The sequence below is a fragment of the Pseudomonas sp. S2_C03 genome (assembly GCF_054668405.1).
Genome location: NZ_CP162766.1, coordinates 5,607,774 through 5,721,166, shown reverse-complemented (window position 1 = coordinate 5,721,166; position 113,393 = coordinate 5,607,774). Strand labels below are relative to the sequence as shown.

Below are 113,393 nucleotides of genomic sequence, written 5' to 3'. Positions count from 1 at the left end.
CTTCATCTGCATCGCCGACGCCAGCAAACTGGTGCCGGTGCTCGGCGCATTTCCGCTGCCGGTGGAAGTGATCCCGATGGCCCGCAGCCACGTGGCCCGTCAACTGGTCAAACTGGGCGGCGACCCGGTTTACCGTGAAGGCGTTGTGACCGACAACGGCAACATCATCCTCGACGTGTTCAACCTGCAGATCACCAATCCGGTGGAGCTGGAAGCGCAGATCAACGCGATTGTCGGCGTGGTCACCAACGGCTTGTTCGCGGCGCGACCGGCGGACCTGCTGTTGCTGGGCACGAGCGAAGGCGTGAAGACGCTGAAGGCGCAGTAACCTCAATCCCAATACCCTGTAGAAGCGAGCATGCTCGCGAAGAAATGCACAGGCAACGCTGGCAGCCTGACACCCCTCGGTGCCTGAGCCACCATCGCGAGCGTGCGCGCTCCTGCAGGGGTTCTGTGTTCTTAGGGCTTCTTGAACACATAAAACAGGTTCGGCTCGCTCACAAGATACAGCGTACCGTCGTCATCCATGGCCATGCCTTCCGCTTGCGGCACCGTTTTCGTCAGCCCCTGGCGCCCCTTGCTCAGCGACATCGTGCTCAAAGGGCGACCGTCGACATCCAGTTCCAGAATCAGTCGCGACTCGTCGGACAGCGCTAGTAAATGGCCGCTGCGCTCGTCGTATTGCAGGCTGGAGAGGTCTCGAACGAACATTCCCGCATCCCGCTTGGGGTTGTTGACCACGTGGACGGCGTACGACTTTTCCGGGTTGTAATGGGGGAAACCCTGCACTTCGTAGATCAACATCGGGTCGCGCTCCTTGGCGACAAACAGACGCTTGCCGACCGAATCATAGGCCAGGCCTTCGAAACCCTTGTTACTGCTCATGTGCACGCCAAGCGTCATCTGTTCGGCGTCGGCAGCGTCGAGGAAGGTGGTGTCTTCGTCCAGATGAATCTTGATCAACCGCTGCTGGCGCTCGTCGGTAAGCACGTAGGTGTCGGCGCTGATGAACTCCACGGCTTCAGGATCACCGAAACCGATCAGCGCAATGCGCCGGATGATCTGGCCTTGCAGCGAAAGTTCGATGAGCTCCGAGTTTTTGTTGGTGACGGTGAACAGGCTTTTGCGCACCGGATCGAAAGTCAGTGCCGACACATCGTCATCCAGGCCTTCGATGCTCCGGCCTTCGAGGGTGACAAGGTAGCGATCCAGCCCGATGGACTGCGCGCTTTCCGGCTGCCAAAGCGTGTACAGGTTGAACCAGGCGCGCTCGAACAGCCGCAGGTACTGGCCGATGGTGAGCAGGATGAGCAGCGCAATCGCCAGCAGGATCAGAATCAGGGGTTTGGGACGGGCAAATCGACGCATCGGGAAGGCTCGGATATCAGAACAGGTGGATGAAATACCACGGCAGTCTGAATCCAAGCTTAATGGCCATTAGCCCCAGCCTACAACTGAGCGTCGCGCTTCCTACAAAACGCGGATCAGTTCTGCTTCTCGAAACGATAGAACAAGTTGGGCTCGCTGACCATGTACAGCGTGCCTGCCTCGTCCATGGTCACGCCCTCAGCGCGCGGGATGGTCTTTTTCAGCCCGTTGAAACCGCCCAGCACGGTCATGAAGCTCACTTGTTCGCCCTTCTCGTCGAGCTCCAGCAACAGATGAGAGTCAGCAGACAGCACCAGGGTATGCCGGGTTCGAGGATCGATGGCCAGGGCCGACAGGTTGCGGATGTCGAGTTCGTCACTGGCCAGCTTTTGTTTGTCGCCAGTCAGCGTCTGACCGTCGGCACTCTTCCAGGTAAACAGCGCTGCGGGGCGCTCCTCACCCAGCAGCATCTGCTGGTTTTTTGCATCCCAGACGACCGCTTCGAAGGCTTTATTCTGGTCCGCAGAGGGGCCAAGGTCGTATTTTGCGAAGTTGGACATGTTCAGCTCGCGGGTGTCGGCGTCCACCTTGACGATGACCAACAAATGCTGGCGTTCATCGACGATAGCCAACCGACCATTCCCCATGACCGTCACCCCTTCCGGATTGCTCCAGCCCACCAACGGCATCTTGCGCAACACCTCGCCCTGCAAGGTCAGCTCGACCAAGAACGGGTTCTTGCCCATGACCGCGAACAGGGTCTTGGTTTGCGGGTCGTAGGCAAGGTCCGATGCTTCGTCCTTTTCCATCCCCGGCAACGCCTTGGCATCGATCACCACCCGATAGTCCGGCAACCAGATGCTTTCCTGGCGCTCTGCCGTACTTTCAAAGCGCTCCATTACCCAGAGCAGGCCACGGTCATCCCAATGCATCGCAAACGCCAGGCCGTACGCCGCGCCGGCAACCAACAAAAGCCAGGCATACCAGCGCATGAAGAAACGCGGGCGGCGGGCAGTCTTGAGCGAAGGCAGCGGTTGGGTGGCCATCGAGAGATGCGTTCCAGAAATTCAGGCTAGAGGTAATAGCACAGTTGGGCCCGGCTCAGACGCCGTTAATCCACGAATTATCCGGAGAGGATGTGAAAAAAATGGCAAATGGCGGGTTTGCCTTGTTATTCACCACCCCGCCCCTGTAGGAGCGAGCATGTCGAGGCGCTCGCTCCTACAAAGCAGATCAGCGTACGCTGCTGGTGAAGCGGCTGGCGTCTGGCAGTTCGAGGACGATTTCGTCACCCACATTCAGCGGGCCAACGCCCACTGGCGTGCCGGTGAGGATTACGTCGCCGGCTTGCAGCGAGAAGCAGGCCGCCATGTGCTGGATCATGGGCACGATCGGGTTGAGCATGGCGCTGCTGTTGCCATCCTGACGCACTTCGCCGTTGATGGTCAGGCGGATGCCGATGTCGGTCAGGTCAGCGAACGTGCTGCCGACCACGAATGGAGCAATCACCGCAGCGCCGTCGAAGGACTTGGCGATTTCCCATGGCAACCCCTTGGATTTCAACTCGGCCTGCTTGTCGCGCAGGGTCAGGTCCAGGGCTGGCGCAAAACCGGAAATGGCGTCCAGCACTTCTTCGCGGCTAGGCTTGGTCGACAGCGGCTTGCCGATCAGCACGGCGATTTCCGCTTCGTAATGCACCGAGCCACGCTCGGTGGGAATGCTGAAACCACCTTCCAGTGGCACCACGCAACTGCCTGGCTTGATGAACAGCAGCGGCTCTGTAGGAACCGGGTTGTCCAGCTCCTTGGCGTGTTCGGCGTAGTTGCGCCCGATGCACACCACTTTTCCCAAAGGAAAGTGGATACGCGTACCGTCGACATACTGGTGCTGATAGCTCATTACCGACTCCTGGTTCATTGATTCAAACAGCGAATATCTTGCCCGGGTTCATGATGCCGTTCGGATCGAACACCGATTTGAGCGCCTTCATGTACTCGATCTCAACCGGTGAGCGGCTGTAGGTCAAGTAGTCGCGCTTGACCAGCCCCACGCCGTGCTCGGCGGAAATCGATCCGTTGTACTGCTCGACGGTTTCGAACACCCGCTTGTTGACCGTTGCGCACCGGGCGAAAAACTCGTCCTTGCCCAGGTCTTCCGGCTTGAGGATGTTCAGGTGCAGGTTGCCGTCACCGATGTGGCCGTACCAGACGACTTCAAAGTCCGGGTAGTCTTCAGCGACGATCTCATCAATTTCCTGCAGGAACGCAGTGACTTTGGACACTGTGACCGAAATATCGTTTTTGTAAGGCGTGCGGTGGGAGATCGTCTCGGAAATGTACTCGCGCAACTTCCACAGGTTCTGCAACTGGGTCTGGTTCTGACTCATCACGCCGTCCAGCACCCAGCCTTGCTCCACGCAGTGCTCAAAGATTTCCAGCGCCAGGTTGGCCACTTCCTCGGTGGTCGCCTCGAACTCCAGCAGCGCGTAGAACGGGCATTCGGTGTCGAACGGCGCCGGCACATCGCCACGCGCCATGACCTTGGCAAGGGCCTTGTCAGAGAAAAACTCGAAAGCAGTCAGGTCGAGCTTGCCGTGGAAGGCGTGCAACACCGGCATGATCGAGTCGAGATCGGCGGCGCCCAGCACCATGGCCGTGAGGTTTTTCGGTGCGCGGTCCAGGCGCATGGTCGCCTCGACCACAAACCCGAGGGTACCTTCGGCACCGATGAACAGCTGTCGCATGTCGTAGCCGGTGGCGTTCTTGATCAGGTCGTGGTTCAGCTCCAGCAGGTCGCCCTTGCCGGTCACCACTTTCATGCCCGCCACCCAGTTGCGGGTCATGCCATAGCGAATAACTTTGATTCCGCCGGCATTGGTGCCGATATTGCCGCCAATCTGACTGGAACCAGCGGAAGCGAAGTCCACCGGGTAATACAGGCCCTTCTCTTCGGCGACATTTTGCAGATGCTCGGTCACCACCCCTGGTTGGCACACGGCGGTGCGGTCGGTCAGGTTCACGTCGAGTATCTGGTTCATGTAGTCGAAAGACACCACCACTTCGCCATTCGCCGCAACGGCAGCGGCGGACAAACCGGTGCGCCCGCCGGAGGGCACCAGCGCCACCTTATGCGCATTGGCCCAACGGACAATGGCCTGCACCTGCTCGATGGTCTTGGGAAAGACAATGGCCGTCGGGGCGGGCGCGAATTGCTTGGTCCAGTCCTTGCCATAGGTGTTCAGGGAATCGGCATCGGTCAGGACCTTGCCCGGCTCAACCAACGTCTTCAGTTCTTCAATCTGGGCAGGACTGGTCATCGACAGAACTCTCGAACAATTCATGGTCATCCTGAGAACGCTTCACGTCGCAGGAACGGGTGTTTAGCGGGGCTCGTATGCTAGCATAACGACCCCGCAGCATAGCGCCCAACGGCTAATCTGCGGAGACGGCTCTCCAGCCGTCCGGGTCAGCGTCTGTTGACCATTTCCTGCCATTTTTCTCCGGGATACAGGTTTACGCAGATGAGCAAGACTTCTCTCGATAAGAGCAAGATCAAGTTCCTTCTTCTCGAAGGCGTCCACCAATCGGCTGTCGACGTCCTCAAGTCGTCCGGCTACACCAGCATCGAGTACCTCACCGGTTCTCTGCCGGAAGCCCAACTGAAGGAAAAGATCGCCGATGCTCACTTCATCGGCATTCGCTCCCGCACCCAACTGACGGAAGAGGTCTTCGATCACGCGAAGAAGCTCGTCGCAGTCGGCTGTTTCTGCATCGGCACCAACCAGGTCGACCTGAACGCGGCCCGTGAGCGCGGCATTGCCGTGTTCAACGCACCGTACTCCAACACCCGCTCCGTCGCCGAGCTGGTACTGGCCGAAGCGATCCTGTTGCTGCGCGGCATCCCTGAGAAGAACGCCTCCTGCCACCGTGGCGGCTGGATCAAGAGCGCGGCCAATTCCTTCGAGATCCGTGGCAAGAAGCTGGGGATCGTTGGTTATGGCTCGATCGGTACGCAGCTGTCGGTCCTGGCCGAAGGCCTGGGCATGCAGGTGTACTTCTACGACACCGTGACCAAACTGCCTTTGGGTAACGCCACCCAGGTCGGCAACCTTCACGAACTGTTGGGCATGTCCGACATCGTCACCCTGCACGTACCGGAAACCGCTGCGACCCAGTGGATGATCGGCGAGAAGGAAATCCGTGCCATCAAGAAGGGCGGCATCCTGATCAACGCTGCTCGCGGCACCGTGGTCGAACTGGACCACCTGGCAGCGGCCATCAAGGACAAACACCTGATCGGCGCGGCCATCGACGTATTCCCGGTGGAGCCACGCTCCAACGACGAAGAGTTCGAAAGCCCGCTGCGCGGCCTGGACAACGTGATCCTGACCCCGCACATCGGCGGTTCCACCGCTGAAGCGCAAGCCAACATCGGTCTGGAAGTGGCAGAAAAGCTGGTCAAGTACAGCGACAACGGTACCTCGGTATCGTCGGTGAACTTCCCGGAAGTGGCCCTGCCGGCTCACCCTGGCAAGCACCGCCTGCTGCACATCCACGAGAACATTCCGGGTGTGATGAGCGAGATCAACAAGGTGTTCGCCGAAAACGGCATCAACATCTCCGGTCAGTTCCTGCAGACCAACGAGAAAGTCGGCTACGTGGTCATCGACGTCGACGCCGAGTACTCGGACCTGGCGCAAGAGAAGCTGCAGCACATCAACGGCACCATTCGGTCCCGCGTGCTGTTCTGATCGCGATGCGAGCAACAAAAAAGGGAGCCTTCGGGCTCCCTTTTTCATGCCTGCGTCATTTGACGTTGACGGTGATCTTCGGCGAGACGATCGGTGGGTCGAACGGCATGTGACCGCTGTCTCCGAGCTCCAGTTGCAGCGTATGCTTGCCGGGCTCCAGCGTCACTTCAGCCTGGGTCTGCGCCTTGCCGAAATGCAGGTGGTTAGCATCGTTCGGGATCGGCTGGCCGGCAGCTGGCAGCTTGTCCACGTCGATCAGCAAGTGGTGGTGGCCGGTGTTCTTGGTCACATCACCGGCAGGCGCCAACGCGATGTTTTCGACCGCAAACTTGACGACGAAGGTCTTGGGAACCGTGGCGCCATCCGCAGGAGAGACGATGGACACTTCAGCACCCTTCGGCGCCGGCGTCGCCGCACTGGCCAGTACCGAAACACCCATCAACAGGCCAGCCAAAGCTGCACGTGACATAAAGGATTTCATTCTCTTCTCCAGTTTTTTCGTAAAATTCGCGTGGTCAGGACAACTTCATGACCATTCGTTGTCGAAGGCACTCGACAACCATAGCAAAGCGAGCCTGAATCAAAGGGTCGCCATAAGAAATTCCAAGGAGTGACCATGCGCTTTCTGCCTGGCCTGATCTGCCTGCTACCCCTTCTGAGCCCTTTGGCCCATGCCGAACTGATCGACGACGTAAACGACCGTGGTGAATTGCGTATTGCTCTTGAGGCTAATACACCGCCCTTCAATTTCAAGAACGACGGCAACCTCTCGGGCTTTGAAGTCGAACTGGGCCAGTTGCTGGCCAACGAACTGGATGTACGGGCCGATTTTGTCGTCACCGATTCCAGCGATCTGTTGGCCGGCGTTGAAAGCGGCAAGTACGACATCGCGATCAACCACATAGCACTGACCCCGGAACTCAAGGATCGTTTCGACTTCAGCGAACCTTACGCTCGAGTGGATGGACAATTGCTTGCGCAAAAGGACGAGGAGCCGCGGTCGATACTGCTGGTGCAGTCGTTGGCGGAGGAGAAACCCAAGGCCGCTGCAGAGGTAAACCTGGCGATTCCATTCCAGAAGGGCAATCCGGCGTTCCATGTCAGCCTGGAAAACGCCCTGCAGCGGATCAAGGCCGATGGACGGCTGGAGGCGCTGGAGAAGAAGTGGCTGGCGGGGGATGGGGTCAAGCCCTGAGGCCTGGAGATCACACACCAACCGTGAGAGCGGGCTTGCTCGCGAAGGGGGGTGTGGTGACCTTTAGTTAAGTGCAGCCAACGCCTGCGCCGCCTCAACCAATTCCAGCTCACTGAACACCCGCACCCCATGGCGCTTGAGCAACGCCGCCGTCACCCCCTCGCCGGTGACCTTCACCCGGTTGAACGTGCCGTCATAGGTCAGGCGGTTGCCGCAGGACGGACTGTTGGCCTTGAGCACGGCGATGCGGATGTCGTGGGCTTGCACCAAGGCCAGCGCCTGATGTGCCCCGGCCAGGAACTGCGCGCTGACGTCCTGGCCCTCGGTGGTGATGACCGATGCCTGCCCATCCAGCACTTGCGCCCCCTGCCCGCCCGGGATTTCCGCTGCTGCCCGTGGCGTCGGCAAGCCACCGGCCACTTCCGGGCACAGCGGAACGACACGGCCTTCATCGAGCCACTGCTGAAGCTGATCAAATGGCCCGCTGGCCCCGCCGTCGTAGCGCACGCGGTGACCCAACAGGCAGCGGCTCACCAGAATCTTGTGCATGATCAGAACGGCTCATTGCCACGGCGCCGGAACCAGCCGGTCAACGACAGGCGATCCCGAGTCGCGGGCAGCACTTCATGGGGCACCTCACCGGACAGGAACACTACCAGGCAGCCGCCGGTGGGCAGTACGTCGTATTCGCCACGGTCCTCGAGGTACATGCGCAATTGCCCGCCCTCGTTCGGCAGCCAGGCGTCATTGAGATACAGCACCGCCGACACCGCGCGCCGGTCATCGTCCCTGAAGCGATCAAGGTGCTTGAGGTAGAAAGCGCCGGGCGGGTACATCGCAAAATGGCACTCGAAATCTTCCAGGCCCAGGTACAGGCCGCGATTGATCGCTTCACGCAGGCTGTCCATGAGCGCCAGGTAGCGGTCGCACGCCTCGGCCTGTCCCGGTTCGATCCACTGGATCTGGTCGCCGCGAATCGCCTCGCGAATCTCCGAAGTGGGCCCGCGCCCGACGGCCGCAGGCGTCAGTTCACCCTCGACCGAACGTTTACGGCACTCAGCCGCCAGCGCTCGGGTCAGATCCAGAGGCAGGAAAATATTCTGCTGCGACCAGCCGTGTTCAGCCAGGTCGTCGACGATACGTAACAGCAGCGGGTGATCAGAGGATATTTGCATGGCGCGCATAGTATTCCTGTACCCGAAATTCCGACAGAGCCACAAGGCGGCTTGATACGAATTCTCGACAAGTCGGTATGCCGCACGGAGAATAGTCGGCTGCTGACAGGAGTCCCTATGCGTCGTTTGCTTTTCTCACTGCTGATGTTCTGCGCTTTGCCCGCCTGGGCAGACGGCCACGACCAGTTGTACAAAGTCGCCGGCTGGCCAGAACAACGCGCGCACTTCAACGATGCCCTGGCAGCCGCTCAGCAGCGTTACCAGAACAGCCTGCCGCCTGCAGTGTTTCAGGCCCTGGTGAATAACAGCAATCAACGTTTCGCAGCGCAAGCCGTCGACCAACGTGCCCAATCGCAACTGCGCAAGAATCTCGCCGATCCGAAACCGGCCCTGACCTTTTTCCAGTCGGCCCTGGGCAAGAAGATCGTTGCTGCCGAGTTGCTGGCCACCCGCCGTGATCAATTGGCGAAAAACGCCAAGGGCCTGCCAAAAATCCAGGCCAGCGACAGCCGCCTGTTGATTATCGGCCATCTGGCACAGGCCCTGCCCGCGCGCGAGGCCGGCGCGGAAGTGAGCCTGGCGATTGCCGGCGTCGCGGCCGACAGCCTCAGCGCGATGATCCCGGGCCTCCTGGGCGGCGGTCAGGCGCAAGGCCTGCTCAACGGTCAGCGCCAGCGATTGATGGACCAGATCGGCAGCGACCTGAACAACACGCTGTTGTATGTCTATCGCGACCTGTCGGATAACGAACTGGAAGAGTTCGCCACCTTCGCCGAGTCGGCTGAAGGCCAGGCTTACTACCAGGCGGCGCTGGCGGCGATTCGCGCGGGGTTGGCGGTGGGGCAGAGTTCTTCGAACCTCAGCCAGTGATCTTTGGCGCCAGTTAGATCGCTATCGCGGGCAAGCCCGCTCCCACAGGGTTTTTCAGTGAACACAGATATTGTGTACACCAAGAGCACCTGTGGGAGCGGGCTTGTCGAATCGTCGCACCGCCGCGATGGGGCCGGAACAATCGCTACACATTTCTGCCCTTCACCCGCCGACTCAAAAACCCGAAAAACTCCCTGCGCATCTCCAGCGACTCGTTCGCCAGATGGTGCCTTCCCTCAGGCAGCATCAACACCTGCGGCCGATTGAACTTGGCCTTCAACACGTCAAGGTTATGCGGCCAATCCACCGTCATGTCCTGCTGCCCCTGCACAATCAGCGGCTGCCGGGTGCTGGTCGGTGCCGCTTCGATCCGCTTGATCCAGCGTTTCAATGCGCCGACCCAGGCCGTCGGCAAACGGCGGGCCTGCAACGGGTCGGCTTGCAGGAACATGAGGAACTGCGGGTCGCTGGAGTTTTCGCTGAAGCGTCGGGCGATCCCTTTCACGAAAGGCCTGAGCAGGTAGTAGCTGAATTTCGACCACGCCCATGATCGCGGTCTCACCAGTGGCGCCAGCAGGATCACCTGGCCCTGGGCCGGGCTTGCGCTGCCGGCGTTGAGCACGTGATCGACCACAATGGCGCCGCCGGTGCTCTGCCCGCACAGGTGCCAGGGCTGCGGCAGATCCAGCGAGCGGGCCTCGGCGAACAAGCCTTGAAGGGTGTCCTGATACTCGGAAAAATCACCGATGCTCGCCCGCTCACCACTGGACAGGCCGTGCCCTGGCAAATCGCAGGCGATCACTGCAAAACCCTGATCCAGCGCCCAGGCGATGACATGCCGGTAGAGCCCGGTGTGATCATAAAACCCGTGGAACATGAACAATGTCGCCTTGGCCACCTCCGGCCACCACACCTGGCTGACCAGCTCATAGCCGGCCACCTCGAAACGTCCAAGCCCCGTGCGCAACGGTCGCCCGGGATAGTCCAGGCCATAAAACCGCTGGTACGCCAATGCCTCTTCGGACAGCGGCTGCCACTCGGCCAAGGGCCGAAGGCTGGCGCGCAGATGATCAGGGTCGAAAGTGGCGGGCATGAGCGATTCCAAAACACGAAGCGGACTTTATAAGCCTGCGATATTCATCTGTCGCGACAAGCATGGCAAGCTGGGCGATCTCTGAGGAAACCCCGCCATGCGATCGTCCTTGCGCACCACTCTGCTTGCCAGCCTGCTCGCCCTTCTCTGTGCCGGTGTGCTGTGGGCGGCCTACGACTGGTTCCAGGGGCGCTATCTGCGTGCGTTCAGCTCCCACACGGCGCTGTTTTCAGGCGACCCGCTGCACCTGCCCGACAACCTGGCCGGCCCCGGCGCCATCCGCCTTGTGCACTTCTGGGACCCGGCCTGCCCGTGCAACGTCGGCAACCAGCAACACCTGAGCGAATTGATCGAGCATTACGAACCGCAAGGCGTCGAGTTCTACGCGGTACAAAAAGCCGGCAGCCATGGCCAGTTGCCCAGCAACCTGGGCGGCCTGAAATCCATCAGCGTCCTGCCAGGCTCAGAGCAGATCCCGGCCAGCCCCGCCGTGGCGATCTGGGATCGCAGCGGCAAGCTGGCGTATTTCGGCCCGTACAGCGAGGGCCTCACCTGCAATTCAAACAACAGCTTCATCGAGCCAATCCTCCAGGCGTTGAATGAAGGCCGCCCAGTGAGTGCCACGCACACACTGGCCGTGGGCTGTTACTGCCCATGGCCGGCTGATCAGGCGCAGTAAGCAAAACCAGGCGACAAGAATCCCTCCTACGGGTGATGGGCCGATTCAACGGGTCGTGTTAAACAGTGCAGCCAGGGAACTGCTGTCACTCATAACAAGAACAAGGAATCTGAATGAAACGTCTCCTGATTGCGCTCGTCGTGCTGATCGTTGTCCTCGCCGTGGGTGTCGGCGGCTACGTTTACAGCAAGCAACCGACGCGCCAGGGCATCGTTGAGCTGCAGCATCTGCAAGGCTCTGTCACCGTGCGTTACGACGAGCGCGGCATCCCGCACATTCGCGCCGACAACGAAACCGACCTGTACCGCGCGCTGGGTTACGTGCACGCCCAGGACCGGCTGTTCCAGATGGAAGTGCTGCGCCGCCTCGCCCGTGGCGAGCTGGCCGAAGTGCTGGGCTCCAAACTGCTCGACACCGACAAGCTGATGCGCAGCCTGCGCATTCGTGAACGGGCCGAAACTTACCTGGCCAATCTCGATAAGCAATCGCCAGCCTTTCTCGCCATGCAAGCCTATCTGGACGGCATTAACCAGTACCAGGACAGCCATGCCAAGCCTGCGGAGTTCGACGCGCTGGGCATCGCCAAACGCCCTTTCACCGCCCAGGACACCATCAGCATCGCCGGTTACATGGCCTACAGCTTTGCCGCCGCGTTTCGTACCGAACCTTTGCTGACCTACGTCCGCGATCAACTGGGGGCTGATTACCTCAACGTGTTTGACCTCGACTGGCAGCCCAGTGGTGTGCTGGAGAAAAACTCCGGCGCCGCCGTGCCGCCGCTTGCCAGCGGCGACTGGAAAGACCTCAACGCCCTCGCCCGCCTGAGCGAGCAAGCCCTGGCCGACAACGGCTTGCCGCAGTTCGAGGGGAGCAACGCCTGGGCGGTGGCCGGCAGTCGCACCAAGAGCGGCAAGCCACTACTGGCGGGTGATCCGCATATCCGTTTTTCCGCACCGTCCGTGTGGTATGAAGCCCATCTCACGGCTCCGGGGTTCGAGCTCTACGGTCACTACCAGGCCTTGATGCCGTTCGCTTCGCTGGGTATGAACCGCGACTTCGGCTGGAGCATCACCATGTTCCAGAATGACGACCTGGACCTGATCGCCGAGAAGGTCAATCCCGACAACCCCAATCAGGTCTGGTACCGCGGCCAGTGGGTGGATCTGGTCACCAGCGAGCAACAGATCGCGGTGAAGGGCCAGGCGCCCGTCACGCTGGTACTGCGCCAGTCGCCCCACGGGCCGATCGTCAACGATGCACTGGGCAGCCACGCCGGCAAGACGCCAATCGCCATGTGGTGGGGCTTTCTTGAAACCCAGAACCCGATCCTCGAGGGTTTCTATCAGCTAAATCGCGCCGACACCCTGGTCAAGGCGCGCATGGCCGCAGCCAGGATCCATGCGCCGGGCCTGAACGTCGTCTGGGCCAATGCCAAGGGCGACATTGGCTGGTGGGCTGCGGCGCAATTGCCCAAGCGCCCGGCAGGGGTGAAGCCATGGTTCATTCTCGATGGCAGCAGTGCGCAAGCAGACAAGGAGGGTTTCTACCCGTTCACCGCCAACCCGCAGGAAGAAAACCCGGCACGGGGCTACATCGTCTCGGCCAACTACCAGCCGGTATCACCGACCGGCATGGAGATTCCCGGTTACTACAACCTCGCTGACCGCGGTCAGCAACTCAATCGGCAGCTCAGCGATAAAACCGTCAAATGGGACCTGGAGACCAGCCAGAAACTGCAACTGGGCACCACCACCGCCTATGGCCCACGCCTGCTCGCCCCGCTGTTGCCGGTGCTGCGTGAAGTGGTCAGCGACCCGGCCGAGCTGAAGCTGGTGGAACAACTGGCGCAATGGCAAGGCGACTACCCGCTGGACTCCACCAGCGCCACGTTGTTCAACCAGTTGCTGTTCAACCTGGCCGATGCGGCGATGCGTGATGAGCTGGGCAACGACTTCTTCGAAACGTTGCTCTCGACTCGAGTGATCGACGCCGCCCTGCCACGCCTGGCGGCAAATGCCGACTCGCCGTGGTGGGACAACCGCACGACGGCCGCCAGGGAAACCCGCGCCGACACGGTGAAGGTGGCGTGGCAAGCCAGCCTCGCTCACCTCAAGAGCGTGCTGGGTGCCGACTTCACCCAGTGGCAGTGGGGCAAGGCCCACACCCTGACTCACGGCCACCCGCTGGGACAGCAGAAGCCGCTGGACCGGATCTTCAACGTCGGCCCGTTCGCCGCGCCCGGCAGCCATGAAGTGCCGAATAACCTCTCGGCCAAAATCGGTCCGGCGCCATGGCCTGTGACCTACGGGCCTTCGACCCGTCGCCTGATCGATTTCGCCGACCCCACCCACAGCCTGACCGTCAACCCGGTGGGCCAGAGTGGGGTGCCTTTCGATAGGCATTATGAGGACCAGGCGGAGGCGTATATCGAAGGGTTGTACTTCCAGGCGCATCTGAACGATGAAGAGGTGATGGCCAATACTCGGGGTACGTTGAAGCTGTTGCCGGCGCGGGTGGCCCCTTAGATTTTCATTGCCTGTACAGGCAATGAACATCCAGGCTCAAACCGCCAGGCCAAAATTCAACCGAAACTGCTGCGGCGTCACCCCCAGCCGGCGGTTGAACACGTTGCGCATGTGCTGGGCATCACGAAAGCCGCACTCATAGGCCACGGTTTTCAACGGCGCCGCCGTACTCTCGAGCATCACCCGCGCCGCATCCACTCTTGCCCGCTCGACAAACTCCGCCGGAGTCACTTTCGCTTCCCTGGTAAACACCCGGGAGAAATTGCGCGCGCTCATGTTGGCCGCGCTCGCCAGCTCGGCATTGGTCAGGTCGCCGGTCAGGTTGGCCAATACGTAGCGCTGAATCATCGCCACCGCAGACTCCGGCTCGGCATGGGGTGTGAGAAACGGGCTGAACTGCGACTGCCCGCCGGAGCGCTGGGTGAACACCACCAATCGTTTGGCCACACGCAAAGCAATTTCAGGCCCATGATCCCTGGCCAACAGATACAACGACAGGTCGATCCCGGCGGTAACACCGGCCGAGGTATAGAGCTCACCGTCCTGCACGTACAGGCGATCGGCGTCTACCCGCGCCTGGGGGCACAACGCGGCCAATGCCGCAGCATCTTCCCAGTGTGTGGTGACGGTGCGCCCTTGCAGCAAGCCGGCACGCGCCAGCATGAACGCACCGTTGCAGATCGAGCCAAACCGCTGCGCACGGGCGCAGGCTTCGCGCAGCCAGGCATCGAAGGCCTCGCCGAAATCCAGGCCCGGCAACTGTGGACCACCGGCCACCAGTAACAGGTTATAAGCCTGCACAGCCTCACTGAAGTGCCGATGGGCTTGCAACAACAAGCCGTTGGAGCACGACGTCACCCCATACTCAACGCCGATCACGTCCAGCTGATAGTGATCCTGCGGCGCAAGGAACCGATTCGCCTCGGCAAACACGTCCATGGGCCCAGTGACATCCAGGGACTGCACGCCGGCGAATATCACGATGGCAACGGTTTTACTCATGATGGATTGCCCCCCATAGATGCCATCCCCCTCCCCCTGTAGGAGCGAGCATGCTCGCGATGGTCGCCAACGATTACTCTGGCAGCCTGACACTCCGCGGTGTCTTGTCTACCATCGCGAGCATGCTCGCTCCTACAGGGATGGATGAACAACATTCAATTGGCACGATTCGCAGGTTGATTGGCCAGGATCCTAGCCATGGCGCGATTGTCCGGTTGTGGGGCCGGGAACAGACTTGTTCCATCAGCGCCGCCCCGGCGCTCCCTGTGAGGACAACAGCATGAGCACAACCATCGCCGGCATCAAGATCCCCGACAGCGCCCTGGCACGGGCCGCCACCGACTACATTCGCGACATCGAATCCGACCTGCTCTACCACCACTCGCGCCGGGTGTTTCTGTTCGGCGCATTGAGTGGTGAACGCAAAAAACTGGTTTATAACCCCGAGCTGTTGTACATCGGCGCGATGTTTCATGACCTGGGACTGATGGAGGGTTATCGCAGCGACAACGAGCGCTTTGAAGTCGATGGTGCCAACGCGGCGGCTGAGTTTCTCAAGCCTTACGGGCTGAGTGATGACGACATCGAGCAGGTGTGGCTGTCGATTGCGTTGCACACCACACCCGGTGTGCCGCAACACCTGCGCCCTACCGTGGCGCTGGTGACAGCGGGTGTCGAGATGGACGTGCTGGGCATGGACTACGCGGCGTTTTCCAGCGTGCAGCGCGAGGCGGTGGTGCATGCGCATCCACGGGGTGAAGGATTCAAGGAATGCATCATCTGCGCCTTCGCCGACGGCCTGCGCCATCGCCCGCAAACCACCTTTGGCAATGTGAAGACCGATGTGCTGGTGGATCAGGAGCCGGGGTTCAAACCGATGAACTTCGTGGAAGTGATTCGCCGCTCGCCTTGGGTTTCCTGATCACCGAACCGGTCCTGCCGCTACAAAAACAACTGTAGGAGCGAGCTTGCTCGCGATGGAGTGTCAGTCGACATGGATGTCACTGACAGATCATCGCGAGCAGGCTCGCTCCCACAAGGGAAGGCCCCCGAAGGGACTCAAGCCGCTTCCGGCGCCTGCGCGCGGCGTACGTCCGGTTGCTTCCAGGAGTCGGCAGCGCTCTCTTCGATCGCCAGCTGGATGGCACGCTTGCGCGCTTCTTCGGCACGGCGGCTGAAGAACCACACCAGGAAGGTCATCAGCGATACCGCCAACAGGATCAGGCTGGCCACGGCGTTGATCTCGGGCTTCACGCCCAGACGCACCGCCGAAAACACTTCCATCGGCAGGGTCGTGGAACCTGGGCCTGATACAAAGCTGGCCAGTACCAGGTCATCCAGCGACAGGGCGAACGACATCATGCCGCCGGCACCCAGCGATGGCGCGATCATCGGAATGGTGATCAGGAAGAACACCTTCCATGGCTTGGCACCGAGGTCCATGGCCGCTTCTTCGATGGACAGGTCCAGCTCGCGCAGACGCGCCGACACCACCACCGCCACATACGCCGCACAGAACGTGGTGTGGGCGATCCAGATGGTCACGATGCCGCGCTCCTGGGGCCAGCCGATCATCTGAGCCATGGCCACGAACAGCAGCAACAGCGACAGACCGGTGATCACTTCCGGCATCACCAGCGGCGCAGTGACCAGGCCACCGAACAGCGTGCGGCCTTTGAAACGCGTGATGCGGGTCAGGACGAACGCCGCCAGGGTGCCCAGTGCGACCGCCGCAACCGCGGTGTAGCAGGCGATCTCCAGCGAGCGCACCACTGAACCCATCAGTTGCGTGTTGTCCATCAGGCCGACGTACCACTTGATCGACCAACCACCCCAAACCGTCACCAGTTTGGAGGCGTTGAACGAGTAGATCACCAGGATCAGCATCGGCAGATAGATGAACACCAGACCCAGTACCAGCATCAGGCTGGAGAAACGGAAGCGCTTCATTCTTTACCCTCCATTTCCTTGGCCTGACTGCGGTTGAACAGGATGATCGGCACGATCAGGATCGCCAGCATCACCACCGCCAGGGCGGATGCCACCGGCCAGTCACGGTTGTTGAAGAACTCCTGCCACAGCACTTTACCGATCATCAGCGTTTCCGGTCCGCCCAGCAGCTCAGGAATCACGAACTCACCGACCACCGGGATGAACACCAGCATGCAACCGGCGATGATGCCGTTTTTGGACAGGGGGATGGTGATTTTCCAGAAGCTGTTGAAGGTACTCGAACCCAGGTCCGATGCAGCTTCCAGCAGGCTGTGATCGTGCTTAACCAGGTTGGCGTAGAGCGGCAGGATCATGAACGGCAGGTACGAATAGACAACGCCGATGTACACCGCCAGGTTGGTGTTGAGGATTTGCAGGGGTTCGTCGATAAAGCCCATGCTCATCAGGAAGCCGTTGAGCAGGCCGTTGTTGCTGAGGATGCCCATCCAGGCATAGACGCGGATCAGGATCGCGGTCCAGGTCGGCATCATGATCAGCAGCACCAGCACCGTCTGCAGCTCTTTACGGGCTGTGGCGATGGCGTACGCCATCGGGTAGCCAATCACCAGGCAGAGGATGGTGCTGATCAGCGCCATCTTCAACGACCCCAGGTACGCGGAGATATAGAGCTCGTCGCCGGCGAGCATGGCGTAGTTGCCGAGGTTGAGCAGCACTTGCAGCTTCTGCTCGGCGTAGGTGTAGATCTCGGTGTACGGCGGGATGGCGACATCGGCTTCAGCGAAACTGATCTTCAAGACGATGAAGAACGGCAACATGAAGAACAGAAACAGCCAGATGAAAGGCACCCCTATGACCAACTGGCGGCCACCGGGAATTATTCGATTGAGGCGGCGTTTGAATTTGCGCATGTTCATGAGCGCAATACCACGCCGCTGTCGTCTTCCCACCACACGTAGACCTGGTCACCCCAGGTCGGTCGTGCACCACGGCGTTCGGCGTTGGCGACGAAGGACTGGACAATCTTGCCGCTCGGCAATTCCACGTAGAACACCGAGTGTCCGCCCAGATAGGCGATGTCGTGCACCTTGCCGCTGGACCAGTTGTACTCGCAGGTCGGCATGGTCGGCGTGACCAGCAGTTTCTCCGGACGGATCGCGTAGGTCACCGATTTGTCCTGCACCGAGGTGCTGATGCCGTGGCCAACGTAGATCTGGCGGTCCAGGTCCTTGCAGGTGATGGTCGCGTGGCCTTCAGCGTCGTCGATCACTTCACCGTCGAAGATGTTGACGTTACCGATGAATTCGCAGACCAGGCGGCTGGTCGGGGTTTCATAGATGTCGATCGGGCTGCCGATCTGGGCGATCCAACCCAGATGCATGATCGCGATGCGCTCGGCCATCGTCATGGCCTCTTCCTGGTCGTGGGTCACCATGACGCAGGTCACGCCAACGCGCTCGATGATCTCCACCAACTCCAGTTGCATCTGCGAGCGCAGCTTCTTGTCCAGGGCCCCCATGGGCTCGTCGAGCAGCAACAACTTCGGGCGCTTGGCCAACGAACGCGCCAGGGCCACACGTTGACGCTGGCCACCGGACAACTGGTGCGGCTTGCGCTTGGCGTACTGGGTCATCTGCACCAGCTTGAGCATGTCCGCCACCCGGGCATCGACTTCCGCAGCAGGCAGTTTGTCCTGCTTGAGGCCGAAGGCGATGTTCTGCGCCACGGTCATGTGCGGGAACAGCGCGTAGGATTGGAACATCATGTTGATCGGCCGCTCGTAGGGCGGCATGTCTGTGATGTCCACACCATCGAGGAAGATTCGGCCCTCGGTCGGTCGTTCGAACCCCGCCAGCATGCGCAGCAGAGTGGATTTGCCCGATCCCGAACCGCCGAGCAGGGCGAAGATCTCGCCCTTCTTGATTTCCAGGGACACGTCGTCCACGGCAATCGTCTCGTCGAACTTCTTCGTGACCCGGTCGATTTTGACCAGCACCTGCTTGGGTGTCTGGTCGCCCTCGAGGGCTTTCTTATAGGCGCCGGAGGCAACAGCCATTTACGAAACTCCCAGAAAAAAGAGTGCAGTTCGCTCAAGGTGAGCCAACCTGGATAGTTTGAGTCTTGAGCTCTACTTACCTGACTTGACCTTGGTCCAGCTACGGGTCATCAAACGTTGAATATTGGGTGGCAACTCAATCGACACATAGGTCTTGTCGAGTACTTCCTTGGGTGGATAAACCGATTCGTCGTTACGGATTTCCTGATCCATCAACTTGTCGGACGCCGGGTTGGGGTTGGCGTAACCGACATAGTCACTGACCTGCGCGATCACCTCAGGTTTCAGCAAATAGTTGATGAAGGCGTGGGCCTGCTTGACGTTGGCCGAGTCTTTTGGAATCGCCAGCATGTCGAACCACAGCGCGCCACCTTCCTTGGGAATCGAGTAGGCGATGTCCACACCCTTCTTCGCTTCGGCCGCGCGGTTCTTCGCCTGGAAGATGTCGCCGGAGAAACCGATGGCCACGCAGATATCGCCGTTGGCCAGGTCTGCGATGTATTTGGAGGAGTGGAAGTAAGTCACGTAAGGCCGCACCGCCAGCAACTTGGCTTCAGCCTTTTTGTAGTCTTCAGGGTTGGTGCTGTTGGCGTTCAGGCCCAGGTAGTTGAGGACCGTGGGCATCATTTCATCGGCGGAATCGAGGAAAGCCACACCACAGCTCTGCAGCTTCTTGATGTTTTCCGGCTCGAACACGGCTGCCCAGGAGTCGATCTTGTCGACACCCAACACCGCCTTGACCTTCTCGACGTTGTAACCGATGCCGTTGGTGCCCCACAGATAAGGCACGGCGTAGAGGTTGCCCGGGTCGTTCTGTTCCAGTCGCTTGAGCAGCACCGGGTCGAGATTGGAATAGTTGGGCAATTGCGACTTGTCGAGCTTCTGGAAAGCGCCCGCCTTGATCTGCTTACCCAGGAAGTGGTTGGACGGCACGACCACGTCGTAGCCCGTACGCCCGGCCAGCAACTTGCCCTCCAGGGTTTCGTTGGAGTCGAACACGTCGTAGACCGGCTTGATCCCCGTCGCTTTCTGGAAGTCGGCCAGGGTGGTTTCCCCGATGTAATCCGACCAGTTATAAATATGCACGGTGCCCGCAGCCTGAGCACTGACAGCCATCGTCAGCCCGGTGCCGATCAGCAATGCATTGCGCAACAAAGAAAAAATAGGCAAGTGGAGGTCCTCTAAAATTAGTTGGGCCCAAGTTGCCCCGCGTTACATGACAGTCTTGGCTGCCCAGCAACAAAACCGGCGCGCAACTTACCCTCGAAAAACCGTTCCAGCAAACTTTATGAAAATCCCCTGTAGGAGCGAGCACGCTCGCGATGGTCGTCAACGATAACGCGGGATGCCTGACACCCCTTGGCGCTGCGACTTTCTTCGCGAGCATGCTCGCTCCTACAGTGGGTTACCGCTTACTTACCGGATTTGATCTTGGTCCAGCTGCGAGTCAGCAGACGCTGGGTCGCGGCCGGCAAGTCGGCAATCGCGTACAGTTTGGCCAACACGTCGGCTGGCGGGTAGACGCCTGGATCGCTGGTGATGTCTTTATCAACCAGCGCGGTCGCCGCCGCGTTACCGTTCGGGAAACGTACGGCGTTGGTGATTTCAGCCATGACTTCCGGCTTCTGCAGGAAGGTCATGAACTTGTAGGCGCCTTCGACGTTTTCGGCATCTTTAGGGATGGCGACCATGTCGTAGAAACTGCCTGCACCTTCCTTGGGAATGTTGTAGCTGACTTTCACCTTGTCACCGGCTTCTGCCGCACGGGACTTCGCCTGGTAGATGTCACCCGAATAACCGATGGCTACGCAAATGTTGCCGTTGGCCAGGTCCGAAATGTACTTGGACGAGTGGAAGTAGGCGATCGAAGGACGCACTTTGAGGAACAGCGCTTCGGCTTCGGCCAGTTGCTTCTTGTCCTGGCTGTCGGTTGGATAGCCCAGGTAGTGCAGCGCCGCTGGAATCATCTCGGTCGGCGAATCGAGGAAACTGATGCCGCAGGATTTCAGCTTGGCAGCGTTCTCAGGCTTGAAGACCAGGTCCCAGGAGTTGGTCGGTGCATCGGCGCCCAGAGCGGCCTTGACCTTCTCGGCGTTGAAGCCGATACCGATCGAACCCCACATGTACGGGAAAGCGTGTTCGTTGCCCGGGTCGCTGACCGAGACCGCCTTGAGCAGGTCGGTGTTCAGGTTTTTCCAGTTAGGCAGCTTGGACTTGTCGAGCTTCTGGTAGACGCCGGCCTTGATCTGCTTGGCCAGGAAGTTGTTCGACGGTACGACGACGTCGTAGCCGGACTTGCCTGCCAGCAATTTGGCTTCCAGGGTTTCGTTGCTGTCGAAGACGTCGTAAACGACCTTGATGCCCGACTCGTCTTCAAATTTCTTGATGGTGTCCGGAGCGATGTAATCGGACCAGTTGTAGACGTGCAACACCTTGTCGTCCGCCTGCACCGCACCCGCCATAATGCCCATCAGGGACATGGCGAGGAGAGTCTTGCCAGCAAGCTTTTTTCCTAATGCCTTCATGCGTTAATGCTCCAAATTTTTCTTTTTTGAACCACTTTGTTCAGCGGCCGAACCCGGACAACTGGAACCGCGGCTAGTCTGGCAAGATCCGAGGCGGTCTTTCAAGGAAAGGCCGCCCTTTATGACACCCCGAGCGAAAGTTTCATGTCTTGCGCAGAGAGCCTAGCACTTAGCCCTGCAACGCACTCAGAGTCAGGTCCAGACACTTGCGTGCCTTCTCCACCAACTCATCGATTTCCGCCTTGCTGATCACCAGTGGTGGAGCAATGATCATGGTGTCGCCTACGGCGCGCATGATCAGGCCGTTGTCGAAGCAGAACTGGCGGCAGATCATGCCAACGCCCTTGCCTTCGTAGCGCTTGCGTGTGGCCTTGTCCTGCACCAGCTCGATGGCCCCCAGCAGACCGACACCACGCACTTCGCCCACCAACGGGTGATCGTTCAGTTCCCGCAGACGTTTCTGCAAATACGGTGCCGTTTCGGTGTGAACATGCTCGATAATTTTCTCTTCGCGCATGATGCGGATGTTTTCCAACGCCACCGCTGCCGCCACCGGGTGCCCGGAGTAGGTGAAGCCGTGGTTGAAATCGCCGCCTTCGTTGAGCACCGCCACGACCGAGTCGCGCACGATCAGGCCACCCATTGGGATGTAGCCGGAGGTCAGCCCCTTGGCGATGGTCATCATGTCGGGCTTGAGGCCGTAGAAATCGGTGCCGAACCACTCACCGGTACGGCCGAAGCCACAGATCACTTCGTCCGCCACGAACAGGATGTCGTACTTGGCGAGGATTTCCTTGATGCGCGGCCAGTAGGTTTCTGGCGGAATGATCACGCCACCGGCGCCCTGGATCGGCTCGGCGATGAAGGCACCGACGTTGTCCACGCCGACTTCCAGGATCTTCTCTTCCAACTGGTTGGCCGCCCACACACCAAACTCTTCAGGGGTCATGTCGCCGCCTTCGGCGAACCAGTACGGCTGCGCGATGTGGACGATACCCGGGATCGGCAGGTCGCCCTGTTCGTGCATGTAAGTCATGCCACCCAGGCTCGCGCCGGCCACGGTGGAACCGTGATAGCCGTTCTTGCGGCTGATGATGACTTTCTTGTTCGGCTGGCCCTTGATCGCCCAGTAGTGGCGGACCATGCGCAGCATGGTGTCGTTGCCTTCGGAGCCGGAACCGGTGAAGAACACGTGGTTCATGCCCTCGGGGGCGATGTCGGCGATGGCCTTGGACAGCTCCAGTACCGGTGGGTGGGCGGTCTGGAAGAAGAGGTTGTAGTACGGCAGTTCGCGCATTTGCTTGTTGGCCGCTTCGGCCAGCTCATCACGACCGTAACCAATCGCTACACACCACAGGCCGGCCATGCCGTCGAGAATCTTGTTGCCTTCACTGTCCCACAGGTAGACACCCTTGGCGTTGGTGATGATCCGCGGCCCTTTTTCTTTCAGCTGCTTGAAGTCGCTGAACGGCGCCAGGTGGTGATCGTTGCTCAGGGTTTGCCATTCACGGGTTTGCGGGTTGTTGCTGGTCATACGAATCTCCTGAAGAATCCAGATGAAGGCGCTGTCCGACAACGACAGCGCCCGGCGTATCAGACGGCGAAGAGCAGGAATTCCCGTTCCCACGAACTGATCACGCGCTTGAAGTTTTCATGCTCGGCCCGCTTGACCGCGACGTAGCCAGTGATGAAGTTTTTGCCCAGGTATTTCTCGATGGTCGCGCTGTTTTCCATGCGTTCCAGCGCGTCTTCGATGGTCAGTGGCAGGCGCAGGTTGCGGCGTTCATAGCCGCGCCCCACTACCGGCGCACTCGGGTTCATGCCTTCGACCATGCCGATGTAGCCACAGAGCAGGCTCGCGGCGATCGCCAGGTACGGGTTGGCGTCGGCACCCGGCAGACGGTTTTCCACCCGACGGTTTTGCGGTCCGGCATCCGGAACCCGCAGGCCCACGGTGCGGTTCTCTTCGCCCCACTCCACGTTCACCGGTGCCGAGGTATCCGGCAGGAAGCGGCGGAACGAGTTGACGTTCGGCGCGAACAGCGGCAGCAGCTCGGGAATCAGCTTCTGCAACCCACCGATGTGGTGCAGGAACAACTGGCTCATGGTCCCGTCTTCATTGGAGAAGATGTTCTTGCCGGTCTCCAGGTCGACGATGCTCTGGTGCAAGTGCATCGCGCTGCCCGGCTCACCGGTCATGGGCTTGGCCATGAAGGTAGCCGCCACGTCGTGCTTGAGCGCGGCTTCGCGCATCGTGCGCTTGAACACCAGAATCTGGTCGGCCAGTGACAGGGCATCGCCGTGACGGAAGTTGATTTCCATCTGCGCCGTGCCGTCCTCGTGGATCAATGTGTCGAGGTCCAGCTCCTGCAATTCGCACCAGTCGTAGACGTCTTCGAACAGCGGGTCGAACTCGTTCGCCGCTTCGATGGAGAACGACTGGCGACCGATTTCCGGGCGACCGGAGCGGCCGATTGGCGGCTGCAACGGGTAGTCCGGATCGTCGCTGCGCTTGGTCAGGTAAAACTCCATTTCCGGCGCCACGATCGGCTGCCAGCCCTTGTCGGCATAGAGTTTGAGGACTTTCTTGAGCACGTTGCGCGGCGACAGCTCGATCGGGTTGCCTTGCTTGTCGTAGGTGTCGTGGATCACCTGGGCGGTGGGCTCGATAGCCCAGGGCACCGGGTAGACCGCGTTCTGGTCGGGGCGGCAGATCATGTCGATGTCGGCCGGGTCGAGCAGTTCGTAATAGATGTCGTCTTCGACATAGTCGCCGGTCACGGTCTGCAACAGCACGCTTTCGGGCAAGCGCATGCCTTTCTCGGCGATGAACTTATTGGTCGGCGAAATCTTGCCCCGGGTGATCCCGGTCAAGTCGGAGATCATGCATTCGACTTCTGTGATCTTGTGGCTTTTCAGCCAATCGGTGAGCTGGTCGAGGTTGTTACTCATAAATGCCTCTAGGCTTTGAGTTTCCTGGCTATCGCAAGCCAGGCGATGTTGTGACGCATGGGTGTCGCGTTGAAATGTACGTCAGCGACAGGCTATCGTGTTTTCATGCAAGTGCACGGGGCGTGCCGGGCGTGCAGAATCACGAGCAGGAACTTGCCGCGTGATAGCCAGGCCGTCATTGTGAATCGGTTCTATATTGAAAGGAGTAACCGTAATGGGGGTGCTCCGGGGGCCGTCCAGAATATCGGACGCAAACACCGGCTTCATCTGGAACGCGCACAGGCCCGAAGCCAGCGGAGTCAAAGCGCCTGGATAAACATCGCGTCTAATGTGACAAGCATGCGGACCGTTATGCATAGAGCATTTGGTGATGCCGATTGACGGCAGGCGAGACATGAAGCACCCCGGTATTATTGCTGTTATGGGTTTGATTCGAGCTTAGCCTTGTTCATTTTTTTACACAACACCCCCGTAAAAAATACAACACGGCCCGCTCAAGCCCGCAGTCGGCTAAGTGTTGGAAGGCATAAAAACGCCCCAAATAGCCACAAAAAAGCCCCGCGAGCGCTTTTTTAGGGCAAAAAAGGCCTTGCTTGACTTCGGCATGCCGTTCGGGTTGACTGGAATCCGAAGAGATCAATGATTGATATTTTTAACAACAAAGGTGTTGCATCATGTCGGTACCCCCGCGTGCCGTTCAGCTTAACGAAGCGAACGTGTTCCTTAAGGAACATCCTGAGGTTCTGTACGTTGACCTTCTGATTGCGGATATGAATGGTGTGGTGCGCGGCAAGCGCATCGAACGCACCAGTCTCCACAAGGTTTACGAGAAAGGCATCAACCTGCCGGCCTCACTATTTGCCCTGGATATCAACGGCTCGACGGTAGAAAGCACCGGTCTGGGCCTGGACATCGGTGATGCTGACCGAATCTGTTATCCAATTCCCGATACCCTGTGCAATGAACCCTGGCAAAAGCGCCCGACCGCGCAATTGCTGATGACCATGCACGAACTTGAAGGTGAACCTTTCTTCGCCGACCCGCGCGAAGTTTTGCGACAAGTTGTTACCAAGTTTGACGAGCTGGGCCTGACCATCTGCGCCGCCTTCGAACTGGAGTTCTACCTGATCGACCAGGAGAACGTGAACGGTCGCCCGCAACCTCCCCGCTCGCCGATCTCGGGCAAACGCCCGCACTCGACACAGGTCTACCTGATCGACGACCTCGACGAATACGTCGACTGCCTCCAGGACATCCTCGAAGGTGCGAAGGAACAAGGCATCCCGGCCGACGCCATCGTCAAGGAAAGTGCCCCGGCGCAATTCGAAGTGAACCTGCACCATGTGGCTGACCCGATCAAGGCCTGCGACTACGCGGTGCTCCTCAAGCGTCTGATCAAGAACATCGCCTACGACCATGAAATGGACACCACCTTCATGGCCAAGCCTTACCCGGGCCAGGCAGGTAACGGTTTGCACGTTCACATTTCGATTCTGGACCGAGACGGCAAAAACATTTTTGCCAGCGAGGATCCCGAGCAGAACGCCGCGCTGCGTCACGCGATCGGCGGTGTGCTCGAGACCCTGCCCGCGCAGATGGCTTTCCTCTGCCCGAACGTGAACTCGTACCGTCGTTTCGGCGCCCAATTCTATGTGCCGAACTCGCCATGCTGGGGTCTGGATAACCGTACCGTAGCGATCCGCGTACCTACGGGCTCTTCGGATGCTGTGCGCATCGAACACCGCGTCGCGGGCGCCGACGCCAACCCGTACCTGCTGATGGCCTCGGTTCTGGCGGGCGTGCACCACGGCTTGACCAACAAGATCGAGCCAAATGCCCCCGTCGAGGGCAACAGCTACGAGCAGAACGAGCAGAGCCTGCCGAACAACCTGCGTGATGCATTGCGTGAGCTGGACGACAGCGAAGTCATGGCCAAGTACATCGATCCGAAATACATCGATATCTTCGTGGCCTGCAAGGAAAGTGAGCTGGAGGAGTTCGAACACTCCATCTCCGACCTTGAGTACAACTGGTATCTGCATACCGTTTAAGCGGTTGCTGCAATGAAAGAACGCCGTTGGCTGAATCAGCCAACGGCGTTTTTTTATGGCCGCCTGCGGCGGATCGCGAGCAGGCTCGCGATGGCGCCCGGCAGACAACACAGAAGCCTGCTCGTACAATGCCCGCTGTCCCGCAGGAGAGCCCGATGACACGCGCAGCCACCCCCCGCAAACCCCGCGCAGCCAGCCAGGCGCGCATTGATTCGATTCTCGATGCCGCCCGCACGCTGCTGGCCACCGAGGGCGTGGCCAGCTTGTCGATCTACAGCGTTGCCGAGCGGGCCGAGATTCCACCCTCCTCGGTCTACCACTTCTTCGCCAGCGTGCCGGCCCTGCTCGAAGCGCTGACGGCCGACGTCCACGCCGCCTTCCGCGCCTGCCTGCAAGCCCCCATCGACCACGCGGCACTCAACGACTGGCGCGACCTGTCACGGCTGGTGGAACAGCGCATGCTTGAGATCTACGACGCAGACGCTGCCGCAAGGCAACTGATCCTCGCCCAACACGGCTTGACCGAGGTCACCCAGGCCGACCGCCAGCACGACATCGAACTCGGCGACCTGATGCACAAGCTGTTCGACCGGCACTTCGAACTCCCGAAGATGCCAGCAGACGTCGACGTCTTTGCGCTGGCCATGGAGCTGGGTGACCGCGTCTACGCCCGTTCGGTGCAGCAGCACGGGCAGATCACCCCGCGCATGGCCGAGGAAGGGATGCGGGTGTTCGATGCGTATCTGGGGCTTTATCTGCCGCCTTATCTGCCCAAGCGAGCTGCTTGGGGCTGAGGAATTTGTTGCCTGTGCGGGCCTCTTCGCGGGCAAGCCCGCTCCCACAGTAGACCGCGTAGATCCTGTGGGAGCGAGACCGGCTTACCGGCGATGGGCGCACCGTCGAAACAATTGATGCAATCACAACTTGGCGATCGACACCTCGGTGGACTTCACGAACGCGATCACTTCGCTGCCCACCACCAGCTCCAACTCTTTCACCGAGCGGGTGGTGATCACCGAGGTCACGATGCCGGAAGCGGTCTGGACGTCGATTTCCGAGAGCACGTCGCCGAGAACGATTTCCTTGATGGTGCCTTTGAACTGGTTACGCACGTTGATGGCTTTGATAGTCATATTTATTTCTCCAGGAGTCGAAATGAGCTGCAAGTGCCAAGCTTCAAGCTGCAAGTAAAAGCAAAGTGCTCTTGCTTGCCGCTTGTGGCTGGAAGCTTGTAGCTGTCTTCATTGCGCCCAACGCAGTTGCGTAGGCAAGGGTGAAACGGGTTCCGGTTCCGGCGGTTCGCCGGGCAGTGACAGCACACGGTTGAGGACTTCGGTTTCCAGCGCCGCCAACCGATGGGAGCCACGAACCCGAGGGCGCGGCAGTTCCACCTGCAGGTCAAGGCCGACTTCGCCCTCTTCGATCAGGATGACCCGATCCGCAATGGCCACGGCTTCGCTGACGTCATGGGTCACCAGCAACACGGTGAAACCGTGTTGCTGCCAGAGCCGTTCGATCAGTTGCTGCATTTCAATTCGGGTCAGGGCATCCAGCGCGCCCAACGGCTCATCGAGCAGCAGCAGGCGCGGTTGGTGGATCAGCGCACGCGCCAAGGCCACCCGCTGCTTCTGGCCTCCGGACAGTGCCGCCGGCCATTCATTGGCACGATCGGCCAGGCCCACCGACTCCAGCGCTTGCAACGCCTGCGGCCGCCAATCGCCGCTGAGCCCGAGACCGACGTTATCGATGATCTTTTTCCATGGCAGCAGGCGCGCTTCCTGGAACATCAATCGCGTGTCTTCCCGCGCATCGCTCAGCGGCGCAGCACCGGCGAGCAATTGGCCGCCCGTGGGCTTGTCCAGACCGGCGAGCAGACGCAGCAAGGTACTTTTGCCGCAACCGCTGCGCCCCACTACCGCAACGAACTGTCCGGCCGGAATGTGCAGGTCGATCTCGCGCAATACCTGCCGCGAGCCGAAGGTTTTTTGCAGTTTGCGCACCACCAGCGGAATCCCGCGCAGCAGGCGTGGAGGTTGTTGAGCCGTCATGCAGCACCTCCCTTGGCGACTTGATAGGCCGGATGCCAGCGCAACCACACACGTTCAAGCCCACGGGCCGCGAGGTCGGCGAGTTTGCCGAGCACCGCGTACATCAGAATCGCCAGCACCACGACGTCGGTCTGCAGGAACTCCCGGGCATTCATCGCCAGGTAGCCGATGCCGGAGCTGGCCGAGATGGTTTCGGCAACGATCAGGGTCAGCCACATGAAGCCCAGGGCAAAGCGCACACCGACCAGGATCGAAGGCAGCGCCCCCGGCAGGATCACCTGGCGAAACAGGCTGAAGCCGGACAGTCCGTAGCTGCGCGCCATTTCCACCAATGCCGGATCGACATTGCGGATACCGTGATAGGTGTTGAGGTAGATCGGGAACAGCGTGCCCAACGCCACCAGGAAAATCTTCGCCGACTCATCGATACCGAACCACAGGATGACCAAGGGAATCAGTGCCAGGTGCGGCACGTTGCGGATCATCTGCACCGAGCTGTCGAGCAGGCGCTCACCCCATTTCGACAGGCCTGTGATGAAGCCCAACGCCAGGCCAATACCGCCGCCGATAGCGAAGCCAAGGGCCGCGCGCCAGCCACTGATCGCCAGGTGCGTCCAGATTTCACCACTGCTCACCAAGCTCACACCGGCCTCGATCACCGCGATGGGCGCCGGCAGGATCCGCGTCGACAGCCAGCCCGCCGACACCGACAACTGCCACACCGCCACCAGCAAGACCGGCAACGCCCAGGGCGCCAGGTTGTGGATAATTTTCTTCATCGTCCGCCTCAGCTCGGCAGCGCAGCGCTGGGCAGATAACCGCAGTCAACGGCGCAAGCGCCAGCGGTGGTGCCAAGGTCATGGACGTTGCCGCGTGTTGCCAGGTACCAGAAAAAACTGAGGCTCATGGAGTGGTCTCCTTGGGGAATTCTAATTACTGCGCCTTGGCGACGGCGGCCGGTGGCGTCCAGATCACGTCTTTGATGCTCAAGGGTTTGGGTATCAGCTTGAGCTGGTAGAAGCTGTCGGCGATTTTCTGTTGGGCGGCGACCACTTCAGGTGTCAGGAACAGTGCGCCATAGCCCTGGCGCTTCACCGAGGTGAGGGTGATGTCGGCAGGCAGGCCCAACAGGGGCGCGACCTGCCTGGTCACGTCCTCGGGATTGGCCTTGGACCATTCGCCCACGCCGCGCACTTCCTCCACGAGGGTCTTGATCACCTCGGGGTTTTTCTGGGCGTACGGTTTGGTGGCCAAGTAGAATTGGTGGTTGTCGACGATACCCTGGCCATCGCGCAGGGTGTGCGCTTGCAGTTGCTGTTCGGCCGCGGCCTGATACGGGTCCCAGATCACCCAGGCATCGACACTGCCACGCTCGAACGCGGCGCGGGCATCTGCCGGCGGCAGGAACACGGTCTGGATATCGCTGTACTTGAGGCCGGCATCTTCCAGCGCGCGGACCAGAAGGTAGTGCACGTTGGAGCCTTTGTTGAGTGCGACTTTCTTGCCTTTGAGGTCCTTCACCGATTTGATCGTTGAGTCCTTGGGCACCAGGATCGCTTCGCTGTGGGGCGCCGGTGGCTCGTAGGCGACGTAGAGCAGATCGGCGCCGGCAGCCTGGGCAAACACGGGCGGCGTTTCGCCAGTGACGCCAAAGTCGATGGAGCCGACGTTCAGGCCCTCAAGCAGTTGCGGGCCGCCTGGAAACTCGGTCCATTGCACGTCCACGCCTTGAGCGGCAAGACGCTTTTCCAATGTGCCCTTGGCCTTGAGCAGCACCAGGGTGCCGTACTTCTGATAACCGATTCGAAGGGTCTCGGCCTGAGCTTGAGTAATGGCGCCGAAGGACACAGCCGCAACAAACAGAGCGACCAGACCACGACGCAAAATGACAGTGCGCATAGCGCTCTCCTTTTTGCAGTGAGGTTGTGGCTGCACCTGCTTGGCCGTTGACGGCTGAGTAAGGTGAGTACATCAAATTCAGGGTGTGACTTAAATGCTCCAGCGAGCAGTCAGCAGACGATCACTCAACAGGCCCGGATCGAGCGGCTTGGGCCGTCTCGTCATGGCGCTTAAAAACAGTTCCAGCGACTCGTTCAATCGTTGTTCCAACTCAGGCGCCAGTTGCGCCGCGGCACTGCCTTCGCCATAGGCAATCTGGCTGTCGACAGCGAAAATCCCCTGGAGCAATTCATCGGCCTTCAATGCCGACAACACCGGTTTGAGGGCGTAATCCACCGCCAGCATGTGAGCGATGCTGCCGCCGGTAGCCATGGGCAACACCACCTTGTGCGCCAGTGCGCGCTCCGGCAGCAGGTCCAGCACGGTTTTCAACGCACCGGAGAACGATGCCTTGTACACCGGGGTGGCGATCAGCAGGCCTTCGGCGTTTTCGATCTGTTGCAACAGATCGATCACTTTCGAACTGTCGAACCGTGCATGCAGCAAGTCTTCGGCCGGGAAGTCCCGCACGCCGTAACTCACCACTTCCACACCCTGCTCCTGCAACCAGCGTTGGGAGCGCTCCAGCAACACCCCGGAACGAGAGCGTTGACTTGGGCTGCCACCGAGTGAGACGACCAGCATTCACATGATTCCTTGAACGGTGCAGGCGATTCGCAGTGTGCGATCTCGCTTCGATGGAGAGACCTTAACAGGTGATTCATATATCGATAAATCATATTTATTCATTTGGTTATTCCACGAAGCGATATACAAAAACATAAAAAAAGGCCGTCGAAACGGCCTGAAATCCCCTGCGTTGTATTCAAGAACACACGACCCCTGTAGGAGCGAGCATGCTCGCGATGGTCGTTAACGATAACGCTGGCTGTCTGGAATCCCACGGCGCCTGACAGGCCATCGCGAGCATGCTCGCTCCTACAAGGACGGCGTGCGGCTCAGCGATTCGGCTGCGGCGTCAGGCGCAGGTAGGGCTTCACGGCGCGATAACCTTTGGGGAAGCGCTGCTTGAGCTCTTCTTCATCCTTGAGCGACGGAACGATCACCACTTCATCGCCGTCCTGCCAGTTGGCCGGGGTCGCCACCTTGTAGTTGTCGGTGAGTTGCAGCGAGTCGATTACCCGCAGGATTTCATTGAAGTTACGACCCGTGCTCGCCGGGTAGGTGATGGTCAAGCGCACCTTCTTGTTCGGGTCGATCACGAACAGCGAACGCACGGTAAGCGTATCGCTGGCATTGGGGTGGATCAGGTCGTACAGGTCCGAGACCTTGCGGTCGGCGTCGGCCAGGATCGGGAAGTTGACGATGGTGTCCTGGGTTTCGTTGATATCACCGATCCACTTGTGGTGAGAGTCCACCGGGTCGACGGACAAGGCGATGGCCTTGACACCGCGCTTGGTGAACTCGTCCTTGAGCTTGGCGGTAAAGCCCAACTCAGTGGTGCACACCGGAGTGAAGTCCGCCGGATGGGAAAACAGCACGCCCCAACTGTCGCCCAGCCATTCATGAAAACGGATGGTTCCGGCACTGGAATCCTGCTCGAAATCGGGGGCGATGTCGCCGAGTCTGATGCTCATGGTGGGCTCCTGATGAGTGAGGTACAGAACTCAACTGTAGACCGTATTTGGGATCTAATAAAAAGAATAAATAAAGACATTATTAGATCATTAATGAATATTAAAGATCTGTTCACTGGACCTGCCCCGACATCACGACGACTATCGCGTTCGAGGTTCGAGAAGGCCTTGAGTTGCTGTAAAGAGGGGATTTCAGCGCGGGATTACGGGGGTGACTCCGCGCTGAAATGCAAAAGCCCCGCCCGGCGTGATGCCGGGCGGGGCTTTTTTTCAGCGGTTACGCGAGCGCTATTACAACAGCGGGATCGAGTAGCTGAGGATCAGGCGGTTTTCGTCCTGGTCGCGCTGGCCTGGGATGCCGCTACGCCACGAAGCGTTTTTCCACATGAAGCCAACGTTTTTCAGCGGACCTTCTGGCACAACGTAAGCAACAGTCAGGTCGCGTTCCCACTCGCTGTTGTTGTTGCCCGCAGGCACTGTAGCGCTCTGGCGGTTAGTGTCGATGTCGCTACCACGCAGGTAAACCATACCGGCGGTCAGACCAGGAACGCCAACCTTGGCAAAGTCATACGAGTAGCGAGCCTGCCAGGTTTTCTCGCCGGCACGGTTGAACTTCTGGATCTGCATGTCGGTGATGGTGTAGTTCGAAGAACCGTCACCCTGGTTCAGCCAAGGGAAGTCGCTACTGCCGTTGCTGACCTGATAACCACCACCAAAGGTGTGACCGGCAACGGTGTACAGGAACAGGCCGCTGTACAGATTGTTGTCGACTTTGCCTTTACCGTTGCCAGTGCTGCTGTAGTTACCGGTGCTGTAGTACAGCGGATCATTGGCGTTGTTGCCGTCATCAGAGCTGTTGAAGTAACGGAAGTCGGACTTCAGCACGCCTGGACCGATTGCCCAGTTGTGGACCAGACCCAGGAAGTGTTGTTTGTAGAAGTTTTCCAGATTGCCGTAGTAGTACTGGGCAGTCAGGTCCTTGGTGATTTTGTAGTCACCACCAGCGTAGATGAACTTGTTGCTGTCACGGAAGTTCGGACCACGGCTGTTGGCACCGGCGATGCTCATCTGTTCATTGTTGCTGGAGTTACGGCCTTTCACGGCTTCGATCTGACCGCCAACCAGGGTCAGATCCTTGATGTCGCCGGAAGTGATCTGGCCACCCTGCCAGGTTTGTGGCAGCAGACGACCGTCGTTGGTCACGATGACCGGGTTTTTCGGCTGCAGGGTACCCAGCTTCAGTTCGGTCTGGGAAATTTTGGCTTTGGCAGTCAGGCCCAGGCTGGAGAAGTTATCAACCGCTTCACCGTTGGATTTGCTTGGGAACACAGTGCCGCCGTAGGAGGTAGCAGTAGCGCCGTTGGTGCCACCACCCGAATCCAGACGTACCCCCAGCAGGCCGATGGCGTCGATACCGAAGCCGACGGTGCCTTGGGTGTAACCGGAAGTGAAACGCAGATCGAAGCCTTGGCCCCATTCTTCGTTTTTGTTTGCGCCGGTACCGTTACGGTTGTCGGTGTTGATGTAGAAGTTACGCAGACCCAGAGTGGCCTTGCTGTCTTCGATGAAACCGGCGGCGCCTGCCTGCTGCGCCATAACCCCTACGGCCACGGCCAGGGCCAAGGTGGACTTGTTCATTGTTTCGCTCCTCTACGTTTCTAATTCTTGTGTTCCTGGTCCTGGGTCGTGTGCCCGGGATCCTAAGATGCGCGATTAGCGCCGGACCGTGACTTACAAGTCAATCGTAACCATGTGTGTCTACGACCAAGGTCTAATCGCCGTGATGTTTGTTCCTTTCAGGGTAATGATTTATTTATAAACCTAAAAAGAATTGTTTCATCAGTTTTCATGCCATTCAGGAATATGACTCTGTGCGCTTTGCCTGAACCGGACACAGCATATCGGCACCGGAGCTAATCTCTAAATAGTATTTATCTGTCTATTTTTAGATCGATTCGCTTTTGAACAACGCGGTTAACGTCAATTGGTATCAAAATAGCGACGCCTTCATGGCGAAGCGCGCATGATCCCTGCCAAATGTTACAGTTTGTGTATCGCCCGAAATAGATTTTCAATCCGAGCCAAACCCTTCTCCCGGTCGACTTTACGAGAGAAGCGTTGGCGAAAAATTGATCAGAGTCGCTTTTTTGCAGTTATCCCAAAGGAGTAGCTGGGAGGGTTCCCAGCCGTGGCGTGGGAACCTGTCGATCAAAGCGCTTTTTCGAAGATCTTCGAGTTGCGCTGGTAGTTGTACAGCGACGCCCGCGCCGATGGCAGACGCTCGACGCTGCTGGGCGCAAAGCCACGTTCGCGAAACCAGTGTGCCGTGCGTGTGGTGAGGACGAACAGCGTTTTCAAGCCCTTTGCCCGGGCGCGGGTTTCGATGCGTTCGAGCAGTTCGTCGCCACGGCCACCGTGGCGGTACTCCGGGTTCACCGCCAGGCACGCCAGCTCCCCGGCATCGGAATCGGCAATCTGGTACAGCGCCGCACAAGCGATGATCATGCCTTCGCGCTCGACCACACTGAACTGCTCGATCTCGCGCTCCAGTACTTCGCGTGAGCGGCGTACCAGGATCCCCTGCTCTTCCAGCGGACTGATCAATTCCAACAAACCGCCGACGTCCTCGATCGCCGCCTCGCGCACGACTTCGAATTGCTCCTGCGCCACCAGCGTACCGCCACCGTCGCGGGTGAACAGCTCGGTCAGCAGCGCGCCGTCTTCGGCGTAACTGACAATGTGGCTGCGGGCCACGCCGCCCCGGCAGGCTTCGGCCGCCGCATCCAGCAGCTCGGCCTGGTAGTTGCTGCCCAGGCGTTGCAAATGCGCCGGCACCTGCTGCGGACGCAGTTCGCGGACCAGGCGACCGTTCTCGTCAAGCAGGCCTTGTTCCTCGCCAAACAGCAGCAATTTGTCGGCGCCCAGGTCGATGGCCGCGCGCGTGGCGACGTCTTCGCAGGCGAGGTTGAAGGTTTCACCGGTGGGCGAATAACCCAGCGGCGACAGCAGCACGATGGAACGCTCGTCCAGCAGGCGATTGATGCCCTTGCGGTCGACCCGGCGCACTTCGCCGGTGTGGTGATAATCGACGCCTTCAAGGACGCCGATCGGCCGTGCCGTCACCAGGTTGCCGCTGGCCACGCGCAAGCGCGAACCCTGCATCGGCGACGATGCCATGTCCATCGACAGCCGTGCCTCGATGGCGATGCGCAGTTGGCCGACCGCATCCATCACACACTCAAGTGTCGCCGCATCCGTGATGCGCATGCCGTGGTGATAATGCGGAGTCAGGCCGCGTGCAGCCAGGCGCGCTTCGATCTGCGGACGGGAACCGTGAACCAGCACCAGACGCACGCCGAGGCTGTGCAGCAGCACCAGGTCGTGGACGATATTGCCGAAGTTGGGGTGCTCGACACCGTCGCCGGGCAGCATGACAACAAAGGTGCAGTCGCGGTGGGCATTGATATAAGGAGAAGCATGACGAAGCCAATTAACGTAGTCGGGCATGAACCTGGGGCCTGTAATAAAGAGCAGCCAAAAAAATGGGCGAAACACAAAACGCACAACGGGCTGATGGTTATCGTCGGAACAGGCTTGGCGACACGCGTGCTCTCCTCATGAATACGGGGTTTAACCTCATTAATTTAATTCGCCCCCCTGTAGGAGCGAGCATGCTCGCGATGGAGGCTAACGATGACGCTGTCAGCCTGACACCCAGCGGTGCCTGACAGCCCATCGCGAGCTTGCTCGCTCCTACAGAGGTTGCGGTGTTCACCCGGCCGAAGCCGGCGTCAGGCAGTAATGTTCAATCAACTGACGTAATAGATGCACCGTAGGCTGCAAACGTGACATTTCGAGGTATTCCCCCGGCTGGTGCGCACAAGCGATATCGCCCGGGCCCAGTACCACGGTTTCACAGCCAAGACGCTGAAGATAAGGCGCTTCGGTGCCAAACGCTACCGCTTCGGCACTGTGACCGGTGAGCTTTTCGGCAATTCGCACCAGTTCGCCCTCTTCGGCCTGTTCAAAGGAAGGCACTTCGGGGAACAGCGGCGCGTAATCGATCTTGACCTGATGCCGCTCGGCAACCGGCTTGAGTCGCTGCAAGATCTCGGCGCGCAAGGCTTTGGGGTCCATACCCGGCAGCGGTCGCAGGTCGAACTCAAGTGAACACTGGCCACAGATCCGATTGGGATTGTCGCCGCCATGAATGCAACCGAAATTCAGGGTCGGAGTCGGCACACCAAACTGCGGATTGCGAAACTCGCGCTGCCACAACAGGCGCAGCCCGCGCAGTTCGCCGATGGCATCGTGCATGGCTTCCAGGGCGCTGTGCCCCAGACGCGGGTCCGAGGAATGGCCGCTCTGCCCGAGGATATCGATGCGCTCCATCATGATGCCCTTGTGCATGCGAATCGGCTTGAGTCCGGTCGGCTCGCCAATAACCGCTGCACGTCCCAGCGGCCGCCCGGCATCGGCCAGGGCACGCGCACCGGACATCGAGCTTTCTTCATCGCAGGTGGCCAGGATCAGCAACGGTTGCTTGAACGGCTGATCGAGCAAGGGAATGACCGCTTCGATGATCAAGGCAAAAAAACCCTTCATGTCGCAGCTGCCCAGACCGATCCAGCGCCCGTCGACTTCTGTCAGTTTCAACGGATCGGTCTGCCACAACGCGCCGTCGAACGGCACCGTATCACTATGCCCCGCCAGCACCAGGCCGCCCGGGCCGGAGCCGAAACTGGCCAGCAGATTGAACTTGCCCGGGCTGACCTGTTGGATATCGCAGGCAAAACCCAGGTCGCCGAGCCATGTCGCCAGCAGATCGATCACCGGGCGGTTGCTCTGATCGAGGCTCGCCTGGGTGCAACTGACCGATGGCGTGGCAATCAGCGCAGCGAACTGATCTTTCATGGATGGCAAAGGCATCGCTGACTCCAATTCGCGGATTGGAGTCCATCATAGAACCATCCGGCGACAGGAATAAACCGTCGGCCGGCGAAGCGGGGTCGAGTCCTGTACACTGCACGACCTTGGCAGCCACACATTCCCCCCGGCTGCGCTCCCGATCCTGGATTTTCCGGCCATGCAGAAAGAAACCGAAATCAAACTCCGCGTCAGCCGCGAAACCCTCGCTGCCCTGCGCGAGCACCCGCTGTTGAAAAAACGCAACAAAAATGGCTGGGAACGCCGCGAGCTGATGAACCAGTATCTCGACACACCAGAGCGCGACCTGGCCCACGCCAAGGTGGCCCTGCGCCTGCGTCGCGATGGTGACGAGATCATTCAGACGCTCAAGACACGCGGCCAGAGCATCGCCGGCTTGTCCGAGCGCAATGAATACAACTGGAACCTGCCCAAGGCCAAACTCGACGTCAAGAAACTCGACGGCGAATGCTGGCCAGAGCAACTGGCTGATCTGGATAAAAAAAAGCTCAAGCCGATCTTCACCACCGATTTCGTGCGCGAACGTGCAGAAATTGCCTGGGGCCGTGGCAAGTCCAAAGTGGTCATCGAAGCCGCGCTGGACCTGGGTCACGTTGTGGTCGGCAAGCAGAAGGAAGAAATCTGCGAGCTGGAGCTTGAACTGCGCGAAGGCGAGCCGGCAGCCTTGCTGGAACTGGCCGTCGAACTGGCCGCCACCTTGCCGCTGATGCCTTGTGACATCAGCAAGGCCGAGCGCGGTTATCGCCTGTACGACGCCAGCAGCTATTCGCTGAGCCTGCCGGCACCGCAACTGACCGCCGAAACGCCACTGGACGACGCCTTCGCCGCGCTGGCCTGGCACCTGCTCGGCAGCAGCCAGCGCCTGGCCGAACAGTATCGGTTCAATGGCCACTGGCGCCTGTTGCAGGACTGGGTCGACAACCTCGCCGAGATGCGTGCGCTGCTGAGCAGCCTGGGCCAGGCCGCACCGCGCCAGTCCACGCACGACCTGCGTGTGGCCCTGGATGCCTTGCTCGAAGACTGGCGCCCGCTGGTGCAAGTCGGCATCGAAGACGAAGACGTGCGCAAGGCCGCACCTGAGCAGTTCCTCGAAGAACTGGAAGACCCGCGCTGGGGTCAGTTCTCCCTGAACCTGTCGCGCTGGCTGCTGGCCCGCACCTGGACTGCGGACCGGAACGTGCGCGGCAACCGCCAGGGCGCGGCGCAACTGGCCAGCTGGCTGCCGCGCCTGTTGGCCGAAGAAGCCACTTCGTTGCAATTGCAGCGCTACCAGCAACAACCGGAAGACCTGGCCGAACAGCTGCCTCGCATCGAGCGCATCCAGGCCTGGCTGCATCATGCCCGCCACGTGCTGGACATCGCAGAAATGGATCGCCTGTACGGTGAACTCAAGCAGCTCGCTCAACTGGCGAGTGAGCCGACGATCACCGACGAACTGCTCGACGCGCGCAAGCAGCAGGCGATCGCGGTGTATCAGAACCGCGCCTGGCGACTCCTGCTGCGCGGCTGATCCGTCCCTGTAGGAGCGAGCATGCTCGCGATGGAAGATCAGGCACCTTGGGGTGTCAGGCAGACAGCGTCATCGTCAGCCTCCATCGCGAGCATGCTCGCTCCTACAGGGTAGCGGCGCGTTATCCCATCACCGGCAAGCTCGTCGTCGACTTGATCTCCGACAACGCCACAATCGAGTTCACCTCCTGGATCCCAGGCACAAGTGAAAGCTTCTCGAAGAAAAATCGCTCGTAGGCCTCGATGTCCGCGGCGACGATGCGCAGCATGAAATCCACCGAACCCATCAGCACATAACACTCCAGCACTTCGGGAAAACCGCGAATCGCCTCGGTGAATTCGGTGAAGTTCGAACGGCCGTGGGCGTTGAGTTTGATTTCCGCGAAGATCTGCGTGTTCAGCCCAATTTTCTTGCGGTCCAGCAAGGTCACCTGCCCGCGAATGATCCCCTCCTCCTTCATCCGCTGGATTCGCCGCCAGCACGGCGACTGCGACAGGCCCACCTGTTCGGCGATCTGTGCGCTGGAAAGGGAAGCGTCCTCTTGCAGCAACGCGAGAATCCTGCGGTCGTAGCCATCCAGTTCGCTTTGCATAAATAAACCCTAGATCGATACGTTATTGAATAATTTAATTCGATAAATCGCCTTTTGCATCCATCATAGATAAGAAATACCCGGCATCGAATGTAAAAATTTCTCCAGTATTTTTGGAGATCGATCATGCCACACCTCAAAGCCGTAACCCGCGCCCGCGCCGATAGCTGGAACGCCAGCAACACCCACTGCCGCGTGCGCTATCAATTGCTGGCAGAAGCCGAGCCAGACCTGCTGTGCCGGGTACTGAACCTGTTTGCCATGCAGTACCTGACCCCGCAACACGTCAACGTCCAGCGCATGGACGACCTGCTGTCGATCGACATCGTCATGGACGGACTGAGCTGGCACCGCGCCCAGGTGATTGGCGAAAAAATGCGCAACCTGATCAATGTCTGCTCGGTAGAACTGCACGCCGCTGATTTGGCGTGGCCTGAAGCCGTCGTGGCGACGGGCTGAAAAACTTCGATACGGGCTTCGTCGGGTAGTGGCCCAACAGTCAGCGCGACGGCGACTATCCTTTGCGCACTGACGTCTTCGAGGAGCCCGCATGTCCGTTCAACTTGCCATTCAGGACCGCTGGCTGGATCTCAACGATTTGCTGCGCGAGCTGGTCGCCCAGGGATTCATCAGCCAGGACTCGGCCGAGCACGCGCTCAACGCACGCCGCCGTCAAGCCGCCAATGCCCAGATGCACCCGCTGGAATTCATCGCCAGCCAGCAACTGGACGATCTCAGCCGTGCGGGTAAACACCTTGATCTGGAAAGCCTGACCCTGTGGTTGTCGCAGCAGGCCGGCCAGCCGTACCTGCGCATCGATCCGCTGAAAATCAACGTTGCGGCCATTACGCCGTTGATGTCCTATGCCTTCGCCCAACGCCACAAAATCCTTGCGGTGGCGATCGATCGCGACTCGGTGACCGTGGCCAGCGCCCAACCTTATGTCAAAGGCTGGGAAGCCGACCTCACCCACGTGTTGAAGCTGCCAATCAAGCGGGTGGTGGCCAACCCGGTGGACATCCAGCGCTTCAGCGTGGAGTTTTTCCGCCTGGCCAAATCGGTCAGCGGCGCGACCCATGTCGATCAGCACGCCCAGGCCAGCAACCTGGGCAATTTCGAACAACTGCTCAACCTTGGCGCCAGCGACCAGGAGCCGGACGCCAACGATGCACACATCGTCAACATCGTTGACTGGCTGTTCCAGTACGCGTTCCAGCAACGCGCCAGCGATATTCACATCGAACCCCGACGCGAACAGGGCACGGTGCGTTTTCGCATCGATGGCGTGTTGCACAACGTCTATCAATTCCCGCCGCAGGTCACCATGGCAATCGTCAGCCGCCTCAAGAGCCTGGGGCGGATGAACGTCGCGGAAAAACGCAAACCCCAGGACGGCCGGGTGAAAACCAAGACCCCGGACGGCGGCGAGGTCGAGTTGCGGCTGTCGACACTGCCGACCGCGTTCGGCGAGAAGATGGTCATGCGGATCTTCGATCCGGAGGTGCTGCTCAAGGATTTCGATCAGTTGGGCTTTTCCGCCGACGACCTGCGCCGTTGGCAGGACATGACCCGGCAACCCAACGGCATCATCCTGGTCACCGGCCCTACGGGTTCAGGCAAGACCACCACGCTCTACACCACCCTGAAGAAGCTGGCGACCCCGGAGGTCAACCTTTGCACCATCGAAGACCCGATCGAAATGGTTGAGCCAGCGTTTAACCAGATGCAGGTGCAACACAACATCGACCTGACATTCGCCTCCGGGGTGCGTGCATTGATGCGGCAGGACCCGGACATCATCATGATCGGCGAGATCCGCGACCTGGAGACCGCAGAAATGGCGATCCAGGCGGCGCTCACCGGTCACCTGGTGCTCTCGACGCTGCACACCAACGATGCGCCCAGCGCCATCAGCCGCTTGCTGGAACTCGGGGTGCCACATTACCTGATCAAGGCCACTGTGCTCGGGGTCATGGCCCAGCGACTGGTGCGCACCCTGTGCCCGCATTGCAAGGCGCCGTTGACACTGGACGAAAACGACTGGCAGACCCTGACCAAACCCTGGCAGGCACCGCTGCCGGGCAACGCCCAGCGTGCCATCGGCTGCCTGGAGTGCCGCGACACGGGCTATCGCGGCCGCGCCGGGGTCTACGAGATCATGCAACTCACCGACGGCATCAAGGCACTGATCAATCCCGACACCGATCTGCTGTCCATACGACGCCAGGCATTCAAGGAAGGCATGCGCAGCTTGCGGTTGTCGGGCGCGCAAAAGGTTGCTGCGGGTCTGACGACCATTGAGGAAGTGTTGCGGGTAACACCGCAAAGCGAGCAGAAATAGATCTCTTATCGCCTGATTACGGGATAAAAATCGCCTGACGGTTCTTATCCCGTGGCGGCACCGTTACACTCCGGCCATCGCAACTTAAACAGGGAATCGTTATGCAGATCGGTAGCGTGCTTTTGCTTTTTGTCGGCCTCGTGGTCGCCATTCTGTTCATGGGCTTCAAGGTCGTGCCGCAGGGTTATCAATGGACGGTCGAACGTTTCGGCCGTTACACCAACACCCTGAAGCCTGGTCTGAACATCATCATTCCGGTCATGGACCGTATCGGTCGCAAGATCAACGTCATGGAAAGCGTGCTGGATATTCCACCGCAGGAAGTGATCACCGCCGACAACGCCACGGTGCAGATCGACGCCGTGTGCTTCTTCCAGGTAGTCAACACCGCCCAGGCGGCCTACGAGGTGAACAACCTCGAGCACGCCATCCGCAACCTGCTGCAAACCAACATTCGTACCGTGCTCGGCTCGATGGAACTGGATGCGATGCTCAGCCAGCGTGACGGCATCAACGAAAAATTGCTGCGCACCGTCGACGAAGCCACCGCACCGTGGGGCATCAAGATCACCCGGATCGAGATCAAGGACATCAGCCCGCCAGCGGACCTGATGGCAGCGATGTCGGGGCAGATGAAAGCCGAGCGGATCAAGCGTGCGCAAATCCTCGAAGCCGAGGGCCTGCGTGCCGCGGCGATTCTGACCGCCGAAGGCAAGAAACAGGCGCAGATCCTCGAGGCCGAAGGGGGTCGCCAGGCCGCGTTCCTCGAAGCCGAAGCGCGGGAACGCCAAGCCGAAGCGGAAGCCCAGGCGACCAAGGTGGTGTCCGAAGCCATCGCCGGCGGTAACGTGCAGGCCGTGAATTACTTCGTTGCACAGAAGTACATCGATGCGCTGGGCGGGCTCGCTTCGGCCAACAACAGCAAGGTCATCCTGATGCCACTGGAGGCCAGCTCGATGATTGGTGCGGTGGGCGGCATTGGCGAAATCGTCAAGGCCACCTTCGACAACAAGAAAGCCTGAGGCACGCCATGTGGGCATTCCTGCAAAATTTATCGTTCTGGGACTGGCTGGCGCTGGGCACCGTACTGCTGATTCTCGAGGTCTTCGGTGCGGGCGGGTATCTGTTGTGGATCGGCATGGCGGCCGCCGCCGTTGGCGTGTTGACGTTCGTACTGCCGCACCTGTCCTGGGAGCTGCAATTTCTGCTGTTCGGCCTGCTGTCGATCGCCACCGCCCTTTATTGGTGGCGACGCCAGCGCAGCGCGGTGCGCCAGAGTGACGAGCCGAACCTCAACCTGCGCGGACAGGAATTGATTGGCAAAACCTTCGTGGTGCATGAATCGATCATTGATGGGCGCGGCAAGATCAGGGTGGCCGACGGCGTATGGATGGCCCAGGGGCCTGACGCCGAAGCCGGCAGCCGCGTTCGGGTCGTTGCTCAGCAAGGCGTCGTCCTGCAGGTGGAAAAAGCCGACTGACCGTAATGGAACTCCACCGGGGCGTCCACGATCCAACAGCGTAGATCTAACCCAGTGGAGTCACCCATCATGCGTTTCAAACTTGCTGTCGCTACCGTCGCCCTGTTGTCCCTGCCAGTCGGTTCGGCGATGGCCGACAGCTTTTGGCGTAACGTCATTTCGTCCGGCGCCACCACCGGCTCGACTTACCTGACGTTCAAGGATCACAAGCTGATCATTGCCGCGCAGGACGACGCCGGCAGTTTCGTCGCCAGCGAAGGCAGCATCCGCGGCCCGTACCTGGAAGCCGCCATGCAGAAAGTCCGTGCCGACAACCCAGGGTTGCAGGCCACGGACATGGAACTGGCGAACGCGATCCTGGCGAAAAATGCCGTCGCGTCCGAGTAAGTTTCCCGCGAGACGAAAATGCCGCTCAAATTGAGCGGCATTTTTTTGCCTGCCTTTTCTGTTCCCCCATCCCCTGTAGGAGCTGGCTTGCCAGCGATTGCGCAGAATCAGTCACCCTAAGTATCGACTGACCCGACCTCATCGCTGGCAAGCCAGCCCCTACAGGGAGCTGGGATCACCGGTAATCATCTACCGGCACACACGCACAGAACAGATTGCGGTCGCCGTAGACGTTGTCCACGCGATTCACCGCCGGCCAATACTTGTGGGCCTTGGTGTGGGCATCCGGCGTCACGGCCTGCTCGACACTGTAGGGGCGTTCCCATACCCCGGTGACATCGGCCAGGGTATGCGGCGCGCGTTTGAGCGGGTTGTCCTCGGCCGGCCAGTTGCCGTTCTGTACTTCGGTGATTTCTGCGCGAATGCTCAGCATCGCCCCGATAAAACGGTCCAGTTCGGCTTTTGACTCACTCTCGGTCGGCTCGACCATCAAGGTGCCGGGCACCGGGAAGGACATGGTCGGGGCATGGAAGCCGTAATCCATCAGGCGTTTGGCCACGTCCTCCTCGCTGATGCCGGTCAACGCCTTGAGGGGCCGCAGGTCAAGAATGCATTCGTGGGCCACCCGTTCGTTGCGCCCGGTGTAGAGCACCGGGAATGCACCGGACAGGTGCCGCGCCAGATAATTCGCGGCAAGGATCGCCACCTCGCTGGCGTCCGCCAATTGCGGGCCCATCATGGCGATGTACATCCAGCTGATCGGCAGAATGCTCGCGCTGCCCCAGGGCGCCGCACTGACGGCGTCGTTCTGCGGCAAAGGGCCGTCAATGGCCACCACCGGGTGATTGGCCACGAACGGTGCCAGGTGCGCGCGCACACCAATCGGCCCCATGCCGGGCCCGCCACCCCCGTGAGGAATGCAAAAGGTCTTGTGCAGGTTCATGTGCGAAACATCGGCGCCGATGTCCGCGGGCCGCGCCAACCCGACCTGCGCGTTGAGGTTGGCGCCATCCATGTACACCTGGCCGCCATGCTGGTGAATCACTTCACAGATTTCGCGAATGCCTTCCTCGTAGACACCGTGGGTCGATGGATAGGTCGCCATCAGGCAGGCGAGTTTTTCGCCGGCCTCGGCCGCCTTGTCCTTCAGGTCCGACAGGTCGACGTTGCCCGCCTCGTCGCACTCGACGATCACCACGCGCATCCCGGCCATTTGTGCGGAAGCGGGGTTGGTGCCGTGGGCCGAGGATGGAATCAGGCAAATGTCTCGCGCGCCCTGGTGACGGCTCTCGTGGTATTTGCGAATTGCCAGCAAGCCGGCGTACTCACCCTGGGCGCCGGAGTTGGGTTGCATGCAGATCGCATCAAAACCGGTAATCGCGCAGAGCCAGCGCTCCAGCTCCTCGATCATCAACGTGTAGCCGAGCGCCTGTTCCCTGGGGACGAACGGATGCAAGTTGGCGAACTGTGGCCAGGTGATGGGGATCATCTCGCTGGTCGCATTGAGCTTCATGGTGCAGGAGCCCAACGGGATCATGGACTGATTGAGGGCCAGGTCCTTGTTCTCCAACTGTTTGAGGTAACGCAGCATCTCGGTTTCGCTGTGATGCGCGTTGAACACCGGGTGACGCAGGTACGGCGAGGCGCGCAGCAAACTATCCGGAATGCCCACCGGCAGTGCCTCAGCGTCCAGCGCTTGAACATCGAGCCCATGGTCGGCGCCGAGGAACACATCGAACAGCCTGGCTACCGTGCCTTCATCGCAGGCTTCGTCGAGGCTCAACCCCAGCTGCCCGCGCCCAAGGATGCGCAGGTTGATTTGCGCGGCCTGGGCGCTTTCGATGATCGCGGTTTGCGTACCGCCCACCTCCAGCGTCAGCGTATCGAAAAAGTGCTGATTGAGGCGCTTGATGCCATTGCGCTCCAGGCCTGCGGCAAGAATGCAGGTGAGCCGGTGGACGCGCTGGGCGATGCGTTTAAGACCTTGCGGGCCGTGATACACCGCATAAAAACTGGCGATGTTGGCCAGCAACACCTGGGCGGTGCAGATGTTCGAGTTGGCCTTCTCCCGCCGGATATGCTGCTCGCGGGTCTGCAATGCCATGCGCAATGCGGTGCCACCGCGGGCATCTTTAGAGACACCGATGATCCGGCCTGGAATCGCTCGCTTGTACTCGTCACGGCTGGCAAAAAAGGCCGCATGCGGGCCGCCGTAGCCCATGGGGACGCCAAAGCGCTGGGACGAACCGAACACCACGTCGGCGCCCAACTCACCCGGTGGCGTCAGCAACAGCAGGCTCAGCAGGTCGGTGGCGACGCAGGCCAGCGCTTGCTGGGCGTGCAGATGATCGATCAGCGGTCGCAGATCGCGAATCTCGCCGTGGGTGTCGGGGTATTGCAGCAACGCACCGAATACCTGGTGCTGCTTCAGGTTTTCCACCGAGTCCACGATCAACTCCAAGCCAAAGCCTTCGGCACGGGTCCGTACCACGGAGATCGTCTGGGGGTGGCAGTCTTCATCAACGAAAAACAGATTGCTTCTGGACTTGGCAACGCGCTTGGCCAGGGCCATCGCCTCGGCTGCCGCCGTGGCCTCATCCAACAGGGAAGCATTGGCCAGCTCCAACCCGGTCAGGTCGATGATCATTTGCTGGAAATTGAGCAGCGCCTCGAGTCGGCCCTGGGCGATCTCGGGCTGATAAGGCGTGTAAGCGGTGTACCAACCGGGATTTTCCAATACATTGCGCAGGATGACAGCCGGGGTGATCGTGCCGTGATAGCCCATGCCGATCAAACTGGTCCATACCTGGTTCTGCTCGGCGTAACCGCGCAGCTTGGCCAATGCGGCTTCTTCGTCAAGGGCAGGCGGCAAGTCGAGCGCCCTGTTGAGGAGGATGCTCGGCGGCACAGTTTGTTGGATCAGCTCGACACGACTGCCCAGGCCAAGGCTGTCGAGCATCGCCTGCTGCTCGGCCGCGTCGGGGCCGAGGTGACGGCGCAGGAAAGCATTGGGATCGCGTAACTGGCTCAGGGACGGCAGCTGGGACATGACGGGCTCTCTCTTGACTGGCGCTCAGCGTCGATGCAACACGGTCAATCCAGCATAGCAGCCGATGTCGGAGGGCAACGATGACGCGGGGTTGCTGATGGCAATGAAAAAGCCCCGACAGGTCGGGGCTTTGGGATGAAGCGTCAGGCTTACTCGCCGATGGCGGCCTTGTAGCCCGCTGCATCGAGCAGCTTGTCCAGATCGCCAGTGTTGCTTGGCTTGAGCTTGAAGATCCAGGCGCCGTACGGGTCGGAGTTGAGCAGTTCCGGGGCACCACCCAGTTCTTCGTTGATGGCGATCACTTCACCGGCAACCGGGGAGTAGATGTCCGAGGCAGCCTTGACCGACTCGACCACGCCTGATTGATCACCCGCAGCAAACACTTTACCCACTTCGGTCAGCTCGACGAACACCACATCGCCCAAGGCTTCCTGAGCGTGATCGCTGATGCCCACGGTGACGGTGCCATCGGCTTCCAGGCGGGCCCATTCGTGACTTTCGGCAAAACGCAGGTCGGCAGGGATATCGCTCATGTTCTATGTCCTCAAGGAAATTGTCAGCGGTCGTGCCCGCCGGAATAGGTTAGATCAAGGTTTTGCCATGGCGGACGAACGTCGGTTTGACCACCCGGACCGGGTACCATTTGCCACGGATTTCCACTTCCGCTCGATCGGCGGTGGCCATCGGTACGCGCGCCAGTGCGATCGACTTGCTAAGCGTAGGAGAGAAACTACCACTGGTGATCTCTCCTTCGCCAACATTGGCGATGCGAACCACCTGATGAGCACGCAAAACGCCGCGCTCCTCGAGCACCAGCCCGACCAACTTATGCTGCACACCGGCCGCCTGTTCGGCTTCCAGGGCCGAGCGACCGATGAACTGGCGGCTGGTCGGTTCCCAGGCAATGCTCCAGGCCATGTTCGACGCCAGCGGCGAGACGTTCTGGTGGATGTCCTGGCCATAGAGGTTCATGCCGGCCTCCACCCGAAGGGTATCGCGCGCGCCCAGTCCAATTGGCGAGATGCCCGCTCCCACAAGGTCGTTGAAGAAGCCCGGGGCCTGATCGGCCGGCAGGATGATCTCCAGCCCATCTTCGCCGGTATAGCCGGTGCGTGCGATGAACCAGTCACCATCGGCCTGGCCTTCGAAGGGCTTGAGCAGTTGAATCAGGTGACTGCGGGACTGGGTGACCAGTTCGCTGATCTTGTGCCGGGCGTGAGGCCCCTGGATGGCCAGCATCGCCAGTTCCGGGCGCTCGTGCAGTTGCACGTCATAACCGTCGAGGTGGGCCTGCATCCACGCCAGGTCCTGATCACGGGTAGACGCGTTGACCACCAGCCGATAGCCGTCATCGAGGCGGTAGACGATCATGTCGTCGACGATGCCGCCGTGCTCGTTGAGCATGGTGCTGTACAAGGCGCGACCAGCGCTGTGCAGGCGTTCGACGTCGTTGGCCAGCAAATGCTGGAGCCAGGTCTTGGCCTGCGCGCCGCTGACATCGATCACGGTCATGTGGGAGACATCAAAAACCCCGCAATCGCGGCGCACCTGATGGTGTTCCTCGACTTGCGAGCCGTAATGCAAAGGCATGTCCCAACCGCCAAAATCGACCATCTTCGCGCCCAGCGCGAGGTGAAGGTCATACAGAGGCGTACGCTGTCCCATGGGTTTCTCCTTCCGGGCTTGGCGAGGGTACGGGCCGGCGCTGCACGGTATCAAGACCTTTGGATAAGGGCTTTGCGCCGCTTTCAGCAACCGGGTCTGTGAGACGGACCGCACCGAATGCCGCGCATTGTAGCCTCAAGGTGTAGGACTGGCACCTAGCTGTTTTGATGGGCCGAACGTCGGATCAATCCGATGACCGGCAACAGCCCGACCAAAACCAGCGTCAGCGCTGGCAGGGACGCTCTCGCCCATTCCCCTTCGCTGGTCATTTCAAAGATCCGCACCGCCAGCGTGTCCCAGCCAAACGGGCGCATCAGCAGGGTCGCGGGCATTTCCTTGAGCACATCGACAAACACCAGCAACGCCGCGCTCAAAGTGCCCGGCAGCAACAACGGCAGATACACTTTGAAAAACAGTCGCGGGCCGCTGACGCCGAGGCTACGGGCCGCTTCGGGCAAAGATGGCCGTATTCGCGCCAGACTGCTTTCCAAGGGGCCGAATGCCACGGCGATGAAGCGCACCAGGTAAGCCAGCAACAGGGCGGCCAGACTGCCCAGCAGCAATGGCTTGCCTGCACCGCCCAGCCAACCCGAAACGGGAATCACCAGCTCGCGGTCCAGGTAACTGAACGCCAGCATGATCGACACCGCCAGCACTGAACCGGGCAACGCGTACCCCAGGTTGGCCAGGCTGATGCCTGAGCGGATTGCACGGGTTGGCGCCAGTCGACCGGCAAACGCCAGTATCAACGCGACACCGACAGTGATCAGCGCGGCCATTGCCCCAAGATACAGCGTGTGGACAATCAACCCGGTGTAGCGCTCGTCCAGATCGAAACGACCGCGCTGCCAGAACCACACCACCAGTTGCAGCATGGGAATGACGAAGGCGCAGGCGAATACCAGGCCGCACCAGCTCATCGCCACCAGCGCCTTGAAACCTCGCAGGTGATACAACGCCTTGACCCGCGGTCGCTCGTTGCTCGCACGATTGGCCCCACGGGCACGCCGCTCACCGTAGAGCACCAGCATCACCACCAACAACAGCAGACTGGCCAGTTGCGCCGCCGAGGACAGGCTGAAAAATCCGTACCAGGTCTTGTAGATCGCAGTGGTGAACGTGTCGAAGTTGAACACCGACACCGCGCCGAAATCCGCCAGGGTTTCCATCAGCGCCAACGCGACTCCGGCGCCAATGGCCGGCCTGGCCATCGGGAGCGCGACACGCCAGAACGCCTGCCAGGGCGACTGGCCAAGCACCCGCGCGGCTTCCATCAGACCTTTGCCCTGCGCCAGGAACGCCGTGCGCGCCAGCAGGTAGACATACGGATAGAAAACCAGCACCAGCACAAGGATGACGCCGCCCGTGGAGCGCACGCGCGGCAGCCGCAACCCCGCGCCAAACCATTCGCGCATCAGTGTTTGCACCGGCCCGGCGAAATCCAGCAGGCCGACGAAAACGAAGGCCAGCACGTAGGCTGGAATCGCGAATGGCAGCATCAACGCCCAATCCAGCCATTTGCGGCCAGGGAATTCGCACAGGCTGGTGAGCCAGGCCAGGCTGACACCCAGCAGCGTCACGCCAATACCGACGCCCAGCACCAACGTCACCGTGTTGCCCAAGAGTCGCGGCATCTGGGTCTCCCAAAGGTGGGACCAGATCTGTTGATCGATGGTTTGCCAGGACAGCAGCAGAACGCTCAGGGGCAACAGGACCAGCGCAGCGATGGCGAAGACCAGGGGATACCAACGGCGTTGGGCGGGGTGGGCCAAGGAAAAAGCTCTCGTTGAAAAATGATCGTGCCCACGACAGGCGTGGGCACGATCAGGGCGCGCAGTATAACGGTGGCGTCAGTTCCAGCCAGCCCGATCCATCATGCGGATGGCTTCAGCCTGGCGCTTGCCGGCGACTTCCACCGGCAGGGTGTCGGCGACGAACTTGCCCCACGCGGCCACTTCAGCGGACGGCTGCACGGCAGGGTTGGCCGGGAACTCCTGGTTCACGTCAGCAAAGATCTTTTGGGCTTCGGCGGTGGTCATCCACTCCACCAGTGCCTTCGCTGCCTCTGGATGCGGCGCGTGCTTGGTCAGGCCGATGCCCGACAGGTTGACGTGCACGCCGCGATCCGCCTGGTTTGGCCAGAACAATTTCACTGGCAGATCAGGCTTCTGTTGGTGCAGACGGCCATAGTAGTAGGTGTTGACGATGCCGACATCGCACTGACCGGCGTTGATTGCTTCCAGCACCGCCACGTCGTCGGAGAACACGTCGGTGGAGAGGTTATTGACCCAGCCCTTGAGGATCTTCTCGGTTTTCTCGGCACCGTGGGTTTCGATCATGGTCGCGGTCAGGGACTGGTTGTAGACCTTCTTGGCGGTACGCAGGCACAGGCGGCCTTCCCAGTTTTTGTCGGCCAGGGCTTCATAGGTGGTCAACTCGCCCGGTTTCACCCGCACGGTGGAGTAGGCGATTGTCCGGGCCCGCAGGCTCAGGCCGGTCCAGGCATGGCTGGAAGCGCGGTACTGCGGCGGGATGTTGGTGTCGATGGTTTTCGAGGTGAAGGGCTGCAGGATACCCATCTGCTCGGCCTGCCAGAGGTTGCCGGCATCGACGGTCAGCAGCAGGTCGGCGGTGGCATTTTCACCCTCGGCCTTGATGCGCTGCATCAATGGCGCTTCCTTGTCGGTGATGAATTTGACCGTCACCCCGGTTTTCGCGGTGTAGGCATCGAACACGGGCTTGATCAGCTCGTCGATACGTGAGGAGTAGACCACCACCTCGTCAGCAGCCTGGGCGGCGGTGCTGCCAATCAGGGTCAGGGCGAGTGCCGTCAATAGACGCTTCGATGCCAACATGGGAGCCAACTCTCGATCAGGAAAAGTGAGGCCAAATGATAAAGACTCACATTTACCATCTCAATCGAACAGTTGGCGGAGGCGTTACCAGATGTTGCACAGCCTGAAGTGTGTGGAGAATGTGCGACCCTATCGCGGGCAAGCCCGCTCCCACAGGGGTATAGGTTCCACTGTAGGAGCGGGCTTGCCCGCGATAGGGCCGTCAGCCCCTGCAAAAATCTCAGGCCTTGGCCAACGCCGGCAAATCCCCGGTCAGTCCTAGCGCCTCGCGCACGAAGAGCGCCTTGGCCTCCGGCATCTGATCGATCATTTTCAGCCCGACATTACGCAGCCATCGCACCGGCAACGGATCGGCCTGGAATAAACGCTCGAAGCCCTCCATCGCCGCCATCAACGCCAGGTTGTGCGGCATGCGCCGACGTTCGAAGCGGCTCAACACTTTCACATCGGCCAGCCGCTCGCCACGCTCGGTCGCTTGCAGCAATACTTCGGCGAGTACCGCGGCATCAAGGAAGCCCAGGTTCACGCCCTGCCCGGCCAACGGGTGAATGGTGTGGGCCGCGTCGCCGATCAGCGCCAGGCCTTCAGCCACGTAACGCTTGGCATGACGCTGACGCAGCGGCACACACAGGCGAGGATCGGCGCTGATGACCGAACCCAGACGGCCTTCGAAGGCGCGCTCCAGTTCATGACAGAAGCTGTCGTCATCCAGTGCCATCAAGCGTTCGGCTTCGCCCGGCGTCGTCGACCAGACGATCGAGCACCAATCCTGCTGGCCATCGCGCTCCAGTGGCAGAAACGCCAATGGCCCGTTATCGGTGAAACGTTGCCAGGCCGTCATCTGGTGCGCATTGGAGCTGCGCACGCTGGTAACGATGGCGTGATGCAGATAATCCCATTCGCGTGTGGCCATGCCCGTCAGGCGCCGCACCGCCGAGTTGGCACCATCCGCAGCAATCACCAGCGGCGCGCGTAATTGGCGGCCGTCGGCCAGGGTCAGCAGCCAGTCATCGCCCGAGCGGCGCATCTGTTCCAGCCGCGCACCCGCCAACAGGCCCAGGTCGCTGTCGTGCAGGCAGTCGAGCAAGGCGTCCTGCACCACGCGATTCTCCACGATATGCCCCAGCCCCTCGGCATGCACACTGGCGGCGCTGAAATGGATCTGCCCGGTGCCGCTGCCATCCCACACATGCATGTCCGAATACGGGCTGCTGCGTCGTTTGGCGATGCCTTCCCAGGCGCCCAGCCGCTCGAGAATCCGCTGGCTGGCCGCCGACAGCGCGCTCACCCGCGGCTCGAATGGCGCCTGCGCATCGAAGGGTTTGACCGTCATCGGGCTGCCGTCCAGCAGCAGGATGTTCAGCCCGCTGTCGCGTAACGCCAGCGCCAGGGCGCTGCCGACCATTCCGGCACCGACAATCAGCAGATCTGCGCGCATATCCATGCTTTAAGCCTGTCTCGTTTGCGGTTTGAGCCGCACGTAAAGGGTTTTGCGCACCCGCGCCACAAGGGTGCCGGCGCCGTCGTGAATATCGACCTGCAATTGCGGCAGGAATTTTTCGCCCGTCGCCGTCTGCCGGCGAATCTCGTCGAGCAGGGTCTCGTCGACCCTGAAACTGGCGAACACCGGGCCTTTACCCGGCGAGATGAAGTCGATGTCGGCCGCCTTGTCCCAGACAATGTAACGGCGGCCGAGATTTTCCATCAGCATCAGCATGTAGAACGGATCGACCATCGAATACAGGCTGCCGCCGAATTGCGTACCGACGTAATTGCGGTTGTACCAGCCAAGCCCCATGGACACCTGGATGTCGCGGAAATCGTCACTGATGTGCCGCACCCGAACTCCGGCGCCCAGGTAGGGCGGATAAAACGTCATGGCCCAACGCAGCAATCGCGCCTTGCCGAACCTGTCGGTCAACGCCTTAAGCATCAGACCGCGTACCCAGGCCCATGGCCTGACGGGCGAACCAGCGCTTGGCCGGCGGCAGCAGGTCGAGACCGAGCAGTCCGATGTTGCGGCCCAGCGACACCAGCGGCAAGCTGCTGCCGAACAACCGCGTGACCTGATCGGAAAAACCCACCGTCAGGCTCTGGTCCAGGCGCTGACGTTCGCGGTAAGCCTGCAACGTCGCAAAGTCGCCCAGCGGTTTATCGCTGGCCAGCAACGTATCGGCCAACGCCTGGGCATCGCGCAGCGACAGGTTGAAACCCTGGCCGGCAATCGGGTGAAGGCTATGGGCGGCATTGCCCAGGACCGCCAGATGCGGACGCACCTGCTCCTCGGCTTCAACCAGGGTCAGCGGGTAGAGATGCCGCGCCCCCACCTGTTTCAAGGTGCCGAGGCGGTAGCCGAACACATTCTGCAACTCGTGGAGAAAACTGCGCTCATCCAGCGCTGCCAGCCGTTGCGCGTCCATTCCCAGTCGGGTCCAGACCAGCGCACAGCGGTTGTCCGCCAGCGGCAGCAAGGCCATCGGGCCATCGTCGGTGAAACGTTCGAAGGCCATTCCGTTGTGCGCTTCGCTCGGGGTGATGTTGGCAATCAGCGCGCTCTGGTTGTAAGGACGTTGGCGAACACCAATCCCCAGTTGCTCGCGCAAGCCGGAACGGCCGCCATCGGCGAGTACCGCGAGGTCGCATTCCAGGGTGGTTTCATCGTTGAGGGTCAGGCGATAGCCGTCGGTCAGCGGCTGCAGGTGAGTCACTTGCGCCGGGCAGCGCCAGGTGACCACATCCTTGTCCAGGCCTTGCCACAGGCATTGACCCAGCCAGGCATTTTCGACCACATACCCCAGCGCCGGTACGCCCTCTTCCATGGCAGAGAGGCGCGCGGTGGAGAAGCGGCCACGGTCGGACACATGGATCTGCTTGATCGGCTCGGCGCGGCGGGAGATTTCCTGCCACAGGCCCAACCGCTGATAAATCTGCTTGGCGCCGTAAGACAGTGCCGAAGACCGCGCGTCGTAGCTCGGCTGGTAGCTGTCGCCCGGGGCAAACGGTTCGATCAGCACGATCTTCCAGCCGCGGGCCTTGGCCCCGGCCTGCAACGCCAACGCCAGACTGGCGCCGACCAGACCGCCACCGATGATTGCCAGATTGACTCGACTCATGCCGCTTGTGTCCGTGCTTGGGCCATCAGGGCCTCGATTTCGGCGACCGTTTTCGGCACGCCATGGGTCAGGATTTCACAACCGGTCTTGGTCACCACCACGTCGTCCTCGATGCGCACGCCTATGCCGCGCCATTTCTTCGCCACGTTCGTGTTGTCCGGGGCAATGTAGATCCCCGGCTCCACGGTGAGCGCCATGCCGACCTCCAGCACGCGCCACTCGCCGCCGACCTTGTACTCGCCGACGTCATGGACATCCATGCCCAGCCAATGGCCGGCACGGTGCATGTAAAACGCCCGGTAGGCTTCGCTGGCGATCAATTCGTCAACGTCGCCCTGCAAGAGCCCGAGCTTCACCAGCCCGGCGGTTATCACCTGGACCGTCGCTTCGTGCGCCTGGTTCCAGTGTTTGTTCGGCGCGATCTCGGCGAAGGCGGCCTGTTGCGATGCCAGTACCAGCTCGTAGATGGCCTTCTGCTCGGCGGAAAACTTGCCGTTGACCGGCCAGGTTCGGGTGATGTCACTGGCGTAGCAATCGATTTCGCAACCGGCGTCGATCAGCACCAGGTCGCCATCCTTGAGCACGGCGTCATTCTGCTGGTAATGCAGGATGCAACTGTTACGTCCGGATGCAACGATCGAACCGTACGCCGGCATCTTCGCTCCACCCTTGCGGAACTCGTAATCAAGCTCGGCTTCGAGACTGAACTCATGCAGCCCCGGCCGGCTGGCCTGCATCGCCCGGATATGCGCCTGGGCGGAAATCCGCGCAGCTTCGCGCATCACCTTCACTTCTGCCGCCGATTTATACAGGCGCATGTCGTGAAGCAGATGATCCAGCGCAACGAATTCGTTCGGCGGCTGCGCCCCCAGGTGCGCCTTGGAGCGGATCACATTGATCCAGTCCATCAGGTGCCGGTCAAACTCGGGGTTGCTGCCCATGGCTGAATACACCCGGTCGCGCCCTTCGATCAGGCCCGGCAGGATGTCGTCAATATCGGTAATGGGAAAGGCGTCGTCAGCGCCGAAGTCGCGGATCGCACCTTCCTGGCCGGCACGCAGGCCGTCCCAGAGCTCTCGCTCGGCGTTGCGCTCACGGCAGAACAACAGGTACTCGCCATGCTCGCGACCGGGCATCAGCACGATGACCGCCTGTGGTTCCCCAAAGCCGCTGAGGTACTGGAAATCGCTGTCCTGGCGGTAGACATGCTCGACGTCGCGGTTGCGGATGGCCACCGCGGCGGCGGGCAGTATGGCGATGCTGTTGGGTTCCATCTGCGCCATCAAGGCCTTGCGGCGACGGCTGTATTCCGATTTCGGGATATGAATCATGGGCAGATGGCTTTTCCTGGCTCGCGATTAATGCAACGACGGTTTGGCAGCAGCCGGGGTGTCCGACTTACGGGTTTCCGAGAACAGCAACAGCGGCGCGACGCGCAGGTATTCCATCACTTCCATGTAGTCGTTTTCGCCGTCGTCGGACTCTTCCAGCGCATCTTGCACCTGGGATATCGCAGACAGATCCTGCAACACTTCGGTGGCCTCGGTGCTCAGCATGCTACTGTCGCGGCAGTTGAGGCCGAAACCGCTGAGGAAGCCTTGGCACCATTGACCCAGTGCCGCAGCACGGTCAGCCAGCGGCGCATCATCGGTCGGCAGCAGCAGGACCACGGTCACGTCATCACCGGTGAGTTCGCCCTTGACCATTTCCTGAAGGCCGATCAAGGCGTTGCGAACGTTGTCCTGCGGCTCGCTCTCGAGCAACTCGGCGGCATCGATGAGCCAGCCTTCGGCATCAAAACCGGCACCGGCGCAACTGCGGCCCAGGAGCAGGCCATGCAGTTCGGCAGGCGAGACGGAGTGACCACTGGAGGACAGCAGGGTGGCGAAGGCTTGGTACGGGGAATTCTGAATAGGCATGGGCTGCTAGGCGCCAGACGGCGCAATGTCTAGAATGAAGGCCTTGTATCCTACATCGACTCCTCTGTAGGAGCGAGCTTGCTCGCGATGAACTCGAGATCGCTGCGGGGTGTCAGGGATCCAGCGGTATCGTTGACGACCATCGCGAGCAAGCTCGCTCCTACAGGGGCCGTCCCCCCATCAGACATTTTCAGTGGACACAATGGAAGACACCGACCTGCAAGCGCTGATGGCCAGACTCGAACTGCTGATTGATCGGGTCGAGCAACTTAAGAGTCAAAACGCACTCCTACTAGCTCAGGAAAAAACCTGGCGCGAGGAACGCGCTCACCTCATTGAAAAAAACGAAATCGCCCGGCGTAAGGTCGAATCGATGATTTCGCGCCTCAAGGCCCTGGAGCAAGACTCATGAGTTCAAGCAATAGCGTCACCGTGCAGATCCTCGACAAAGAGTATTCGATCATCTGCCCACAGGAAGAGCGCAGCAATCTGGTGAGTGCTGCCCGTTACCTGGATGGCAAGATGCGTGAAATCCGCAGCAGCGGCAAAGTCATTGGCGCTGACCGGATCGCCGTGATGGCCGCCCTGAACATCACCCACGAAATGCTGCACAAGACCGAACGAACAGACGTGCCGGTCAGCAGCGCAACCCGCGAGCAGGTTCGCGACCTGCTCGATCGCGTTGATCTGGTATTGGCCACCGATCCGGCCGTCAGGGGCTGATTCGTCGGGCCGCTTGGGTTATACTCGCAACACTCCCTGGGGTGCTTGCCAGTTGACCACGTCCCTGAGCCGATTCGCACTACCCTGGAAGTTGCACGTTGGGCTGGTGTGCATGTCCGCTAGACGGAAAGCCTTAAAGCCTACTGCTTCTTCCACCTTGAACTTTCGGGTTCAAGGGCTAAGTCAGCAGCGGTTCATCCGGGGAGCCTGATTGCAGTCCGATGCCGGTTCAAACACCGGCATCGGCTTTTTTATGGGCGCTGCCCGCACTGCCGAAGCCTGAATCCATGACCGAACCTGCGCTGCTTCCCCGCCCGCAACTTCGACGCATGCTGCGCAAGGCGCGCCGCGCACTGACACCCAGCCAGCAGCGCCAGGCGGCTCGCGGGTTATACAAACAACTGGCACAACAGCCACTGTTTCGCCGCGCCAGGCACATCTCCCTTTATTTACCGACCGACGGTGAAATCGATCCGCGCGTGTTGCTGCGGGCCGCTCAACGTCGCGGCAAGGCGACGTATCTGCCCGTGCTCAGCGCATGGCCCCGAACCAAAATGGTCTTCCAGCGCATTCGCCCCGGCGAGAAGCTCAAGCCCAACCGTTTCCGCATCCTTGAGCCACGGGCAAATCTCGCTCGCCAGCGTAAGGTCTGGGCACTGGACCTGGTGTTGTTGCCGCTGGTGGGCTTTGACGATGTGGGCGGTCGCCTGGGCATGGGTGGTGGTTTCTACGACCGCAGCCTGGCGTATCTGTCGCGGCGCCAAAACTGGCGCAAGCCGACACTGCTGGGGCTGGCCCATGAATGCCAGAAGGTTGAGCGATTGGCGCAAGCGAGCTGGGATGTGCCGTTGCAGGGAACGGTCACGGACAAGGCCTGGTACTACGCAGGCTAGACGCCACTGGGATCAGCGGCGTCGAAAAAACAGGTCAGCGCTTGAAAGCTGTCGACTGTTGTTGCGCGATTTCAATCGGCGCGTCGGTCTTGCTGCTCCACAGACTTTGGGCATAGCCCGTGGTCACGACGCCAAGGCCAAACAAAATAACCAAAATCCATAGTAAATCCGGTTTGCGTTTCATCGACTGCCCCCCAAAGGCATATCAACACGATGACAGCAGCGGTTTCCGTTGTAGGTGTAGGCCGTGCAGCAGTGTCAAGCTAAGAAGGCCGGCATTTTGCGACAACGTGAACTGACACGCAAACGCTGGCGTCAACCGACCGTCGGTTTGTCATAAAATTGCCCGACAACTTGCCCACTCGACCCGCAAGGAGCAAAACCCATGGCCTACTGGCTGATGAAATCCGAGCCCGACGAACTGTCAATCAAGGGGCTTGAGCACCTTGGCAAAGCGCGCTGGGACGGTGTTCGCAACTATCAGGCGCGCAACTTCCTGCGGTCCATGGCGATTGGCGACGAGTTCTTCTTCTATCATTCCAGTTGCCCGGAACCCGGAATCGCCGGAATCGGTAAAATTGTCCAAGCGGCCTATCCCGACCCGACAGCCCTGAACCCCGAAAGTCCTTACCACGACCCGAAGGCCAGCGTAGAGAAAAACCCGTGGAGCGCCATTGACGTGGCGCATGTGCAGACGTTTTCCCGGGTGCTGAAGCTCGATTACCTCAAACAGCAGGCCGCGCTGGCAGAAATGCCCCTGGTGCAGAAAGGGTCACGGCTGTCGGTGATGCCGGTGACCGCCCAGCAGTGGGCCGCAGTCCTGGAGATGCGTTAACGGCAGGAGCAACGGTTCGACGCGCTCACCCTACAAGACAACGCAGTTGACTGGCATCAAAACGTCCACACGTTCGATCGACCAGACTAGGACTCAACAGCCGCAGGATGCCCACATGTCTACGCCCAGCCGTTCTTCGATTGTTTTCGCCAGCGCTTTAGGTGTTCTGCTGCTGGCAGCCGGTGGTTTCGGTTACTGGAAATCCATGCATGACCGTTTGCCCGATGGCCTGTATGTCGGCAATGGACGCCTGGAGGCTACCGAAGTGCAGATCGCCAGCAAAACGCCCGGACGACTGGCTGAGGTGCTGGTCGATGAAGGCGACAAGGTCAGCAAAGGGCAATTGCTCGCCCGCATGGATACCCGCACCCTCGAAGCCCAGCGTAACCAGGCTGAAGCTGAAGTATTGCGCGCCCGGGAAAACCTGGCGGCCGCGCAAGCCAATGTGCAATTGCGCCTGAGCGAGCAACTGCTGGCACAGCAGGAACTCAGTCGATCCCAGGCGCTGCTCAAGCATGGCTTTGTCAGCGCCCAGATCATCGATCAGCAACAGTCTCGAATTGGCACCGCCAACGCCGCTGTCACCGCCGCCCGCGCCCAGGTCTCAGCGGTGAGTGCGGCAATTGGCGCGGCCCAGGCGCAAGTCGCGCAGTTGACGAGCGAAATTGACGACAGCAGCTTGCGCGCGCCCATCGACGGCATCATCCAGTTGCGCATGGCCGAGCCCGGTGAAGTACTGGGTGCCGGGGGACGGGTGTTGCTGCTGATCGATCCAAGTGACCAATACATGAATCTTTACCTCCCCGCATCGGTGACCGGGCGCCTGGCGGTGGGTGATGAAGCACGGATCTTGCTCGATGCCCTGCCCGATCACCCGCTGCCGGCGAAAATCAGCTTCGTAGCCGCCAAGTCGCAATTCACGCCCAAGGAAGTCGAGACTCGCGACGAACGACAAAAACTGGTATTTCGTGTCAAATTGCGCCTGACCGACCCGAGCGCACCGCCCCAGGTCAAACCCGGCATGCCCGGCGCCGGGTACGTGCGCACTGCAAGCGTTGATTGGCCGGTCAACCTGCAATGAACGGCCTCGCGGTTCACGCGAACGCGGCCCACCATCGGTACGGCAAACAATCCGCACTGAGCGACATCGCATTCGAGCTGCCCGCTGGCACCCGCTGCGGGCTGATCGGCCCCGATGGGGCTGGCAAATCGAGCCTATTGGGGCTGATTGCCGGGGTGAAAAAGCTCCAGCAAGGCCAGTTACAGGTGCTGAACGGTCCGATCCAGGATCGTCGCCATCGCAACACCCTCTATGCGCGCATCGCTTTTATGCCTCAGGGCCTGGGCGGCAACCTTTATCCAGAGTTATCGATCCGCGAGAACATCCAGTTTTTTGCCACCCTGTTCGGCCTGTCGACAGCCGAATGCGACCAGCGCATGCACAACCTGCTGCTGGCCACCGACCTGCTTCGGTTCACCGACCGACCGGCCGGAAAACTGTCCGGTGGCATGAAGCAAAAGCTGGGGCTGTGTTGTGCATTGATCCATGAGCCGGATCTGCTGATCCTCGATGAGCCGACCACAGGTGTCGACCCGCTGTCGCGCCTGCATTTCTGGGAACTGGTGGATGACGTGCGACGCCAGCGCCCTCAATTGACGCTGCTGGTGGCGACCGCCTACATGGAGGAGGCCGAGCAGTTCGAGCACTGCCTGATGCTCGACAAAGGCAAGCTGATTGCTGCCGGCTTGAGCCGGGAACTGGCCGCGACCACCCCGAGCGGCAAACTCGATGTGGCCTTTACCCACTTCCAGGGTGACAGCCGTCACGACAATCAGCCGCTGGTGATCCCGCCCCTGAGCGGCAACGCCACCGACATCGCCATCGAGGCCCATGACCTGACGCTGCGCTTTGGCGACTTCACCGCCGTGAACAAGGTCAGCTTCGCCATTGGTCGTGGCGAAATTTTCGGCTTTCTTGGTTCCAACGGCTGCGGCAAGACCACCACCATGAAGGTCCTCACCGGCCTGATGCCCGCCTCGGAAGGCAGGGCCATGCTGCTGGGTAAGCCGGTGAACGCCAAGGACCTGGCCACGCGTAAGCGGGTCGGCTTCATGTCGCAGAACTTTTCGTTGTACGGCGAACTCAGCGTTCGACAGAACCTGGCATTGCACGCGCGGCTGTTCGACCTGCCAAAAGACCAGAGCTCACAACGCATCGACGAACTGATCCGACGCTTCAACCTGGACACCGTGGCCGACCAGCAGTCCGGCGCGCTACCCCTGGGCTTACGCCAGCGGTTATCTCTTGCCGTGGCAGTGCTTCATCGCCCGGAAGTGTTGATCCTCGACGAACCGACATCCGGTGTAGACCCCGCCGCCCGGGATGACTTTTGGCGATTGTTGATCGAACTGTCCCGTGAGCAGGGCGTAACCATTTTCCTCTCGACCCACTTCATGAACGAAGCGCAGCGTTGCGATCGCATTTCGTTGATGCACGCAGGCAAGGTATTGGCTTGCGACACACCTGCGGCATTGCAGCAGCAGTTCATGGGCGAAACCCTTGAAGCCGCGTTTGTGACCTGCCTGGAGCAAGCGCAAGGCAACCTCGCCACACCGACGCCTGGCGAATCCTCGACGTCATCTGTCCTGCCCGCCATGCCAGCGAACGAGAGTCACTTCAGCCTCGGGCGTCTGATGGCGGTCGCCAGCCGGGAAGGCAAGGAACTGTTGCGTGACAAAGTACGCATGGCGTTTGCCCTGCTCGGCGCCATCTTCATGATGGTGATTTTCGGCTACGGCATCTCCCTGGACGTTGAAAAGCTGGCCTTCGCGGTCTACGACCAGGATCAGACGCCGCAAAGCCGGGCTTACCTGGAAGCTTATCGCGGCTCTCGTTATTTCGATGAGCAACCCCCTATCCGCAGCGCCAATGAGCTGCACCGCCGCCTTCAACGCTCGGAAATAAAACTGGCGCTGGAGATACCGGCAGGTTTTGGCAGGGACTTGTACGCGGGCCGTCAACCGGTCGTGGCAGCCTGGCTTGACGGGGGCATGCCGTTTCGCGCCGAGACCAGCCGCAATTACGTGGAGGCGGTGCATCAAGCCAACCTGGAGCAACTGGCCGAACAGAGCAGTCCTGCGCTGCGTCAACTCGCACCCGCCCGGCTGGAAACCCGCTTCCGTTACAACCAGGATGTGGTCAGCGTGAATGCCATAGGCCCCGGCGTCATGGCGTTGATCCTGGCATTTATCCCGGCAATGCTGACGGCGCTCGGCATTGTGCGCGAGAAAGAACTGGGCTCGATCACCAACTTCTATGCCACGCCCCTGACCCGCCTCGAATTCCTGCTGGGTAAACAGGCTCCCTACCTCGTCATCAGCCTGGTCAACCTGGCGCTGCTGGTGGCCATGAATCGCTGGCTGTTCGGTGTACCGTTCAAGGGCAGCTTGCCGACCCTTGCCTTTGGCGGTCTGCTTTACGTGCTGGCGACGACCAGCATGGGCCTGTTGATCTCGGCATTCACCCGCACGCAGATCGCCGCCATCCTGGGCACCATGATCATCACCAGCCTGCCCACGATCCAGTTTTCCGGGCTGATTGTGCCACGCTCGTCCCTTGAGGGCGCGGCTTCAGTGATGGGTACGCTGTTCCCGGCCGGGCACTTCCTCGACATCGCTGTCGGCACATTCACCAAGGCCCTGGACCTGCGCCAGCTTTGGCCACAATGCCTGGCATTATTCGGGTTTTTCTTCGTGTTCACTGGGCTCAGCCTGGTGATGCTGAAAAAGCAGGAGGCCTGATGCACAAGCTCGCTCACATCCTTCGCCTGGGTTTCAAGGAACTCACCAGCCTGCGTCATGACAGCGTCCTGCTACTGTTCCTGTTCTACGCGTTCACCGTGGCGATCTACATGCCCGCGGCAGGCTCGGTGATCGGTGTGCACAACGCCAGCGTTGCCATGGTGGACGAAGACCACACCCCGTTGTCGCGGCAATTGGCACAAGCGCTTCGACCACCTGAATTCCAGCCGCCGGCGGCACTGCCCTATGGGCAACTGGACCAAGTGATGGACGGCGGCCAGTACACGTTCGTCATCAATGTGCCTGCTAATTTTCAGGCCGACCTGCTCGCCGGTCGCCAGCCCGCCGTGCAAGTCAACGTCGATGCCACGGCAATGAGCCAGGCGTTCATGGGCGCCGGTTACATAGGGCGAATTTTCCAGCGGGAGTTGCTCGAATACGCCGGCCAGGGTAATGCAGCCAGCAAGGCACCCGCACTGCTGACCACCCGTGCGCTCTTCAACACCAATCTGGAGGGGGGATGGTTCCTGGCAGTGATCCAGATCGTCAACAACATCACCATCCTCGCCATCGTCCTCACCGGCACCGCACTGCTGCGAGAGCGCGAGCACGGCACGCTCGACCATTTGCTGGTGCTGCCATTGACGGCCGTGGAAATCATGCTGGCGAAGATCTGGAGCAATATGCTGGTCGTGGTGCTGTGCACCTGGCTGTCGCTGGAAGTGATCGTAAAGGGCGCACTGGGCGTGCCACTGGCGGGTTCGCTGCCGCTGTTTTTGCTGGTGACAGCGTGCTACTTGTTCGCCAGCACCTCGCTGGGGATTTTCCTCGCCACCCTGGCACGCTCGACGCCGCAGTTCGGCTTGCTGGTAATCCCGGTCATCATCCCGATGTTACTGCTGTCCGGGGGTAGCACCCCGTTGGACAGCATGCCGCAGTGGCTGCAATGGGTGATGCAGGGCTCACCCTCGACCCACTTCGTCAGCCTGGGCGCCGCCATCCTGTTTCGCGACGCCAGCCTGAACGTAGTCTGGCCGGACCTGCTCGCGCTCACGACCATCGGAGTGCTGTTCTTCGCCATTGCGCTGATGCGCTTTCGCAAAAGCCTCGCGTCCTGAACCGAAGCCCTCAGCCGCAGGAGCAGCGGCTTTACTGAATGATCAGGTTGTTGAACAACAGGTCCTCGACCACCGGCTTGCCGGTTTCGTCGTTCATGATCTGCTGGGTCAGCTTCAATGCTTCCTGACGCAGCTTTTCCTTGGCTTCAAGATTGTTCATGGTCTCGGTGGTCTGCTGCGCAAACAGCTGCACCAGCTGATTACGGATGAACGGCTCGTTGGCCTTGACCAGTTTGGTCGCTTCGTCACCCGTCACGCGCAACGCCACATCGGCCTTGTAGACCTTGAGCTTGGGCGTGCCATCCAGGCCATAGTTACCCACGAACGGCGGGCTCAAGGTGATGTAATTGACCTTCGGCGCCGCGCCTTCCTTGGCCTCTTCAGCCACGGCCGTCACAGGCAGGGACAGGGCCAGCAACAACATGATCCACGCTTTCACAATTCGCTCCTCAATCCGGTTTGCGGCCTAGCATAACGGCCCGCCGCGCAAGTACAAGCTTATGGCTGACTATCAGGGCCAGGCATGCTCGTTGACCCGTCGACACTCACACCTACACTTATCGGCCATCACTACAAAAGGAATAGCCCTGATGAAAGCCGTGCTGTGCAAAGCCTTCGGCCCTGCCGAATCGCTGGTGCTGGAAGACGTCGCCAGCCCTGTCGCCAAAAAGAACGAGATCCTGCTGGACGTACACGCCGCCGCCGTCAATTTCCCGGACACGCTGATCATCGAGGGCAAGTACCAGTTCAAGCCGCCCTTCCCGTTTTCCCCCGGTGGTGAAGCCGCCGGCGTGGTCAGCGCGGTGGGCGAAAAGGTCAGCCACCTGAAAGTCGGCGACCGGGTCATGGCCCTCACAGGCTGGGGCAGTTTTGCCGAGCAGGTCGCGGTGCCCGGCTACAACGTGCTGCCCGTCCCGCCCGGCATGGACTTCAACACCGCTGCCGGCTTCAGCATGACCTACGGCACCTCGATGCACGCCCTCAAGCAACGGGCCAATCTGCAACCCGGTGAAACCCTGCTGGTACTCGGCGCTTCGGGCGGAGTGGGCCTTGCCGCCGTGGAAATCGGCAAAGCCATGGGCGCCCGTGTGATCGCCGCCGCCGGCAGCGCCGATAAACTGGCCATCGCCAAGGCAGCCGGCGCCGATGAGCTGATCAACTACAGCGAGGCCAGTCTCAAGGACGAAATCAAGCGCCTGACCGACGGCCAGGGCGCCGACGTGATTTACGACCCGGTTGGCGGCGACCTGTTCGACCAGGCCGTGCGCGCCATCGCCTGGAACGGCCGCCTGTTGGTAGTCGGCTTCGCCAGCGGGCGCATCCCCGAACTGCCGGTCAACCTCGCCCTGCTCAAGGGCGCCGCAGTGGTCGGCGTGTTCTGGGGCTCCTTCGCCCAACGCCAACCCCAGGACAACGCCGCCAACTTCCAGCAACTGTTCGGCTGGTACGCCGAAGGCAAGTTGAAACCGCTGGTGTCACAGGTCTACCCGCTGAGCAACGCGGCGCAAGCGATCAACGACCTTGGCCAGCGCAAGGCCGTCGGGAAGGTGGTGGTGCAGGTGCGTTGAGGTTCGGTTGAGGTTCGGTTGAGGTAAAGAGACCAGGACAACCCGGGGTTGTCCTGGCCTCCAAGTTCGCGAAATTCCCCGCTGTTAAAGCAGTTCACGCACTTCTTTCGGGAAAAATCGCACGGCGCGGCTGGTTGGATGCGTATTGCACCGCCGAATAATGCTGGGCACTCCCCTGTTGAGTTTGGCGATCAACTCCAGGCGTTTATCTCTGGGCATCAGCCCGGACGCGATGGAATGAGCCAGGTAACTGCGCGCCCAAAAAAAGAAGTTCATATCGACCCAGTCACTTTGCGCGTAGTTCTTTGCCTCACTACTGAGGTCGGAACAGAGCACTTTTTTCAATATTTCGTTCGCATCAAGCGGCACATCGCTGCTCAACCTGAAGAGCATTGGCGCAACGACATCGACACGCTCCGGACGCTCGTCGCTGATCTCCCAAGGCTTGAACTTCCATTGCCTGACCGCCGTTACGGAGGCCTCGACCAGCTCCGGGTGGGCACCTTCAGGCGCAGATACTTGGCTGACCGATCCATCGGCATGCACGATCATGGTGACCTTGACCTCCCCCTCGATGCCAGCCAGGTAAAGTGCCCTCGGGTACGCCGGCGTGGGATTATTCGCTGGTATCAAAAACACCTCCCCGGCAAGCACAACGCTGCACACACCCCACATAGCCGCCACCACAAACCACCGCATAACCACACTCCTTCGCGTCTCCACGCCAGATCTGGCGAGCACGAAAAGGTTAAGACGCGGTGAGTTTTTACATAACGTGACAGCTTCCTCTTCGATTGCAGGACGTTTCCCAAAGACCTGCCCTACGCCGGCCGCGAATGCGTCATCAATGATGGCGAAGTAAAAATTCCCACAGCGCCTCCCAGGTGCACCGAAGCGACATGTTCGTAAAGGAATGTGCGATGTCGAACATTTTCCGCTGTTTGGTCGTGCAAACAGGTGCTATTTTCGGTAATGAAACTGTAACATTCGCATCCGCAGTCAAAACAAAAAATCTGGAGCTTTGGAATGTTTGCTTTCTTTCGCCCTGCTTCGCATCAGGCTCCGTTGCCTGAAGAGAAAATAGACAGCACCTACCGACGCCTTCGCTGGCAGATCTTCGCCGGTATCTTCATCGGTTACGCGGGTTACTACCTGCTGCGCAAAAACTTCTCCCTGGCCATGCCCTATCTGATCGAAGAGGGTTACACCCGCGGTGAGCTGGGTGTGGCGTTGTCGGCGATCGCCATCGCCTATGGCTTGTCCAAGTTCCTGATGGGCATCGTCTCCGACCGCTCCAACCCGCGCTACTTCCTGCCATTCGGCCTGCTGGTTTCGGCTGCGGTGATGTTCATTTTCGGTTTCGCACACTGGGCCACGTCCAGCGTCACCATCATGTTCATCCTGCTGTTCATCAATGGTTGGGCCCAGGGCATGGGCTGGCCGCCGAGTGGCCGAACCATGGTTCACTGGTGGTCGCAAAAGGAGCGCGGTGGCGTGGTGTCGCTGTGGAACGTGGCGCATAACGTGGGCGGTGGCCTGATCGGCCCGCTGTTCCTGCTCGGCATGGGCTTGTTCAATGACTGGCACGCGGCGTTCTACGTGCCAGCGGCCGTGGCCCTGGCCGTGGCGGTGTTCGCCTTCGCCACTATGCGCGACACCCCGCAATCGGTTGGCCTGCCGCCGATCGAGAAGTACAAGAACGACTATCCGGAGGGCTACGACGCCAGCCACGAGAAGGAATTCAGCGCCAAGGAAATCTTCGTCAAGTACGTGCTGCGCAACAAGATGCTCTGGTACATCGCCTTGGCCAACGTCTTCGTCTACCTGCTGCGTTACGGTGTGCTGGACTGGGCACCGACCTACCTCAAGGAAGCGAAGGGCTTCACCGTGGACAAATCCTCGTGGGCGTATTTCTTCTACGAGTGGGCGGGTATTCCGGGCACGCTGTTGTGCGGCTGGATGTCCGACAAGATCTTCCGTGGCAACCGTGGCCTGACCGGCATGGTGTTCATGGCCCTGGTGACCGTGGCGACGCTGGTGTACTGGCTCAACCCAGCCGGCAACCCGACGGTAGACATGATCGCCCTGGTGTCGATTGGCTTCCTGATCTACGGCCCGGTGATGCTGATCGGCCTGCAGGCGCTGGAGCTGGCACCGAAGAAGGCGGCGGGTACGGCAGCAGGCTTTACCGGGCTGTTTGGTTATCTGGGCGGCTCAGTCGCGGCCAGTGCCGCCATGGGCTACACCGTGGACCACTTCGGTTGGGACGGCGGTTTTGTCCTGCTGATCGGCGCATGCCTGCTGGCCATGGCCTTCCTTGCACCGACGCTGTGGCACAAACAGGCTGCCAGTCAGACCCGCGAAGCCACCGCTTGATCCACTTTTGATTTGCAACGCTTGAGCCGCGCCTCCAGATTCCGGTCTGGCATGGCGTGGCTACGCAGGGCGCTGGCGGTCTGCTCGACATAATCGCGAGTTGTACCGTAGCGCCCGCAAGCGTTTTCGAACACATGGCTCAGTACATGATCCGGCAGGTTACCGGCATAGCTGGGCAAGTGCCGCTCCAGAACAAAACCCAACGCCTGAACCTGGCTTCCGTCTTCGAGACGGCAGTTGAGCCAGTGTGGGCGATAGGAAGGAAATGGCATTTCACGCTGCCACAAGGCGTAGAGCGATGCTTCGAGCTGTTCTTCCGGCAGCCTGTAGGCAAAGCCGCTGCACGAACCACCGCGATCAAGCCCAAAGACCAGCCCCGGCACTTCAGGCGTGCCACGATGTTCGTGGGACCACAGGTACAAACCGCGATGGTAACCGTGCACTCGCCCACGAACCCGTTCAACCGCTGCGCATTCAGGACGCCAAATGAGCGAGCCATAGGCGAACAACCAGACCGGCCCACCCTTGTGACGCGCCATGGTCGCCTGCATCGAGCTGAGCAATTGTTCGTGCGTATGCTGCGGCCCGAGGTCGAGCCGTGGAGGGTAAGGCAGATTCAGAAAAGCAGATTCGATAGCGCTCATGGCGAATAGCGTTCAGCTCCCCGCGGATAATGAATTACTAAATAGAACGCGCCGCTGTAACAATAAGGCACATAACTTTTAAGGCAATTTAAGTGCCATGGCATGGTTCTTAATTTGCTGTCTGGATATATATAACTTACAGCTATCTGCTAAATAGTATAAATATCGATCGGCTATATAGCGGGTTATATGCGCCTCCTGTAGGAGCGAGCTTGCTCGCGATGGAGGATCAGACACCCCGCGGTGCTCGGTCTACCATCGCGAGCAAGCTCGCTCCTACAGGTACGGGGGGTCAGCCGCGGGGGGCGTACGCAAACACGTCCGCCCGCATCTGGTGGGCGTCCATCCCCGCCTCGACCAGTGCATCCAACGTGCCGTAGACCATGGCCGGCGAGCCACTGGCGTAGACGTGAAGGGCGTTCAGGTCGGGGAAGTCCTCGCACACCGCCTGATGCAGCATGCCGCAACGCCCCTGCCAGCCACATTGGTCGCTGACGACCTTGTGCAGGAACAGATTGGGCAATTTCTCCCACTCATCCCAGTGCTCGATTTCGTAGAATTCTTCGGGACGACGCACGCCCCAATACAGGTGCACCGGGTGCTTGAAACCCGTGGCCCGGCAGTGCTCGAGCAGGCTGTGAATCTGGCCCATGCCGGTCCCTGCGGCGATCAGCACCAGCGGGCCATCGGGCAATTCAGCCAGGTGCGTGTCGCCGAATGGCATTTCGATACGCGCCATCTTGTTGCGCTGAAGCTGTTCGATCAGGTCGCGTGCACTGCCTTCGCGCGCCAGCACATGAATTTGCAGGTCTCGCCCCGAATGGGGCGCCGAGGCCAGGGAGAAGGCGGACTTTTCGCCATCCTCTCGCTCGATCATCAGGTACTGCCCGGCGTGATAACGCGGCGGCTTGCCCGCCGGCGCTCGCATCGTCACGCGCCAGGTGTCGCCGCCGACGTTTTTGCACTCAGTGACCTGACACGACACGCTGCGCACCGGCAACTCTCCCAGCGCAAGCACGCCATCCCACAGCACGATGCAGTCTTCCAGCGGCTCTGCTATGCAAGTGTAGAACTCACCATGGTCGCGCACTGCGCCGGCCTGTTCGACCCGTCCTTCCACCAGCAATGCGGCACACACGTGGCAGTTGCCATTGCGGCAACTTTGCGGGCATTCATAGCCCAGACGGCGTGCGCCATCGAGAATCCGCTCGCCTGGCAGTATCTCAAGCACTGCTCCGGACGGCTGCAAGGTTACACGCATCAATCTATTCCTAACTGATTCCAGATGGCATCGATCCGTTGGGTCACGGCATCGTCCTTGACGATAACCCGGCCCCACTCGCGGGTGGTTTCCCCCGGCCACTTGTGCGTGGCGTCCAGGCCCATTTTCGAACCCAGGCCGGAGACCGGCGAGGCGAAGTCCAGGTAGTCGATCGGCGTGTTGTCGATCATCACCGTGTCGCGCTTGGGGTCCATGCGCGTGGTGATGGCCCAGATCACGTCGTTCCAGTCACGCGCATTGATATCGTCGTCGGTGACGATAACGAACTTGGTGTACATGAACTGTCGCAAAAACGACCAGACACCGAGCATTACCCGCTTGGCGTGGCCCGGGTAGGATTTCTTCATGGTCACGACGGCCATGCGGTACGAGCAGCCTTCGGGCGGCAGATAGAAGTCAGTGATCTCCGGAAACTGCTTTTGCAGGATCGGCACGAACACTTCGTTCAGTGCCACGCCAAGAATGGCGGGTTCATCCGGTGGACGGCCGGTGTAGGTGCTGTGGTAGATCGGCTTCACCCGGTGGGTGATGCGCTCGACGGTGAACACCGGAAAGCTGTCGACTTCGTTGTAATAGCCAGTGTGGTCGCCGTACGGGCCTTCGTCGGCCATTTCGCCCGGATGGATCACGCCCTCGAGGATGATCTCGGCGGTGGCCGGCACTTGCAGGTCATTGCCGCGGCATTTCACCAGCTCGGTGCGGTTGTCGCGCAGCAGCCCGGCGAAAGCGTATTCGGAGAGGCTGTCGGGCACAGGTGTGACGGCACCGAGGATGGTCGCCGGGTCAGCACCCAGTGCCACCGACACCGGGAACGGCTGGCCGGGGTGTTTCTCGCACCACTCGCGGTAATCCAGCGCACCGCCGCGATGGCTTAACCAGCGCATGATGACTTTATTGCGGCCGATCACTTGCTGGCGATAGATGCCGAGGTTCTGGCGATCCTTGTTCGGCCCCTTGGTGACGGTCAGGCCCCAGGTGATCAGAGGCGCAACATCGCCGGGCCAGCAGGTTTGCACCGGCAACATGGCGAGGTCGACGTCATCGCCTTCAATGACCACTTCCTGGCAGACCGCGTCCTTGACGACCTTGGGCGCCATGGAAATGATCTTGCGGAAGATCGGCAGCTTGGACCAGGCATCTTTGAGGCCTTTAGGCGGCTCGGGCTCTTTGAGGAACGCCAGCAGCTTGCCAATCTCGCGCAGCTCGCTGACCGACTCGGCGCCCATGCCCATGGCAACCCGCTCCGGGGTGCCAAACAGGTTGCCCAGCACCGGAATGTCGTAACCGGTGGGTTTTTCGAACAGCAACGCCGGGCCTTTGGCTCGCAACGTGCGGTCGCAGACTTCCGTCATCTCCAACACGGGAGAGATGGGAACCTGGATGCGTTTCAATTCTCCGCGCTGCTCGAGTTGCTGCACGAAATCCCGAAGATCCTTGAATTTCATTGAAGATGCCACCTCGAAAATAGGCGTACATCCTACCTGCTCTGACGACCGAACAGCAGCCTGTCAGCGCACTGTCGCCATCAATTGTGGGTGGTGCCCAGAAGAACCGGCGCAAAAAGCGGGCTCAAGCGCGCACTGCCAACGTCCGACAGGTGATCTTCGTCCCTGTACTGCGAGTGGCCATTGACTTCGATACTGCAGACCCCGCCGGCGCACATCATGGGCGTTGGGTCGATCACGTGCACGCCAGGATCGGCTGCACTCAGCGAATCGAACAGGCTGCCGAGAAAGTGCTGGCGCGCCAAGTGCTCTTCCAATGGACGCCCCAGCCCTTGGGTGGAGCGCCCAACCCGAGCAAGACTGGTCAGCCGGCTAACGGCCCCCTTGTGTTGCAAGGGCACTTCCTTGAACAACCAGACTTGCGCACCCGCCTCCCGGATCGCCGCCACCCGCGCTTTGATCGCCGCCGCCATGCGTGCCTCGGACTGGGCGGTATCGTCATGCTCGTTGAGCAGGACCTTCTTGTCGCCGTCCTCGCGGCCGTAGACGTAAAGACTCCAGTTGGACGCGAGCACCACGTCCTTGATTCCCAAGCGACGCACTTGCTCCATGGTTTGCTCGTTAAAGTCCCTGCAACGCTGACGCGGTTCATCGCTGAGAATCGGAGGACAGGCACTCATGCTGTACAGCCACACCGGGCGCCCTTTCTGGTCAGCACCCGCCTTGATCGCAGGCAACAATGCCGCCGCGTGACTGTCGCCCCAAACCAGCTGTGTCGCCGGCAGCTCCTGGTGTTCACCGAGCAAGCAGGCCTTGTCGAACTTTTTGTCTTTGGTCACCAGCATGCATTTCATCTGCCCGGCCCGCCACTCGCGCGCCTGCGCATACTCAAGTGCCTTGCCGGTAAGGCGCTGAGGGAAACCGTCCATTGAACGCACTACGGAGCCGGTCACCGCCAGCACGGCCATCGCCGTCAGGCCCGCCACGAGCACCGGCTTGCGTCCAGCCAGCAACTGCTTTTCACGAAACGGCAATTCCACGAAGCGCCAGCTCAACCAGGCCAGCGCCAATGCCAGCAACATCCAGCCGAGTGCTTCCCACGGCTGAATACCGTCGACAGAAATGGCGTTGGCGTAGACATACACCGGCCAGTGCCACAAATACAGCGAGTAGGAGAGCAAACCGATCCAGACGAAAGCCCGAACACTCAACAGCCGTCCAACCCAGGTCGAACCTTGCCCGCCCGACCAGATCAACGCTGTAGCCCCCAGCACCGGCAGCAGCGCCGCCCAACCTGGGAACACCGTCTCGCGGTCGAACGTGAACACTGCCACCAGGATTGCCGTCAACCCGGCGATGCCGACCGCCTGGTAGAGCCAGGGCCGGACCGCGTGCTTTCGAGCAGGCATGACGGCGAGCATCGCACCGCACAGCAACTCCCAGGCTCGGGTCGGCAACGAAAAGAAAGCGAAGTCGGGTTTGCGCTCAATGTAGGCGATGTTCAGCCCGAAGGAGATCAATAGCACCGCGAACAGCATCCAGCGCCAATGCCGGATATGACGCATCAACAGCGCCATCAGCAGCGGGAAGAAGATGTAGTACTGTTCTTCAACGGCCAGCGACCAGGTGTGCAGCAACGGTTTCAGGTCGGAAGCCGGCTGGAAGTAGCCATCCTCGCGCATGAACAGGATGTTGGAAATGAACAGTGACTGGTAGCGCACCGTCCTGCCCAACTCGGAAAAGTCCTTGGCCGTAAGCAGCAACCAGCCCAGGGCCAACGTGACGAGCATCACGACACTCAGGGCCGGGATGATGCGCCGGGCACGCCGCGCCCAGAAGTCGACAAAGCTGAACCGCTGCGCGCCGATCTCGCGGAACAGGATGCTGGTGATCAGGAAGCCGGAAATGACAAAGAACACATCCACGCCGACGAAACCGCCACTGAATGTGCTGAAGCCGAAGTGAAAGAGTACAACCGGAATGACGGCCAGCGCCCTCAGACCGTCGATGTCACGGCGATTACCAAATGTGTGCATTAACGTCCCTTGCCCGATACAAACCCATCCGCAAGGGACACCGTGCGTCAGCGAAAGTTATCAAATCAGATACAAAATAGCAGACGCGCAAAAAAAAGCGCCCCATGCGGGGCGCTCTTTGCTGAAGCCTGCTGCGTGTTACTTGCGTTTCATCGACAGGAAGAACTCGTCGTTGGTCTTGGTCGTTTTCAGCTTGTCGACCAGGAACTCGATCGCGGCGATCTCGTCCATCGGGTGCAGCAACTTGCGCAGGATCCACATGCGCTGCAGCTCGTCATCGGCGGTCAGCAACTCTTCGCGGCGGGTGCCGGAACGGTTGATGTTGATGGCCGGGAACACGCGTTTTTCAGCGATACGGCGGTCCAGTGGCAGCTCCATGTTGCCGGTGCCCTTGAACTCTTCGTAGATCACTTCGTCCATCTTCGAGCCGGTTTCAACCAGCGCGGTGGCGATGATGGTCAGCGAGCCGCCTTCTTCGATGTTCCGTGCCGCACCGAAGAAACGCTTCGGTTTTTCGAGGGCGTGGGCATCGACACCACCGGTGAGCACTTTGCCAGAGCTCGGGATCACGGTGTTGTAGGCACGAGCCAGACGGGTGATGGAGTCGAGCAGGATCACCACGTCCTTCTTGTGTTCGACCAGGCGCTTGGCCTTCTCGATCACCATCTCGGCAACCTGCACGTGGCGGGTTGGCGGCTCGTCGAACGTCGAGGCAACCACTTCGCCACGCACGGTGCGCTGCATTTCGGTCACTTCTTCCGGACGCTCGTCGATCAACAGCACGATCAGATGAACTTCAGGGTTGTTGCGTGCGATATTCGCGGCGATGTTCTGCAGCATGATCGTCTTGCCCGCTTTCGGCGGAGCAACGATCAGACCGCGCTGGCCTTTACCGATGGGTGCGCACAGGTCGATGACACGACCGGTGAGGTCTTCGGTGGAACCGTTACCGGCTTCCATCTTCATGCGCACGGTCGGGAACAGCGGGGTCAGGTTCTCGAAGAGAATCTTGTTTTTCGCGTTTTCCGGACGGTCGAAGTTGATGGTATCGACCTTGAGCAGCGCGAAATAGCGCTCGCCTTCCTTCGGAGGGCGGATCTTGCCAACGATGGTGTCACCGGTGCGCAAGTTGAAACGGCGGATCTGGCTTGGCGAGACGTAGATATCGTCCGGGCCGGCCAGGTAGGAAGCGTCTGCGGAGCGAAGGAAGCCGAAGCCGTCCTGGAGAATCTCCAGCACGCCATCACCGGAGATTTCCTCGCCGCTCTTCGCGTGCTTCTTGAGCAGGGAGAAAATCACGTCCTGCTTGCGCGAACGGGCCATATTTTCTATGCCCATCTGTTCGGCCAATTCGAGCAGTTCGGTAATCGGCTTTTGCTTGAGTTCAGTCAGATTCATATAGGAATGACGTAATCATTTATGGAGGGGGGAAATTAAGCTTTTGGCTTAATGAGGCCGCGCCGCGGAGAAGGCGACAGGATCGCGTACTTGTTCGAAAGGAGTGCGTCGGCGACGGCTAGCAGGGGGCAGTGGAGAAACCACTGCGGTGCCGAATGTACCACCTGAGTTTCAGAGCGTCTAGCCCTCTATAACGAAAAAGCCCCGCAATATGCGGGGCCATTTTTCGCGACTTTACGACGACACTCAGATGTTGGCGTCGAGGAAAGCAGCCAGTTGCGACTTCGACAGCGCACCGACCTTGGTCGCTTCAACGTTGCCGTTCTTGAACAGCATCAGGGTCGGGATACCACGCACGCCATGCTTGGCCGGGGTTTCCTGGTTTTCATCGATGTTCAATTTGGCAACGGTCAGCTTGCCTTTGTAAGTCTCGGCAATTTCGTCCAGAACGGGAGCGATCATTTTGCAAGGACCGCACCATTCAGCCCAGTAATCGACCAGTACAGCGCCTTCGGCCTTGAGTACGTCAGCTTCGAAGCTAGCGTCGCTAACGTGTTTGATCAGATCGCTGCTCATGGAATTCTCCAGGGTTGTAAGCAAAAAAACGTGGCCCATCATAGCCGCCCTTCCCTCGTTCAGGAAGCCGCAGATGATTGAGTCTCGCTATGGTGTTTCATGAGAGTGTGTATAGCTCAAGCCGCCTCCCTGTGGTCTTTTGGCCGATATTCGTGACCGCCCTCCCCGGATGAACGGTCGTTTCCGGACCTGGCCCCAAAGGCGCTCAGGATCCAGGTCCGATGCGCCATGGCGGTGCATATCGTCTACCGCTCGATGCATCAAACGCCCGGACCATTGGGTCTTCCGTCGTCCTCCCCCACCTGGCATGACCCGTGCTCTGTTCAATCACAGAGATTCACCTGACTGGAGGACACGTCATGGCCAATCCGTCAGATTTCCTGTCCATGGCGGACAATACTCAACTGCTGCTTCGCGGGGCGCTGTTCACCCTGGAGCTGACCACCATTGGTGCGCTACTCGGGGTCGGAACCGGCGTGATCGGCGCCCTCATACGGGCGCGCAATATTCGCCCGTTGGCGGCGATGGTCGGTGTTTATGTCGAGCTGATCCGCAATACACCCTTTCTGATGCAGCTGTTGTGCATCTTTTATGGCCTGCCTGCCATCGGCGTATCGATCTCCCCATGGCAAGCCGCCGCACTGGCGATGGTGATCAACCTCGGAGCGCATTCCACGCACGTTATTGGTGACACCCTCCAGGTGATGCCTCGCTACGAGGCCTTGCGTCACGGCGGGTTGCGCCACGCCCTGAGCAACGCCTGGCCGGCCCTGACCCACCAGATTATCCTCGTCATGCTCAGTTCGTCGGTATGCTCCGTGATCGCCACTCAAGAGTTGAGCTTTGTCGCCAATGCCATTCAATCGCGCAATGTGCGAGCGTTCGAAACGTACGCCCTGACCGCGTTGATGTACCTGTGTATGGCATTGATGATCCGGCAGTTGCTGAGCTGGATCGCACAGCGGTTGTTCGCCGAAGAAGAAACGCCCCCCTACGGCAGCGAAACCATCGAGCCGCTGCACCGTCACGATTGACTGCGCAGGATCAAGGCTTTGAACACTGCGCGTTGGCGTTGGCGTTTGATCGTGGCACGATGTCGGGGTTATCGAACGAGACCCCCACACCATGCCGCAATCCCAAGCCAAGAACCTGTCCCTGATCGCCGCGATCGACCTGGGCTCCAACAGCTTCCACATGGTTGTGGCCAAGGCCCAGAACGGTGAAATCCGTATCCTCGAGCGCCTCGGGGAGAAGGTCCAACTGGCCGCCGGCATCGACGAAGAGCGACGCCTGAGCGAAGAATCCATACAGCGCGGGCTCGATTGCCTGAAGCGTTTCGCCCAACTGATCAACGGTATGCCCCTGGGCGCCGTAAGGATCGTCGGCACCAACGCCCTGCGCGAAGCGCGCAACCGCGCCGAGTTCATCCGCCGCGCCGAAGAAATCCTCGGTCACCCCGTCGAAGTCATCTCCGGTCGTGAAGAAGCGCGCCTGATCTACCTTGGCGTTTCCCATACCCTGGCCGATACCCCGGGCAAGCGCCTGGTGGCCGACATCGGGGGTGGCAGTACCGAATTCATCATTGGCCAGCGCTTCGAACCGCTGCTGCGTGAAAGCCTGCAGATGGGCTGCGTCAGCTTTACCCAGCGCTATTTCAAGGACGGCAAGGTCACTCCGGCCCGCTACGCCCAGGCCTACACGGCGGCGCGGTTGGAGATCATGAGCATCGAGCACGCCCTGCACCGCTTGACCTGGGATGAAGCCATCGGCTCCTCGGGCACCATCCGCGCCATTGGCCTGGCCTTGAAAGCTGGCGGTCACGGCACCGGCGAAGTCAACGCTGAGGGGCTGGCCTGGCTCAAGCGCAAGCTGTTCAAGTTGGGTGACGTCGAGAAGATCGACTTCGAAGGCATCAAGCCTGATCGCCGGGCCATTTTTCCGGCCGGCCTGGCCATCCTCGAAGCAATCTTCGATGCCCTCGAGTTGCAACGCATGGATCACTGTGAAGGCGCCCTGCGTGAAGGCGTGCTGTATGACCTGCTGGGCCGTCATCATCATGAAGACGTCCGTGAACGCACCCTCAGCTCGCTGATGGAACGCTACCACGTTGATCAGGAGCAGGCAGTGCGGGTTGAGCGCAAGGCGTTGCATGCCTTCGATCAGATCGCCAAGGACTGGGATCTGGAGGACGGCATCTGGCGCGAATTGCTCAGTTGGGCCGCCAAAGTGCATGAGGTGGGCCTGGACATCGCCCACTACCACTACCACAAGCATGGCGCCTACCTGATCGAACACTCGGACCTCGCCGGGTTCTCCCGCGAAGACCAGCAAATGCTCGCCCTGCTGGTGCGTGGCCACCGCCGCAACATTCCCAAGGACAAGTTCGCCGAATTCGGCGACGACGGCATCAAGCTGATTCGCCTTTGTGTGCTACTGCGCTTCGCGATCCTGTTCCACCACATCCGCGGTACGCAGCAGATGCCTCAGGTAGAGCTGAACGCCAACGGTGACAGCCTGGATGTGCAATTCCCGGAAAAATGGCTGGAGGAAAACCAGTTGACCCAGGCCGACTTCGCGCTGGAGGCGGAATGGCTGACGCGGGTTAACGTCACGCTTAACGTGCGCTGATCCCAACATCTGCGAATGAGATCCCTGTGGGAGAGTTGGCGCAAACAAAAATGGCGATCCGCAGGGATCGCCATTTTTTATGCCGCAGTGAAGGTCAAGTCACCGTCAGGATCGGGCTGCCCAGCCGCTCGAGCAACGTCGCCTGCGCACTGCGCGGATTCTGGTTGCCGGTCGGCGTGTTGCGGATGTAGCGCCCGTCTGCTTGCAGGCTCCAACTGTGGGTGTTGTCGGTCAGGTACAACTCCAGCTCTTTCTTGACCCGCATGATCAGCTTCTTGCCTTCTACCGGGAAGCAGGTCTCGACACGCTTGTCGAGGTTGCGCTCCATCCAGTCGGCGCTGGACAGGAACATCTGCTCTTCACCGCCATTGAGGAAGTAGAAGACCCGGGTGTGCTCCAGGAAACGACCGATGATCGAGCGCACGTGGATGTTGTGCGATACACCGGCGATGCCTGGGCGCAGGCAGCACATGCCCCGCACCACCAGATCGATGCGCACACCGGACTGACTGGCCTTGTACAGCGCACGGATGATCTTTGGATCGGTCAGCGAGTTGAACTTGGCGATGATATGCGCCGGCTTGCCCTCGAGGGCGAACTGGGTTTCCCGGGCAATCATGTCGAGCATGCCCTTCTTGAGCGTGAACGGCGCGTGCAGCAGCTTCTTCATGCGCAGGGTCTTGCCCATGCCGATCAACTGGCTGAACAGTTTGCCGACGTCTTCACACAACGCGTCATCGGAGGTCAGCAGGCTGTAGTCGGTGTACAGGCGGGCGTTGCCGGCGTGGTAGTTACCTGTGCCCAAATGCGCGTAGCGCACGATCTCTCCGGCTTCGCGACGCAGGATCAGCATCATCTTGGCGTGGGTCTTGAAGCCAACCACGCCATAGATCACGACCGCACCCGCCGCTTGCAGGCGACTGGCCAGTTGCAGGTTGGACTCTTCATCGAACCGCGCCCGCAGCTCGATCACTGCGGTGACTTCCTTGCCGTTACGCGCGGCGTCCACCAGCGCATCGACGATTTCCGAGTTGGCGCCGGAGCGGTACAGCGTCTGGCGCACCGCCAGCACATGGGGGTCTTTTGCGGCTTGGCGCAGCAGGTCGACCACGGGGGTAAACGACTCGAATGGGTGCAGCAGCAGGATGTCCTGCTTGCTCACCACGCTGAAGATGTTCTCGCTGTTCTGCAACAGTTTCGGGATCTGCGGCGTGAACGGCAGGTATTGCAGCTCGCGCTGGCTGTCCAGGCCGGTGATGCTGAACAGACGTGTCAGGTTCACCGGGCCGTTGACCTGGTACAGCTCGCTCTCGCTCAGGTTGAACTGCTTGAGCAAATAGTCGGACAGGTGTTTTGGGCAGGTATCGGCTACTTCCAGACGCACGGCATCGCCGTAGCGACGAGAGAACAACTCGCCACGCAGGGCCCGGGCCAGGTCTTCCACGTCTTCGGAGTCCAGCGCCAGGTCGGCGTTACGGGTCAGGCGGAACTGGTAGCAGCCCTTGACCTTCATGCCCTGGAACAGGTCATCGGCGTGCGCGTGGATCATCGACGACAGGAATACGTAGTTGTCGCCGGCACCGCCGACTTCTTCCGGCACCTTGATGATTCGCGGCAACAGGCGCGGCGCCGGGATGATCGCCAGGCCGGAATCGCGACCGAAGGCGTCGATCCCTTCCAGCTCGACGATGAAGTTCAGGCTCTTGTTCACCAGCAACGGGAACGGGTGCGTCGGGTCGAGACCGATCGGGGTGATGATCGGCGCGATCTCGTCGCGGAAGAAACGGCGGACCCAGGTTTTGATCTTGGTGGTCCAGTGACGACGACGGATGAAGCGGACCTGATGTTTTTCCAGCTCCGGCAACAGAATGTCGTTGAGGATCGCGTACTGGCGATCAACGTGACCGTGTACCAACTCGCTGATCCGGGCCAGCGCCTGATGCGGTTGCAGGCCATCGGCGCCGGCCTGTTCGCGGGCGAAGGTGATCTGCTTCTTGAGGCCCGCTACACGAATCTCGAAGAACTCGTCCAGGTTGCTGGAGAAAATCAGCAGGAACTTCAGCCGCTCCAGTAACGGATAGGACTCATCCAGCGCCTGCTCCAGCACGCGGATATTGAACTGCAGTTGCGAGAGTTCGCGGTGGATGTACAGACTGCTGTCATCCAGGCCGGGAACGGCAATCGCCGGCGCCGCAGGCTCGGGCGCCGCCGGTGGAGCAGGCTCCAGCTCCGGCGGGGTCTCGTCGAGTTGCTCCACCACGGGTAGAGCCTCGTTTACGGCAACTTCAGTGAGTCCTTCGGTATTCATGGAATGTTCCTGGGAGGGCTATGGTTGCTCTCGTAGCAATTGAGCGGCACGAACGGCAAAGTACGTCAGGATGCCATCAGCACCTGCACGTTTAAAAGCGGTCAGAGACTCAAGGATTACCCCTTCGCTCAACCAGCCATTCTGGATCGCCGCCATGTGCATGGCATATTCACCGCTGACCTGATAAACGAAGGTCGGCACTTTGAATTCTTCCTTGACCCGGTACAGGATGTCCAGGTACGGCATGCCTGGCTTGACCATGACCATGTCCGCACCTTCGGCCAGGTCCGCCGCCACTTCGTGCAGGGCTTCGTTGCCGTTGGCCGGGTCCATCTGATAGGAGGCCTTGTTGGCCTTGCCCAGGTTCAGCGCCGAACCCACCGCATCGCGGAACGGGCCGTAGTAGGCACTGGCGTACTTCGCCGAGTAGGCCATGATCCGTACATTGACGTGCCCCGCCACTTCGAGGGCTTCGCGAATCGCCTGGATGCGCCCGTCCATCATGTCCGACGGTGCTACCACCTGTGCCCCGGCTTCGGCGTGGGACAAGGCCTGCTTGACCAGTGCGTCAACGGTGATGTCGTTCTGCACATAGCCTTCTTCGTCGAGAATGCCGTCCTGACCGTGGGTGGTGAACGGGTCCAGTGCCACGTCGGTGATCACCCCAAGTTCCGGGAACTGCGCTCGCAGGGCGCGGGTAGCACGCTGGGCAATGCCTTCAGGGTTCCAGGCTTCGGCCGCGTCGAGGGACTTGAGTTCGGTCGGCGTGACCGGGAACAGTGCCACCGCAGGAATGCCAAGATCCACCCACTTGGCCGCTTCTTCGAGCAACAGGTCGATGGTCAGGCGTTCGACGCCCGGCATCGAGGCCACCGCTTCACGACGATTTTCGCCATCCAGCACAAACACCGGCAGGATCAGGTCATTGGTGGTCAGGACATTTTCACGGACCAGTCGACGCGAAAAGTCGTCACGACGGTTACGACGCAAACGGGTGGCTGGGAACAAGCGGTTGGCGGGGGTAAAGCTCACGGCAGACTCCTGAGCCCGCGCTGACGGGCGAGCGTGACAGTTATAAGCGGCCATTATGACCACCGTATGACAGTTATGTGCACCCCTGTGTCACGTAGTCGCATTCCATTGTCCTTGTAGGAATTGTTCACGTCGAGACACATTTGGACACTTTCATGAATGTGTCCGAAGGGGTAGGCTGCGCGTTCATTTCGCCAGCACCCAGACAATGCTCCAACAATTTCTGCATGACTTCGGCTACTTTGCCCTGTTTATCGGCACATTCTTCGAAGGCGAAACCATCCTGGTGCTCGCGGGCTTTCTCGCGTTCCGTGGATACATGGACATCAACCTGGTGGTGGTTGTGGCCTTCTGCGGCAGTTATGCCGGCGATCAGCTTTGGTATTTCATGGGTCGCAAGCACGGTCGCAAGCTGCTGGCGCGCAAGCCCCGCTGGCAGATGATGGGCGACCGGGCGCTGGAGCACATCCGCAAGCACCCGGACATCTGGGTGTTGAGCTTTCGCTTCGTCTACGGCTTGCGCACGGTCATGCCCGTGGCCATCGGCCTGTCCGGCTACCCGCCGGGCCGCTATCTGTTGCTGAACGGGATTGGCGCGGCGATCTGGGCAACGGCGTTGGCCGCAGCCGCCTACCACTTCGGCGCGGTGCTCGAAGGCATGCTGGGTAGCATCAAGAAATACGAATTGTGGGTGCTCGGCGCGCTGTTGGTGTTGGGCCTGGGCTTGTGGATGCGCCGACGCTTCAAGAATGCGCGCCTGGCCAAACAGGTCTACGCCGAAGAACAGGCCTTGAAAGCCGAGCAGGCCAAGGCCGAGGTCAAGACGCCAGGCGAATGAAGCGGTTTCTGCAGCAGTAGAGACCGATCACGCTGACCAGGCTGTAACTGAGCAGGCCGACCCAACCCAGCGCGCCCGCCGGCCACAGCCCCACCACCGGCGCCAGCCACATCAACGGCACGTTCGATGCCAGCCGCACCAGTTCCAGCTTCAACGCCCACGGGCGATTCTCCAGGGCCACGCCCAACGCGCACAACCCCAGCGCCACCGCTGCCCAGCCGAGCACCAATGCGGCGGTCGACAGCTGCGGCTCGAAATTCATCAGGTAACTGCCCAAGGCAATGTAGGCGCAGAACTGCAATAGGATGTAGACCTGCTGACGCCCGTCCAGCGGCACCTCGAACTTGCGAAACTGGCTCAAGTCCGGCTTGTTCATCGGGTACTTCGCCGCCACGTCCGCCGGCCGCCATCCGGTGCGCATGAACCAGATGCGCAGCTTGTCCCACGTTTTTTGCGTCCGACGCGCATCCTCCCAGAGCTGCACGTAAAACTGCACATTCGCCCACAGCGGATTCCAGCTCGCAAGCGGCGTGGTCACGCCGAAAATCACCGGTTCGTCATCGTCTTCTTCCTGGAACGAGCCAAACAGCCGGTCCCAAATAATGAACACCCCGCCGTAGTTGCGATCCATGTAGAGAGCGTTCTGTGCATGGTGGGCCCGATGATTGGAAGGCGTGACGAAGAACCACTCGAACCAGCCGAGCTTGGGAATATGCCGCGTATGCACCCAGAACTGGTACAGCAGGTTCAGCGCCGCGACGCTGACGAACACCAGCAGCGGCACGCCCAGCACCGCCATGGGCAGATAGAAGATCCAGCTCAGCAAAAATCCGGTGCTGGTCTGGCGCAGCGCCGTGGAGAGGTTGTAGTCCTCGCTCTGGTGATGCACCGAGTGCGCTGCCCAGAGGATGTTGCGTTCATGACCACAGCGATGCAGCCAGTAGTAACAAAAATCGTAAAACACGAAGGCAAACACCCAGACCCAGACGCTGTCTGCGGGCAGTTCGAACAAGCCCAGATGCTTGAGCGCGAACGCATAAGTCAAAAGCCCCACGCCCTTGGTCAGCAGGCCAGTGGTGGTGGACAGCACGCCGGTGCTGATGCTGTTGATCGCGTCCGCTACCCGGTAATTGCTGACGCCGCGCCAACGGTCGGCCAACAGTTCGAGGGCAATCAGCACGAAGAAGAACGGCACCGCATACAGAATGAAGTCCATGACGCGCCCTGATTGGAATTTTTAGGATAGATCCTAGGTGTAGCCGCGTATTAACCCTATGGCAACGAGTGACAAATTAGTGGACATTTAACGCCATGAATCAGGAGAAAAGCCCATGAGCAAAAAAGTTGCAGTGATCCTTTCCGGTTGTGGCGTGTACGACGGCGCCGAGATTCAAGAAAGCGTGATCACGTTGCTGCGCCTGGACCAGCGCGGTGCTCAAGTTCAGTGTTTCGCTCCCAACATCGCCCAATTGCACGTACTCAACCACCTGACGGGTGAAGAGATGCCCGAGTCGCGCAACGTACTGGTGGAATCGGCGCGGATTGCCCGGGGCAACGTCAAGGACCTGCGCGAAGCCGATGTAGAAGACTATGATGCGCTGATCGTGCCGGGCGGTTTTGGGGTGGCCAAGAACCTGTCCAACTTCGCCATCGAAGGCGCAGGGTGCACCGTTCAGCCCGAAGTCCTGGCCTTGGCCGAAGCCTTTGCCGAGGCGGGCAAGCCGGTGGGACTGATCTGCATCTCCCCGGCACTGGCGGCAAAAATCTATGGGCCAGGCGTCAACTGCACCATCGGCAACGACACCGAAACTGCAGCCACCATGAACAAAATGGGCGCGACGCATACCGAATGCGCGGTGACCGACATCATCGAAGACAAGGCGCGCAAACTGGTGACCACACCGGCGTACATGCTGGCCCAGACCATCAGCGAGGCGGCATCGGGCATCAACAAGCTGGTTGACCGGGTGTTGGAGCTGACTCACGAGAATGATGCGTAATCCACCCTCACCACCGCTGAGCTGATCGTTCCTACGCGTGGGAACGATCAGGCTTTGCGGGCCAGCCGTGTGAGGATCCGGTCCAACGCATTGGCGAACGCCTGCTTCTCGCGCTCGCCATAGGGCGCTGGCCCGCCGCCCACCTGTCCTTGCTCCCTCAGGTCGGTGAACAGGTTGCGCACCGCCAACCGGTCGCCCATGTTCTGCGCGTCGAACTCCTTGCCTCGTGGGTCCAGCACCGACACGCCCTTCTTCACCAGCCGATCCGCCAAGGGCACATCACTGCAGATCACCAATTCGCCGGGGACAGCGTGTTCCACCAGATAATCGTCCGCCGCGTCCGGGCCGCTCGGCACCACGATCAACTTGACCAGCGCCAATGCCGGCTTGGTCTGTGGCTGCCCTGCCACCATCACCACTTCGAACTGACGCTTGAGGGCGAACTTCACCACCAGATCCCGGGCCTGCCGTGGGCAGGCGTCGGCATCGATCCATACGCGCATTTCGTTTACCTCTTCGAAAAAATCGCGAGCATGCTCGCGATCATGAGCGCAGCGAATGCCGTTAAGAAACCTGAACCCGCCGTTTCTCAACCAGCCAACTGCGCCCATACAGCAGAACAATCGCAATGATTGCCACCGCCTGAGCACTGAGCGAATAGGCATCGGCATGGATGCCCAACCAGTCGAACTCAAAGAACGGCACCGGTCGGGTGCCGAAGATCCCGGCCTCCTGCAACGCCTTGACGCCATGCCCGGCAAACACCACCGACAATGCGCACAACAGCGCAGCGTTGATGCTGAAGAACAACGCCAGAGGCAGGCGCGCCGAACCGCGCAGGATCACCCACGCCAGGCCCACCAGCAACACCAGCGCCGTTGCGCCACCGGCGAGCACCGCGTTGTGCCCGGCAGGCCCGGCCTGCAGCCACAGGGTCTCGTAGAACAGAATCACTTCGAACAGTTCGCGATACACGGAGAAGAACGCCAGTGTCGCAAAACCGAATCGTCCGCCGCCGCCCACCAGGCTGCTCTTGATGTAGTCCTGCCAGGCTGCCGCGTGGCGACGGTCGTGCATCCACACACCGAGCCAGAGCACCATGACTGCGGCAAACAACGCGGTGGCGCCTTCCAGCAGTTCACGTTGCGAGCCACTGACATCAATCACGTACGCCGCCAATGCCCAGGTCCCCAGACCCGCCAGCAATGCCAGGCCCCAACCCGCGTTGACGCTGCGTACCGCCGATTGCTGGCCGGTGTTGCGCAGGAACGCGAGGATCGCCGCCAGCACCAGGATCGCTTCAAGACCTTCACGCAGCAGAATCAACAGGCCGGAGATGTAGCTCAGTGACCAGCTCAGGCCATCGCCACCGAGCAGGCCGGCGGAGTCCTTCAACTTGGCCTTGGCGGCGTCCAGCCGTTGCTGAACCTCAGCCATCGGCAAACCGTCCTGCAACGACTGCCGGTACGCCATGAGGGATTTTTCGGTGTCCTTGCGCACGTTGGCGTCGACGTTATCCAGGGAGCTTTCGACCAGCTCGAAACCTTCCAGGTACGCGGCCACCGACAGGTCGTAGGCCTGATCGTGATCGCCGGTGCGATAGGCCGCGAGGCTCTTGTCGAGGGTAGTCGCGGTGTAGTCGAGCAGTTGCCCCGGCCCCCGCTTGACCTGCGACGGCTGTGCACGCTGGGTACGGAAGCTGGCCGCCGCTTGCGGCCCCTCGGCGGCCAGGACTTCAGCCGGGGTCTGACGAGCCAGTTCGGCGATGTCGTAGGTCTTTTCGCTGGCTGGCGCAGTCGGATCGGCACTGAAACCGGCGATGTAGGTCGCCAGATCCCAACGCTGACGGTCGTCCAGTTGATCAGCGAACGCTGGCATGTCGGTGCCTTCAACACCCATTCCCAAGGTGTTGTAGATCGCGTAGAGACTCAGGCGATCCAGTCGCTCGGCATCGCGCAGATTGGCCGGCGGTGGTGTCAGGCCAACACCCGCCGGACCATCGCCGGCTCCTGCATCACCGTGACAGACCGAACAATGCTGGGCATACAACGGTGCGCCTCGGGTCGGGTCCGGCGTAATGATCGGGGCCTGGCTGACCTCGTAGGCCACGGCCAGCTTCGCACCCAGCTGGCGCGACTGGCGGGCGACCTCCGCGCCGTCCTGACGGGCGGCAATCGCGCTCTGCAATGCGCTGACGTCCTGCTCAAGCCCGCCTTTCTCCGGCTTGTCCGGCATCGCCGCAACCAGGCCCTGCAACACCTTGGCAAATTCGAGTTGTTCGCGGTATTCGGATTCATTGATAACGTTGCCGGCCTCGACCGACTGCGGGTAATCGGCACCAATGTAGTCCAGCAGATGCAGCGCTTGCGGCGCGCCTTCCACAGTGTCGGCCAGCAGATTTGCACTGCACAAGGCAACCACGGGCAGCACCAGCCAAGCCAGGAAACGGGATGGGGCAATCATCAATGAATCTCAATTGGAAATACGAAGTAACACATTGTTCACTTCGAAAGACTTTCACTCAAGCTTTGTTATGAAACCGCCGGGTAGGGATTTCGACTTTCGTTTCGACGGATGATGGCACTTGTAAGAAAATAGAGATTAAAAAGCCACTAACAAGCCATCATCCCTGTTTATAATGCCGCGCCCAAAATTGTTGGACTGGGCATTCAAGCGCCTCGGATATCGGGGAATTGGCAGGACGCCAGTCTACGCCGATAGGTCTTAACAGCCAGACCGGCAAGCACGGCTGCCTACATTCAGGGAAGATGTAACTATGGCCTCCCGCGCCTTGACCTTGATCGCGCTCAGCGCTGTCACCTTGCTTTCCGGCTGCTCGGTCTTTCGCAACTACGACTCCGAACTCGCACAAACCAACCAGCAACTGGCTTCCGGCAACGTCGATGCCGCACTGACCCTGCTGGAAAAGAACAACACCGGCGCAGACAAGGACCTGCTCTACTACTTCGAAAAAGGTGAGCTGCTGCGCGCCAAGGGCGACCTGTCCGGTAGCCAGAACGCCTGGGGCAGCGCCGACTCCGTGGTCGGCCAGTGGGAAGATATGGTCAAGCTCGACACAGGCAAGTACCTCGCCCAGTTCGGCAGTTTTCTGGTCAACGACAAGGTCCGCCGCTACGAAGGCTATGACTACGAAAAGGTCATGCTGACCACGCAAATGGCCCTGAACCTGCTGGCCGTCAACGACTTCGATGGCGCACGTACCGCGATCAAGCGAACCCACGAACGTGAAGCGGTCATCGCCGACCTGCGTGACAAGGAGTACCTCAAGAGCGAAGAGGAGGCCGAGAAGGAAGGCATCAAGACCGAATACAAGGACCTGCAGGGTTACCCGGTCGCCAGCCTCGATGCGCCGGAAGTGGTTGGCCTGAAAAACAGCTACCAGAGTGCGTTCAGCCACTACCTGGCCGGTTTCGTCTATGAAGCCCTGGGAGAAAAAGACCTGGCAGCGCCGGGTTATCGCAAGGCGGCCGAGCTGCGCCCGAACACCCCACTGCTGGAACAGGCCCTCAAAGACCTCGACAAGAAAAGCGCCAAGGACGAAGACAGCGACATCTTGATCGTCGTGCAAAGCGGCCTGGCACCCGCCCGCGACTCGATTCGCGTGCCCCTGCCCCTGCCAATCAGCGGCAACGTGGTGATCACTCCGCTGTCGTTCCCGATCATCAAGCCTGACACCTCCACCGCCCCGTTCACGCAAATCGGCGTCGACGGCAAACAATTGGACATGACCCTGCTCAACAGCACCACCGCCATGTCCCGCCGCGCGCTGCGTGACGACATGCCCGGCATCATCGTGCGCACGACCGTGCGCGCCGTGACCCGTGGCGTGGCGCAGAAGAAGATCAACGAAACCAACCCGCTCGCGGGCCTGGCGGTGGGCATCACTTCAGCCGTGCTCGAAGGTGCCGATACCCGTACGTGGCGCACCTTGCCGGACAACACCCAGGTCGTGCGCCTGCGCCTCAAGAAAGGCGAGCACCACGTCACGTTGCCCAGTGCCATCGGCGGTTCGGTGGTCAAGATCACCGTGGACCAGCGCTACCAAGTCATCAGCCTGCGAGCCGTTGGCAACCAGGTATTCGCCAGCGGCGTAGCCGCCCACGTCACCCCGAGTGCCAGCCCGACGGCCGTGGCCAGCCTCAAACAACCTTAAGAACGGAGTCTTTGCATGCGTTTGCAACTCATCGCTGTCGCCGCCCTGGCCTTGCTGGCCGGTTGCGCCACACCGCCACCACCGGAGCCTGGCAGCGCTGCCAGCAAGGTCGTGGCCATGGGCAAGCTGAAGAACATCGTGGTGGGCGCCATGCGCGTTGCCCGGGAAAACGGCTTCATGACGGTCAATGCCCAGCTGAGCAACACCAGCTACAACAACAAGACCTTCTACTACCGCTTTGCCTGGCTCGGCCCTGAAGGCTTCCCGATCGGCGAAGAAGAAACCTGGAAAAGCCAGCTGATGTACGGCGAGCAGACCAGCTTCATCCAGGCCATCGCGCCGACACCGAAAGCCGTGGATTTCCGACTGGAAATCAAAACGCCTTAACTCCTTATTCGTACAGTGACAGAGAGCATTCCCATGTTTGCACGCTTTTCCTTCATCGCCGTCATCGCCCTGCTCGCCAGCGGTTGCGCCAACACCTCGCCAACCCTGGGCAGCAAGAACATCAGCTACGGCGACACCAAGGCCGTGGAAACCGTGACCAACGAGTTCGGCTCCACCGACCTGCAGATGATCGCCGAATCCATGACCCGCTCCCTGGCCCAATCCGGGATTTTGCAGGGTCGCCCGGTGGTTCAGGTCTACGACGTGAAGAACAAGACCAGCGAGTACATCGATACCCGCGAAATCACCACCAGCATCAAGACCCAACTGATGAAGTCCGGTACCGCCCGCTTCGCCAGCGACAATACCCAGATGCAGAGCCAGGTCGACCAGCTGAAGCTGCAAAACCAGAGCGGTCTGTACAAGAAGAATACCGTCGCCAAGACCGGCAACATGATCGCTGCCAAATACCGTCTTGAAGGTTCGATCAGCTCGATCGTCAAGCGCAGCAGCGACTACAAGGACGTCTTCTACAAATTCAGCCTGCAATTGATCGACGTTGAAAGTGGCCTGGCTGAATGGATGGACGAAAAAGAGATCCGCAAAACCACGGAGCGTTAATCAATGCGCGCATGGATTGGCATGATGGCCCTGGCTTGCGCGTTCAGCGTGCAAGCGGCCCCGAAAGTCGCAGTGACGGACCTGGCTTACCAGGAGCGTGTGGAGCAATACATCCACATCGTTTCGGCCCAGAACAACTTCCAGGCCAACCGTTACAGCGCCAGTGGTGCCTCGAGTTATAACGAAATCGAGGCCACCAGCAGCTACATCGAACAGGGCGAGTTGCGTAAATTCACCGGCGACATCAAGGGCGAGATCCTGCGTTCCGGAATGTTCCAACTGGTGCAAGGCACGCCCTACACCGCCTCGTCCAAGGGCGATGTGTATGACGTGATCAAGTGGATCAAGGCCGGCAACTTCAAGGGCGCCGACTATGTCCTGTTTGGCACTGTGTCGGACATCGACTTCACCCGGGATGTCACCGAGCTTGCCAATACCGACAGCTACTCGGCAATCCTGGCGTTGACCCTGGTAGCTGATTTCAGCCTGATCAACACGCGCACCTTCGAAATCACCTCGGCCTTTACGGCGATGGGCGAAGGCCAGGACACCAAACTGGTGAACCATCGCGACGTGCGGGTCTCGCTGAACCGTCCTCGGGTGGTGCGTGACGTGTCCAAGGCGCTGGGCGAAGACGTGGCCGCGCAGATGAGCGAACAACTCGGTGGGGGCGGTCATGTGCAACCGGGTAAACCCCAGCTGCGCAATAACCTGCCAGCCGATACAGCACCGACGATACTGCGCTAAATGTGCAAACGAAAAAGGCGACCCTGAGGTCGCCTTTTTTGTGCCCGGGCGGTTCACACCGCTGCTTTGCGTAGCGTCGCCATGAACGCAGCGGCGCCGATGAACAGGCCGGCGAAGGTGCGGTTCATGCGCTTTTGCTGCTTGGGCGTGCGCAACAGCCGCAGTACTTTTGACGCCAACCCGGTGTACCCCGCCATGACGACCAGGTCCACGCAGATCATGGTCACTCCGATGATCAGGTACTGAAGCAACAGCGGTGCGTGTGGGTCGATGAACTGCGGCAGTACCGCCAACATGAACACCAGGGCCTTGGGGTTGCTGATGTTCACCAGAAAGCCGCGAAACACCAGGGCCATCGGCTTGCCAATCTGGCGCACCGCAGCGTCATCACTCATGTCGCTGGGCAGCGCGCGCCATTGCTTGATCGCCAGGTAAACCAGATACGCCACACCGAACCATTTGATCGCGTAGAACGCCGTGGCCGATGCCGTCAAAATCGCGCCAACACCGGCGCCGACGATGGCGATCTGCACCGCAAGGCCCAGCTGCAGGCCCAGGGCGTTCCAGTAACCGCGCCAGAACCCGTATTGCAGACCGCTGGACATCGACGCAATGGCGCCAGCGCCGGGGGACAAGCTGATCACCCAGCAGGCGGCAAAAAACGCCAGCCATGTTTGTAGCTCCATCGCACACCTCGACTCAGACTCGTGACAGACGTCTAAGCTAATGCGGCTTTGGGCCCATGACTACCGATTTTTTGCAGAATGTGTCGCCTCCCCCCTGTAGGAGCGAGCATGCTCGCGATGGTCGCCAACGATGACGCTGGCTGCCTGACACCCAGCGGTGCCTGAGCCACCATCGCGAGTAAACTCGCTCCTACAGGTAGCAAATCAGGCAGTGGAAAGCCTATTTCTCAAACCCGGAAACAGGAAACACATCACTCCCGCGCCACCGCCGAACCGAACGCTGGAAGAACAGGCTATTGGGCACCTGCACCATGGCACTGCCCGTCCCCAACTCTTCAGCCTCGATCAACGTGGTGTACAGCAGGTTGATCGCCACGACCCGACCTTTGACGCCAGGCTTGTCGGTGGTGTCTACCAGTTCGACGATGTCACCGATGCGGAACGGCCCCACGGTGAAGATCAGGATCGCGCAGAGCAGGTTGGAGAGCACGCTCCACATGGCGAAAAACGCCACCGCCGCCACCGCGACAAACCCTGACAACGCGGTCCAGAGTACCGTGGCCGATACTCCCAGGCGCTCCAGCACGAAGATCAGCGCACTGCCCATGATCAGCCAGCGCAGACCACCGCGCAGCGGCATGAGCAGTTGTGGTGGAAGCGGATAACGCTCGCCCAGGCGAGTCAGGCATTTGGCGACGAAGCGCTGAGCGACGTAACCGGCCAACAGGATCAGCAGGATTTGCACGACCAACCAGATCGGCTCGATCCAGGTCGCCGGCAGTGGCAACTTGAACGCCTCCATCAGGACAGCGCCTCCAGCTCCGCCTGCATGCTTTCAAGCAGTTCCAGCGCTTGCATCCAGGCTTCTTCCAGCTCCGCTTCACGCACCTTCAGCTTGGCTTGATCCGCCAGCAGGTCACGCAGCTCGTTCTTGCGCGCCGGTTCGTAAATGTCACTGTCGCCAAGACTGGCATCGATCTTCGCCAGTTTCTCGTGGAGCTTGCCCAGCTCGGCTTCGAGCTTGTCAGCTTCGCGCTTGTGCGGGGCCAGTTGCTGACGCAATGCAGCAGCGGCCTGACGTTGGGCCTTCTTGTCAGTCTTGTCCGGGTTGGACGGTGTGTTGCTGACCGGCGCATTGCGTTGGCGGAAGTCGACCAGCCAGCGGGCGTAGTCTTCCAGGTCGCCGTCGAATTCCTCGACCTTGCCGTCCGCCACCAGATAGAAATTATCCGTGGTGCTCTTGAGCAGATGACGATCGTGGGAGACCACCAGTACCGCACCACTGAACTCCTGCAGGGCCATGGTCAGTGCCAGGCGCATCTCCAGGTCCAGGTGGTTGGTTGGTTCGTCGAGCAGCAACAGATTCGGCCGTTCCCAGGCGATCAACGCCAGGGCCAGGCGAGCCTTTTCACCGCCGGAGAAATTCAGCACCGGTTCGTCGATGCGCGCACCACGGAAATCGAAACCGCCGAGGAAGTCGCGCAGGGTCTGCTCGCGTTCGGTGGGTGCCAGGCGCTGCAAGTGCAGCAATGGGCTGGCCTTGGAATCCAGGGAGTCGAGCTGATGCTGGGCGAAGTAGCCAACCACGGTGTTCTCGCCGCGGGTCAGTCGACCGGTCAACGGCGACAGCTCACCGGCAAGGTTTTTGATCAGGGTCGATTTACCGGCACCGTTGGGACCGAGCAAACCGATGCGCGCGCCGGGGGTCAGCTGCAACTTGACCTTCTCCAGCACGGCTTTGTCGCCGTAGCCCAGACGGGCATCGGACAGGTCGATCAACGGGCTGGAAATCTTCGTCGATTCACGGAACACGAAATCGAACGGCGAATCGACGTGGGCGGCGGACAACTCTTCCATCCGCTCCAGGGCCTTGATCCGACTCTGGGCCTGGCGGGCCTTCGTGGCCTGGGCCTTGAACCGGGCGATATAGCTTTCCATGTGCGCACGCTGCGCCTGCTGCTTCTCGTAGGCTTGCTGCTGCTGAGCCAGGCGCTCGGCACGGGCACGCTCGAATGCGCTGTAGCCGCCGCGATAGAGGGTAATCTTGCGCTGATCGACGTGAGCCACGTGGTCGACCACCGCGTCGAGGAAGTCCCGGTCGTGGGAAATCAGCAACAAGGTGCCGGGGTAGCTCTTGAGCCACTCTTCGAGCCAGATGATGGCGTCGAGGTCCAGGTGGTTGGTCGGTTCGTCGAGCAACAACAAGTCCGAAGGGCACATCAGTGCTTGCGCCAGGTTCAGGCGCATCCGCCAGCCACCGGAGAAGTCGCCGACTTGACGGTCCATCTGCTCATTGGTGAACCCAAGCCCCGCCAGCAACTTGCGGGCACGGGCATCGGCGGTATAGCCGTCGGCGCTGTCGAGTTCCGAGTGCAGGCGTGCCTGGGCGGCCCCATCGTGGGCCGCTTCGGCGGCCGCGAGGTCGCGTTGCACCTGGCGCAGGCGCAGGTCGCCATCGAGCACGTAGTCGACCGCCAGGCGTTCGAGCGTGTCGACCTCCTGACGCATGTGGGCGATACGCCAGTCGGCCGGCAGGAAGCAGTCACCCGAGTCCGGATGCAGTTCGCCTCGAAGCAAGGCGAACAGGCTCGATTTGCCGGCGCCGTTGGCACCGATCAGGCCGGCTTTCTGGCCGGCGTGCAGGGTCAGCTCGGCGTCTTCTAGCAGACGTTGCGGGCCACGCTGTAAAGTCAGGTTCTGAAGTCGAATCATAATGGCGGCGGAGTCTACCAGCTTCGCTCGCAACTGGCGCGAGTAGCACTATGTCCTCTGACCTGTGGAGCTTTTCCCTTGGCACCTATGCCCGGCCCGGCGTAGAGACTGCCTGCCTGACCTTGCAGTCGCACGGGGTCAATGTGTGCCTCCTGCTGTGCGGCTTGTGGCTGGGGCAACGTGGCGTCGCCTGTAGCGAACAACGACTGCAACAGCTTCGTGAGGTGGTCGAACCCTGGGATAGGGAGGTCGTCGAGCCGCTGCGCGCCTTGCGCACGCAATGGAAAGCCCTCGCCAGTGCAGACGCCGAGCTCAATGCGTTGCGCGAGCAGATCAAGGCGCTCGAGCTGGAAGCTGAACGGCAACTGTTGTTGCGACTGGAGCGATTGGCACAGGACTGGCCACAGGATCAGGCGACTGACGGGTCGGCCTGGCTTGCCGGTGTCGCGGCGAACGCCCAACACCTGGCCCACGACGCGCTGCATCAGCTACGCGTCGCGGCAACCGGCACTTAGGAAGCGCTGGTTGGGGTGGTGCTGGCGCTCGACGGGGCAACAGGTGCTGGCGTCGGGGTAGTGGTTGCGCTGGAAGCTACCGGTGCCGAGGCAACCGAAGCCGAAGGCGTCGTGGTGACTGGCTTGGCAGCAGGTGCCGGGGTCGGCTTGGCAGCGGCGGCCGGTTTTTTCACCGCAGGTTTTGCGGCTGGTTTGGCGGCAGCAGGCTTGGCGGCTGGTTTCGCGGCTGGCTTGGCAGCCGGTTTGGCAGCGGCTGGTTTTGCTGCAGCGGCTGGCTTGGCAGCGGAGGCTGGTTTAGCGGTAGCTGGCTTGGCGGCGGTAGCCGGTTTAGCAGCAGCAGGCTTGGCAGCGGTAGCCGGTTTAGCAGCAGCAGGCTTGGCAGCGGTAGCCGGTTTAGCAGCAGCAGGCTTGGCAGCGGTAGCCGGTTTGGCAGCAGCAGGCTTGGCAGCGGCGGTGCGCGCAGCAGGTTTGGCGGCTGGCTTGGCAGCAGCGGTCTTCGCTACCGGTTTGGCAGCAGGTTTAGCGGCCGCTTTTACTGCTGGCTTGGCAGCGGGTTTAGCCGCGACAGTTTTGGCTGCAGGTTTGGCGGCAGCAGTTCTTGCGGCTGGTTTTGCTGCTGGCTTGGCGGCCGGTTTGGCGGTGGCAGATTTAGCCACGGCAGGTTTGGCAGCAGCGGGTTTTGCAGCCGGTTTGGCGGCAGCGGTTTTGACAGCGGCTGGCTTGGCAGCAGGTTTGGCAGCAGCAGTTTTAGCCGCCGGTTTGGCCGCTGCTTTGGCTGCGCTGGCCGCTACGGTTTTTTTCGCCGCAGGCTTGGCGGCCGGCTTGGCCGGTGCTTTTACAGCTACAGGTTTTGCAGCGGCTTTCTTGGCGGGGGCAGCAGCAGGTTTGGCTGAGCGCAGCGACAACGCCTTGCTGACAGCCTCTTGTACGCGACCAATGCCCTGGGCCAGTTTCAGGCTTTCTTGAGCATCGCGCTTGAGTTGCAGAATGTAGCCGCGGGTATCCGACTGACGATCTTTCAAAGCGTCGAGCAAGTCCTCGAGTTCCTTGACCCCGTCCTTGGCTTTGGCTTGTGCCTTGGCTTTACCAGCCGCTGCAGCGTCCTGCAATTTAGTGCGGGACTTGTGCAGTTTTTCCTGCGCCTTGCCGCGCTGTTTTTCCAGTTTGGCGAGCAGTTTTTCCGCATCAGCCAAGGCTTCGGAACAAGCGGTTTCCAGATGCTCGAGCAGGCTGCCCGAGAGTTGTTGAAGTAAGTGCAACGGGGTATTTACGGACTTCTTGGTGGCCGACATGGTTTACCTCCTGGCTGACGTGGGTGCGGCTCATACTAGCCCTCTGCTGCTACCGCCGCTAGGGCATGTTGACAGTATCGAAAGCGTTGCGTTGCAACCGATCGAAAATCTTCTTCGCTTGAGTAAAACAAGTTCACTGTCGCGCGCACTCACACTGGCGTAATCTGCCGCATCTCAGGTCGGAGAGTGACGATGTCGCGCTACCTTTTTTTATCGCTGTGCGTGTTTTTTTCCGCGGCCCACGCCGCCGAAAAAACCAGTGAAACTCAAGCCCACGATCTCGCCTACAGCCTGGGCGCGAGCCTCGGTGAGCGGTTGCGCCTGGAGGCCCCCGAGCTGCAACTTCAGGCCTTGATCGAAGGCTTGCAGCAGGCCTATCAGGGCAAGCCCCTGGCGCTCAAGGACGACCAGATCGAACAGATCCTGACGGAGCACGAAGCGCAAATGGCGTTGCAGCAAAGCGCACCGCAGAGTGAAGCCGCCCTCGAAAAAGAAAAGAAATTTCTCGCCGCGGAAAAAGCCAAACCCGGTGTTCGTGAATTGGCCGACGGTGTCCTGCTCACCGAACTGGTGCCAGGCGCCGGTGCGAAGGCAGGTCCGAACGGCAAGGTGCAGGTGTTGTATGTCGGCCGTCTTCCGGATGGCACCGTGTTCGATCAGAACAACCAGCCACAATGGTTCAGCCTCGACAGCGTGATCAGCGGTTGGCGTAGCGCCCTGCAAAACATGCCGGTCGGTGCGAAGTGGCGGCTGGTGATTCCATCGGACCAGGCCTATGGGGCCGACGGCGCCGGCGACTTGATCGACCCGTTCACACCACTGGTGTTCGAAGTCGAATTACGCGGCGCCACCAGTTGAACGACAGAAATGAAAAACGGTGCGCAAGGCGCACCGTTTTTTTATATCGCAAGAGGGTTCAGGCCTGGACTGAATCTTCTTCCTTGTGAGCGGTGTGCAGGACTTCGATCAGGCAGTCTTCGAGCTCGAAGCGCTCGTGCAATAGACCACCCAGTTCCTTGAACTTCTCTGCCACGCATTTACCTGCGTCACACAGATCGTTGAACCCGAGCAGTTTCTCGGTGATGACGTCGATGCGTGGGTAGATCGTCTCGGCCAGTTCGAGTCCACGGGTGTCGCCAAATGCCTTGGCTTCGCCCGTCAGTTGTTCATAGATCTCGAAGTGCCCGGCAGACACGTAATCGACCAGCACGCCGCAGAATTCCTGCAATGGTGTGCGGTTCTCCCCCAGAGCCTCTGGCTTGGCGCCGAGAGCATCATAGGCCCGAACCAGTTCGTGACGCTCCTGCAACCAGCGATCGATCAGCAGATGCACTCCACCCCAGCGTTCCTGAGCATTCTGACAACTTTCGAGCATGGTGATCTCTCTTCCCTTGTGGGTCATGCCACCCTTGGCCGTCTCGCTCTTGAAGGGCGGGATCGGTCAGGCAGCGCGCCATTCGAGCAACATGATTGCGATGACACGTGCGGGCCAGATTATGCCCGCACGCCAATGGCTTCAAGGTACGCAGGAGATAAAGTTCATACAAGTGTTTAATCGCCAGCCAGCACCGAGTGCGACGACTCGCCGCTGAGCGGTCGTTGGCAAGCAATGCGCAGCACGCGCAATAACTGGTAAACGGCCAGGGTGGACATGGCGACGAAGAACAGCAGGCTCCACTCAGGAACGCTCAAATCGAACAGCGTCCAGGAAATGTGCGAGCAATCCGCTGAACCGTTAAACATGAGCGGCACCACGTACATCCAGGGGGTACTCGCCAGCAGATCCGCCAGGCTGGGAGAGCAGATCGCCAGAGCCTCTTGCGGGTCACCCTGCAACAACACCTGACGCCACGCCGTTGCCGTTCCCGCCAGGCTGCACAGCGCGGCCAACAGCCAATAGACAAAAGAGCCCAATCGGCCCGGCCCATGCACCGACGCCAGTAGACAGCACCCTGTGAGCAGAGCCAGACACATCCGCTGCAACACACACATGGCGCAGGGCTGTAGGCCAACGACATATTCCAGGTAATAGGACACGCCCACGGCCAAGGCACCAGCGACGAAAACCATGAAAAACAAGGAGCGTGAGCAGGCCAGTGACATGGCGTTTCCGTACCAATAGAGACAAGTGGTTACGGTAGAGGAAAGCGTGGCAGCCTTTCAAGGCAGCGCAGCAGGGAGACTTCCTCCGCACCTGTAGGCATTTCCCGACAGATTCCAGAGGAAAGAATGTAGTGCTTCGTAGGATTCTTTCTCAGGCTGAAAAAGCCTGCCAAAAATGTACAGATTTGTCGGGTTTGATTGGCATCATTCACACATTTAAAACCGCCGGCGCTATCGCCGACGATTTTAAATATTGAGCCATCAAGCGTGAGCGGAAACCGGCAGCGGTGCCGCCAGCAAACGATCATCCAGAAGGCCAAGGCCTTCCTGGAACAGTTGATTGCTGCCCTCGGTGTCACCCAACTGTGCCAGCAACCGCGCCAGTTCCGCGCAGGCTTCCGGGTTGCGCTGCACGCGCAAACTGCTTTCCAGATAATCGCGCGCCTTGCCCCACAAGCTGTTTTGCAGGCACAAACGCCCCAAGGTCAACAACAAGCTCGGATCGGCGGGATGGTTTTTCAACCAGCCCTCGGCAGTCTGCAACTGGCGCGCCGGATCACTGCCGCGAACCAATCCGTAGAGGCGCGCCAGATGGCTGTCATAGCTGCGCTTGAGCGCCGTTCGCAGAACCTCCTCGGCTTCGACCTGAGCGCCCAGTTGCCGCAGCTGTTCGGCATACGCCACGATCAGTTGCGGTTCCTGGCGTTGCGCCGAGGTGAGTTGCTGCCAAGCGCGATTGAGGGACTGCAAGCCGACCGTGCCGTCCTCTCCACGTTGGGCGGCCAGGGAAAGGTTTTCCCCCCCACGCCCGACGCTCCAGCTCAGCGAGCTCGGAGGCCGGCAACACCTTGTCCTTGCGCAGCTCCGGCAACAGGCGAATCACTTGCGACCATTCACCGCGCTGTTGATGCAAACGCTGCAATTGACGCAATACCTGAACGTTATGCGGGTGACGCTCATGCATCGCTTGCAGCGTTGCCAGGGCGCCTTCGGTATCGCCGCGATCAGTCTGCAACTGAGCATGGTTCAAGGCAATGGCCAGTTCAGCCCGAGGCTGGCGCTCCAGTGCACGCTCCAGCAAGTTATCGCTTTGCTCGTAGAGACCTTGCTCGTTGGCCGCGCGTGCCGCGCCAAGGTAATAAAGCAACGGCTGGCGCTCGGCTTCGGCGGCGCGATGCAAATGACGCTGCGCGCTGGCCCAGCGACCTTCGGCCAGGTCCAGTTGGCCATGCTCAATGGCAACCTGCACCCGGCGGCTGCGATTGCGCTGCGACCAGGGGTTGACCACACCGCCGGAGGTGAGCACCAATTCGACCAGGGTCTTGATCCCCCAGAACACCAGCCATAACACTGCGATCAGGGCCAGGGTCGCCCACAGGCTCGATTCGAAACGAAAGCTCTTGTAGGCGATCAGCACGTAGCCGGAATGCTCGGCGATCGCCAACCCCAGCGCAGCGGCTGCGGCGATCACCAGGAACACGATCACATAGAGGCGTTTCATGGCGTGGCCTCCTGCGCGGTGTTCGTGACCGGCTTGGCCAGGGGCTTGATCGAGTCTTCGGCGTTGACGTTGCGGCGTTCCAGGTAGGCTTGAACGGCGCTCAAGGTGCCGGTCAGGTCAGGGGTGGCCACCGTGACCGGCTCCTTGCTCAACTCGCTCACCTGCTCGAGCATCACTTTGCTCTGCGGATTATCCGGGTTGAAGTTGCCCTTGAGCACGTCCCGCGCCTCGGCCAGCGCCTGGGTATACACCGGCGCCTGACCGTTGAGCGCCGCCCATTGCGCCTGCTCCAGCGCCAGGCTCAAGGCCAGGCGCACCTGGCTCAGACTCTGGCCGGCCAACAACGGGCGGACATTCTTGTCGGCATTGAAATCGATGCGAATGTAACGGGAAATCTGATCCCACCATTGCGACCAGCGACTGGCGCCATCGCCATCGGCGGTCAGGCCCAGCAACGACTCACCCCGATCCTTGTATTCGGGCGCCAGCTCCGTGAGATTGATCACCTGGTCACGCAATGCACCCAGGCGCAGGAACAGGCCGGTGCGATCAGGCTGTTCGGTACTGCGCAGGGCGACCAGGGTTTTCGCTACTTGTTCACGGGCGGCAAACGATCCCGGGTCGTTCTGTTCGCGAAGAATTTCGTCAGCGCCCTGCACCAGCGCCTGTGCGCTGCTGATGTCCTGCAACGCCGAAAGCCGCAAGCTGGCCAGGCGCAGCAAATGTTCGGCCTCGGCCAGGCGCCAATCCTTGCGACTTGCACCCAGGACGGTTTCCAGACGTTGATTCAAACGCTGCTGATCGCCCTGCAACTGGACCACCAGACGACTGCGCGCATCCAGCTCTTCGGCGGCGGGCATTTGCTCGAGCCGTGCGCTGAGGCGCTGTTCGTTGAGCTTGAGGTTCTGCGCCTGATCGTTCAGCGCCTGCACCTGGCTCAACTGCTGTTGGGTACTGGCTTGCAGGTGACGGACCTGCCACACGCCCCAGCCGCCGACCGCCACACCCGCCGCGCCAAGCAGCAGCGCGACGATTGCCAGGCCATTGCCTCGACGCTGGGGTGCCGCCACAGGGGCGCTTTCAACCGGTGTTTCAACCGACGCATCGAGATCGTTCACTGGCCGGGAGTCTTCTTTAGGCAAGGCAGTTTCGTTCACGTATCCATCCTTTGCATTAGAGGACGGGTCCGGGGTGTTCCCGTAACGCCGCCAGCAAAGCCGCGGCACTGGCGCCGCGGCAATCCACAACTGTTTGGGCCCCGGCGGCACGTGCCAGCTGGGCAACCCTCGGGCTTGGTACAAACAATGGCAGCTGCGCTAATCGTGGCCAGGCAGCGCCGGCTAATTGGTACAGGTGCTCAAAACCCTGTCCACTGCTGACCACCAGCCCGTTCAAGCGTTCCGCGTTGATCCGCTCGGGCAAGGTTGACGGCGCATAGTGCGGCAGGCCACGACGGTACAGCTCCAGATAATCGACACTAGCACCAAGCTCGCGCATACGCTCGGCAAGCAGTTCGCGCCCGCCCTCCCCGCGCATGATCAGCACCCGCGAATCCGGCCGTGCAACAGCCTCGCGCAGCGCGGCCAGTTGCAGCAAGGCTTCGCTGTCATCACCCTCGGGGGGGAAACTGACATTCAAACCATGATGGTCGAGGATCTGCGCCGTTGCCGCGCCCACACTGAACCACTTCGAGCCTGCGGCTTGCTGCCCATATTGCTTGAGCAACTGCACCGCGATTCTGGCGGCGGGTTTACTGACCACGATGATCGCGCAGTAGCGCGCCAACGCCTCAATCACCTGGCGCATTGTGTCAGAAGCCGGAATCGGTTCGATCTCCAAAAGCGGCAGACTGCTGCTGAAAATCCCCGTTTTCGCCAGCTCCTGGCTCAGCGCTGCCGACTCATCCGCAGGACGTGTCAGCAGCAGGCGCCAGCCGTTCACTCGTGACCAGCCTCGCCATAGACCGCTTTGAGAATGTCATTGGCGCCCTGGCTCAGCAGGTCTTCGGCCACTTGGACACCCAGCGCCTGAGCATCGCCACGCGGCGCCCGGGCCTGGGCACTGAGCAACAGACCGCCGTTCGGATCGCCCACCAGGCCGCGCAACCAGACCTGCTCGCCTTCGAGCACGGCGTAGCACGCGATAGGCACCTGGCAGCCGCCATTCAGATGTTTATTCAGGGCTCGCTCGGCCGTCACGCGGGTGGCGGTGTCCTGGTGGTGCAACGGCGCAAGCAGGTCGTGGATTTCGCTGTCGGCGGTGCGACATTCAATACCTACAGCCCCCTGACCACCGGCCGGCAGGCTGTCATCGACGCTGATGGTCGAAGTGATGCGATCTTCGAAGCCCAGGCGGATCAGGCCGGCGGCGGCCAGGATGATGGCGTCGTACTCACCGGCATCCAGCTTGGCCAGGCGCGTGTTGACGTTGCCACGCAGGAAACGGATCTCCAGGTCAGGGCGGCGGGTCAGCAACTGGGCCTGACGACGCAGGCTGGAGGTGCCGACGATGCTGCCCTGAGGCAACGCGTCGAGGCTGGCGTAGGTGTTGGAGACGAACGCATCACGCGGGTCTTCACGCTCGCAGATGCAGAACAGGCCCAGGCCCTGGGGGAAATCCATCGGCACGTCTTTCATGGAGTGCACGGCGATATCGGCTTCGTTTTCCAGCAGCGCGGTTTCCAGCTCCTTGACGAACAGGCCTTTGCCGCCGATTTTCGATAATGGAGAGTCCAGCAGCTTGTCGCCGCGACTGACCATGGGGACCAGCGTCACGAGCAGACCCGGATGGGCCTTCTCCAGACACGCTTTGACGTATTCGGCCTGCCACAGGGCGAGGGCGCTTTTGCGGGTGGCGATGCGAATTTCGCGAGAGGACATGGATCAATCAATCCGTACTGGAAGAGATACGGCGGATGATAACAGCTCAGCCAAATCCACTTTGACTTGTATCAGGTAATACTCGGCCTCCCTGGCCCTGAATGCCCGGTACTCAATGGATAAATTCGCCTGCGCAGGGCGGATTACAGCTGTTGCATCATTTTGCGCACGCCGGCCACATGGCGGCGGCTGACGATCAGGGCATCGCCATTGAGGCCCTTGAGAAACAGTTGGAAATGCCCCAGCGGCGTACGCTGCAAGCGTTCGATGCGGTCGCGAGCGACGAGTGCGTTGCGGTGGATACGCACGAACCGGTCACCGAATTCATCCTCAAGCGCCTTGAGCGGCTCATCGAGCAGCACTTCACCGCTTTCATGGCGCAAGGTCACGTATTTATGGTCGGCAATGAAGTAAACCACCTGCCCCAGCGGGATCAGTTCAATACCCTTGCGGGTACGCGCGCTGATGTGGCTGCGCGGGCCGCTGCCGGACTCGGCGGCAGGACGGGTCAGGGCGGCGAGCTGGACACGATTGGGACGCTCGGCTTTTTTCAACGCATCATGCAATTGTTCTGTACGCACCGGTTTCACCAGATAGCCTACGGCGCTGGCCTGCAAGGCTTCCACGGCAAATTCATCGGACCCTGTGCAAAACACCACGGCTGGCGGGGTTTCGCGTTCGCACAATCGGGCAGCCACCTGCAGGCCATCGAGGCCCGGCATGCCGATATCAAGCAATACGATATCCGGCTTGTGGCTGTCGATCAGTGCCAACGCTTCTTCGCCATTCGTGGCGCTGGGCTCCAGGACACTGTATCCCTCGAGTTCGCCAACCATTCGGCTCAGGCGCTCGCGGGCAAGGGGGTCGTCGTCAACGATCAGGACATTCATATTGCGCTGGATTCCTGCGTGAGTCTCGCAAAAGGATAGCGTAGACAGGTGAAGTGACGTCCGTCACCGCGATCCACGCTAAGACTAGCGCGAGGGCCAAAAAGTGCCGCCGGGCGGACGGCTAAATTTTCATCTGCCGGGTAATTGGCGGCCCAGGCCCGCATTGGCGAGGCATCGCCACAGGGTTTGCTGATACGCAATATGAACACCCCCTCTTCTTATGTAGTCAGCAGGCGCACCCAGAAGTGCATTGTTCCTACTGTCCAACTGTAGACGGTTGCAGGCACGTTATTGCTCAATTGAAAAATATCGTTGCGCATTTCCTGTCGCGGGGGAGTCGATTCCGGCGCGCCCCGGCGAAAACCTGTCGACCAGCGTCAACGACAGGATTGGCAACCCTGTTATTATTCGCGACAGTTTTAACGCCATCTTTATTCCAGCCGATACGAGCGAATTCATGAGCACTGACAAGACCAATCAGTCCTGGGGCGGCCGCTTCAGTGAACCCGTCGACGCCTTCGTCGCCCGCTTCACCGCCTCCGTCACCTTCGACCAGCGCCTGTATCGCCACGACATCATGGGCTCGATCGCCCACGCCACCATGTTGGCCAAGGTCGGCGTGCTGACCGATGCCGAGCGCGACAGCATCATCGACGGCCTGAAAACCATTCAGAGCGAAATCGAGGCCGGCCAGTTCGACTGGCGCATCGACCTCGAAGACGTGCACATGAACATCGAGGCGCGCCTGACCGACCGCATCGGCGTCACCGGTAAAAAACTGCACACCGGCCGCAGCCGCAATGACCAGGTCGCCACCGACATCCGCCTGTGGCTGCGCGACGAAATCGACCTGATCCTGGGCGAGATCACGCGCCTGCAAAAAGGCTTGCTGGAGCAGGCCGAGCGCGAAGCCGACAGCATCATGCCAGGCTTCACCCACCTGCAAACCGCACAGCCGGTGACCTTCGGGCACCACATGCTGGCCTGGTTCGAAATGCTCAGCCGCGACTACGAGCGCCTGGTGGACTGTCGCAAGCGCGCCAACCGCATGCCCCTGGGCAGCGCCGCGCTGGCCGGCACCACCTACCCGATCGACCGCGAATACACCGCGCAGCTGCTGGGTTTCGAGGCAGTGGGCGGCAACTCGCTGGACAACGTGTCGGATCGTGACTTCGCCATCGAGTTCTGCTCGGCGGCAAGCATCGCGATGATGCACCTGTCGCGCTTCTCCGAAGAGCTGGTGCTGTGGACCAGCGCGCAATTCCAGTTCATCGACCTGCCGGACCGCTTCTGCACCGGCAGCTCGATCATGCCGCAAAAGAAAAACCCGGACGTGCCGGAGCTGGTACGCGGCAAGACCGGCCGCGTGTTTGGCGCACTGATGGGCCTGCTGACCCTGATGAAAGGCCAGCCGCTGGCCTACAACAAGGACAACCAGGAAGACAAGGAACCGCTATTCGACGCCGCCGACACCCTGCGCGATTCGCTCCGTGCCTTCGCCGACATGATTCCGGCGATCAAGCCCAAGCACGCCATCATGCGTGAAGCTGCACTGCGCGGCTTTTCCACCGCCACCGACCTCGCCGACTACCTGGTGCGCCGTGGCCTGCCGTTCCGTGATTGCCACGAAATTGTCGGCCATGCCGTGAAGTACGGCGTAGACACCGGCAAGGACCTGGCAGAAATGAGCCTGGAAGAACTGCGCAAGTTCAGCGACCAGATTGATCAGGACGTTTTCGCCGTCCTGACCCTGGAAGGTTCGGTCAACGCCCGTAATCACATCGGCGGTACCGCGCCGGCGCAGGTGAAGGCTGCCGTGGTACGCGGCCAGGCGTTGCTCGCTGGCCGGTAAAATCCCAAAAGCCAAAAGCATCGCGGGCAAGCCCGCTCCCACAGGGATCTCATGAACACTGGGGATCAACTGTGGGAGCGGGCTTGCCCGCGATGACAGCCTCGAATTCGCTACAAATCTACTTCTTGCTCGCCACCATCGCCATGAACGCCGGCATAGCCGCCTCCCGATCCGCCGCCACCCGCTGAACATTCGGGTTCTGCTCCAGACGCTCAAGCAGCGCCTTGGCCGCTGGCAATTGCGCCAGCAGATCCATGTCGAACAGCTTTTTCGCCACCCCACAGGCCAGCGGCACGCTGTACAGGAAGTACAGATCCGCCACGCTCAAGCTCTCGCCCACAACATAGGGGCTGAATTTGCCGTGACGTCCCAGTGAGGCGATCCCCAGCAGCAACTCGGCCTTGGCCTTTTCCTTGATCGCCTCCGGCAGACTCATGCCAAAGAATGCCTCGGCGTAACAGGCACGCGCGGGCAGTTCGATGTACAGCTCGATTTCCCTGGCCAGCGCCAGTACCTGGGCCCGCTCAAAAGGTTCGACAGGCAGCAATGGCTTGCCCTTTTGGGTTTGCTCGATGTATTCGAGGATGACCGACGTCTCGTTGATGAACCCCTGCTCCACACGCAACACCGGCACCTTGCCGCGTGGGCTGATGGCCAACGCTTCACGCTCCTGACCGCCATAGAATGGCACTTCCTTGAAAGGCAGGTCTTTTTCCAGCAGCGCCAGCTTCACCATGTTGTAGTAGTTACTGACGGAAAATCCATAAAGCTCGAGCATCACAAAGCCTCCAGGCCGTGCGGGGTGGGCAGTGCTTGTTTATAGAACGCTCGAGGCGTTCTCGCCAGCAGCATCACCGCACTGAATACAGGTAAACTGCCCGCCTGAACTTGAGGAGCCTGCCATGAGCGAGCCAACAGATATCGACACCGACGAAGAAGAATTCACCGAGAACACCCTGATCGAAGCGATCGAGAACCAGATCGAAAGCGACAACCCGCCCGCCGCCAAGGCCACCTTCAACAAATTGACCCTGGTGGGCTACGAGCGCGAAGAAATCCTCAACCTGATGGCCCACGTCCTGGCGGTAGAAATCGACGCGATCCTCGAAGAAGACCGCGCATTCAACACCCAATGGTACGAAGCCGCACTGCGCGCCTTGCCCGAATTGCCCCCGGAAAAACAGTGATTTCACAGTCCCTGTAGGAACAGCCGGTCGACGCTCGAATGCTCGCGAGGCGGTAGGTCAGCCGACATCACCTCAAGCTGACACACCGCCTCGCCAGCAAGCTCGCTCCTACAGTGAGAAAGACATGGATTTGCACTGGACATGCCGCACAAGCAGGTTCACCTTAGGGACGCTGTCGTCCAATTCCTAGAAAGTCTGGAGTCCCTATGTCGCTTACGCCTGAATTGGTTGCCGAACTGGAAATCCTTGCCCTCTTCAACCTGGACAGTTCCCAGGAAGGTTTGAAAATTCATCAAACCGCTGCCCCAAAAGCTATCGCTGCCGCTCAACGCCTGTATGAGAAAGAACTGATCGACCAGCCCGACGGCGGTTACCTGACCAGCCTTGGCCGCGACGCCGCACAAAGCGTGCAAACGGTGCTGACTATTCTGAAAACGTCGGAAACGGCCTGATCACCAGCGTATAGCCCACGGAAAACCCATCCCCGGGATTTCCGCGGGCACACTCCATTGCTTGCCGCGCAACAGAAATCTGACGTCAAAAACAAAATCCACTTAAACGTCCCGCCGCTGGAAGGCTAAACTGCGCTTCATCCCGAGACATGATGTCCGAGTCCCTGCGAGCCGGTTTGAGCTGACATGACCCGCACCCATGAAATCCGCCCCGATCTGGACGAAGGCATCGACCGCAAGGTGCTCAGCCAGCTACGTGCGCGCTTTTTAAAGCTAAATGAAGGTCGCATGGCCCGCGCCATGGAGGGTCTGTCCACCCGCCAGCAGAGCGTTCTGACCCTGTTGCCGCTGTTTTTCCACGTTAATCATCCCCTGCTGCCGGGTTACGTCTCGGGCAGTACCCCCGCCGGGCTGTCCAATTTTGAGCCCGATGCCGACGTGCTGGCCGAAGCCCAGCGCCTGACCCGCTCGTTTTCCTACAAGCCACGCCACGGCAGCAATCCACCCCGCCCGATCCATGGCCTGTTCCTGATGGGCAGTCTCGGCACACTCGCGCAGGCCGATCAGAGCGACATGGACTTCTGGGTCTGCCACGCGCCAGACCTGACGGAGCAAGCGCTCGCCGAACTGCGCAAAAAGTGCCAGCTGCTGGAAATATGGGCCGCGAGCCAGGGCGCCGAGGCGCATTTCTTTTTGATCGAACCGGCCCGATTCGTGCTCGGCGAGCGCGATACGCAGTTGAGTTCGGAAGACTGCGGCACCACCCAGCACTATCTGCTGCTGGACGAGTTCTACCGCACCGCCATTTGGCTGGCCGGGCGTACACCCATCTGGTGGCTGGTACCGGTTTACGAAGAGGCCAGCTACGACCGCTATACCCATACGTTGCTATCCAAACGTTTTATCCGCGCCGACGAATCCCTTGATCTGGGGCATCTGGCCTACATCCCGCCGGGCGAATTCATCGGCGCCGGGCTCTGGCAGCTGTTCAAGGGAATCGAGTCGCCCTACAAGTCAGTGCTCAAACTGCTGCTGACCGAGGTCTACGCCAGCGAGCATCCGAGGGTTCAGTGCCTGAGCCTGCGTTACAAGCAGGCGGTGTTCGCCAATCGCCTGGATCTCGACGAGCTGGACCCCTACATGATGGTTTACCGGCGCATCGAGGAATACCTCATCGGCCGCGGCGAAACCGAGCGTCTCGAACTGGTTCGGCGAGCGCTGTACCTGAAGGTCAACCGTAAACTCACCGGCAGCAGCCGCAGCCAAAGCTGGCAGCGTTCGCTACTGGAACGCCTGGCCCACGAATGGCATTGGGATCATCGCCAACTCGTGCTGCTCGACAGCCGCAGCCAGTGGAAAGTCCGCCAGGTGAGCGCCGAACGCCGCGCGCTGGTTAACGAACTCAATTACAGCTATCGCTTCCTGACCGACTTTGCTCGCAGCGAACAAACCGTGAGCTTGATCAACAAGCGCGACCTCAACGTGCTGGGGCGACGTCTGTACGCGGCGTTCGAGCGGAAGGCGGACAAAGTCGAATTCATCAACCCAGGCATTGCTCCCGACCTGGCCGAAGACACCCTGACGCTGGTGCACTCGCCTAACAAGGCCGAATCGGTGCAAACCTACTGGGGCCTCTACAACGGCAGCCTGACCGCGCTCGAATGGGAGCATTTCGCGCCGATCAAACGCAGCCGTCATCTGCTTGAGTTATTGAGTTGGTGCCACCGCAACGGCGTGATCGACAGCAGCACGCGCCTGGCCCTGCATCCTGGCGAGAGCGACCTGAGTGAGTTCGAACTGTTCAACCTGCTCGGCAGCTTGCAGCAAAGCATCGCGCTGCCCTTGACCACGGTTGCCGAGGAACCGCTGCTGCGTGCCAGTGTGCCGAGCGAGGTGCTGATCCTGGTGAACGTCGGCGTTGACCCGCTCAAGCACCATCGCGACCTGAACATCCTGATGACCACGGAGCGCACTGACTCCCTGAGTTATGCCGGAGTCCGTGAGAACCTGGTGCTGACCCTGGATCAGGTCACGCTCAACAGTTGGAACGAAGTATTGGTCAGCCGATTTGACGGGGCTCACGCCTTGCTCGACTGCCTGCGGGACTACCTGAACAATCTGCCGGACGGCCCGCATCAGCCCAGATTACGCGTGCGATGCTTCTGTCATAACCGCGCGCAGTTCATCGCCCGCCGAGTCGAAGAGGTATTCGACACCGCGCAGACCCTGCTGCTGAGCAAACTCAATCATCGCTACCTGATTCAGGTCCAGCAGCATTATCACGTGCTGGAACTGTTGCCCGGCCAGGTCACTCACGTGGCCCATGCCACGCTGCCGGCGCTGTTCGACTACCTGGGTGAAGGACTCGCGAGCTACAGCCCGCTGCACCTGGACCCGATGGCCCTGGAAGATCACGACCTGGCACTGGTCCTGCCCATGGGCCAACCTGCGTGCATTCAGGTTTTTTTCCGCATTCAGGACAATCAGGCCGATTTGTACGTGCTGGATGAATTCAACGCCTTGTGGCAGCAGCGCCTGCCCTACCACGACGAACAAAGCCTGCTGGTGCCGCTGCAACGCTTCCTGCAATCGATCCAGTACCGTCGCGATACCTTGCTGCCAATGGATGCAGACCAGCCGGGCCTCGACATACTGTATTACCAACTGTTGCCTTCCGGCCCCGGACGCGCCCGGCGGGTCGAAGTACGACCAGCGCCGCAAACCCCGGCGGCCAAGCCGTTCTACGACGTGCAGGCCATTGTCGGCAAAGCCGCGCCCGGTGAGGTGCAGGTTACGTTGTACTGCAATCAGCGGGAGTTTTCGGAGCTGGAACATGGCGAACAGCTGTTCAGCGTAGTCGCGCGACAGATTGTCGAGCAGCGTCGCGAAACCGAGCGTTACCGCTGCTACATCACCGACCTGGGCCTGTCGGGCCTGATCGGGGATGGCCAGAGTTCAAGCAATTTTTATCTGCGCTACAAGGCCGACCTGGAGCGCGCCTTGAACGACGCACTTGAATTGCTTTGAAACATTATTCCGGGAAGGCGCCGCCATTGGCAGGCTGAAATTCGACTTCCAGCAGGGTCAGCTTCAGGGTTTTGCCACCCGGAGCCGGCCAATCGATGTGCTGCCCGACCTTCAGCCCAAGCAACGCGCTGCCCACGGGCGCCAGGATCGAAATCCGGCCTTCGTCGGCATTGGCATCCTTGGGGTAGACAAGGGTCAGGTGGTAATCCTTGCCACTGCCTTCTTCACGGCAATGCACGCGGGAATTCATGGTCACGACATCGGCAGGCACTTCATCGTGGCCGACCAGGGTCTCGGCGCGATCCAGTTCGGTTTGCAGCGCAATAACGCCCGGAAGGTTCTCGTCCAGGCTTTCGATCAGGCGCTCCAAACGTTGAACGTCCAGTCGGGTAAGGGTGATGGAAGGTGCGGTCATGATCAGGGCAGACTCCTTTCTTCTGCACGAAAAAAGCAAAACCCCGCCAGAAACAGGCGGGGTTTTCACAAGCCTCGATGAGTTGAGGCGTATCCGGACACTATCACAGCTCAAAAAATATACAAGCCAGGGGCGTTTGCCTCTGTAGGAGCGAGCGTGCTCGCGATGGTCGTGAACGATAACGCTGGCATTCAGACATCCCGCGTCATCGTTGACCACCATCGCGAGCGTGCTCGCTCCTACAGCTTGCGCTGGTCAGCCTGCTCGCAAATGACCCGACGGCGGGCATCATCGGCCGAGCGCCATTCGCGAATGTCTTCGACATGGCGAAAACAGCCGAGGCAGACTTTGTGTTCGTCCAGCCGGCACACGCCACTGCACGGCGAAGGCACTGCGGGACTGACGTTGCTGTAGAGCGGCTTGGGCGGACGAACAGGTGCCGGCTGGGTCACGAACTCACAGACCTTCGAAGTCGAATTCGGCACCGGCTTGCTGCTGGACGATGCGTTCCAGCATCTCGCCCAACTGCTCTTCGCTCTTGTCGCACATCCAGCGCTCGCTTTCTTCGTCGTAGTCGAAGTGGAAACCACCCGACACAGCGGCCAGCCACAGCTGGCGCAGGGGTTCCTGGCGGCTGAAGATCAACTGGCTGCCGTTTTCGAACTTGACGGTCAGCACACCGGCCGAGCTCTCCAGGTCGATATCCATATCGCTGTCGTCAAAGATGTCTTCCAGGGTTTGCTGGGTGGCATCGACCAGATCGTGGAAACGCGCTTCGGACAAACTCATTACGGCAACCTCAAAAAGTATCTGATCAGACTCAAGCGCCGCAAGATACGACCGAGCCCCGCCGAATGCAAACCTGTGGCAATGGGTATAGACCAACCCCCGCCGGACGGGAGCCCCGCCGCATAGGCAATCTGCCGGGTGGCCGGTATACTCCGGCGCAATTAATGCATTTTCAAGGATTTCGCCATGAAGCGCCTGATCTCTTCCTTTGCTGCGCTCACCTCGATCGTCGCTTTTGCTTGCCTTGTGTCGGCCTGCGGTCAAAAAGGCCCGCTGTACCTGCCAGACGAGAACCAGGACCCTGCCGAACAGGCGCAGTCCTCGCAGAAGCAGCCATCCAAAGCACACAAGCACGACGTCTACCAATAAGGGAACGCCATGGACGCTTTTAACTACCGTGGCGGCGAGCTGTTCGCGGAAGGGGTTGCCCTGTCCGCCATCGCCGAACGCTTTGGCACGCCGACTTACGTCTACTCCCGCGCCCACATCGAGGCGCAATACCTGGCCTATGCCGATGCGCTGGAAGGCGTGCCGCACCTGGTCTGCTTCGCGGTCAAGGCTAACTCCAACCTGGGCGTGCTGAATGTCCTGGCCCGATTGGGTGCCGGTTTCGACATCGTTTCCCGTGGTGAGCTGGAACGGGTACTGGCCGCTGGTGGCAGCGCTGACAAGATCGTGTTCTCCGGCGTCGGCAAGACCCGTGACGACATGCGTCGCGCCCTGGAAGTAGGCGTTCATTGCTTTAACGTCGAATCCACCGATGAGTTGGAACGCCTGCAAGTGGTTGCCGCCGAGCTGGGCGTTCGCGCGCCAATTTCACTGCGCGTGAACCCGGACGTCGACGCCGGCACCCACCCGTACATTTCCACGGGTCTCAAGGAAAACAAGTTCGGCATCGCCATCGCCGACGCCGAAGACGTGTACGTCCGTGCCGCGCAGTTGCCCAACCTGGAAGTGGTCGGTGTCGACTGCCACATCGGTTCGCAACTGACCAGCCTGCCACCGTTCCTCGACGCCCTCGACCGCCTGCTGGGCCTGGTTGATCGCCTGAGCGACTGCGGCATCTACTTGCGCCACATCGACCTCGGTGGCGGCGTCGGCGTACGGTATCGCGATGAAGAGCCGCCACAGGTGGCTGACTACATCAAGGCCGTGCGCGAACGCCTCGACGGTCGCGACCTGGCGCTGGTTTTCGAACCGGGCCGCTTTATCGTCGCCAACGCCGGCGTGCTGCTGACCCAGGTCGAATACCTCAAGCACACCGAGCACAAGGATTTCGCCATCGTCGATGCGGCCATGAACGACTTGATCCGTCCGGCGCTGTACCAGGCCTGGATGAACGTCACCGCTGTGCGCCCACGCGATACTTCGGCGCGCACCTACGACATCGTCGGGCCGATCTGCGAGACCGGCGACTTCCTGGCCAAGGAGCGTGAGCTGGCCCTGGAAGAAGGTGATCTGCTGGCCGTTCATTCGGCCGGTGCCTACGGGTTTGTCATGAGTTCCAACTACAACACGCGCGGCCGTACCGCCGAAGTGTTGGTGGACGGTGATCAGGCGTTCGAAGTGCGTCGCCGTGAAACGGTAGCCGAGTTGTTCGCTGGCGAAAGCCTGCTGCCGGAGTAAAACCATGCTGCTGCGTTTTACCAAGATGCACGGCCTGGGCAATGACTTCATGGTTCTCGACCTGGTCAGCCAGCACGCCCACATCCAGCCCAAGCACGCCAAGCAATGGGGCGATCGGCACACCGGCATCGGTTTCGACCAGTTGCTGATCGTCGAAGCACCGAGCAATCCGGACGTGGACTTCCGTTATCGGATTTTCAACTCCGACGGCTCCGAGGTGGAACAGTGCGGCAACGGTGCGCGCTGTTTCGCCCGTTTTGTGCTCGACAAGCGCCTGACCGCCAAACGGCAGATTCGCGTCGAGACCAAAAGCGGCATCATCGAGCTGGATGTGCGCAACGACGGTCAGATCAGCGTCGACATGGGTGCGCCGCGCCTGGTGCCGGCTGATATCCCGTTCGTCGCCGACCACGAGGCATCCAGCTACTCGCTCGACGTCGACGGCCAGAAAGTCGACCTTGCAGCCGTGTCGATGGGCAATCCCCACGCCGTGCTGCGAGTCACCGACATCAACGCTGCACCGGTGCATGAGCTGGGGCCGAAAATTGAACATCACCCGCGCTTCCCGGCGCGGGTCAATGTCGGTTTCCTCCAGGTCATCGACCGCAACCGCGCGCAACTGCGCGTCTGGGAACGCGGCGCTGGGGAAACCCAGGCCTGCGGCACCGGCGCTTGCGCGGCAGCGGTAGCCGCCATCAGTCAGGGGTGGATGGATTCGCCGCTATTGATCGACCTGCCCGGCGGGCGTCTGTCCATTGAATGGGCAGGCCCGGGCCAACCAGTCCTGATGACCGGCCCGGCAGTGCGAGTCTACGAAGGACAAGTGCGTCTTTGAGCGAGCTAAAACCATGACCGACAAGCCTCAGGTTCCCGCCCGTCAGCCCGACGAATCCCCCTCTGAAAGCCTTGAGGCGGCGGCGATTGCCGCGTACCTCGAGGCGCACCCGGACTTCTTCGTCGAGCACGAAGAACTGCTCGCGTCCCTGCGCATTCCGCATCGGCGTGGCGACACCATTTCGCTGGTCGAGCGGCAGATGACCATCCTGCGCGACCGCAATATCGAGCTGCGTCATCGTCTCTCGCACTTGATGGATGTGGCGCGGGACAACGACCGGCTGTTCGACAAGACCCGCCGCCTGATCCTCGCGCTGATGGATGCCGCCAGCCTGGAAGATGTGGTGATGTGTGTCGAGGACAGCCTGCGCCAGGACTTTCAGGTGCCGTTTGTAAGCCTCATCCTCTTGGGCGACAACCCCATGCCGGTTGGCCGCTGGGTCACCCACGCCGACGCACAGACAGCCATTGGCGGCCTGTTGACGGAGGACAAGAGCGTCAGCGGCACCCTGCGCGAGCATGAGCTGGACTTCCTGTTCGGTGAAGAGCAGCGCAAGCAGATCGGCTCCACCGCCGTTGTCGCCATCAGCCACCAGGGCATCCACGGAATCCTGGCCATCGCCAGCCGTGATCCGCAGCATTACAAAAGCTCGGTGGGCACCCTGTTCCTCAGTTACATCGCCGAAGTCATGGGCCGCGTGCTGCCACGGGTCAACAACCCCCTGCGCTCGGTACGCTGATCGTGGAACGACAACTGGACGCTTACTGCGAACACCTGCGCAGTGAGCGGCAGGTGTCGCCACACACCTTGTCGGCCTATCGTCGTGACCTCGACAAAGTGCTGGGTTGGTGCCTCAAGCAGAACATCGGCAGCTGGGCCGCGCTGGACATCCAGCGCCTGCGCAGCCTGATCGCCCGCCTGCACGCCCAAGGCCAATCATCACGCAGCCTGGCGCGCCTGCTGTCGGCGGTACGCGGGCTTTACCACTACCTGAACCGCGAAGGTCTGTGCGATCACGACCCGGCCAATGGCCTGGCCCCGCCCAAGGGCGAGCGTCGGTTGCCCAAAACCCTGGACACCGACCGCGCGCTGCAATTGCTGGAAGGCGCAGTGGAGGATGATTTCCTCGCGCGCCGTGACCAGGCAATCCTGGAGCTGTTTTACTCCTCGGGTTTGCGCCTGTCGGAGCTGACCGGGCTCAACCTCGACCAACTGGACCTGGCGGACGGCATGGTCCAGGTGCTGGGTAAAGGCAGCAAGACTCGCCTGTTGCCCGTCGGCCAGAAGGCTCGCGAGGCGCTGGAATTGTGGCTACCCCTGCGTGCCATGGCCAATCCGGCGGACGACGCGGTGTTCATCAGCCAGCAAGGCCGTCGCCTGGGACCACGCGCGGTACAGGTACGCATCAAGGCAGCCGGCGAGCGCGAGCTTGGGCAAAACCTGCATCCGCACATGCTGCGCCACTCCTTCGCCAGTCACTTGCTGGAGTCCTCGCAAGACCTGCGCGCCGTGCAGGAACTGCTCGGCCACTCGGACATCAAGACCACCCAGATCTACACCCACCTGGAC

107 protein-coding genes, 1 other RNA gene and 2 pseudogenes (2 of these 110 cut by a window edge) are annotated in these 113,393 nt (G+C 60.5%); 44 read left to right on the top strand and 66 right to left on the bottom strand.

Annotated elements, in window-relative coordinates:
- Positions 1-328, top strand: partial view of a ribose-5-phosphate isomerase RpiA gene (rpiA, locus tag AB4N64_RS26330; protein WP_460119928.1) — the final stretch only. The gene continues 347 nt to the left of window position 1, outside the view; 328 of the gene's 675 nt are visible here — the last part of the coding sequence; its start codon lies off the left edge, out of view; it ends in the stop codon at positions 326-328.
- Positions 329-459: 131 nt separating this feature from the next.
- On the opposite strand, the gene AB4N64_RS26325 is transcribed toward rpiA, so the two are convergent.
- From AB4N64_RS26325 to AB4N64_RS26310, 4 genes are all read right to left on the bottom strand, one after another.
- Positions 460-1,368: an SdiA-regulated domain-containing protein gene (locus tag AB4N64_RS26325; protein WP_460119926.1), complete on the bottom strand. Its 909-nt coding sequence runs from the start codon at positions 1,366-1,368 to the stop codon at positions 460-462.
- 116 nt (positions 1,369-1,484) lie between these two features.
- On the bottom strand, positions 1,485-2,414 hold the full coding sequence (locus tag AB4N64_RS26320; protein ID WP_460119924.1) for an SdiA-regulated domain-containing protein: 930 nt from the start codon (positions 2,412-2,414) through the stop codon (positions 1,485-1,487).
- Positions 2,415-2,601: 187 nt separating this feature from the next.
- A complete protein-coding gene (locus tag AB4N64_RS26315) occupies positions 2,602-3,267 on the bottom strand; it encodes a fumarylacetoacetate hydrolase family protein (RefSeq protein ID WP_460119923.1) in 666 nt (221 codons plus the stop codon).
- A 22-nt stretch (positions 3,268-3,289) separates the two neighbouring features.
- Complete coding sequence (locus AB4N64_RS26310; RefSeq protein WP_460119921.1) at positions 3,290-4,684, bottom strand: FAD-binding oxidoreductase; 1,395 nt, start codon at positions 4,682-4,684, stop codon at positions 3,290-3,292.
- 204 nt (positions 4,685-4,888) lie between these two features.
- On the opposite strand from AB4N64_RS26310, the gene serA reads away from it, so the two are divergent.
- Positions 4,889-6,118 (top strand): phosphoglycerate dehydrogenase, encoded by a 1,230-nt coding sequence (gene serA, locus AB4N64_RS26305; protein ID WP_460119919.1) that lies wholly within the window; start codon positions 4,889-4,891, stop codon positions 6,116-6,118.
- Between the two features lie 55 nt (positions 6,119-6,173).
- On the opposite strand, the gene AB4N64_RS26300 is transcribed toward serA, so the two are convergent.
- Entirely contained in the window at positions 6,174-6,599 is a 426-nt protein-coding gene (locus AB4N64_RS26300; RefSeq protein ID WP_460119917.1) for a DUF4399 domain-containing protein, read from the bottom strand.
- Positions 6,600-6,734: 135 nt separating this feature from the next.
- Here AB4N64_RS26300 and AB4N64_RS26295 point away from each other — a divergent pair, with 135 nt between their 5' ends.
- Complete coding sequence (locus AB4N64_RS26295) at positions 6,735-7,313, top strand: transporter substrate-binding domain-containing protein (protein WP_460119915.1); 579 nt, start codon at positions 6,735-6,737, stop codon at positions 7,311-7,313.
- Between the two features lie 63 nt (positions 7,314-7,376).
- Here AB4N64_RS26295 and AB4N64_RS26290 read toward each other — a convergent pair whose 3' ends face one another.
- A complete protein-coding gene (locus AB4N64_RS26290; RefSeq protein ID WP_460119913.1) occupies positions 7,377-7,862 on the bottom strand; it encodes a 2-thiouracil desulfurase family protein in 486 nt (161 codons plus the stop codon).
- A gap of 2 nt (positions 7,863-7,864) precedes the next feature.
- Positions 7,865-8,497 carry a 2OG-Fe(II) oxygenase gene (locus AB4N64_RS26285; RefSeq protein WP_460119911.1) on the bottom strand — a complete coding sequence of 211 codons (633 nt, stop codon included), beginning with the start codon at positions 8,495-8,497 and terminating at the stop codon, positions 7,865-7,867.
- Positions 8,498-8,605: 108 nt separating this feature from the next.
- Between AB4N64_RS26285 and AB4N64_RS26280 the strand changes: the two genes are divergently transcribed.
- Entirely contained in the window at positions 8,606-9,358 is a 753-nt protein-coding gene (locus AB4N64_RS26280) for a hypothetical protein (RefSeq protein ID WP_460119909.1), read from the top strand.
- A gap of 145 nt (positions 9,359-9,503) precedes the next feature.
- Here the strand turns inward: AB4N64_RS26280 and bipL are convergent, their stop codons facing one another.
- The gene (gene bipL, locus AB4N64_RS26275; protein WP_460119907.1) at positions 9,504-10,451 is read right to left on the bottom strand and encodes a phospholipase BipL; all 948 of its coding nucleotides are present in this window, start codon (positions 10,449-10,451) and stop codon (positions 9,504-9,506) included.
- A 97-nt stretch (positions 10,452-10,548) separates the two neighbouring features.
- Between bipL and AB4N64_RS26270 the strand changes: the two genes are divergently transcribed.
- Positions 10,549-11,130 carry a DUF6436 domain-containing protein gene (locus AB4N64_RS26270; protein WP_460119905.1) on the top strand — a complete coding sequence of 194 codons (582 nt, stop codon included), beginning with the start codon at positions 10,549-10,551 and terminating at the stop codon, positions 11,128-11,130.
- Between the two features lie 113 nt (positions 11,131-11,243).
- Positions 11,244-13,655 (top strand): penicillin acylase family protein, encoded by a 2,412-nt coding sequence (locus AB4N64_RS26265; RefSeq protein ID WP_460119903.1) that lies wholly within the window; start codon positions 11,244-11,246, stop codon positions 13,653-13,655.
- A gap of 36 nt (positions 13,656-13,691) precedes the next feature.
- Here AB4N64_RS26265 and AB4N64_RS26260 read toward each other — a convergent pair whose 3' ends face one another.
- Positions 13,692-14,657, bottom strand: coding sequence for a GlxA family transcriptional regulator (locus AB4N64_RS26260; protein ID WP_460119901.1), 966 nt, complete (start codon positions 14,655-14,657; stop codon positions 13,692-13,694).
- 280 nt (positions 14,658-14,937) lie between these two features.
- Here AB4N64_RS26260 and AB4N64_RS26255 point away from each other — a divergent pair, with 280 nt between their 5' ends.
- Positions 14,938-15,579, top strand: coding sequence for an HD domain-containing protein (locus AB4N64_RS26255; protein WP_460119899.1), 642 nt, complete (start codon positions 14,938-14,940; stop codon positions 15,577-15,579).
- 137 nt (positions 15,580-15,716) lie between these two features.
- On the opposite strand, the gene AB4N64_RS26250 is transcribed toward AB4N64_RS26255, so the two are convergent.
- The 7 genes from AB4N64_RS26250 to AB4N64_RS26220 form a co-directional block, all read right to left on the bottom strand.
- Entirely contained in the window at positions 15,717-16,607 is an 891-nt protein-coding gene (locus AB4N64_RS26250) for an ABC transporter permease subunit (RefSeq protein ID WP_460119897.1), read from the bottom strand.
- On the bottom strand, positions 16,604-17,524 hold the full coding sequence (locus AB4N64_RS26245) for an ABC transporter permease subunit (protein ID WP_460119895.1): 921 nt from the start codon (positions 17,522-17,524) through the stop codon (positions 16,604-16,606). The genes AB4N64_RS26250 and AB4N64_RS26245 overlap by 4 nt, the downstream gene beginning before the upstream one ends.
- Complete coding sequence (locus tag AB4N64_RS26240; RefSeq protein WP_460119893.1) at positions 17,521-18,663, bottom strand: ABC transporter ATP-binding protein; 1,143 nt, start codon at positions 18,661-18,663, stop codon at positions 17,521-17,523. Before AB4N64_RS26240 ends, AB4N64_RS26245 begins: the two co-directional genes overlap by 4 nt.
- 72 nt (positions 18,664-18,735) lie before the next feature.
- Complete coding sequence (locus AB4N64_RS26235) at positions 18,736-19,833, bottom strand: polyamine ABC transporter substrate-binding protein (RefSeq protein ID WP_460119891.1); 1,098 nt, start codon at positions 19,831-19,833, stop codon at positions 18,736-18,738.
- A 242-nt stretch (positions 19,834-20,075) separates the two neighbouring features.
- On the bottom strand, positions 20,076-21,188 hold the full coding sequence (locus AB4N64_RS26230) for a polyamine ABC transporter substrate-binding protein (RefSeq protein WP_460119889.1): 1,113 nt from the start codon (positions 21,186-21,188) through the stop codon (positions 20,076-20,078).
- A 169-nt stretch (positions 21,189-21,357) separates the two neighbouring features.
- Positions 21,358-22,722, bottom strand: coding sequence for an aspartate aminotransferase family protein (locus AB4N64_RS26225; RefSeq protein WP_460119887.1), 1,365 nt, complete (start codon positions 22,720-22,722; stop codon positions 21,358-21,360).
- 59 nt (positions 22,723-22,781) lie between these two features.
- A complete protein-coding gene (locus AB4N64_RS26220) occupies positions 22,782-24,140 on the bottom strand; it encodes a glutamine synthetase family protein (protein ID WP_460119886.1) in 1,359 nt (452 codons plus the stop codon).
- 674 nt (positions 24,141-24,814) lie between these two features.
- Here AB4N64_RS26220 and AB4N64_RS26215 point away from each other — a divergent pair.
- Positions 24,815-26,191, top strand: coding sequence for a glutamine synthetase family protein (locus tag AB4N64_RS26215; protein ID WP_460119884.1), 1,377 nt, complete (start codon positions 24,815-24,817; stop codon positions 26,189-26,191).
- A 155-nt stretch (positions 26,192-26,346) separates the two neighbouring features.
- Positions 26,347-26,985, top strand: coding sequence for a TetR/AcrR family transcriptional regulator (locus tag AB4N64_RS26210; protein ID WP_460119882.1), 639 nt, complete (start codon positions 26,347-26,349; stop codon positions 26,983-26,985).
- A 123-nt stretch (positions 26,986-27,108) separates the two neighbouring features.
- Here AB4N64_RS26210 and AB4N64_RS26205 read toward each other — a convergent pair whose 3' ends face one another.
- The 9 genes from AB4N64_RS26205 to argE all read right to left on the bottom strand — a co-directional run bounded on the left by AB4N64_RS26205 (position 27,109) and on the right by argE (position 36,704).
- The gene (locus AB4N64_RS26205) at positions 27,109-27,324 is read right to left on the bottom strand and encodes a TOBE domain-containing protein (RefSeq protein WP_205890466.1); all 216 of its coding nucleotides are present in this window, start codon (positions 27,322-27,324) and stop codon (positions 27,109-27,111) included.
- Positions 27,325-27,432: 108 nt separating this feature from the next.
- Complete coding sequence (gene ssuB, locus AB4N64_RS26200; protein ID WP_460119880.1) at positions 27,433-28,239, bottom strand: aliphatic sulfonates ABC transporter ATP-binding protein; 807 nt, start codon at positions 28,237-28,239, stop codon at positions 27,433-27,435.
- The gene (gene ssuC / locus AB4N64_RS26195) at positions 28,236-29,018 is read right to left on the bottom strand and encodes an aliphatic sulfonate ABC transporter permease SsuC (RefSeq protein ID WP_460119878.1); all 783 of its coding nucleotides are present in this window, start codon (positions 29,016-29,018) and stop codon (positions 28,236-28,238) included. The genes ssuB and ssuC overlap by 4 nt, the downstream gene beginning before the upstream one ends.
- A 154-nt stretch (positions 29,019-29,172) precedes the next feature.
- The gene (locus AB4N64_RS26190) at positions 29,173-30,138 is read right to left on the bottom strand and encodes a sulfonate ABC transporter substrate-binding protein (RefSeq protein ID WP_460119876.1); all 966 of its coding nucleotides are present in this window, start codon (positions 30,136-30,138) and stop codon (positions 29,173-29,175) included.
- Positions 30,139-30,228: 90 nt separating this feature from the next.
- A complete protein-coding gene (gene ssuE / locus AB4N64_RS26185; RefSeq protein WP_460119874.1) occupies positions 30,229-30,822 on the bottom strand; it encodes an NADPH-dependent FMN reductase in 594 nt (197 codons plus the stop codon).
- 314 nt (positions 30,823-31,136) lie between these two features.
- Positions 31,137-31,775, bottom strand: coding sequence for a peroxiredoxin (locus tag AB4N64_RS26180; protein ID WP_460119872.1), 639 nt, complete (start codon positions 31,773-31,775; stop codon positions 31,137-31,139).
- A 291-nt stretch (positions 31,776-32,066) separates the two neighbouring features.
- A complete protein-coding gene (locus AB4N64_RS26175) occupies positions 32,067-33,413 on the bottom strand; it encodes an OprD family porin (protein WP_460119870.1) in 1,347 nt (448 codons plus the stop codon).
- Positions 33,414-33,983: 570 nt separating this feature from the next.
- Positions 33,984-35,282 carry an amino-acid N-acetyltransferase gene (argA, locus tag AB4N64_RS26170; protein WP_460119868.1) on the bottom strand — a complete coding sequence of 433 codons (1,299 nt, stop codon included), beginning with the start codon at positions 35,280-35,282 and terminating at the stop codon, positions 33,984-33,986.
- Between the two features lie 264 nt (positions 35,283-35,546).
- Entirely contained in the window at positions 35,547-36,704 is a 1,158-nt protein-coding gene (argE, locus tag AB4N64_RS26165; protein ID WP_460119866.1) for an acetylornithine deacetylase, read from the bottom strand.
- Positions 36,705-36,861: 157 nt separating this feature from the next.
- Between argE and AB4N64_RS26160 the strand changes: the two genes are divergently transcribed.
- Positions 36,862-38,232, top strand: coding sequence for a CYTH domain-containing protein (locus tag AB4N64_RS26160; RefSeq protein ID WP_460119864.1), 1,371 nt, complete (start codon positions 36,862-36,864; stop codon positions 38,230-38,232).
- Between the two features lie 121 nt (positions 38,233-38,353).
- On the opposite strand, the gene AB4N64_RS26155 is transcribed toward AB4N64_RS26160, so the two are convergent.
- Positions 38,354-38,824, bottom strand: a complete 471-nt coding sequence (locus tag AB4N64_RS26155; protein WP_460119863.1) for an Lrp/AsnC family transcriptional regulator — start codon at positions 38,822-38,824, stop codon at positions 38,354-38,356.
- Between the two features lie 126 nt (positions 38,825-38,950).
- Here AB4N64_RS26155 and AB4N64_RS26150 point away from each other — a divergent pair, with 126 nt between their 5' ends.
- From AB4N64_RS26150 to AB4N64_RS26130, 5 genes are all read left to right on the top strand, one after another.
- Positions 38,951-39,283 (top strand): hypothetical protein, encoded by a 333-nt coding sequence (locus tag AB4N64_RS26150; protein ID WP_460119861.1) that lies wholly within the window; start codon positions 38,951-38,953, stop codon positions 39,281-39,283.
- Between the two features lie 91 nt (positions 39,284-39,374).
- On the top strand, positions 39,375-41,165 hold the full coding sequence (locus AB4N64_RS26145; RefSeq protein WP_460119859.1) for a GspE/PulE family protein: 1,791 nt from the start codon (positions 39,375-39,377) through the stop codon (positions 41,163-41,165).
- Between the two features lie 101 nt (positions 41,166-41,266).
- Positions 41,267-42,187 carry an SPFH domain-containing protein gene (locus AB4N64_RS26140; RefSeq protein WP_460119857.1) on the top strand — a complete coding sequence of 307 codons (921 nt, stop codon included), beginning with the start codon at positions 41,267-41,269 and terminating at the stop codon, positions 42,185-42,187.
- Positions 42,188-42,195: 8 nt separating this feature from the next.
- On the top strand, positions 42,196-42,645 hold the full coding sequence (locus AB4N64_RS26135; protein ID WP_460119855.1) for an NfeD family protein: 450 nt from the start codon (positions 42,196-42,198) through the stop codon (positions 42,643-42,645).
- A gap of 69 nt (positions 42,646-42,714) precedes the next feature.
- Complete coding sequence (locus AB4N64_RS26130) at positions 42,715-43,032, top strand: DUF2388 domain-containing protein (RefSeq protein ID WP_368555969.1); 318 nt, start codon at positions 42,715-42,717, stop codon at positions 43,030-43,032.
- 175 nt (positions 43,033-43,207) lie between these two features.
- On the opposite strand, the gene gcvP is transcribed toward AB4N64_RS26130, so the two are convergent.
- The 10 genes from gcvP to AB4N64_RS26080 all read right to left on the bottom strand — a co-directional run bounded on the left by gcvP (position 43,208) and on the right by AB4N64_RS26080 (position 55,633).
- The gene (gene gcvP, locus AB4N64_RS26125; RefSeq protein WP_460119853.1) at positions 43,208-46,081 is read right to left on the bottom strand and encodes an aminomethyl-transferring glycine dehydrogenase; all 2,874 of its coding nucleotides are present in this window, start codon (positions 46,079-46,081) and stop codon (positions 43,208-43,210) included.
- A gap of 149 nt (positions 46,082-46,230) precedes the next feature.
- Entirely contained in the window at positions 46,231-46,614 is a 384-nt protein-coding gene (gene gcvH / locus AB4N64_RS26120) for a glycine cleavage system protein GcvH (protein ID WP_460119851.1), read from the bottom strand.
- A gap of 49 nt (positions 46,615-46,663) precedes the next feature.
- The gene (gcvT, locus tag AB4N64_RS26115; protein ID WP_460119849.1) at positions 46,664-47,746 is read right to left on the bottom strand and encodes a glycine cleavage system aminomethyltransferase GcvT; all 1,083 of its coding nucleotides are present in this window, start codon (positions 47,744-47,746) and stop codon (positions 46,664-46,666) included.
- A gap of 155 nt (positions 47,747-47,901) precedes the next feature.
- On the bottom strand, positions 47,902-49,518 hold the full coding sequence (locus tag AB4N64_RS26110) for an ABC transporter permease (RefSeq protein ID WP_460119847.1): 1,617 nt from the start codon (positions 49,516-49,518) through the stop codon (positions 47,902-47,904).
- A gap of 78 nt (positions 49,519-49,596) precedes the next feature.
- A complete protein-coding gene (locus AB4N64_RS26105) occupies positions 49,597-50,601 on the bottom strand; it encodes an extracellular solute-binding protein (RefSeq protein ID WP_460119845.1) in 1,005 nt (334 codons plus the stop codon).
- Positions 50,602-50,821: 220 nt separating this feature from the next.
- Positions 50,822-52,039, bottom strand: a complete 1,218-nt coding sequence (locus tag AB4N64_RS26100) for a 2-octaprenyl-3-methyl-6-methoxy-1,4-benzoquinol hydroxylase (RefSeq protein ID WP_460126870.1) — start codon at positions 52,037-52,039, stop codon at positions 50,822-50,824.
- A gap of 9 nt (positions 52,040-52,048) precedes the next feature.
- Positions 52,049-52,534 (bottom strand): DUF4442 domain-containing protein, encoded by a 486-nt coding sequence (locus AB4N64_RS26095; RefSeq protein ID WP_460119843.1) that lies wholly within the window; start codon positions 52,532-52,534, stop codon positions 52,049-52,051.
- Positions 52,527-53,714, bottom strand: a complete 1,188-nt coding sequence (gene ubiH, locus AB4N64_RS26090; protein WP_460119841.1) for a 2-octaprenyl-6-methoxyphenyl hydroxylase — start codon at positions 53,712-53,714, stop codon at positions 52,527-52,529. The genes AB4N64_RS26095 and ubiH overlap by 8 nt, the downstream gene beginning before the upstream one ends.
- Positions 53,711-55,045, bottom strand: coding sequence for a Xaa-Pro aminopeptidase (gene pepP, locus AB4N64_RS26085; RefSeq protein WP_460119839.1), 1,335 nt, complete (start codon positions 55,043-55,045; stop codon positions 53,711-53,713). Before pepP ends, ubiH begins: the two co-directional genes overlap by 4 nt.
- 27 nt (positions 55,046-55,072) lie before the next feature.
- On the bottom strand, positions 55,073-55,633 hold the full coding sequence (locus AB4N64_RS26080) for a YecA/YgfB family protein (protein ID WP_460119837.1): 561 nt from the start codon (positions 55,631-55,633) through the stop codon (positions 55,073-55,075).
- 202 nt (positions 55,634-55,835) lie between these two features.
- Between AB4N64_RS26080 and AB4N64_RS26075 the strand changes: the two genes are divergently transcribed.
- From AB4N64_RS26075 to AB4N64_RS26060, 4 genes are all read left to right on the top strand, one after another.
- Positions 55,836-56,045: a TIGR02449 family protein gene (locus AB4N64_RS26075; RefSeq protein WP_044466189.1), complete on the top strand. Its 210-nt coding sequence runs from the start codon at positions 55,836-55,838 to the stop codon at positions 56,043-56,045.
- On the top strand, positions 56,042-56,356 hold the full coding sequence (locus AB4N64_RS26070) for a cell division protein ZapA (RefSeq protein ID WP_460119835.1): 315 nt from the start codon (positions 56,042-56,044) through the stop codon (positions 56,354-56,356). Before AB4N64_RS26075 ends, AB4N64_RS26070 begins: the two co-directional genes overlap by 4 nt.
- Before the next feature lie 30 nt (positions 56,357-56,386).
- A non-coding RNA gene (gene ssrS / locus AB4N64_RS26065) (6S RNA) lies at positions 56,387-56,565 on the top strand.
- Positions 56,566-56,643: 78 nt separating this feature from the next.
- Positions 56,644-57,249 carry a 5-formyltetrahydrofolate cyclo-ligase gene (locus AB4N64_RS26060; protein WP_460119833.1) on the top strand — a complete coding sequence of 202 codons (606 nt, stop codon included), beginning with the start codon at positions 56,644-56,646 and terminating at the stop codon, positions 57,247-57,249.
- Between the two features lie 34 nt (positions 57,250-57,283).
- Here the strand turns inward: AB4N64_RS26060 and AB4N64_RS26055 are convergent, their stop codons facing one another.
- Positions 57,284-57,433, bottom strand: a complete 150-nt coding sequence (locus AB4N64_RS26055) for a hypothetical protein (protein ID WP_460119831.1) — start codon at positions 57,431-57,433, stop codon at positions 57,284-57,286.
- A gap of 201 nt (positions 57,434-57,634) precedes the next feature.
- Here AB4N64_RS26055 and AB4N64_RS26050 point away from each other — a divergent pair, with 201 nt between their 5' ends.
- The 4 genes from AB4N64_RS26050 (at position 57,635) to AB4N64_RS26035 (ending at position 63,003) form a co-directional block, all read left to right on the top strand.
- The gene (locus AB4N64_RS26050) at positions 57,635-58,084 is read left to right on the top strand and encodes an EVE domain-containing protein (protein WP_460119829.1); all 450 of its coding nucleotides are present in this window, start codon (positions 57,635-57,637) and stop codon (positions 58,082-58,084) included.
- 115 nt (positions 58,085-58,199) lie between these two features.
- On the top strand, positions 58,200-59,165 hold the full coding sequence (locus AB4N64_RS26045; RefSeq protein ID WP_460119827.1) for an HlyD family secretion protein: 966 nt from the start codon (positions 58,200-58,202) through the stop codon (positions 59,163-59,165).
- Positions 59,162-61,885, top strand: a complete 2,724-nt coding sequence (rbbA, locus tag AB4N64_RS26040) for a ribosome-associated ATPase/putative transporter RbbA (RefSeq protein ID WP_460119825.1) — start codon at positions 59,162-59,164, stop codon at positions 61,883-61,885. The genes AB4N64_RS26045 and rbbA overlap by 4 nt, the downstream gene beginning before the upstream one ends.
- The gene (locus tag AB4N64_RS26035; RefSeq protein ID WP_460119823.1) at positions 61,885-63,003 is read left to right on the top strand and encodes an ABC transporter permease; all 1,119 of its coding nucleotides are present in this window, start codon (positions 61,885-61,887) and stop codon (positions 63,001-63,003) included. The genes rbbA and AB4N64_RS26035 overlap by 1 nt, the downstream gene beginning before the upstream one ends.
- Positions 63,004-63,034: 31 nt before the next feature.
- On the opposite strand, the gene AB4N64_RS26030 is transcribed toward AB4N64_RS26035, so the two are convergent.
- The gene (locus tag AB4N64_RS26030; protein ID WP_460119821.1) at positions 63,035-63,442 is read right to left on the bottom strand and encodes a flagellar basal body-associated protein FliL; all 408 of its coding nucleotides are present in this window, start codon (positions 63,440-63,442) and stop codon (positions 63,035-63,037) included.
- Between the two features lie 151 nt (positions 63,443-63,593).
- Between AB4N64_RS26030 and AB4N64_RS26025 the strand changes: the two genes are divergently transcribed.
- Positions 63,594-64,571 carry an NADPH:quinone oxidoreductase family protein gene (locus AB4N64_RS26025; RefSeq protein ID WP_460119819.1) on the top strand — a complete coding sequence of 326 codons (978 nt, stop codon included), beginning with the start codon at positions 63,594-63,596 and terminating at the stop codon, positions 64,569-64,571.
- An 84-nt stretch (positions 64,572-64,655) separates the two neighbouring features.
- Here AB4N64_RS26025 and AB4N64_RS26020 read toward each other — a convergent pair whose 3' ends face one another.
- The gene (locus AB4N64_RS26020) at positions 64,656-65,270 is read right to left on the bottom strand and encodes an energy transducer TonB (RefSeq protein WP_460119817.1); all 615 of its coding nucleotides are present in this window, start codon (positions 65,268-65,270) and stop codon (positions 64,656-64,658) included.
- A 327-nt stretch (positions 65,271-65,597) separates the two neighbouring features.
- On the opposite strand from AB4N64_RS26020, the gene glpT reads away from it, so the two are divergent.
- Positions 65,598-66,947: a glycerol-3-phosphate transporter gene (gene glpT / locus AB4N64_RS26015; RefSeq protein WP_460119815.1), complete on the top strand. Its 1,350-nt coding sequence runs from the start codon at positions 65,598-65,600 to the stop codon at positions 66,945-66,947.
- On the opposite strand, the gene AB4N64_RS26010 is transcribed toward glpT, so the two are convergent.
- The 6 genes from AB4N64_RS26010 to trxA all read right to left on the bottom strand — a co-directional run bounded on the left by AB4N64_RS26010 (position 66,923) and on the right by trxA (position 74,328).
- Positions 66,923-67,591, bottom strand: a complete 669-nt coding sequence (locus tag AB4N64_RS26010; protein ID WP_460119813.1) for a gamma-glutamylcyclotransferase — start codon at positions 67,589-67,591, stop codon at positions 66,923-66,925. The genes glpT and AB4N64_RS26010 overlap by 25 nt on opposite strands.
- Positions 67,592-67,883: 292 nt before the next feature.
- On the bottom strand, positions 67,884-68,852 hold the full coding sequence (locus AB4N64_RS26005) for a CDP-6-deoxy-delta-3,4-glucoseen reductase (protein WP_460119811.1): 969 nt from the start codon (positions 68,850-68,852) through the stop codon (positions 67,884-67,886).
- Positions 68,852-70,318, bottom strand: coding sequence for a 4-hydroxy-3-polyprenylbenzoate decarboxylase (ubiD, locus tag AB4N64_RS26000; protein WP_460119809.1), 1,467 nt, complete (start codon positions 70,316-70,318; stop codon positions 68,852-68,854). Before ubiD ends, AB4N64_RS26005 begins: the two co-directional genes overlap by 1 nt.
- An 80-nt stretch (positions 70,319-70,398) precedes the next feature.
- Positions 70,399-72,354: an acyltransferase family protein gene (locus AB4N64_RS25995; protein WP_460119807.1), complete on the bottom strand. Its 1,956-nt coding sequence runs from the start codon at positions 72,352-72,354 to the stop codon at positions 70,399-70,401.
- 138 nt (positions 72,355-72,492) lie between these two features.
- Positions 72,493-73,752, bottom strand: coding sequence for a transcription termination factor Rho (gene rho / locus AB4N64_RS25990; RefSeq protein ID WP_057712815.1), 1,260 nt, complete (start codon positions 73,750-73,752; stop codon positions 72,493-72,495).
- A 246-nt stretch (positions 73,753-73,998) separates the two neighbouring features.
- Positions 73,999-74,328, bottom strand: a complete 330-nt coding sequence (trxA, locus tag AB4N64_RS25985; RefSeq protein WP_003206727.1) for a thioredoxin TrxA — start codon at positions 74,326-74,328, stop codon at positions 73,999-74,001.
- Positions 74,329-74,687: 359 nt separating this feature from the next.
- Between trxA and AB4N64_RS25980 the strand changes: the two genes are divergently transcribed.
- Both AB4N64_RS25980 and ppx read left to right on the top strand, forming a co-directional pair.
- On the top strand, positions 74,688-75,362 hold the full coding sequence (locus AB4N64_RS25980; protein WP_460119804.1) for an amino acid ABC transporter permease: 675 nt from the start codon (positions 74,688-74,690) through the stop codon (positions 75,360-75,362).
- 91 nt (positions 75,363-75,453) lie between these two features.
- Positions 75,454-76,956, top strand: coding sequence for an exopolyphosphatase (gene ppx, locus AB4N64_RS25975; RefSeq protein ID WP_460119803.1), 1,503 nt, complete (start codon positions 75,454-75,456; stop codon positions 76,954-76,956).
- A 94-nt stretch (positions 76,957-77,050) separates the two neighbouring features.
- Here ppx and ppk1 read toward each other — a convergent pair whose 3' ends face one another.
- Positions 77,051-79,264 carry a polyphosphate kinase 1 gene (gene ppk1, locus AB4N64_RS25970; RefSeq protein WP_460119801.1) on the bottom strand — a complete coding sequence of 738 codons (2,214 nt, stop codon included), beginning with the start codon at positions 79,262-79,264 and terminating at the stop codon, positions 77,051-77,053.
- 18 nt (positions 79,265-79,282) lie between these two features.
- The gene (gene hemB / locus AB4N64_RS25965; RefSeq protein WP_460119799.1) at positions 79,283-80,296 is read right to left on the bottom strand and encodes a porphobilinogen synthase; all 1,014 of its coding nucleotides are present in this window, start codon (positions 80,294-80,296) and stop codon (positions 79,283-79,285) included.
- 208 nt (positions 80,297-80,504) lie between these two features.
- On the opposite strand from hemB, the gene AB4N64_RS25960 reads away from it, so the two are divergent.
- Positions 80,505-81,134, top strand: a complete 630-nt coding sequence (locus tag AB4N64_RS25960; protein ID WP_460119797.1) for a DedA family protein — start codon at positions 80,505-80,507, stop codon at positions 81,132-81,134.
- Here AB4N64_RS25960 and AB4N64_RS25955 read toward each other — a convergent pair.
- Entirely contained in the window at positions 81,115-82,350 is a 1,236-nt protein-coding gene (locus AB4N64_RS25955) for a sterol desaturase family protein (RefSeq protein WP_460119795.1), read from the bottom strand. The two genes, AB4N64_RS25960 and AB4N64_RS25955, sit on opposite strands and share 20 nt — an antisense overlap.
- 115 nt (positions 82,351-82,465) lie before the next feature.
- On the opposite strand from AB4N64_RS25955, the gene elbB reads away from it, so the two are divergent.
- The gene (elbB, locus tag AB4N64_RS25950) at positions 82,466-83,134 is read left to right on the top strand and encodes an isoprenoid biosynthesis glyoxalase ElbB (RefSeq protein WP_460119793.1); all 669 of its coding nucleotides are present in this window, start codon (positions 82,466-82,468) and stop codon (positions 83,132-83,134) included.
- Positions 83,135-83,181: 47 nt separating this feature from the next.
- Here the strand turns inward: elbB and AB4N64_RS25945 are convergent, their stop codons facing one another.
- Positions 83,182-83,637: a YaiI/YqxD family protein gene (locus AB4N64_RS25945; protein WP_460119791.1), complete on the bottom strand. Its 456-nt coding sequence runs from the start codon at positions 83,635-83,637 to the stop codon at positions 83,182-83,184.
- Between the two features lie 61 nt (positions 83,638-83,698).
- On the bottom strand, positions 83,699-85,597 hold the full coding sequence (locus AB4N64_RS25940; RefSeq protein WP_460119790.1) for an FTR1 family protein: 1,899 nt from the start codon (positions 85,595-85,597) through the stop codon (positions 83,699-83,701).
- A 313-nt stretch (positions 85,598-85,910) separates the two neighbouring features.
- Here AB4N64_RS25940 and AB4N64_RS25935 point away from each other — a divergent pair, with 313 nt between their 5' ends.
- The 4 genes from AB4N64_RS25935 to AB4N64_RS25920 are packed head-to-tail and all read left to right on the top strand — an operon-like array spanning position 85,911 to position 89,063.
- The gene (locus AB4N64_RS25935) at positions 85,911-87,308 is read left to right on the top strand and encodes a COG3014 family protein (protein ID WP_460119788.1); all 1,398 of its coding nucleotides are present in this window, start codon (positions 85,911-85,913) and stop codon (positions 87,306-87,308) included.
- A 15-nt stretch (positions 87,309-87,323) separates the two neighbouring features.
- The gene (locus AB4N64_RS25930; RefSeq protein ID WP_460119786.1) at positions 87,324-87,695 is read left to right on the top strand and encodes a YcfL family protein; all 372 of its coding nucleotides are present in this window, start codon (positions 87,324-87,326) and stop codon (positions 87,693-87,695) included.
- A gap of 33 nt (positions 87,696-87,728) precedes the next feature.
- Positions 87,729-88,316 (top strand): penicillin-binding protein activator LpoB, encoded by a 588-nt coding sequence (lpoB, locus tag AB4N64_RS25925; protein WP_368556016.1) that lies wholly within the window; start codon positions 87,729-87,731, stop codon positions 88,314-88,316.
- 3 nt (positions 88,317-88,319) lie between these two features.
- Positions 88,320-89,063 carry a penicillin-binding protein activator LpoB gene (locus tag AB4N64_RS25920; RefSeq protein WP_460119784.1) on the top strand — a complete coding sequence of 248 codons (744 nt, stop codon included), beginning with the start codon at positions 88,320-88,322 and terminating at the stop codon, positions 89,061-89,063.
- 53 nt (positions 89,064-89,116) lie between these two features.
- Here AB4N64_RS25920 and rhtB read toward each other — a convergent pair whose 3' ends face one another.
- From rhtB to AB4N64_RS25905, 3 genes are all read right to left on the bottom strand, one after another.
- Positions 89,117-89,749, bottom strand: a complete 633-nt coding sequence (gene rhtB / locus AB4N64_RS25915) for a homoserine/homoserine lactone efflux protein (protein WP_460119782.1) — start codon at positions 89,747-89,749, stop codon at positions 89,117-89,119.
- A 220-nt stretch (positions 89,750-89,969) separates the two neighbouring features.
- Positions 89,970-90,551: a mechanosensitive ion channel domain-containing protein gene (locus AB4N64_RS25910; protein ID WP_460119780.1), complete on the bottom strand. Its 582-nt coding sequence runs from the start codon at positions 90,549-90,551 to the stop codon at positions 89,970-89,972.
- On the bottom strand, positions 90,551-92,461 hold the full coding sequence (locus AB4N64_RS25905; RefSeq protein ID WP_460119778.1) for an ATP-binding cassette domain-containing protein: 1,911 nt from the start codon (positions 92,459-92,461) through the stop codon (positions 90,551-90,553). The genes AB4N64_RS25910 and AB4N64_RS25905 overlap by 1 nt, the downstream gene beginning before the upstream one ends.
- Positions 92,462-92,511: 50 nt before the next feature.
- Between AB4N64_RS25905 and AB4N64_RS25900 the strand changes: the two genes are divergently transcribed.
- Entirely contained in the window at positions 92,512-92,976 is a 465-nt protein-coding gene (locus tag AB4N64_RS25900; protein WP_460119776.1) for a TIGR02444 family protein, read from the top strand.
- Here AB4N64_RS25900 and AB4N64_RS25895 read toward each other — a convergent pair.
- The gene (locus AB4N64_RS25895) at positions 92,973-94,268 is read right to left on the bottom strand and encodes an AlgP family protein (protein ID WP_460119774.1); all 1,296 of its coding nucleotides are present in this window, start codon (positions 94,266-94,268) and stop codon (positions 92,973-92,975) included. The two genes, AB4N64_RS25900 and AB4N64_RS25895, sit on opposite strands and share 4 nt — an antisense overlap.
- 192 nt (positions 94,269-94,460) lie before the next feature.
- Between AB4N64_RS25895 and AB4N64_RS25890 the strand changes: the two genes are divergently transcribed.
- The gene (locus AB4N64_RS25890) at positions 94,461-95,126 is read left to right on the top strand and encodes an FKBP-type peptidyl-prolyl cis-trans isomerase (protein ID WP_460119772.1); all 666 of its coding nucleotides are present in this window, start codon (positions 94,461-94,463) and stop codon (positions 95,124-95,126) included.
- 58 nt (positions 95,127-95,184) lie between these two features.
- Here AB4N64_RS25890 and rsd read toward each other — a convergent pair whose 3' ends face one another.
- From rsd to AB4N64_RS25850, 8 genes and pseudogenes are all read right to left on the bottom strand, one after another.
- Positions 95,185-95,643 carry a sigma D regulator gene (gene rsd, locus AB4N64_RS25885; protein WP_460119770.1) on the bottom strand — a complete coding sequence of 153 codons (459 nt, stop codon included), beginning with the start codon at positions 95,641-95,643 and terminating at the stop codon, positions 95,185-95,187.
- Positions 95,644-95,819: 176 nt separating this feature from the next.
- The gene (locus tag AB4N64_RS25880) at positions 95,820-96,371 is read right to left on the bottom strand and encodes a disulfide bond formation protein B (RefSeq protein WP_460119768.1); all 552 of its coding nucleotides are present in this window, start codon (positions 96,369-96,371) and stop codon (positions 95,820-95,822) included.
- A 261-nt stretch (positions 96,372-96,632) separates the two neighbouring features.
- Positions 96,633-97,872, bottom strand: a pseudogene (locus AB4N64_RS25875) (heme biosynthesis HemY N-terminal domain-containing protein).
- Positions 97,869-99,029 (bottom strand): uroporphyrinogen-III C-methyltransferase, encoded by a 1,161-nt coding sequence (locus AB4N64_RS25870; protein ID WP_460119766.1) that lies wholly within the window; start codon positions 99,027-99,029, stop codon positions 97,869-97,871. Before AB4N64_RS25870 ends, AB4N64_RS25875 begins: the two are co-directional and overlap by 4 nt.
- A gap of 16 nt (positions 99,030-99,045) precedes the next feature.
- A complete protein-coding gene (locus AB4N64_RS25865) occupies positions 99,046-99,813 on the bottom strand; it encodes a uroporphyrinogen-III synthase (protein WP_460119764.1) in 768 nt (255 codons plus the stop codon).
- The gene (gene hemC / locus AB4N64_RS25860; protein WP_460119762.1) at positions 99,810-100,751 is read right to left on the bottom strand and encodes a hydroxymethylbilane synthase; all 942 of its coding nucleotides are present in this window, start codon (positions 100,749-100,751) and stop codon (positions 99,810-99,812) included. Before hemC ends, AB4N64_RS25865 begins: the two co-directional genes overlap by 4 nt.
- Positions 100,752-100,894: 143 nt before the next feature.
- Positions 100,895-101,641: a LytR/AlgR family response regulator transcription factor gene (locus AB4N64_RS25855; protein ID WP_460119760.1), complete on the bottom strand. Its 747-nt coding sequence runs from the start codon at positions 101,639-101,641 to the stop codon at positions 100,895-100,897.
- A pseudogene (locus tag AB4N64_RS25850) lies at positions 101,638-101,757 on the bottom strand (sensor histidine kinase); the annotation flags it as partial. The pseudogene AB4N64_RS25850 and the gene AB4N64_RS25855, both read right to left, overlap by 4 nt.
- A gap of 341 nt (positions 101,758-102,098) precedes the next feature.
- Here AB4N64_RS25850 and argH point away from each other — a divergent pair.
- Positions 102,099-103,493 carry an argininosuccinate lyase gene (argH, locus tag AB4N64_RS25845; protein WP_460119758.1) on the top strand — a complete coding sequence of 465 codons (1,395 nt, stop codon included), beginning with the start codon at positions 102,099-102,101 and terminating at the stop codon, positions 103,491-103,493.
- A 118-nt stretch (positions 103,494-103,611) separates the two neighbouring features.
- On the opposite strand, the gene AB4N64_RS25840 is transcribed toward argH, so the two are convergent.
- A complete protein-coding gene (locus AB4N64_RS25840; RefSeq protein ID WP_460119756.1) occupies positions 103,612-104,271 on the bottom strand; it encodes a glutathione S-transferase family protein in 660 nt (219 codons plus the stop codon).
- Between the two features lie 124 nt (positions 104,272-104,395).
- Here AB4N64_RS25840 and AB4N64_RS25835 point away from each other — a divergent pair, with 124 nt between their 5' ends.
- The 3 genes from AB4N64_RS25835 to AB4N64_RS25825 all read left to right on the top strand — a co-directional run bounded on the left by AB4N64_RS25835 (position 104,396) and on the right by AB4N64_RS25825 (position 108,159).
- A complete protein-coding gene (locus AB4N64_RS25835) occupies positions 104,396-104,680 on the top strand; it encodes a hypothetical protein (protein ID WP_460119754.1) in 285 nt (94 codons plus the stop codon).
- 206 nt (positions 104,681-104,886) lie between these two features.
- Positions 104,887-105,132, top strand: coding sequence for a TIGR02647 family protein (locus AB4N64_RS25830; RefSeq protein WP_460119752.1), 246 nt, complete (start codon positions 104,887-104,889; stop codon positions 105,130-105,132).
- A gap of 186 nt (positions 105,133-105,318) precedes the next feature.
- Positions 105,319-108,159 carry a class I adenylate cyclase gene (locus AB4N64_RS25825; protein ID WP_460119750.1) on the top strand — a complete coding sequence of 947 codons (2,841 nt, stop codon included), beginning with the start codon at positions 105,319-105,321 and terminating at the stop codon, positions 108,157-108,159.
- A 4-nt stretch (positions 108,160-108,163) separates the two neighbouring features.
- Here AB4N64_RS25825 and rnk read toward each other — a convergent pair whose 3' ends face one another.
- The 3 genes from rnk to cyaY all read right to left on the bottom strand — a co-directional run bounded on the left by rnk (position 108,164) and on the right by cyaY (position 109,363).
- Positions 108,164-108,574, bottom strand: coding sequence for a nucleoside diphosphate kinase regulator (gene rnk / locus AB4N64_RS25820; protein ID WP_460119748.1), 411 nt, complete (start codon positions 108,572-108,574; stop codon positions 108,164-108,166).
- 239 nt (positions 108,575-108,813) lie between these two features.
- On the bottom strand, positions 108,814-109,026 hold the full coding sequence (locus tag AB4N64_RS25815) for a DUF1289 domain-containing protein (protein WP_460119746.1): 213 nt from the start codon (positions 109,024-109,026) through the stop codon (positions 108,814-108,816).
- Positions 109,027-109,030: 4 nt separating this feature from the next.
- The gene (cyaY, locus tag AB4N64_RS25810; protein WP_460119744.1) at positions 109,031-109,363 is read right to left on the bottom strand and encodes an iron donor protein CyaY; all 333 of its coding nucleotides are present in this window, start codon (positions 109,361-109,363) and stop codon (positions 109,031-109,033) included.
- 186 nt (positions 109,364-109,549) lie between these two features.
- Here cyaY and lptM point away from each other — a divergent pair, with 186 nt between their 5' ends.
- The 5 genes in view from lptM to xerC are tightly spaced (at most 13 nt apart) and all read left to right on the top strand, a layout consistent with a single transcriptional unit that may run on beyond the window.
- A complete protein-coding gene (gene lptM / locus AB4N64_RS25805; RefSeq protein WP_368556046.1) occupies positions 109,550-109,732 on the top strand; it encodes an LPS translocon maturation chaperone LptM in 183 nt (60 codons plus the stop codon).
- 9 nt (positions 109,733-109,741) lie between these two features.
- Positions 109,742-110,989, top strand: a complete 1,248-nt coding sequence (gene lysA / locus AB4N64_RS25800; protein ID WP_460119742.1) for a diaminopimelate decarboxylase — start codon at positions 109,742-109,744, stop codon at positions 110,987-110,989.
- Between the two features lie 4 nt (positions 110,990-110,993).
- Positions 110,994-111,824: a diaminopimelate epimerase gene (gene dapF / locus AB4N64_RS25795; protein WP_460119740.1), complete on the top strand. Its 831-nt coding sequence runs from the start codon at positions 110,994-110,996 to the stop codon at positions 111,822-111,824.
- Positions 111,825-111,837: 13 nt separating this feature from the next.
- On the top strand, positions 111,838-112,563 hold the full coding sequence (locus tag AB4N64_RS25790; RefSeq protein WP_460119738.1) for a DUF484 family protein: 726 nt from the start codon (positions 111,838-111,840) through the stop codon (positions 112,561-112,563).
- A 2-nt stretch (positions 112,564-112,565) separates the two neighbouring features.
- Positions 112,566-113,393, top strand: partial view of a tyrosine recombinase XerC gene (gene xerC, locus AB4N64_RS25785; protein WP_460119736.1) — the 5' portion only. It continues 72 nt past the right edge of the window; 828 of the gene's 900 nt are visible here — the first part of the coding sequence; the start codon lies at positions 112,566-112,568; its stop codon lies off the right edge, out of view.

Bases quoted from the DNA above. Each gene is read 5' to 3' on its own strand.
- glpT (WP_460119815.1), top strand. From the start codon at position 65,598: ATGTTTGCTTTCTTTCGCCCTGCTTCGCATCAGGCTCCGTTGCCTGAA.
- cyaY (WP_460119744.1), bottom strand. From the start codon at position 109,363: ATGAGTTTGTCCGAAGCGCGTTTCCACGATCTGGTCGATGCCACCCAG.
- argE (WP_460119866.1), bottom strand. From the start codon at position 36,704: ATGCCTTTGCCATCCATGAAAGATCAGTTCGCTGCGCTGATTGCCACG.
- AB4N64_RS26025 (WP_460119819.1), top strand. From the start codon at position 63,594: ATGAAAGCCGTGCTGTGCAAAGCCTTCGGCCCTGCCGAATCGCTGGTG.
- AB4N64_RS25790 (WP_460119738.1), top strand. From the start codon at position 111,838: ATGACCGACAAGCCTCAGGTTCCCGCCCGTCAGCCCGACGAATCCCCC.
- AB4N64_RS25830 (WP_460119752.1), top strand. From the start codon at position 104,887: ATGTCGCTTACGCCTGAATTGGTTGCCGAACTGGAAATCCTTGCCCTC.
- AB4N64_RS26295 (WP_460119915.1), top strand. From the start codon at position 6,735: ATGCGCTTTCTGCCTGGCCTGATCTGCCTGCTACCCCTTCTGAGCCCT.
- AB4N64_RS26095 (WP_460119843.1), bottom strand. From the start codon at position 52,534: ATGCTTAAGGCGTTGACCGACAGGTTCGGCAAGGCGCGATTGCTGCGT.
- AB4N64_RS25935 (WP_460119788.1), top strand. From the start codon at position 85,911: ATGGCCTCCCGCGCCTTGACCTTGATCGCGCTCAGCGCTGTCACCTTG.
- argH (WP_460119758.1), top strand. From the start codon at position 102,099: ATGAGCACTGACAAGACCAATCAGTCCTGGGGCGGCCGCTTCAGTGAA.
- AB4N64_RS26280 (WP_460119909.1), top strand. From the start codon at position 8,606: ATGCGTCGTTTGCTTTTCTCACTGCTGATGTTCTGCGCTTTGCCCGCC.
- dapF (WP_460119740.1), top strand. From the start codon at position 110,994: ATGCTGCTGCGTTTTACCAAGATGCACGGCCTGGGCAATGACTTCATG.
- AB4N64_RS26230 (WP_460119889.1), bottom strand. From the start codon at position 21,188: ATGAAGGCATTAGGAAAAAAGCTTGCTGGCAAGACTCTCCTCGCCATG.
- AB4N64_RS26070 (WP_460119835.1), top strand. From the start codon at position 56,042: ATGAGTTCAAGCAATAGCGTCACCGTGCAGATCCTCGACAAAGAGTAT.
- AB4N64_RS26255 (WP_460119899.1), top strand. From the start codon at position 14,938: ATGAGCACAACCATCGCCGGCATCAAGATCCCCGACAGCGCCCTGGCA.
- AB4N64_RS26210 (WP_460119882.1), top strand. From the start codon at position 26,347: ATGACACGCGCAGCCACCCCCCGCAAACCCCGCGCAGCCAGCCAGGCG.
- lpoB (WP_368556016.1), top strand. From the start codon at position 87,729: ATGTTTGCACGCTTTTCCTTCATCGCCGTCATCGCCCTGCTCGCCAGC.
- AB4N64_RS26010 (WP_460119813.1), bottom strand. From the start codon at position 67,591: ATGAGCGCTATCGAATCTGCTTTTCTGAATCTGCCTTACCCTCCACGG.
- AB4N64_RS26250 (WP_460119897.1), bottom strand. From the start codon at position 16,607: ATGAAGCGCTTCCGTTTCTCCAGCCTGATGCTGGTACTGGGTCTGGTG.
- AB4N64_RS25995 (WP_460119807.1), bottom strand. From the start codon at position 72,354: ATGCACACATTTGGTAATCGCCGTGACATCGACGGTCTGAGGGCGCTG.
- pepP (WP_460119839.1), bottom strand. From the start codon at position 55,045: ATGATTCATATCCCGAAATCGGAATACAGCCGTCGCCGCAAGGCCTTG.
- argA (WP_460119868.1), bottom strand. From the start codon at position 35,282: ATGCCCGACTACGTTAATTGGCTTCGTCATGCTTCTCCTTATATCAAT.
- AB4N64_RS26310 (WP_460119921.1), bottom strand. From the start codon at position 4,684: ATGACCAGTCCTGCCCAGATTGAAGAACTGAAGACGTTGGTTGAGCCG.
- AB4N64_RS25855 (WP_460119760.1), bottom strand. From the start codon at position 101,641: ATGAATGTCCTGATCGTTGACGACGACCCCCTTGCCCGCGAGCGCCTG.
- AB4N64_RS25960 (WP_460119797.1), top strand. From the start codon at position 80,505: ATGCTCCAACAATTTCTGCATGACTTCGGCTACTTTGCCCTGTTTATC.
- elbB (WP_460119793.1), top strand. From the start codon at position 82,466: ATGAGCAAAAAAGTTGCAGTGATCCTTTCCGGTTGTGGCGTGTACGAC.
- AB4N64_RS26320 (WP_460119924.1), bottom strand. From the start codon at position 2,414: ATGGCCACCCAACCGCTGCCTTCGCTCAAGACTGCCCGCCGCCCGCGT.
- AB4N64_RS26035 (WP_460119823.1), top strand. From the start codon at position 61,885: ATGCACAAGCTCGCTCACATCCTTCGCCTGGGTTTCAAGGAACTCACC.
- AB4N64_RS26060 (WP_460119833.1), top strand. From the start codon at position 56,644: ATGACCGAACCTGCGCTGCTTCCCCGCCCGCAACTTCGACGCATGCTG.
- AB4N64_RS25825 (WP_460119750.1), top strand. From the start codon at position 105,319: ATGACCCGCACCCATGAAATCCGCCCCGATCTGGACGAAGGCATCGAC.
- ppk1 (WP_460119801.1), bottom strand. From the start codon at position 79,264: ATGAATACCGAAGGACTCACTGAAGTTGCCGTAAACGAGGCTCTACCC.
- serA (WP_460119919.1), top strand. From the start codon at position 4,889: ATGAGCAAGACTTCTCTCGATAAGAGCAAGATCAAGTTCCTTCTTCTC.
- AB4N64_RS26180 (WP_460119872.1), bottom strand. From the start codon at position 31,775: ATGAGCATCAGACTCGGCGACATCGCCCCCGATTTCGAGCAGGATTCC.
- AB4N64_RS26050 (WP_460119829.1), top strand. From the start codon at position 57,635: ATGGCCTACTGGCTGATGAAATCCGAGCCCGACGAACTGTCAATCAAG.
- hemC (WP_460119762.1), bottom strand. From the start codon at position 100,751: ATGTCCTCTCGCGAAATTCGCATCGCCACCCGCAAAAGCGCCCTCGCC.
- AB4N64_RS25880 (WP_460119768.1), bottom strand. From the start codon at position 96,371: ATGTCACTGGCCTGCTCACGCTCCTTGTTTTTCATGGTTTTCGTCGCT.
- AB4N64_RS26105 (WP_460119845.1), bottom strand. From the start codon at position 50,601: ATGTTGGCATCGAAGCGTCTATTGACGGCACTCGCCCTGACCCTGATT.
- ubiH (WP_460119841.1), bottom strand. From the start codon at position 53,714: ATGAGTCGAGTCAATCTGGCAATCATCGGTGGCGGTCTGGTCGGCGCC.
- AB4N64_RS26205 (WP_205890466.1), bottom strand. From the start codon at position 27,324: ATGACTATCAAAGCCATCAACGTGCGTAACCAGTTCAAAGGCACCATC.
- AB4N64_RS26325 (WP_460119926.1), bottom strand. From the start codon at position 1,368: ATGCGTCGATTTGCCCGTCCCAAACCCCTGATTCTGATCCTGCTGGCG.
- AB4N64_RS26080 (WP_460119837.1), bottom strand. From the start codon at position 55,633: ATGCCTATTCAGAATTCCCCGTACCAAGCCTTCGCCACCCTGCTGTCC.
- AB4N64_RS25900 (WP_460119776.1), top strand. From the start codon at position 92,512: ATGTCCTCTGACCTGTGGAGCTTTTCCCTTGGCACCTATGCCCGGCCC.
- AB4N64_RS26265 (WP_460119903.1), top strand. From the start codon at position 11,244: ATGAAACGTCTCCTGATTGCGCTCGTCGTGCTGATCGTTGTCCTCGCC.
- AB4N64_RS26100 (WP_460126870.1), bottom strand. From the start codon at position 52,039: ATGCGCGCAGATCTGCTGATTGTCGGTGCCGGAATGGTCGGCAGCGCC.
- ppx (WP_460119803.1), top strand. From the start codon at position 75,454: ATGCCGCAATCCCAAGCCAAGAACCTGTCCCTGATCGCCGCGATCGAC.
- AB4N64_RS26240 (WP_460119893.1), bottom strand. From the start codon at position 18,663: ATGGCTGTTGCCTCCGGCGCCTATAAGAAAGCCCTCGAGGGCGACCAG.
- AB4N64_RS26215 (WP_460119884.1), top strand. From the start codon at position 24,815: ATGTCGGTACCCCCGCGTGCCGTTCAGCTTAACGAAGCGAACGTGTTC.
- trxA (WP_003206727.1), bottom strand. From the start codon at position 74,328: ATGAGCAGCGATCTGATCAAACACGTTAGCGACGCTAGCTTCGAAGCT.
- AB4N64_RS26285 (WP_460119911.1), bottom strand. From the start codon at position 8,497: ATGCGCGCCATGCAAATATCCTCTGATCACCCGCTGCTGTTACGTATC.
- gcvH (WP_460119851.1), bottom strand. From the start codon at position 46,614: ATGAGCGATATCCCTGCCGACCTGCGTTTTGCCGAAAGTCACGAATGG.
- AB4N64_RS26160 (WP_460119864.1), top strand. From the start codon at position 36,862: ATGCAGAAAGAAACCGAAATCAAACTCCGCGTCAGCCGCGAAACCCTC.
- ssuE (WP_460119874.1), bottom strand. From the start codon at position 30,822: ATGCTGGTCGTCTCACTCGGTGGCAGCCCAAGTCAACGCTCTCGTTCC.
- rnk (WP_460119748.1), bottom strand. From the start codon at position 108,574: ATGACCGCACCTTCCATCACCCTTACCCGACTGGACGTTCAACGTTTG.
- AB4N64_RS25905 (WP_460119778.1), bottom strand. From the start codon at position 92,461: ATGATTCGACTTCAGAACCTGACTTTACAGCGTGGCCCGCAACGTCTG.
- AB4N64_RS26190 (WP_460119876.1), bottom strand. From the start codon at position 30,138: ATGCGCACTGTCATTTTGCGTCGTGGTCTGGTCGCTCTGTTTGTTGCG.
- AB4N64_RS26155 (WP_460119863.1), bottom strand. From the start codon at position 38,824: ATGCAAAGCGAACTGGATGGCTACGACCGCAGGATTCTCGCGTTGCTG.
- AB4N64_RS25945 (WP_460119791.1), bottom strand. From the start codon at position 83,637: ATGCGCGTATGGATCGATGCCGACGCCTGCCCACGGCAGGCCCGGGAT.
- AB4N64_RS25895 (WP_460119774.1), bottom strand. From the start codon at position 94,268: ATGTCGGCCACCAAGAAGTCCGTAAATACCCCGTTGCACTTACTTCAA.
- gcvT (WP_460119849.1), bottom strand. From the start codon at position 47,746: ATGGGACAGCGTACGCCTCTGTATGACCTTCACCTCGCGCTGGGCGCG.
- AB4N64_RS26260 (WP_460119901.1), bottom strand. From the start codon at position 14,657: ATGAGTAAAACCGTTGCCATCGTGATATTCGCCGGCGTGCAGTCCCTG.
- rsd (WP_460119770.1), bottom strand. From the start codon at position 95,643: ATGCTCGAAAGTTGTCAGAATGCTCAGGAACGCTGGGGTGGAGTGCAT.
- AB4N64_RS26245 (WP_460119895.1), bottom strand. From the start codon at position 17,524: ATGAACATGCGCAAATTCAAACGCCGCCTCAATCGAATAATTCCCGGT.
- AB4N64_RS26135 (WP_460119855.1), top strand. From the start codon at position 42,196: ATGTGGGCATTCCTGCAAAATTTATCGTTCTGGGACTGGCTGGCGCTG.
- AB4N64_RS26075 (WP_044466189.1), top strand. From the start codon at position 55,836: ATGGAAGACACCGACCTGCAAGCGCTGATGGCCAGACTCGAACTGCTG.
- AB4N64_RS26150 (WP_460119861.1), top strand. From the start codon at position 38,951: ATGCCACACCTCAAAGCCGTAACCCGCGCCCGCGCCGATAGCTGGAAC.
- bipL (WP_460119907.1), bottom strand. From the start codon at position 10,451: ATGCCCGCCACTTTCGACCCTGATCATCTGCGCGCCAGCCTTCGGCCC.
- AB4N64_RS26225 (WP_460119887.1), bottom strand. From the start codon at position 22,722: ATGACCAGCAACAACCCGCAAACCCGTGAATGGCAAACCCTGAGCAAC.
- AB4N64_RS26020 (WP_460119817.1), bottom strand. From the start codon at position 65,270: ATGCGGTGGTTTGTGGTGGCGGCTATGTGGGGTGTGTGCAGCGTTGTG.
- AB4N64_RS25910 (WP_460119780.1), bottom strand. From the start codon at position 90,551: ATGGAGGCGTTCAAGTTGCCACTGCCGGCGACCTGGATCGAGCCGATC.
- rho (WP_057712815.1), bottom strand. From the start codon at position 73,752: ATGAATCTGACTGAACTCAAGCAAAAGCCGATTACCGAACTGCTCGAA.
- AB4N64_RS25890 (WP_460119772.1), top strand. From the start codon at position 94,461: ATGTCGCGCTACCTTTTTTTATCGCTGTGCGTGTTTTTTTCCGCGGCC.
- ssuC (WP_460119878.1), bottom strand. From the start codon at position 29,018: ATGAAGAAAATTATCCACAACCTGGCGCCCTGGGCGTTGCCGGTCTTG.
- lysA (WP_460119742.1), top strand. From the start codon at position 109,742: ATGGACGCTTTTAACTACCGTGGCGGCGAGCTGTTCGCGGAAGGGGTT.
- AB4N64_RS26315 (WP_460119923.1), bottom strand. From the start codon at position 3,267: ATGAGCTATCAGCACCAGTATGTCGACGGTACGCGTATCCACTTTCCT.
- ssuB (WP_460119880.1), bottom strand. From the start codon at position 28,239: ATGACGGCTCAACAACCTCCACGCCTGCTGCGCGGGATTCCGCTGGTG.
- AB4N64_RS26300 (WP_460119917.1), bottom strand. From the start codon at position 6,599: ATGAAATCCTTTATGTCACGTGCAGCTTTGGCTGGCCTGTTGATGGGT.
- ubiD (WP_460119809.1), bottom strand. From the start codon at position 70,318: ATGAAATTCAAGGATCTTCGGGATTTCGTGCAGCAACTCGAGCAGCGC.
- AB4N64_RS25980 (WP_460119804.1), top strand. From the start codon at position 74,688: ATGGCCAATCCGTCAGATTTCCTGTCCATGGCGGACAATACTCAACTG.
- AB4N64_RS26140 (WP_460119857.1), top strand. From the start codon at position 41,267: ATGCAGATCGGTAGCGTGCTTTTGCTTTTTGTCGGCCTCGTGGTCGCC.
- lptM (WP_368556046.1), top strand. From the start codon at position 109,550: ATGAAGCGCCTGATCTCTTCCTTTGCTGCGCTCACCTCGATCGTCGCT.
- AB4N64_RS25940 (WP_460119790.1), bottom strand. From the start codon at position 85,597: ATGATTGCCCCATCCCGTTTCCTGGCTTGGCTGGTGCTGCCCGTGGTT.
- AB4N64_RS26145 (WP_460119859.1), top strand. From the start codon at position 39,375: ATGTCCGTTCAACTTGCCATTCAGGACCGCTGGCTGGATCTCAACGAT.
- rhtB (WP_460119782.1), bottom strand. From the start codon at position 89,749: ATGGAGCTACAAACATGGCTGGCGTTTTTTGCCGCCTGCTGGGTGATC.
- AB4N64_RS26290 (WP_460119913.1), bottom strand. From the start codon at position 7,862: ATGCACAAGATTCTGGTGAGCCGCTGCCTGTTGGGTCACCGCGTGCGC.
- AB4N64_RS26005 (WP_460119811.1), bottom strand. From the start codon at position 68,852: ATGCGTGTAACCTTGCAGCCGTCCGGAGCAGTGCTTGAGATACTGCCA.
- rbbA (WP_460119825.1), top strand. From the start codon at position 59,162: ATGAACGGCCTCGCGGTTCACGCGAACGCGGCCCACCATCGGTACGGC.
- AB4N64_RS26055 (WP_460119831.1), bottom strand. From the start codon at position 57,433: ATGAAACGCAAACCGGATTTACTATGGATTTTGGTTATTTTGTTTGGC.
- AB4N64_RS26045 (WP_460119827.1), top strand. From the start codon at position 58,200: ATGTCTACGCCCAGCCGTTCTTCGATTGTTTTCGCCAGCGCTTTAGGT.
- gcvP (WP_460119853.1), bottom strand. From the start codon at position 46,081: ATGTCCCAGCTGCCGTCCCTGAGCCAGTTACGCGATCCCAATGCTTTC.
- AB4N64_RS26270 (WP_460119905.1), top strand. From the start codon at position 10,549: ATGCGATCGTCCTTGCGCACCACTCTGCTTGCCAGCCTGCTCGCCCTT.
- AB4N64_RS25955 (WP_460119795.1), bottom strand. From the start codon at position 82,350: ATGGACTTCATTCTGTATGCGGTGCCGTTCTTCTTCGTGCTGATTGCC.
- AB4N64_RS25920 (WP_460119784.1), top strand. From the start codon at position 88,320: ATGCGCGCATGGATTGGCATGATGGCCCTGGCTTGCGCGTTCAGCGTG.
- AB4N64_RS26220 (WP_460119886.1), bottom strand. From the start codon at position 24,140: ATGAGTAACAACCTCGACCAGCTCACCGATTGGCTGAAAAGCCACAAG.
- AB4N64_RS26130 (WP_368555969.1), top strand. From the start codon at position 42,715: ATGCGTTTCAAACTTGCTGTCGCTACCGTCGCCCTGTTGTCCCTGCCA.
- AB4N64_RS25930 (WP_460119786.1), top strand. From the start codon at position 87,324: ATGCGTTTGCAACTCATCGCTGTCGCCGCCCTGGCCTTGCTGGCCGGT.
- AB4N64_RS26175 (WP_460119870.1), bottom strand. From the start codon at position 33,413: ATGAACAAGTCCACCTTGGCCCTGGCCGTGGCCGTAGGGGTTATGGCG.
- AB4N64_RS25840 (WP_460119756.1), bottom strand. From the start codon at position 104,271: ATGCTCGAGCTTTATGGATTTTCCGTCAGTAACTACTACAACATGGTG.
- AB4N64_RS25835 (WP_460119754.1), top strand. From the start codon at position 104,396: ATGAGCGAGCCAACAGATATCGACACCGACGAAGAAGAATTCACCGAG.